Origin of the sequence: Caballeronia sordidicola, from assembly GCF_000729995.1 — a bacterium.
GTDB classification, from domain to species: domain Bacteria; phylum Pseudomonadota; class Gammaproteobacteria; order Burkholderiales; family Burkholderiaceae; genus Caballeronia; species Caballeronia sordidicola_A.
In genome coordinates this window covers 1-109,366 of record NZ_JNFG01000022.1, presented here as the reverse complement: position 1 = coordinate 109,366, position 109,366 = coordinate 1, and the positions used below count along the sequence as shown (strand labels likewise).

The 109,366-nt window shown below is 59.7% G+C and carries 98 protein-coding genes and 2 pseudogenes; 47 read left to right on the top strand and 53 right to left on the bottom strand.

What is annotated here, in order from left to right; genetic code table 11:
- Window positions 1–344: 344 nt before the first annotated feature.
- On the bottom strand, window positions 345–1,622 hold the full coding sequence (locus FH08_RS0122445; RefSeq protein WP_031360509.1) for an SGNH/GDSL hydrolase family protein: 1,278 nt from the start codon (window positions 1,620–1,622) through the stop codon (window positions 345–347).
- 561 nt (window positions 1,623–2,183) lie between these two features.
- Between FH08_RS0122445 and FH08_RS0122440 the strand changes: the two genes are divergently transcribed.
- A complete protein-coding gene (locus FH08_RS0122440; RefSeq protein ID WP_031360508.1) occupies window positions 2,184–3,386 on the top strand; it encodes a methyltransferase in 1,203 nt (400 codons plus the stop codon).
- Window positions 3,387–3,418: 32 nt separating this feature from the next.
- On the opposite strand, the gene FH08_RS0122435 is transcribed toward FH08_RS0122440, so the two are convergent.
- Complete coding sequence (locus FH08_RS0122435) at window positions 3,419–4,690, bottom strand: TIGR03862 family flavoprotein (RefSeq protein WP_031360507.1); 1,272 nt, start codon at window positions 4,688–4,690, stop codon at window positions 3,419–3,421.
- Between the two features lie 149 nt (window positions 4,691–4,839).
- Between FH08_RS0122435 and FH08_RS50535 the strand changes: the two genes are divergently transcribed.
- From FH08_RS50535 to FH08_RS0122390, 9 genes are all read left to right on the top strand, one after another.
- Complete coding sequence (locus FH08_RS50535) at window positions 4,840–6,249, top strand: dipeptidase (protein WP_075583361.1); 1,410 nt, start codon at window positions 4,840–4,842, stop codon at window positions 6,247–6,249.
- Between the two features lie 117 nt (window positions 6,250–6,366).
- Entirely contained in the window at window positions 6,367–7,365 is a 999-nt protein-coding gene (gene paaA, locus FH08_RS0122425) for a 1,2-phenylacetyl-CoA epoxidase subunit PaaA (RefSeq protein ID WP_031360505.1), read from the top strand.
- Between the two features lie 17 nt (window positions 7,366–7,382).
- The gene (gene paaB, locus FH08_RS0122420; RefSeq protein WP_031360504.1) at window positions 7,383–7,667 is read left to right on the top strand and encodes a 1,2-phenylacetyl-CoA epoxidase subunit PaaB; all 285 of its coding nucleotides are present in this window, start codon (window positions 7,383–7,385) and stop codon (window positions 7,665–7,667) included.
- 14 nt (window positions 7,668–7,681) lie between these two features.
- A complete protein-coding gene (gene paaC, locus FH08_RS0122415; RefSeq protein WP_031360503.1) occupies window positions 7,682–8,482 on the top strand; it encodes a 1,2-phenylacetyl-CoA epoxidase subunit PaaC in 801 nt (266 codons plus the stop codon).
- Window positions 8,483–8,487: 5 nt separating this feature from the next.
- The gene (gene paaD, locus FH08_RS0122410; protein WP_152602890.1) at window positions 8,488–9,018 is read left to right on the top strand and encodes a 1,2-phenylacetyl-CoA epoxidase subunit PaaD; all 531 of its coding nucleotides are present in this window, start codon (window positions 8,488–8,490) and stop codon (window positions 9,016–9,018) included.
- Window positions 9,019–9,026: 8 nt separating this feature from the next.
- On the top strand, window positions 9,027–10,115 hold the full coding sequence (gene paaE, locus FH08_RS0122405; RefSeq protein WP_031360501.1) for a 1,2-phenylacetyl-CoA epoxidase subunit PaaE: 1,089 nt from the start codon (window positions 9,027–9,029) through the stop codon (window positions 10,113–10,115).
- 144 nt (window positions 10,116–10,259) lie between these two features.
- Window positions 10,260–11,075 (top strand): DUF1835 domain-containing protein, encoded by an 816-nt coding sequence (locus FH08_RS0122400; RefSeq protein ID WP_031360500.1) that lies wholly within the window; start codon window positions 10,260–10,262, stop codon window positions 11,073–11,075.
- A gap of 65 nt (window positions 11,076–11,140) precedes the next feature.
- A complete protein-coding gene (locus FH08_RS0122395; protein WP_031360499.1) occupies window positions 11,141–11,746 on the top strand; it encodes a TetR/AcrR family transcriptional regulator in 606 nt (201 codons plus the stop codon).
- A gap of 222 nt (window positions 11,747–11,968) precedes the next feature.
- Window positions 11,969–12,634, top strand: a complete 666-nt coding sequence (locus tag FH08_RS0122390) for a GNAT family N-acetyltransferase (RefSeq protein ID WP_051888446.1) — start codon at window positions 11,969–11,971, stop codon at window positions 12,632–12,634.
- 137 nt (window positions 12,635–12,771) lie between these two features.
- On the opposite strand, the gene FH08_RS0122385 is transcribed toward FH08_RS0122390, so the two are convergent.
- Entirely contained in the window at window positions 12,772–13,275 is a 504-nt protein-coding gene (locus FH08_RS0122385; RefSeq protein WP_031360497.1) for an Lrp/AsnC family transcriptional regulator, read from the bottom strand.
- A 157-nt stretch (window positions 13,276–13,432) separates the two neighbouring features.
- Here FH08_RS0122385 and hppD point away from each other — a divergent pair, with 157 nt between their 5' ends.
- Both hppD and FH08_RS0122375 read left to right on the top strand, forming a co-directional pair.
- Window positions 13,433–14,536, top strand: a complete 1,104-nt coding sequence (hppD, locus tag FH08_RS0122380) for a 4-hydroxyphenylpyruvate dioxygenase (protein ID WP_031360496.1) — start codon at window positions 13,433–13,435, stop codon at window positions 14,534–14,536.
- Between the two features lie 643 nt (window positions 14,537–15,179).
- Window positions 15,180–18,779 carry an indolepyruvate ferredoxin oxidoreductase family protein gene (locus FH08_RS0122375; protein ID WP_031360495.1) on the top strand — a complete coding sequence of 1,200 codons (3,600 nt, stop codon included), beginning with the start codon at window positions 15,180–15,182 and terminating at the stop codon, window positions 18,777–18,779.
- Between the two features lie 72 nt (window positions 18,780–18,851).
- On the opposite strand, the gene FH08_RS49585 is transcribed toward FH08_RS0122375, so the two are convergent.
- The 3 genes from FH08_RS49585 to FH08_RS0122365 form a co-directional block, all read right to left on the bottom strand.
- Entirely contained in the window at window positions 18,852–19,988 is a 1,137-nt protein-coding gene (locus tag FH08_RS49585; protein WP_051888443.1) for a YadA family autotransporter adhesin, read from the bottom strand.
- Window positions 19,906–20,814 carry an ESPR-type extended signal peptide-containing protein gene (locus FH08_RS50525; protein ID WP_075583360.1) on the bottom strand — a complete coding sequence of 303 codons (909 nt, stop codon included), beginning with the start codon at window positions 20,812–20,814 and terminating at the stop codon, window positions 19,906–19,908. The genes FH08_RS49585 and FH08_RS50525 overlap by 83 nt, the downstream gene beginning before the upstream one ends.
- Before the next feature lie 333 nt (window positions 20,815–21,147).
- The gene (locus tag FH08_RS0122365; RefSeq protein WP_031360494.1) at window positions 21,148–23,436 is read right to left on the bottom strand and encodes an NADP-dependent malic enzyme; all 2,289 of its coding nucleotides are present in this window, start codon (window positions 23,434–23,436) and stop codon (window positions 21,148–21,150) included.
- Between the two features lie 524 nt (window positions 23,437–23,960).
- Between FH08_RS0122365 and FH08_RS0122355 the strand changes: the two genes are divergently transcribed.
- Complete coding sequence (locus FH08_RS0122355; protein WP_031360493.1) at window positions 23,961–24,647, top strand: orotate phosphoribosyltransferase; 687 nt, start codon at window positions 23,961–23,963, stop codon at window positions 24,645–24,647.
- An 87-nt stretch (window positions 24,648–24,734) separates the two neighbouring features.
- On the opposite strand, the gene FH08_RS0122350 is transcribed toward FH08_RS0122355, so the two are convergent.
- Window positions 24,735–25,439 carry a response regulator transcription factor gene (locus FH08_RS0122350; RefSeq protein WP_031360492.1) on the bottom strand — a complete coding sequence of 235 codons (705 nt, stop codon included), beginning with the start codon at window positions 25,437–25,439 and terminating at the stop codon, window positions 24,735–24,737.
- A 396-nt stretch (window positions 25,440–25,835) separates the two neighbouring features.
- Between FH08_RS0122350 and FH08_RS0122345 the strand changes: the two genes are divergently transcribed.
- From FH08_RS0122345 to FH08_RS0122310, 6 genes are all read left to right on the top strand, one after another.
- On the top strand, window positions 25,836–26,363 hold the full coding sequence (locus FH08_RS0122345; protein WP_031360491.1) for a YbhB/YbcL family Raf kinase inhibitor-like protein: 528 nt from the start codon (window positions 25,836–25,838) through the stop codon (window positions 26,361–26,363).
- A gap of 161 nt (window positions 26,364–26,524) precedes the next feature.
- The gene (locus FH08_RS0122340; protein WP_031360490.1) at window positions 26,525–27,091 is read left to right on the top strand and encodes a flavodoxin family protein; all 567 of its coding nucleotides are present in this window, start codon (window positions 26,525–26,527) and stop codon (window positions 27,089–27,091) included.
- 148 nt (window positions 27,092–27,239) lie between these two features.
- On the top strand, window positions 27,240–28,193 hold the full coding sequence (argC, locus tag FH08_RS0122330) for an N-acetyl-gamma-glutamyl-phosphate reductase (protein WP_031360489.1): 954 nt from the start codon (window positions 27,240–27,242) through the stop codon (window positions 28,191–28,193).
- A gap of 497 nt (window positions 28,194–28,690) precedes the next feature.
- Window positions 28,691–30,142 carry a DUF2957 domain-containing protein gene (locus FH08_RS0122320; RefSeq protein WP_031360488.1) on the top strand — a complete coding sequence of 484 codons (1,452 nt, stop codon included), beginning with the start codon at window positions 28,691–28,693 and terminating at the stop codon, window positions 30,140–30,142.
- 107 nt (window positions 30,143–30,249) lie between these two features.
- Window positions 30,250–31,497, top strand: coding sequence for a DUF2957 domain-containing protein (locus tag FH08_RS0122315; RefSeq protein ID WP_031360487.1), 1,248 nt, complete (start codon window positions 30,250–30,252; stop codon window positions 31,495–31,497).
- Between the two features lie 102 nt (window positions 31,498–31,599).
- Window positions 31,600–32,436 (top strand): OmpW/AlkL family protein, encoded by an 837-nt coding sequence (locus tag FH08_RS0122310; RefSeq protein ID WP_031360486.1) that lies wholly within the window; start codon window positions 31,600–31,602, stop codon window positions 32,434–32,436.
- Between the two features lie 166 nt (window positions 32,437–32,602).
- On the opposite strand, the gene FH08_RS0122305 is transcribed toward FH08_RS0122310, so the two are convergent.
- The 3 genes and pseudogenes from FH08_RS0122305 to FH08_RS0122295 all read right to left on the bottom strand — a co-directional run.
- Window positions 32,603–32,968 carry a response regulator gene (locus tag FH08_RS0122305; RefSeq protein ID WP_031360485.1) on the bottom strand — a complete coding sequence of 122 codons (366 nt, stop codon included), beginning with the start codon at window positions 32,966–32,968 and terminating at the stop codon, window positions 32,603–32,605.
- A gap of 10 nt (window positions 32,969–32,978) precedes the next feature.
- On the bottom strand, window positions 32,979–33,407 hold the full coding sequence (locus FH08_RS0122300; RefSeq protein ID WP_152602893.1) for a hypothetical protein: 429 nt from the start codon (window positions 33,405–33,407) through the stop codon (window positions 32,979–32,981).
- 369 nt (window positions 33,408–33,776) lie between these two features.
- Window positions 33,777–34,661, bottom strand: a pseudogene (locus tag FH08_RS0122295) (NAD(P)-dependent oxidoreductase); the annotation flags it as partial.
- A 148-nt stretch (window positions 34,662–34,809) separates the two neighbouring features.
- Here FH08_RS0122295 and FH08_RS0122290 point away from each other — a divergent pair.
- Window positions 34,810–35,589, top strand: coding sequence for a Mut7-C RNAse domain-containing protein (locus FH08_RS0122290; RefSeq protein WP_031360482.1), 780 nt, complete (start codon window positions 34,810–34,812; stop codon window positions 35,587–35,589).
- 115 nt (window positions 35,590–35,704) lie between these two features.
- Window positions 35,705–35,989, top strand: a complete 285-nt coding sequence (locus tag FH08_RS0122285) for a hypothetical protein (protein WP_031360481.1) — start codon at window positions 35,705–35,707, stop codon at window positions 35,987–35,989.
- A 262-nt stretch (window positions 35,990–36,251) separates the two neighbouring features.
- Here FH08_RS0122285 and FH08_RS0122280 read toward each other — a convergent pair whose 3' ends face one another.
- The 4 genes from FH08_RS0122280 to FH08_RS0122265 all read right to left on the bottom strand — a co-directional run bounded on the left by FH08_RS0122280 (window position 36,252) and on the right by FH08_RS0122265 (window position 39,522).
- On the bottom strand, window positions 36,252–36,563 hold the full coding sequence (locus tag FH08_RS0122280) for a cupin domain-containing protein (RefSeq protein ID WP_031360480.1): 312 nt from the start codon (window positions 36,561–36,563) through the stop codon (window positions 36,252–36,254).
- A 191-nt stretch (window positions 36,564–36,754) separates the two neighbouring features.
- Window positions 36,755–37,066, bottom strand: a complete 312-nt coding sequence (locus FH08_RS0122275) for a high-potential iron-sulfur protein (RefSeq protein ID WP_031360479.1) — start codon at window positions 37,064–37,066, stop codon at window positions 36,755–36,757.
- A 177-nt stretch (window positions 37,067–37,243) separates the two neighbouring features.
- The gene (locus tag FH08_RS0122270; RefSeq protein ID WP_031360478.1) at window positions 37,244–38,344 is read right to left on the bottom strand and encodes an NAD(P)/FAD-dependent oxidoreductase; all 1,101 of its coding nucleotides are present in this window, start codon (window positions 38,342–38,344) and stop codon (window positions 37,244–37,246) included.
- Window positions 38,345–38,544: 200 nt separating this feature from the next.
- Window positions 38,545–39,522 carry an AAA family ATPase gene (locus tag FH08_RS0122265; RefSeq protein WP_031360477.1) on the bottom strand — a complete coding sequence of 326 codons (978 nt, stop codon included), beginning with the start codon at window positions 39,520–39,522 and terminating at the stop codon, window positions 38,545–38,547.
- 373 nt (window positions 39,523–39,895) lie between these two features.
- On the opposite strand from FH08_RS0122265, the gene FH08_RS0122255 reads away from it, so the two are divergent.
- Both FH08_RS0122255 and FH08_RS0122250 read left to right on the top strand, forming a co-directional pair.
- Complete coding sequence (locus FH08_RS0122255) at window positions 39,896–40,399, top strand: hypothetical protein (RefSeq protein ID WP_031360475.1); 504 nt, start codon at window positions 39,896–39,898, stop codon at window positions 40,397–40,399.
- 78 nt (window positions 40,400–40,477) lie between these two features.
- Complete coding sequence (locus tag FH08_RS0122250) at window positions 40,478–41,284, top strand: endonuclease/exonuclease/phosphatase family protein (protein WP_031360474.1); 807 nt, start codon at window positions 40,478–40,480, stop codon at window positions 41,282–41,284.
- An 11-nt stretch (window positions 41,285–41,295) separates the two neighbouring features.
- Here the strand turns inward: FH08_RS0122250 and FH08_RS0122245 are convergent, their stop codons facing one another.
- The 3 genes from FH08_RS0122245 to FH08_RS0122235 all read right to left on the bottom strand — a co-directional run bounded on the left by FH08_RS0122245 (window position 41,296) and on the right by FH08_RS0122235 (window position 43,665).
- Complete coding sequence (locus FH08_RS0122245) at window positions 41,296–41,709, bottom strand: response regulator (RefSeq protein ID WP_051888441.1); 414 nt, start codon at window positions 41,707–41,709, stop codon at window positions 41,296–41,298.
- A 115-nt stretch (window positions 41,710–41,824) separates the two neighbouring features.
- Entirely contained in the window at window positions 41,825–42,772 is a 948-nt protein-coding gene (locus FH08_RS0122240; protein ID WP_031360472.1) for an aldose 1-epimerase, read from the bottom strand.
- A gap of 92 nt (window positions 42,773–42,864) precedes the next feature.
- A complete protein-coding gene (locus FH08_RS0122235; RefSeq protein WP_031360471.1) occupies window positions 42,865–43,665 on the bottom strand; it encodes a phytanoyl-CoA dioxygenase family protein in 801 nt (266 codons plus the stop codon).
- Window positions 43,666–43,983: 318 nt separating this feature from the next.
- On the opposite strand from FH08_RS0122235, the gene FH08_RS0122230 reads away from it, so the two are divergent.
- The 6 genes from FH08_RS0122230 (at window position 43,984) to FH08_RS0122205 (ending at window position 50,579) form a co-directional block, all read left to right on the top strand.
- The gene (locus tag FH08_RS0122230) at window positions 43,984–45,042 is read left to right on the top strand and encodes a LacI family DNA-binding transcriptional regulator (RefSeq protein WP_031360470.1); all 1,059 of its coding nucleotides are present in this window, start codon (window positions 43,984–43,986) and stop codon (window positions 45,040–45,042) included.
- 124 nt (window positions 45,043–45,166) lie between these two features.
- Window positions 45,167–46,180 (top strand): ABC transporter substrate-binding protein, encoded by a 1,014-nt coding sequence (locus FH08_RS0122225; protein ID WP_031360469.1) that lies wholly within the window; start codon window positions 45,167–45,169, stop codon window positions 46,178–46,180.
- A gap of 154 nt (window positions 46,181–46,334) precedes the next feature.
- The gene (locus FH08_RS0122220; protein WP_031360468.1) at window positions 46,335–47,909 is read left to right on the top strand and encodes a sugar ABC transporter ATP-binding protein; all 1,575 of its coding nucleotides are present in this window, start codon (window positions 46,335–46,337) and stop codon (window positions 47,907–47,909) included.
- Window positions 47,906–48,892 carry an ABC transporter permease gene (locus FH08_RS0122215; RefSeq protein WP_031360467.1) on the top strand — a complete coding sequence of 329 codons (987 nt, stop codon included), beginning with the start codon at window positions 47,906–47,908 and terminating at the stop codon, window positions 48,890–48,892. The genes FH08_RS0122220 and FH08_RS0122215 overlap by 4 nt, the downstream gene beginning before the upstream one ends.
- Before the next feature lie 12 nt (window positions 48,893–48,904).
- A complete protein-coding gene (locus FH08_RS0122210; protein WP_031360466.1) occupies window positions 48,905–49,861 on the top strand; it encodes an ABC transporter permease in 957 nt (318 codons plus the stop codon).
- A gap of 121 nt (window positions 49,862–49,982) precedes the next feature.
- The gene (locus FH08_RS0122205) at window positions 49,983–50,579 is read left to right on the top strand and encodes an alpha-ketoglutarate-dependent dioxygenase AlkB family protein (protein ID WP_031360465.1); all 597 of its coding nucleotides are present in this window, start codon (window positions 49,983–49,985) and stop codon (window positions 50,577–50,579) included.
- 2 nt (window positions 50,580–50,581) lie between these two features.
- On the opposite strand, the gene FH08_RS0122200 is transcribed toward FH08_RS0122205, so the two are convergent.
- Window positions 50,582–50,974 carry a RidA family protein gene (locus tag FH08_RS0122200; RefSeq protein WP_031360464.1) on the bottom strand — a complete coding sequence of 131 codons (393 nt, stop codon included), beginning with the start codon at window positions 50,972–50,974 and terminating at the stop codon, window positions 50,582–50,584.
- On the opposite strand from FH08_RS0122200, the gene FH08_RS52980 reads away from it, so the two are divergent.
- On the top strand, window positions 50,952–51,245 hold the full coding sequence (locus tag FH08_RS52980; RefSeq protein WP_200878780.1) for a hypothetical protein: 294 nt from the start codon (window positions 50,952–50,954) through the stop codon (window positions 51,243–51,245). The two genes, FH08_RS0122200 and FH08_RS52980, sit on opposite strands and share 23 nt — an antisense overlap.
- Complete coding sequence (locus FH08_RS0122195) at window positions 51,170–52,402, top strand: DUF2252 domain-containing protein (RefSeq protein WP_031360463.1); 1,233 nt, start codon at window positions 51,170–51,172, stop codon at window positions 52,400–52,402. Before FH08_RS52980 ends, FH08_RS0122195 begins: the two co-directional genes overlap by 76 nt.
- Window positions 52,403–52,495: 93 nt before the next feature.
- Here FH08_RS0122195 and FH08_RS0122190 read toward each other — a convergent pair whose 3' ends face one another.
- Entirely contained in the window at window positions 52,496–52,786 is a 291-nt protein-coding gene (locus tag FH08_RS0122190) for a hypothetical protein (RefSeq protein WP_031360462.1), read from the bottom strand.
- Window positions 52,787–53,236: 450 nt separating this feature from the next.
- Between FH08_RS0122190 and FH08_RS0122185 the strand changes: the two genes are divergently transcribed.
- Together FH08_RS0122185 and FH08_RS0122180 are read left to right on the top strand one after the other, a co-directional pair.
- On the top strand, window positions 53,237–54,250 hold the full coding sequence (locus FH08_RS0122185) for a DUF2515 family protein (RefSeq protein WP_031360461.1): 1,014 nt from the start codon (window positions 53,237–53,239) through the stop codon (window positions 54,248–54,250).
- Window positions 54,247–54,876, top strand: a complete 630-nt coding sequence (locus tag FH08_RS0122180; RefSeq protein ID WP_035566904.1) for a hypothetical protein — start codon at window positions 54,247–54,249, stop codon at window positions 54,874–54,876. The genes FH08_RS0122185 and FH08_RS0122180 overlap by 4 nt, the downstream gene beginning before the upstream one ends.
- 422 nt (window positions 54,877–55,298) lie before the next feature.
- Here the strand turns inward: FH08_RS0122180 and ggt are convergent, their stop codons facing one another.
- From ggt to FH08_RS0122145, 6 genes are read right to left on the bottom strand one after another with little or no spacing between them, the layout of a single operon-like run.
- Window positions 55,299–56,936: a gamma-glutamyltransferase gene (gene ggt, locus FH08_RS0122170; RefSeq protein ID WP_031360459.1), complete on the bottom strand. Its 1,638-nt coding sequence runs from the start codon at window positions 56,934–56,936 to the stop codon at window positions 55,299–55,301.
- A gap of 44 nt (window positions 56,937–56,980) precedes the next feature.
- A complete protein-coding gene (locus FH08_RS0122165; protein WP_031360458.1) occupies window positions 56,981–57,853 on the bottom strand; it encodes an ABC transporter permease in 873 nt (290 codons plus the stop codon).
- Window positions 57,853–58,797 carry an ABC transporter permease gene (locus FH08_RS0122160; protein ID WP_031360457.1) on the bottom strand — a complete coding sequence of 315 codons (945 nt, stop codon included), beginning with the start codon at window positions 58,795–58,797 and terminating at the stop codon, window positions 57,853–57,855. The genes FH08_RS0122165 and FH08_RS0122160 overlap by 1 nt, the downstream gene beginning before the upstream one ends.
- A gap of 7 nt (window positions 58,798–58,804) precedes the next feature.
- The gene (locus FH08_RS0122155) at window positions 58,805–60,313 is read right to left on the bottom strand and encodes an ABC transporter substrate-binding protein (RefSeq protein ID WP_031360456.1); all 1,509 of its coding nucleotides are present in this window, start codon (window positions 60,311–60,313) and stop codon (window positions 58,805–58,807) included.
- Between the two features lie 15 nt (window positions 60,314–60,328).
- Window positions 60,329–61,432 carry an ABC transporter ATP-binding protein gene (locus FH08_RS0122150; protein WP_031360455.1) on the bottom strand — a complete coding sequence of 368 codons (1,104 nt, stop codon included), beginning with the start codon at window positions 61,430–61,432 and terminating at the stop codon, window positions 60,329–60,331.
- On the bottom strand, window positions 61,429–62,478 hold the full coding sequence (locus FH08_RS0122145) for an ABC transporter ATP-binding protein (protein WP_051888445.1): 1,050 nt from the start codon (window positions 62,476–62,478) through the stop codon (window positions 61,429–61,431). The genes FH08_RS0122150 and FH08_RS0122145 overlap by 4 nt, the downstream gene beginning before the upstream one ends.
- A 213-nt stretch (window positions 62,479–62,691) precedes the next feature.
- On the opposite strand from FH08_RS0122145, the gene FH08_RS0122140 reads away from it, so the two are divergent.
- Together FH08_RS0122140 and FH08_RS0122135 are read left to right on the top strand one after the other, a co-directional pair.
- Entirely contained in the window at window positions 62,692–63,555 is an 864-nt protein-coding gene (locus tag FH08_RS0122140) for a LysR substrate-binding domain-containing protein (RefSeq protein WP_031360453.1), read from the top strand.
- A gap of 180 nt (window positions 63,556–63,735) precedes the next feature.
- Window positions 63,736–64,011, top strand: coding sequence for a hypothetical protein (locus FH08_RS0122135; RefSeq protein WP_031360452.1), 276 nt, complete (start codon window positions 63,736–63,738; stop codon window positions 64,009–64,011).
- 387 nt (window positions 64,012–64,398) lie between these two features.
- On the opposite strand, the gene FH08_RS0122125 is transcribed toward FH08_RS0122135, so the two are convergent.
- From FH08_RS0122125 to FH08_RS0122100, 6 genes are all read right to left on the bottom strand, one after another.
- Window positions 64,399–64,764 carry an L-rhamnose mutarotase gene (locus tag FH08_RS0122125; RefSeq protein WP_235210454.1) on the bottom strand — a complete coding sequence of 122 codons (366 nt, stop codon included), beginning with the start codon at window positions 64,762–64,764 and terminating at the stop codon, window positions 64,399–64,401.
- 3 nt (window positions 64,765–64,767) lie between these two features.
- Window positions 64,768–65,886, bottom strand: coding sequence for a mandelate racemase/muconate lactonizing enzyme family protein (locus FH08_RS0122120; protein ID WP_031360450.1), 1,119 nt, complete (start codon window positions 65,884–65,886; stop codon window positions 64,768–64,770).
- Between the two features lie 35 nt (window positions 65,887–65,921).
- Window positions 65,922–66,782: a carbohydrate ABC transporter permease gene (locus FH08_RS0122115; RefSeq protein WP_031360449.1), complete on the bottom strand. Its 861-nt coding sequence runs from the start codon at window positions 66,780–66,782 to the stop codon at window positions 65,922–65,924.
- Between the two features lie 4 nt (window positions 66,783–66,786).
- Window positions 66,787–67,641 carry a sugar ABC transporter permease gene (locus tag FH08_RS0122110; protein ID WP_326928975.1) on the bottom strand — a complete coding sequence of 285 codons (855 nt, stop codon included), beginning with the start codon at window positions 67,639–67,641 and terminating at the stop codon, window positions 66,787–66,789.
- A 99-nt stretch (window positions 67,642–67,740) separates the two neighbouring features.
- Complete coding sequence (locus FH08_RS0122105) at window positions 67,741–69,075, bottom strand: ABC transporter substrate-binding protein (RefSeq protein ID WP_081889544.1); 1,335 nt, start codon at window positions 69,073–69,075, stop codon at window positions 67,741–67,743.
- 68 nt (window positions 69,076–69,143) lie between these two features.
- Entirely contained in the window at window positions 69,144–70,208 is a 1,065-nt protein-coding gene (locus FH08_RS0122100; protein ID WP_031360446.1) for an ABC transporter ATP-binding protein, read from the bottom strand.
- A gap of 250 nt (window positions 70,209–70,458) precedes the next feature.
- Between FH08_RS0122100 and FH08_RS0122095 the strand changes: the two genes are divergently transcribed.
- Together FH08_RS0122095 and FH08_RS0122090 are read left to right on the top strand one after the other, a co-directional pair.
- A complete protein-coding gene (locus FH08_RS0122095) occupies window positions 70,459–71,250 on the top strand; it encodes an IclR family transcriptional regulator (protein WP_031360445.1) in 792 nt (263 codons plus the stop codon).
- A gap of 60 nt (window positions 71,251–71,310) precedes the next feature.
- Window positions 71,311–71,694: a cupin domain-containing protein gene (locus FH08_RS0122090; RefSeq protein ID WP_152602889.1), complete on the top strand. Its 384-nt coding sequence runs from the start codon at window positions 71,311–71,313 to the stop codon at window positions 71,692–71,694.
- A gap of 476 nt (window positions 71,695–72,170) precedes the next feature.
- Here FH08_RS0122090 and FH08_RS0122085 read toward each other — a convergent pair whose 3' ends face one another.
- The 3 genes from FH08_RS0122085 to FH08_RS0122075 form a co-directional block, all read right to left on the bottom strand.
- Entirely contained in the window at window positions 72,171–73,145 is a 975-nt protein-coding gene (locus tag FH08_RS0122085; protein ID WP_051888438.1) for a VTT domain-containing protein, read from the bottom strand.
- A gap of 136 nt (window positions 73,146–73,281) precedes the next feature.
- Complete coding sequence (locus FH08_RS0122080) at window positions 73,282–75,291, bottom strand: bifunctional DedA family/phosphatase PAP2 family protein (protein WP_031360442.1); 2,010 nt, start codon at window positions 75,289–75,291, stop codon at window positions 73,282–73,284.
- Between the two features lie 366 nt (window positions 75,292–75,657).
- Window positions 75,658–76,281, bottom strand: a complete 624-nt coding sequence (locus FH08_RS0122075; protein WP_031360441.1) for a J domain-containing protein — start codon at window positions 76,279–76,281, stop codon at window positions 75,658–75,660.
- Between the two features lie 182 nt (window positions 76,282–76,463).
- Between FH08_RS0122075 and FH08_RS0122070 the strand changes: the two genes are divergently transcribed.
- Window positions 76,464–76,937, top strand: coding sequence for a DUF2934 domain-containing protein (locus FH08_RS0122070; protein ID WP_031360440.1), 474 nt, complete (start codon window positions 76,464–76,466; stop codon window positions 76,935–76,937).
- Window positions 76,938–77,646: 709 nt separating this feature from the next.
- The gene (locus FH08_RS54020) at window positions 77,647–78,453 is read left to right on the top strand and encodes an H-NS histone family protein (protein WP_268810832.1); all 807 of its coding nucleotides are present in this window, start codon (window positions 77,647–77,649) and stop codon (window positions 78,451–78,453) included.
- 341 nt (window positions 78,454–78,794) lie between these two features.
- Here the strand turns inward: FH08_RS54020 and FH08_RS52975 are convergent, their stop codons facing one another.
- The 14 genes from FH08_RS52975 to FH08_RS0121990 all read right to left on the bottom strand — a co-directional run bounded on the left by FH08_RS52975 (window position 78,795) and on the right by FH08_RS0121990 (window position 94,547).
- Window positions 78,795–79,145, bottom strand: a complete 351-nt coding sequence (locus FH08_RS52975) for a hypothetical protein (protein ID WP_031360438.1) — start codon at window positions 79,143–79,145, stop codon at window positions 78,795–78,797.
- Window positions 79,146–79,462: 317 nt separating this feature from the next.
- On the bottom strand, window positions 79,463–79,747 hold the full coding sequence (locus tag FH08_RS48545) for a hypothetical protein (RefSeq protein ID WP_035566899.1): 285 nt from the start codon (window positions 79,745–79,747) through the stop codon (window positions 79,463–79,465).
- A gap of 107 nt (window positions 79,748–79,854) precedes the next feature.
- A complete protein-coding gene (locus FH08_RS0122045; RefSeq protein ID WP_031360436.1) occupies window positions 79,855–80,916 on the bottom strand; it encodes a DMT family transporter in 1,062 nt (353 codons plus the stop codon).
- A 241-nt stretch (window positions 80,917–81,157) separates the two neighbouring features.
- The gene (locus FH08_RS0122040) at window positions 81,158–81,520 is read right to left on the bottom strand and encodes a copper-binding protein (protein WP_031360435.1); all 363 of its coding nucleotides are present in this window, start codon (window positions 81,518–81,520) and stop codon (window positions 81,158–81,160) included.
- A complete protein-coding gene (locus FH08_RS0122035) occupies window positions 81,517–84,747 on the bottom strand; it encodes an efflux RND transporter permease subunit (protein ID WP_031360434.1) in 3,231 nt (1,076 codons plus the stop codon). The genes FH08_RS0122040 and FH08_RS0122035 overlap by 4 nt, the downstream gene beginning before the upstream one ends.
- Window positions 84,744–86,228 carry an efflux RND transporter periplasmic adaptor subunit gene (locus tag FH08_RS0122030; RefSeq protein ID WP_031360433.1) on the bottom strand — a complete coding sequence of 495 codons (1,485 nt, stop codon included), beginning with the start codon at window positions 86,226–86,228 and terminating at the stop codon, window positions 84,744–84,746. Before FH08_RS0122030 ends, FH08_RS0122035 begins: the two co-directional genes overlap by 4 nt.
- Window positions 86,229–86,241: 13 nt before the next feature.
- Complete coding sequence (locus FH08_RS0122025; RefSeq protein ID WP_031360432.1) at window positions 86,242–87,537, bottom strand: TolC family protein; 1,296 nt, start codon at window positions 87,535–87,537, stop codon at window positions 86,242–86,244.
- A 93-nt stretch (window positions 87,538–87,630) separates the two neighbouring features.
- Entirely contained in the window at window positions 87,631–87,903 is a 273-nt protein-coding gene (locus tag FH08_RS0122020) for a hypothetical protein (RefSeq protein WP_235210453.1), read from the bottom strand.
- Window positions 87,904–88,093: 190 nt separating this feature from the next.
- Entirely contained in the window at window positions 88,094–88,990 is an 897-nt protein-coding gene (locus tag FH08_RS0122015) for a hypothetical protein (protein WP_235210451.1), read from the bottom strand.
- Between the two features lie 434 nt (window positions 88,991–89,424).
- Window positions 89,425–91,014, bottom strand: coding sequence for a vWA domain-containing protein (locus FH08_RS0122010; RefSeq protein ID WP_031360429.1), 1,590 nt, complete (start codon window positions 91,012–91,014; stop codon window positions 89,425–89,427).
- A complete protein-coding gene (locus FH08_RS0122005) occupies window positions 91,004–92,041 on the bottom strand; it encodes a vWA domain-containing protein (RefSeq protein ID WP_031360428.1) in 1,038 nt (345 codons plus the stop codon). The genes FH08_RS0122010 and FH08_RS0122005 overlap by 11 nt, the downstream gene beginning before the upstream one ends.
- Window positions 92,028–92,543 carry a DUF4381 domain-containing protein gene (locus tag FH08_RS0122000; protein ID WP_031360427.1) on the bottom strand — a complete coding sequence of 172 codons (516 nt, stop codon included), beginning with the start codon at window positions 92,541–92,543 and terminating at the stop codon, window positions 92,028–92,030. The genes FH08_RS0122005 and FH08_RS0122000 overlap by 14 nt, the downstream gene beginning before the upstream one ends.
- Complete coding sequence (locus tag FH08_RS0121995) at window positions 92,540–93,502, bottom strand: DUF58 domain-containing protein (protein ID WP_031360426.1); 963 nt, start codon at window positions 93,500–93,502, stop codon at window positions 92,540–92,542. Before FH08_RS0121995 ends, FH08_RS0122000 begins: the two co-directional genes overlap by 4 nt.
- A 79-nt stretch (window positions 93,503–93,581) precedes the next feature.
- Window positions 93,582–94,547, bottom strand: a complete 966-nt coding sequence (locus FH08_RS0121990; protein WP_200878777.1) for an AAA family ATPase — start codon at window positions 94,545–94,547, stop codon at window positions 93,582–93,584.
- A gap of 458 nt (window positions 94,548–95,005) precedes the next feature.
- Here FH08_RS0121990 and FH08_RS0121985 point away from each other — a divergent pair, with 458 nt between their 5' ends.
- The 4 genes from FH08_RS0121985 (at window position 95,006) to FH08_RS0121970 (ending at window position 101,834) form a co-directional block, all read left to right on the top strand.
- A complete protein-coding gene (locus tag FH08_RS0121985; RefSeq protein ID WP_235210450.1) occupies window positions 95,006–96,256 on the top strand; it encodes a formylglycine-generating enzyme family protein in 1,251 nt (416 codons plus the stop codon).
- 58 nt (window positions 96,257–96,314) lie between these two features.
- Entirely contained in the window at window positions 96,315–97,370 is a 1,056-nt protein-coding gene (locus FH08_RS0121980) for an HAD family hydrolase (protein ID WP_031360423.1), read from the top strand.
- A gap of 123 nt (window positions 97,371–97,493) precedes the next feature.
- Entirely contained in the window at window positions 97,494–99,185 is a 1,692-nt protein-coding gene (locus FH08_RS0121975; protein WP_031360422.1) for an arylsulfatase, read from the top strand.
- Window positions 99,186–99,251: 66 nt separating this feature from the next.
- On the top strand, window positions 99,252–101,834 hold the full coding sequence (locus FH08_RS0121970) for a fused MFS/spermidine synthase (RefSeq protein WP_051888436.1): 2,583 nt from the start codon (window positions 99,252–99,254) through the stop codon (window positions 101,832–101,834).
- Between the two features lie 235 nt (window positions 101,835–102,069).
- On the opposite strand, the gene FH08_RS0121965 is transcribed toward FH08_RS0121970, so the two are convergent.
- A complete protein-coding gene (locus tag FH08_RS0121965) occupies window positions 102,070–102,468 on the bottom strand; it encodes a hypothetical protein (RefSeq protein WP_031360420.1) in 399 nt (132 codons plus the stop codon).
- Window positions 102,469–102,972: 504 nt separating this feature from the next.
- Between FH08_RS0121965 and FH08_RS52615 the strand changes: the two genes are divergently transcribed.
- Window positions 102,973–103,458: a hypothetical protein gene (locus FH08_RS52615; protein ID WP_160172492.1), complete on the top strand. Its 486-nt coding sequence runs from the start codon at window positions 102,973–102,975 to the stop codon at window positions 103,456–103,458.
- Window positions 103,459–103,460: 2 nt separating this feature from the next.
- On the opposite strand, the gene FH08_RS0121955 is transcribed toward FH08_RS52615, so the two are convergent.
- The 4 genes from FH08_RS0121955 to FH08_RS0121940 all read right to left on the bottom strand — a co-directional run bounded on the left by FH08_RS0121955 (window position 103,461) and on the right by FH08_RS0121940 (window position 106,689).
- Entirely contained in the window at window positions 103,461–104,279 is an 819-nt protein-coding gene (locus FH08_RS0121955) for a DUF2092 domain-containing protein (RefSeq protein ID WP_152602888.1), read from the bottom strand.
- 9 nt (window positions 104,280–104,288) lie between these two features.
- A complete protein-coding gene (locus tag FH08_RS0121950; protein ID WP_035566895.1) occupies window positions 104,289–105,263 on the bottom strand; it encodes a SphA family protein in 975 nt (324 codons plus the stop codon).
- 34 nt (window positions 105,264–105,297) lie between these two features.
- Complete coding sequence (locus FH08_RS0121945) at window positions 105,298–105,750, bottom strand: glycine zipper domain-containing protein (RefSeq protein WP_031360416.1); 453 nt, start codon at window positions 105,748–105,750, stop codon at window positions 105,298–105,300.
- A 138-nt stretch (window positions 105,751–105,888) separates the two neighbouring features.
- On the bottom strand, window positions 105,889–106,689 hold the full coding sequence (locus FH08_RS0121940; RefSeq protein ID WP_235210448.1) for a hypothetical protein: 801 nt from the start codon (window positions 106,687–106,689) through the stop codon (window positions 105,889–105,891).
- 726 nt (window positions 106,690–107,415) lie between these two features.
- On the opposite strand from FH08_RS0121940, the gene FH08_RS0121935 reads away from it, so the two are divergent.
- From FH08_RS0121935 to FH08_RS0121925, 3 genes and pseudogenes are all read left to right on the top strand, one after another.
- The gene (locus tag FH08_RS0121935; RefSeq protein WP_031360414.1) at window positions 107,416–107,820 is read left to right on the top strand and encodes a helix-turn-helix domain-containing protein; all 405 of its coding nucleotides are present in this window, start codon (window positions 107,416–107,418) and stop codon (window positions 107,818–107,820) included.
- Window positions 107,821–107,895: 75 nt separating this feature from the next.
- Window positions 107,896–108,537, top strand: coding sequence for a copper-binding protein (locus FH08_RS0121930; RefSeq protein WP_031360413.1), 642 nt, complete (start codon window positions 107,896–107,898; stop codon window positions 108,535–108,537).
- A gap of 86 nt (window positions 108,538–108,623) precedes the next feature.
- Window positions 108,624–109,241: pseudogene (locus FH08_RS0121925) on the top strand (DUF2252 family protein); the annotation flags it as partial.
- Window positions 109,242–109,366 lie beyond the last annotated feature (125 nt).

Below are 109,366 nucleotides of genomic sequence, written 5' to 3'. Positions count from 1 at the left end.
GGGTTACCCCGGAAAACACCACCACGCTTAAAGCCAAGCACCAAGCGCCCACACTTATCGGCTGTTAGTTTTTAAAGAACATTCGCTATTCACCGCAGCATCCCTACCCTCAGAACCCTGCCGCTTTCGCGTCGCTGCTCGTGCAGCACAGAAACGAGATTATGAAGAATCTTTTTCTCCTTGTCAACAAGTTTGTGAGCGTTTGCTTTCAAACTTACCGACTTTGGAGGCCGCTTGTTTCTTTAGCGGCCCTCGTTGCGAAACGAGGAGACGAATAATAGGCGATGGAACGGACTAAGGCAAGGGCATCCGGAAATTATTTTCGGGAATACCCTAGCGGCCCCTTAACGCCCCTTCCCCAGCCCCATTTCGTCGATGGGAACGGCTTCCGACATGACCGCATAACCCGCGTCGCTAGGATGGATATGGTCGCCGCTGTCATAACGTCGCTGGAGACGGTCTGGATGGGCTGGGTCCCGGAGCGCCTGGTCAAAGTCGATCACGCCATCGAATGCGCGACTTGAACGGATCGAGTCGTTTACTGCTGTCCTGATCGCTTCACGCTCCGGCGGCAGCGAGGCCGGCGTCAAGGTCGCGCCGTAGATGCGGACCCCGCGCTGGTGGGCCTGCGCAATCAGCCGCTGATATCCGCGCAACAGCAAATCGGCGGTTACCGGCGTATGGGGATCATCGCAATCCAGGCCCGCGTGCGGGGGCATCGCGGGGAAATTGATGTCGTTGATGCCAACCAGCAGGATCACCGTGCGCACCCCAGGCTGGCGCAATGCGTCGCGGTCGAACCGGGTCAAGAGGGCTTCGCCGTAGCACGGCGACCCACTCAGCAAGCGATTACCGCTGATTCCCGCGTTCACGACGGCAGTGCCGTCGATACCCTTTTGCGTCAGCCGACGCGCCAAAGCATCGGGCCAGCGCCGGTTCGCGTTCGGCGTGGAGCGCATACCATCGGTGATCGAGTCTCCGATTGCGACCAGCGCGCGCGCCGGTGTGGTATCGACGGAAACGCTCGTCAGCCACACGAACTGCGTAAAGCGGGTGCGAAACGCGGTGGCGTCGGTGTCCGAAGAATGGTTGCCTGGCGTCGATACGTAATTCGTCTGGTTCGCCACCCTATGCCACGCGACCATTTTTTGGCCTGCTTCCATGTAGGTGCTGACGGCGAGCGGCTGGTGGGCGGCGACGTCGAAGGCGATCGGGTCGCTATCCAGTTGGCCACCCGGCGCGATGGTCACGCCCGGCTTGCCGCCAAACGTCACGGCTCGGCTCGTCCCTGCGCGAGTCGCCGCCGCGTTGCCGGATATAGCGCGCGCCACTTGCGCGCCCTCGATCACCAGCGGCGCAGTGCCGTACACATTGCTGAAGCGCAGCCGGACGTGCCGGCCGTCGATGGCGGGATACACGATCTGCCGCACCGTCCGGCCGCCGATCTCAGGCGCGCGATACAGCGCCGGCAAATCCGCCCGTTGCGGGATTGCTTGTAACGCCGTGCCCCAGGCGCTGACCCAGCGTTCGGCGGGCGCATCGTCGGCGAGAGCGCTGGCGGATGGCAGCAGGGAAACAAACAGCGTCGTAGCGGCAACGGCGGAAAGGACGCGAAGGTTCATCGATGGACGGGTGTTCTTGAGGGAAAAAACGATTGTGCCTGAAGAGGCAAACCAGGCGCTTACAGTTGACTGGATGGATCCGCGGCTCCTTATGGGCCACTCGACCTGGGCTCGTGGCATGGCTTCCGGCGCGGCGCCAAGACGTTGCCCGTGCACACGGAGAGGTGCAATGAGCTGTAATGCCACCAAACATGCCCGCGTGGACCCGCAACTGGCTGGCTTTCGGGCGCGGCGTAGAGTGAGCCCGCCCACCGGCAAATGTGCGATGCACCGAGATGCTACCGAACACACTGGCGCTCGCCCGCAACTGGCTGGCTCGGGCACTGCGTAGAGCGAGGCCGCCTACCGGCAAATGTGCGATGGATCGTCAATGCTACCGAACACGCCCGTGTCCCCCCGCCGACTGGCCGGCTTTTCGGGGCAATGAAAATCCCTTCGCCCGACACTGAAGCGGATCCACCGCACGCCTTTTGTCGTCGAAAATCGGACCATTTTGTGAAAAGCCCTCAGAATGTCGGCATTCCGCCTCGCGGTTCTCACTTTGTCCGGTACTTATTCAGCATGCATTCCAAAACTTCTCCCAGCACCAGCGCCGCACCTTCCCACATTGAATGGGAGGAAAAAGGCGAGAATCATTCGGCGCTCTGGCACTCGGAAAGCGGAATCGCGCCGCCCAAACGTGTGGTGATCGGCGATGACCAGATGACCGCCGACTCCGCCTATCGGCTGGCTTGCGAGGGCACGGCCATCCTCTGGCGCGGCGATTTCCAGAACGCTCGCCAGTTGCTGCAGGCGGTGGCACGACGCATCGAAACACGGCCGAAAAAGTCTGCCAAAGCCAAAGCGAAGGAACGCAGCGCGGCCCCCGATGCACCGCCGGCCGCGCCGCCCGCTCCGGCCGAGGCGTTCAATTTACATCGGCTCGCCCAGTCACAGCGGGCGCGCACGCTCGGCATGCTGCTCTTGCCGCTGGACGCCGAATACGCCATTCCGCTGCGTCGTGCGCCCGATGTCAAAGAAGCGTGTGAGGAGGCTTATGGGGCGCCGGCCGGAGAGTCGGTCGTGTCGCTGCGTGAGGTGCTAGGGCTCGTCGGCGCGCACGAGTGGCGCAAAAAGGGCGTGGATGTCGAGGCGCTCGGCGCTCGGATTCATCCCTACTACGGCGTGTTTTCGCCGGTGCGCGGTGAGTACATCAAGCTGGTGGCGGACCAGCCGTTGCCATCGAAGGAACTGGCTTTCGATATCGGCACCGGGACGGGCGTGCTTGCCGCCTTGCTGGCCCAGCGCGGTGTGAAGCGCGTGATCGCGACGGAAATCGATGCCCGGGCCCTGGCCTGCGCGCGTGAAAACATCGAATTATTGGGGTTTGAGCAGCAAGTGAAGGTGCTCGAGGCCGATTTGTTTCCGGAAGGCCGCGCGCCGTTGATCGTCTGCAATCCGCCATGGCTGCCGGCCCGGCCGAGTTCGGCGATTGAACACGCGATCTACGATCCGGAAAGCCGCATGCTGCGCGGATTTCTCGATGGCCTCGCCGCGCATCTGACACCCGGCGGCGAAGGCTGGCTGCTTCTTTCCGATATAGCGGAACATCTCGGCCTGCGAACACGAGCGCAATTTCAGGAGTGGGTCGACCGCGCCGGGTTGAAGACGGACGGCCGGATGGATATTCGTCCGCACCACCCCCGCGCCGCCGATAAAACCGATCCGCTCTATCACGCGCGTTCTGCCGAAATCACGTCGTTGTGGCGTCTTGTGCCGGCTTGAGTTCAGTTCCGGCGCTGGCATCCAGGCGGGTTTTATCCCGGCTGTAGATAAGCCAGCGCCGCCTCACCCGCGACCAAACCGCTCGCGAAACACGCGGTGAGCAGATAACCGCCCGTCGGAGCTTCCCAATCCAGCATTTCTCCTGCGCAGAAAACGCCGGGCAGCGCGTCGAGCATCAAGTGCGCATCAAGCGATTCGAACGTCACGCCGCCCGCGCTGCTGATCGCTTCGGCGATCGGCCTTGGGCGCAACACAGTCAGCGGCAATGCCTTGATATGTTCAGCAAGGCGCGCGGTATCGGCGAAATCTTCGCGGCTCGATAACTCTCGCAGCAAACCCGCCTTCGCGCCCGTCAGATGCAGACGACTCTGCAAATGGCTCGACATGGAACGCGCGCCGCGTGGATGCGTCACTTCGTCATGAACACGCTGCGGCGTCAATGCCGGCAAGAGATCGAGGAAAAACGTGCCGTCACCGGCAGCTAGCCGATCGCGGATACGCGCCGACATCGCGTAGATCAGGCTGCCTTCAATACCTGTTGACGTCAGCAGACATTCGCCCGTGCGCCATTCGATATCACCACCCTCCAGCGGCAAGCCGATTGCAATCGCTTTCAGCGGTTCGCCCGCGAAACGGCTGCTGAAGTGCTCGCTCCAGTTGATATCGAAGCCACAATTCGACGGCTTGAACGGCGATACACCCACGTCGCGTGCTTCCAGATGAGGGATCCACGCGGCGTCCGAGCCGAGTCGCGGCCAGCTCGCGCCGCCCAGCGCGAGGACGACAGCATCGGCTTCGACCGAGCGCTCGCCGTCCGGCGTGGCGAACCGCAAAACCTGCAGAGCCCGCCGAGCGCCATCGCCCCAGCCAATCCACTTATGCCGCATATGAAACCGTACTCCCGACCCGCGTAGCTGATGCAACCAAGCACGCAGCATGGGCGCGGCCTTCATGTCGGTGGGAAACACGCGGCCCGAGCTGCCGACAAAGGTTTCGACGCCCAATCCGTGAACCCATGCGCGTAAAGCGGTGGCATCGAAACGGCGCAGCAGCGGTTCAATCTGTGGCCGGCGCTCCGCGTAACGCGAGAGGAATAATTCGGCGGGCTCGGAGTGCGTGAGATTCATCCCGCCCTTGCCGGCCATCAGGAACTTGCGGCCAACCGACGGCATGGCGTCATAGAGATCCACTTCCACACCGCCCGCCGCCAGCGCCTGAGCAGCCATCAAGCCTGCAGGACCGCCGCCGATAACGGCAACGCGCGCGCAACGAGTTTCAGAGGAGGACGGCAAAGGTGACGGCATGCGAAAGACACGATTGAAAGCGAAGCCGCATTGTCGCATTCGGCATCGGGGAACTGCGAACTGCCCCGGGCTTGCACTGGGGACACTAACTGAGTGCGCTCTACCTCCCACTGCATAATCCGGCGACGAAGTTCGTAAAGGAGATGTCGATGCAAATCGATTGGTCGAGCATCCGTTCCGGTCAGGCCGACGCGCTGCATGACGCGATAGTCGAGCTATCCGGCTGGATCATTCCGCTCGAATTGGAACCTTGTGTCGATTATTTTTTGCTGGCGGCCGACGCCCCGTGTTGTTCAGGCTGCGTGCCAACGGATCCGCGATCGAGCATCGAGGTCATTGGCGCTTCGTTGATTCAGGTGCAGGACGGCCCGGTGACCATTCGCGGACGACTGCGCCGTCTGGTCAATGATCCGGCGGGCTGGCGTTATCAACTCGTCGATGCCTGCGTGACGAGCCAGAAAAGGCCATTCGGCCGGCGAGCGTTCCTGGCATCGACGGCTGCGTTGGGTTTGGTCGCCTGCGCCCGTGGCCGCTTCGCCGGCTATACCGATAATCAGGATGCGCAGGCTACGGTTCAAAGCTGGCGCTCGAGCGACACGCTGACGATGGACATGCACAGCCACGCCGGCCGGGTGACCATTTCCCGCGACCCGGCGATTGGCGCCAACCGCCCTTTCGCCGCGCTTGCCGCGCCCATGCGTAGCGGCGGGATGAACGTGGTCACGCTGGCGATCGTCACCGATACCGTGGTCACGCAGGTATCGGCGAATCGCAAGCGTTTCGAAGCGTACCGGGCGCCCGCGCCCGGCGAGCTGTACGCGCTTGGGCAAACCGAATTTGCGCGGGTGCACGCGTTGATCGAGCGCGAACAATTAAATGTTGTCACCAGCGGAGCGTCACTAAAAGAGAACGTCGGGCCGGGCGTGATCATCGCTGCGGAAGGCGGGGACTTTCTGGAGGGGCAACTGGATCGCGTTGATGAGGCGTACACGCAGCACCAGTTGCGTCATCTGCAATTGGTGCACTACCGGGTGAATGAACTCGGCGATATCCAGACCGCACCACCCCAACATGGGGGTTTGACCGATTTCGGCGCGCAAGTGGTTCGGCGATGCAACGACCTCGGGATCGTTGTCGATGTCGCGCACGGCACGTTCGATCTGGTTAAACGGGCGGCATCGGTGTCATCGAAACCACTCGTTTTGTCTCATACGGCGCTGTCCGCCCATCCCGGCGGCCGAAGCCGGCTGATCAGCCCCGACCATGCTCGGGCCGTCGCCGATACGGGCGGTGTTATCGGCATCTGGCCAAGTTCGGGAACATTCCGGGATTTGCAGGGGATGGCCGAAGGCGTCAAGCGGATGGCCGATCTGGTCGGCGTCGACCATGTGGGCATGGGCACGGACATGCTGGGCTTTATTTCTCCGCCGGTTTTCACCCACTACGGTCAGTTGCCGGACTTCGCGAACCAGCTTTTAGCCGCAGGATTCTCGGACGAAGAGACCCGGAAGATTCTTGGGGAGAATTACAGGCGGGTGTTTGAGGCGAGCGTGGGGTAGACGGCGAAGGATGGACGGGGAAACGGGATTTAGTGCCATCTCAAAAAATAACTATTAACCGACCGGACGGTCGGCTTATAATTGCGCCACAGTGACTTCCTAGAGCGAGCGATCGTCATGTACACGCAATCCCTCGATATCCCCGGCAACGTGCAGCCAATTGATCCGGCGTCCACATCGCCGGAACTCAGCCGTTTCGACGCTGTGATGGCCGCCGACGGCAAGATCGAACCCCAGGACTGGATGCCCGAGGCGTATCGCAAGACGCTGGTTCGCCAGATCTCGCAGCACGCGCATTCGGAAATCGTCGGCATGTTGCCCGAAGGCAACTGGATTTCGCGCGCGCCGAGCCTGAAGCGCAAGGCGATCCTGCTCGCGAAGGTGCAGGACGAAGGCGGCCACGGCCTCTATCTATATAGCGCGGCGGAAACCATGGGCGTGTCGCGCGATCAGCTCGTCGATGCCCTGCATGCCGGAAAAGCCAAGTATTCAAGCATCTTCAATTACCCGACGCCCACTTGGGCAGACGTCGGCGTGATCGGCTGGCTGGTGGACGGCGCGGCGATCATGAATCAGATTCCGCTCTGCCGCTGCACGTATGGCCCCTACGCGCGCGCCATGATCCGCATCTGCAAGGAAGAGTCGTTCCATCAGCGGCAAGGTTTCGACGCACTGCTCTCCATGATGAAAGGCACCGACGCCCAGAAGGAAATGGTCCAGCAGGCAGTGGACCGCTGGTGGTGGCCGGTGTTGATGATGTTCGGCCCGAGCGACAAGGATTCCATCCATAGCGGCCAGTCGTTCAAATGGGGCATCAAGCGGATATCGAATGATGATCTGCGGCAGAAATTCGTCGATGCCACCGTCGAGCAAGCCAAGATCCTCGGCGTCACACTGCCCGATCCCGATCTGAAATGGAACGAAGAACGGCAGGCGCACGACTACGGCGAAATCGACTGGGAAGAATTCTGGCGTGTCGTGAACGGCGACGGCCCGTGCAACAAGGAACGCCTCGCCACGCGAGTCAAAGCCCACGACGACGGCCTCTGGGTTCGTGAAGCCGCCCTCGCCTACGCCGCCAAACAAGCCGCGCGCGCGCAAAAGCAAGCTGCATAAAGGTAAAGGAGCGACAAATGAATAACGAATGGCCGATCTGGGAAGTGTTCGTGCGCAGCAAGCAGGGCCTTGACCACAAGCATTGCGGCAGCCTGCACGCACCGGATGCACCGGGCGCGCTGCGCATGGCGCGCGATGTCTACACGCGGCGTCAGGAAGGCGTGAGCATTTGGGTTGTGCCGTCGGCGGCAATCACCGCCTCCGATCCCGCCGATAAAGCCGAGTTCTTCGACCCGGCAGGCGACAAGATCTATCGTCACCCGACGTTCTTCGTGCTGCCCGACGAAATCAACCACATGTGAGCGAAGGTCTAGCCATGACGACGTCCCAACATCTGTCATACGTGTTGCGCCTCGCCGATAACGCCCTGATCCTCGGTCAGCGCAATGGCGAGTGGTGCGGACACGGCCCGGTGCTCGAGGAAGATATCGCGCTGGCCAATATCAGCCTCGATCTGATCGGCCAGGCACGGTTGCTCTACTCGCACGCGGCCACGCTCGATGCCGAGCTTTACGGCACGAAGAAAACCGAAGACGACTACGCGTATTTCCGCAACGAACGCGATTTCCGCAATTACACGCTGACTGAGTTGCCGCATGCCGGCCCGTTATCGGGCACGGCACGTTCGGATCGCGACTACGCGGTGACGGTGGTTCGCAACTTCCTTTATTCGACGCTGATGGCGCATCTGTGGACCGCGCTCACGCAATCCACCGACGCGCAACTTGCTGCAATCGCGTCGAAGTCGATCAAGGAAACGCGTTATCACCTGAATCACGCGAGCGACTGGCTGCTGCGTTTCGGCGATGGCACCGAGGAATCGCATCGTCGTGCGCAAGCGGCGGTGGACTATCTGATGCCCTACACGCGGGAGTTTTTCAGCACCGATGACGTGGAAACGAGCATCGCCGATGCGGGTATCGGTCCGCTTAACGCTGATCTGGAAGCCGCGTGGCGTGAAGACGTGGACGCGACGCTTGCGCAAGCTACGCTGCAAAAGCCCGCCGATGCCAAACACGTGACGACCGGCAAGTTCGGCGAGCATTCCGAGCACATGGGTTTCCTGCTCGCGGAATTGCAAAGCCTTGCGCGGCAGCATCCAGGCGCAACGTGGTGAACTCGATGATGACCGCCGCCGAAGCTTCGCTCGATCGAGTATGGGAAGTGCTGGACGCTGTGCCCGATCCGGAAATCCCGGTGGTGTCCATCCGCGAGCTGGGTATTCTCCGCGATGTCCGCCGCGCCGCCGACGACGCATTGGAAATCGTCATCACGCCCACGTATTCGGGCTGCCCGGCGATGTATCAAATTGCGGAAGACATTGGCACGGCTTTGAACGAAGCGGGTTTTACCAAGCATCGTATTGAGACCGTGCTGGCGCCGGCGTGGACCACCGACTGGATGACCGACGTGGCCCGCGACAAGCTCAGGCAATACGGCATCGCCCCGCCCATGGGCAATTGCGGCTCAAACGAACACGTGCCGCAAGAGCGGCCAATCCGCTTCGTGCCGCGTGTCGTCGATAAACCCGCCTGCCCGCGCTGCGGTTCATCCCATACCGAACGCCTCGCCCAATTCGGCTCGACGGCGTGCAAGGCGCTGTATCGCTGCATGGATTGCCGCGAGCCGTTCGACTACTTCAAACCGTACTGAAAACGACCATGGCGACTCCGCAATTCCACTCGCTGCGCATCCGCGACGTCCGTCCCGAAACCGCCGACGCTGTCACGGTGTCCTTCGATGTCCCCGAAACCCTGCGCGATGCGTTCCGCTTCACGCAAGGCCAGTTCGTCACGTTGAAGACGCATATCGATGGTGAGGAAACGCGGCGCTCGTATTCCATTTGCGTCGGCGTGACCGATTACGACCGCGACGGCGAATTGCGTATCGGCATCAAGCGCGTGCGGGGTGGCCGCTTCTCGAACTTCGCGTTCGATACGTTGAAGCCCGGCCATGAAATTGAAGTGATGACGCCCGATGGCCGCTTTTTCACGCACCTGAACGCCGATCACGTGAAGCACTACGCGGCGTTCTCGGGCGGTTCGGGCATCACGCCGGTGCTCGCGATCATCAAGACGACGCTGGAAACGGAGCCGACCAGCCGTTTCACGCTGATCTACGGCAATCGCAGCGTGGACGCGATTATGTTTGCCGAAGAACTGGAAGACCTGAAGAATCGTTTCATGAGCCGGTTCTCGCTGTACCACGTGTTATCGGACGATTTGCAGGATGTCGAGTTGTTCAATGGCGTGCTGAACCAGGAGAAGTGCGCGGCGTTCCTGGAGACGCTCGTTCCCGCCGATGCAATCGACGAAGCCTTTATTTGCGGCCCCGGCCCGATGATGGACGCCGCCGAAGCCGCGCTGAAAATCGCAGGCGTGCCGCCGAAGCAGGTCCACGTGGAACGCTTCGGCACGCCGTTGCCGCAAGCAGGCGTGCCGGCAATCGAGATCACGGACGACACCCCGGCGGCGGATCTGGAACTCATCATCGATGGAAAGAAGCGCAAGCTACGCCTGCCGTATCTGGGCGTGAGCGTGCTCGATGTCGGCTTGAAAGCCGGACTCGCGCTGCCCTATGCGTGCAAAGGCGGCGTGTGCTGCACGTGCCGCGCGAAGGTGCTGGAAGGCGAAGTGCGCATGGAAAAGAACTACACGCTCGAGCAACATGAGATTGACGCGGGTTTCGTGCTGACCTGCCAGTGCCATCCGATTTCGGATCGCGTGGTTGTGAGCTATGACGAACGTTGAACGCCCGGTTGGCGGATTGCGCTGATTCGATTCGCTTACACTAGGGGCCGCCCGTTGCAAATGCGGTGTGCCGCGCCTTGTCGCCGCACTCGCCGCCTTTACACGCATAGGGCAGCCTACTTACGTTTGCGGTCACCGTCACTGATGAGCACCATCCACGTTACCAACGGCGACCACGCCGCCGAGATTCTGCGCGAAGCCTTGCAAACAGCGGCCCGCGAGGAACGCGTCATCCCGTTGAAGGACGACCTTGCGGTCGGCCAGTTGCGGGGCATCGACGACAATCCGGAAACCCGGGCGTTGTTCTGGCAACAGGTGCTGAACGAACAGAAATTCGATTTCATATCGAAGCTCAAGGAACAGGACGCGCTTCTGCGCGAACTCGCGCAAGACAGCGGACAGGTCGTGATCTGGCACGGCCAGAGCGCCAGTGACCAGCTAACGTTGCGACGAGTGGCCTACACGTTGCGCAACACACCGCAGCGCCTGAACGAAGCCAAGCTTTCCCATGAAGACCTGCCCATCGTCACCGCTGGCGACGGCGTGCAGCAGCGCCGCGGCCGTGAAGACGGCGTGACGGCGGTCGGCATGTTCACGGCGGCTGAACTGGGCGACAAGCTGCCGACGGCCGCGCCCATTTCGGTGTTGCGCATCAGCCGTCTCGCGCTGGAATGGCAGGAAGTGAAGCAGATCAATAGCGAGACCCGTCGATGGCGTGACAACACGTTCACTGCCGGCACCTATTCCGATGTCGATGAAACCATCCTCCAGATCGCCAGCGATGGCTGGCAGGAAGCGCGCAAGCTCGCCGGTCAGGTGATGGGCTCGAGCTTCGGTTTTCTGGTCAGCGATTCGATTGCTTTCTGGCGCTGTCGCGAACTGGTGGCGGCGGGCAAACTGCAGATTCGCGGTGATCTCGGCAAGGTAGCCGACGCCCAGCTGCGCCGCGCCGCGCGCTAGTCGTCTATTCGCCCCGCATTCGTCAGACTAGAATCCCCGATCGACCCGCACTTCTTCGAGACTCAATGGCCCGTACCAGAGCGCCTGACCACGACACCCAACGCGAGCAGATCCTCGAACTCGCTGCCGCGAAATTCGCGCAGACCAGCTACCCGAGTACATCGATGGCCGACCTCGCTGCGGCCAGCGGCACCTCCAAAGCGCGGCTTTACCACTACTACGCGAGCAAGGAAGCGATTCTCTTCGACCTGCTCGACCGCTACACGAAGCGCCTGATGCTGATCATCGCGGAAGTGGAAGGAGCAAGTCAGCGGCGCGGCTTGACCGAGCGCGAGGCGTTCGCCGAGCTGATTCGCGCGTTCCTTACCGAATATGAAACGTCGCATAGCCGGCACGTTGCGTTGCTCAACGACGTCAAATATCTCGAAGACACGCAGCGTGAAATCGTGCTCGAACGCCAGCGCGGCATTGTCGCGGCATTCGCCCGGCAACTCGCGCGCGCTTACCCGAAGCGGGCGACGAAGGAAAACCAGACCGCGCTCACGATGATGGTGTTCGGCATGATCAACTGGACATTCACCTGGCTGAAGCCGGATGGGAAGCTGGGTTATCGCGAATTCGCGGAGCAAGTTGTGAGCGTGATCGAGCACGGGATGAACGGCGACAGTTGAAATGCTGCAATGCGACATTTCGTTATCGCACGACTGTACGATTCACGCAATACGGTATAAGTCTTTGTTTTATAGCCATTTTTATTCGTAATACTTGAAGCTTAGACGTACTCCTCCACAGTAAATTACGGGTTTTCCCTAGTACTCGCTCGGTGGTTCGGCTAAAATTCGTTTTGCGACGCACCATGTCGTATGACGAATCAAGGAGCCACCATCGTGAACATGCCTTTCAACCGCCACACCGCATCGATCTTCGCAGCTGCCGATCGTTTTCAAACGGCTGCCGGTCGTCCGCCCGTTCTCGTCCGTGAATTGTCTTCGACCGATCGCGAACGCTTGCTCACCCACTTTCTCGCCCTCGACGAAGACGACCGCCTCCTGCGCTTTGGCCAGATCGTGCCGGATCGTGTGATCGAGAACTACGTCGCGAATATCGATTTTTCGCGCGATACGGTTTTTGGCGTCTTCGACGAGCAGTTGAACCTCGTGGGCGTCGGCCATCTGGCCTATCTGCCTGCCGAAGGCGACAAGCGCACGGCAGAGTTCGGCGTGTCGGTGCTGGAAAGCGCGCGTGGCAAAGGCGTGGGTAGCCGCCTGTTCGAGCGCGCCGCCATCCGCAGCCGCAATACGCACGTTTCATCGCTCTACATGCATTGCTTGTCACGAAACAAGACCATGATGCACATTGCGAAGAAGTCGGGAATGAAGATCGAGTATGCGTATGGCGAAGCCGACGCATATTTGTCGCTCACACCCGCCGACCAGGGCAGCATCCTGACGGAAATGTTGCAAGAGCAGGCAGCGGTCTTCGATTACGCGGTCAAGCGCCAAGCGCGCCGGGCATCGCAAATGTTTCAGGCGTTCATGCCTACCGCAGACGCGGCCTGAAGTAAGGACCTCCAGTACCGGGGTCCCAGGCACAAATCAGCAAGCATGCGCAAAAGCACGAAAGGCGGCGAAAGCCGCCTTTTTTGCGTCTGAAGCTTTTGGATTGAGCGTGCGGCCCGCTAATTTAATGAACCGGTTTAACGAATCGGCAGCGCCGTCGTTTCCTTGAAGCGTTCTAGCGAGAAGCTGCTTTTCACGTCCACTACGGACGGATGATGCAGCAACGTGTCCTGCATGAAGCGTGAAAAGTGTTCCATGTCCTCCACCTGGACACGCAACAGATAGTCCATGTCACCGGTCATGGCGTCGCACGCCACCACTTCCGGCCAGGCGCGCACGGCTTCGCGAAACCGGTCCGCATGCGTTGGCGGATTTTTCATTCCCGCCGATACCGGCGTCCCGCCACGTTTTTCCAGCCGCACATTGACGTACGCGAGCAGCCCGAGCCCGAGGAGGCGCGGTTCCAGCAGCGCGACGTAACCGCGGATCACGCCCTCTTCCTCCAGCCGCCGGATTCGCCGCAAGCATGGACTTGGTGAGAGGTTCACTTGATCGGCGATGTCCTGGTTCGACAGCCGCCCGTTCACCTGAAGAATCGCGAGGATTTTCCGATCGATCGCGTCGAGTTCAATTTGAGCCATTTTCTGTCTCCTTTGCTCATTATGCCGCCATGAACGTGCGCCATCGTAGACACGGACGATTTACTTCGCAACTATCTGCCTCCCTTCCGTCGATAAACTTTGTCCCAATAACCACCGACTAATCACCGATCTATTTGCGCGGTTCAGGAGACAAAGCATGCAGGCGACGACTTGGGACAATCCCGTTGGCACGGATGGTTTTGAATTCATCGAATACACGGCGCCCGATCCCGTGGCGCTCGGGAAATTGTTCGAGCAAATGGGGTTCACCGCGATTGCCCGTCATCGTCACAAGAAGGTGACGCTGTACAGGCAGGGGGAGATCAATTTCCTGGTCAACGCCGAGCCTGATTCTTTCGCACAGCGCTTTGCGCGTTTGCACGGTCCATCGATTTGCGCGATCGCCTTCCGGGTCGCCGATGCAGGCAAGGCCTACAAACGCGCGCTCGATCTCGGCGCGTGGGGCTTCGACAATAAAACCGGCCCGATGGAACTTAATATTCCCGCGATCAAGGGAATCGGCGATTCGCTGATTTACTTCGTGGACCGCTGGCGCGGCAAGAATGGCGCGGAGCAAGGCAGCATCGGCGACATCAGCATCTATGACGTCGATTTCGAGCCCATTCCCGGCGCCGAGCAAAATCCGGTCGGTCACGGACTGACGTACATCGACCATTTGACGCACAACGTGCATCGCGGACGGATGATCGAATGGGCCGAGTTCTACGAGCGCTTGTTCAATTTTCGCGAGGCGCGTTACTTCGATATTGAAGGCAAGGTGACCTCGGTCAAGTCGAAAGCGATGAGCTCGCCGTGCGGCAAGATCCGCATCCCGATCAACGAGGAAGGCTCGGATACGTCGGGGCAAATCCAGGAGTATCTCGACGCCTATCATGGCGAAGGCATCCAGCACATTGCGCTGGGCAGCGACGATATCTGCAGCACCGTCGACAATTTGCGCAGCGCCAAAATCGCGCTACTGGACACTATCGACACGTATTACGAGCTCGTCGACCGGCGCGTGCCGAATCACGGCGAATCGGTGGCGGAACTGCGCAAACGCAAGATCCTGATCGATGGCGTGCGTGACGAAATCCTGCTGCAGATATTTACGGAAAACCAGATTGGCCCGATCTTCTTCGAGATCATCCAGCGCAAGGGCAATCAGGGTTTCGGCGAAGGCAACTTCAAGGCGCTGTTCGAATCGATTGAGCTCGATCAGATACGGCGTGGCGTAGTGAAGGACACGAGCGCCAGCTAAAACGTGCGGTTTGAATAGAAATGCCGGGGATCCAAAAATCCTCGGCATTTTTTTGTTATTGCGTTTGAGAGCATTAACGACGCCGCGGCCTGAACGGACTCAACGGCTTCTCTCGCGCATCCAGCCCCTCAAGCGTCCGCGTCGTCCTTATTTTCCGCCGCCTGCTTACTAGAAATCTGTTCGACTCGAACCTGCGAAATTCGTGGTCTGCCGGAGATCGTTGCCTCCGATCCAGCCGGTCCGCCAACTCGAACTGGCGCGTTCATTGCAAAAAATGCTGCGGAAACCATCAAAAAGCTTTGGATGTATCGTTGTTTCACTGCTTCCTCCTTCAACTGCGTGCATCGGTATGTCCAGCAATCGCGCACATTCGTGCTCTTCCTGCCGGCAACGCCGGCAGGAATGTGCATCGATCGCGGGTTTGAATGCGCTCGGCGCGAGCGGTTCCCCGATGACATCAAAATCCGGCCGTTTTTACACGTCGTAACACCTGTGCAATGTTGAAATTACTTTTCAGCGGGTTATTACCAGTGCTGTAAAAAAGGCAAAACAGGCAAACTCAGAATCCCGGCCGATGCGTCCACAAGACGCGAAGGCCCTAAAAATCTTTGGCGATCCCAAACGTTGGCGGAGAGACCCCACAATGAATGCCCCCCTTGACGCGGAACAACAAGCTTCCCTAGAAGCCGCGCTAAAAACCGTCACTCTCGACGACAAATACACCCTGGAACGCGGTCGCGCGTACATGAGCGGCATACAGGCGCTGGTTCGGCTGCCGATGCTGCAACAACAACGCGATCACGCCGCCGGATTGAACACCGCCGGTTTTATTTCCGGCTATCGCGGTTCCCCGCTCGGCGCACTTGATCAGCATCTCTGGAAAGCGAAGAAACATCTCGCTTCGCACGAGATCGTGTTCCAGCCCGGCGTGAACGAAGACCTCGCGGCGACCGCCGTCTGGGGCTCGCAGCAAGTCAATCTTTATCCCAGCGCCAAATACGACGGCGTGTTCTCGATGTGGTACGGCAAAGGTCCGGGCGTCGACAGAACCGGCGATGTCTTCAAGCATGGGAACTCGGCGGGTTCATCGCCCCATGGTGGTGTGCTTGTGCTTGCCGGCGACGATCACGCCGCCAAGTCCTCGACGCTCGCGCATCAGTCCGAACACATTTTCAAGGCGTGCGGATTGCCGGTGCTGTTTCCATCGAATGTGCAGGAATATTTGGATTTCGGCCTGCACGGCTGGGCAATGAGCCGTTACTCCGGCCTCTGGGTCGCGATGAAATGCGTGACCGATGTGGTGGAATCGTCGGCTTCTGTCGATATCGATCCGCATCGAACGCAAATTGTCTTGCCGACCGATTTTGCGATGCCCGATGGTGGCCTCAACATCCGTTGGCCCGATCCGCCACTGGTTCAGGAAGCGCGGTTGCTCGACTACAAGTGGTACGCCGCGCTCGCCTATGTGCGCGCGAACAAGTTGGACCGGATCGAGATTGAATCGCCGAACGCGCGCTTCGGGATCATGACGGCGGGCAAGGCTTATCTAGATGTGCGTCAGGCTTTATCAGACCTCGGTCTCGACGATGAAACCTGCGCGCGCATCGGCATTCGTTTGTATAAGGTCGGTTGCGTGTGGCCGCTCGAAGCGCAAGGCGCGCATGCGTTCGCGCACGGGCTGCAAGAGATTTTGGTCGTCGAAGAAAAGCGCCAGATCCTGGAATACGCGATCAAGGAAGAGCTTTATAACTGGCCCGATGCGCAACGGCCGCGCGTGTTCGGCAAGTTCGACGAGAAGGACGGCGCCGGCGGCGAATGGTCCGTGCCAATGGGCAACTGGTTGCTGCCGGCGCATTACGAGTTATCGCCGGCGATTATCGCGAAGGCTATCGCCACACGACTCGACAAGTTCGACCTCCCCTCCGATGTCCGCGCGCGCATTGCGACGCGTATCGCAGTAATCGAAGCAAAGGAAAAAGCGCTGGCGCGCCCGCGCGTTGAGGCCGAGCGTAAGCCGTGGTTCTGCTCGGGCTGTCCGCACAATACATCGACGAATGTGCCCGAAGGTTCGCGCGCGCTGGCCGGTATCGGTTGCCACTACATGACCGTGTGGATGGACCGCAGCACGAGCACGTTCAGCCAGATGGGCGGTGAAGGTGTGGCATGGATCGGCCAGGCGCCGTTCTCCAACGACAAACACGTATTCGCCAATCTCGGCGATGGCACGTACTTCCACTCCGGCCTGCTCGCGATCCGCGCAGCGATCGCGTCGAAGAACAACATCACGTACAAGATCCTCTACAACGACGCCGTCGCGATGACCGGCGGGCAACCTGTAGACGGCGTCCTCACCGTGCCGCAGATCACGCATCAACTGGCGGCGGAAGGCGCGACGAAGATCGTGATCGTCACCGATGAACCCGAGAAATATCAGGCGAACGTTGGGCTGGCGCCGGGTATCGATGTATTTCATCGTGAGAAGCTCGATGAAGTTCAGCGCGCGCTACGTGAGATCACCGGCACCACGATCCTGATCTACGACCAAACTTGCGCGACGGAAAAACGTCGACGCAGGAAACGCGGCGCGTACCCCGATCCGGCGAAGCGCGTCGTCATCAACGAAGCCGTCTGCGAAGGCTGCGGCGATTGCTCCGTGAAATCGAATTGCCTGTCGGTCGAACCGCTCGACACCGAATACGGCACGAAGCGCCAGATCAACCAGTCGACCTGCAACAAGGACTACTCGTGCGTGAACGGTTTCTGCCCGAGCTTCGTCACGGTTGAAGGCGGGCAGTTGAAGAAACCGAAGGTATCGAGTATTTCCGGCGATGCAATGCCTCCCGTGCCGACGCCCGAGCTGCCGTTAATCGACCGTCCGTATGGCGTATTAGTCACCGGCGTGGGCGGCACGGGTGTTGTGACGATTGGCGCGTTGCTCGGCATGGCATCGCATCTCGAGCAAAAAGGCGTGACCGTGCTGGACGTCACCGGCCTCGCGCAGAAAGGTGGCGCGGTGATGAGCCATGTGCAGATCGCCACGCATCCCGGCGATATCCACGCCACGCGCATCGCAATGGGCGAAGCGGATCTGGTCATCGGCTGCGATCCGATTGTCACGGCCAGCGACGAATGCGGTTCGCGCATGCAACCTGGCCACACGCGCGTGGTGGTGAACAGCGCCGAAACGCCGACTGCCGAGTTCATCAAGAACCCGAACTGGCGCTTCCCGGGCGCGAGCGCGGAAGCCGATATCCGCACGGCCGCGGGCGAGCATGTTGCGCTCGTCGATGCCAATCGCTTCGCCGTTGCTTTACTCGGCGACGCCATTTACACCAATCCGTTCGTGCTGGGTTTTGCGTGGCAACGCGGCTGGGTGCCGTTGCGGCATGAATCGCTGGTTCGCGCGATCGAATTGAATGCGGTGCAAGTCGAGAAGAACCTAGCGGCGTTCGAATGGGGACGTCACGCGGCGCACGATCTTGAAGGCCTCACGCGCTTTGTCAAGGCGCAGGGTCGGGGAGGGTTATCGACTGGATCGGAAGGTGGCAGCAAGATTATCGCGCTGCATACGCCGAAGGCGTTGGACGCGCTGATTGAAAAGCGCATCGATTATCTCGCCGAATACCAAAACGACGCGTACGCGGCGCGTTACGCTCGCCTCGTGACCGACGTGCGTAAGGCGGAAGCGGCGCTCGGTTTGGGCGATGGCACGTACGCATTGACTGAAGCCGTTGCGAAGAATCTGCACAAGCTGATGGCGTACAAAGACGAGTATGAAGTCGCGCGCCTTTACGCCGATCCGGCATTCGTGGAGCGGTTGAAAGGGAGCTTCGAAGGAGACTGGAAAGTGAAGTTCCACCTCGCGCCGCCAATGCTCTCAAAGAAAGACGCGCATGGTCATCTGATCAAAAAGCAATACGGCCCGTGGGTGTTATCCGCCATGAAGGTTTTGGCAAAGATGAAGTTCCTGCGCGGTACATCGTTCGATATCTTCGGCAAGACTGAAGAACGGAAGATGGAACGCACGCTGATCACGGATTACGAGGCGCTGGTGAAGGAGTTGATCGGTGGATTGACAGCGGAGAAGTTACCGCTCGCGATAGAGCTGGCCAACCTGCCCGATTCGATGCGCGGTTACGGTCACGTGAAGGACAACAACGTGAATGCGGCGCGTGTGAAATGGAATGCGCTGTTGACTCGGTGGCGTGGTCATGAAGGCAGCGAGACGCGACAAGTAGCTTAAAACCTCGAGCATAAAAAAAGGGCGATCTGAAAATCCGGATCGCCCTTTTTTACATTAGTTTCAAACCATCAATCAGAACTCGTAGTCCGCGTGCGCCCGTACGCCCGAGTCTCCGCTCGGTGCGACCGATACTGCGCCGTTCACGATCCATCGTCCGCTGTCCGAACGATATGTCACGCCGGCACCCAACGCGGTATAGCCCTTGAAGTTGGCCACGCCTGCGCCGACGACCGTCTTGCCGGGCGCGCTCGGCGTCGCGGTGGGCATCGCCATTGCTGCGGCAATACCGCCGTATGCCGAACGTTGCAGTGATCGGAGGCTGGTGCCCATATCGTTGCGCAACGCGTTCACCTGGTTCACGTTTGCCGCGTCCGTCCCGTTGACGCCAGGAGCCACGTTCGTTACCCGACGCTCGTTGCCGGCCGAACCCACCGAGACCGTGTTGGCTTCATTGGCGACCGAGTTTGCGCCCAGCGCTACCGAGTTGTCGCCGGAGGCTTGACTGTTGCCACCGAACGCCACCGCGTTGCTGCCCGAAGCCTGCGAATTTCCGCCAACGGCCGCGGCGTTGGTGCCGGTCGCCGACGCATTCCCGCCGAACGCCACCGCGCTTTCGCCCGAGGCCATCGAATTCGAACCGTTAGCCGTCGAATTGTCGCCCGAGGCCGTGGCACTACCGCCCGTTGCCGTTGAGCCGCTGCCTGAAGCGGTGGCGTTCGCGCCGGCGGCGGTCGAGTTATCGCCGGAAGCCGTGGCGTTTCCGCCCGCAGCGATTGAATCCTTGCCCGACGCTGTAGCGTTCGAACCCGCGGCAGTCGAGTTATCACCGGAGGCTTCGGCATTCGCGCCGATAGCAGCCGCATCCTGACCCGACGCCATCGATCCTGTCATGCCGGACGCCTGGAAGTTGGCAATCGCGGTTTCCGTGCTGGTGACGCGGTCGTTGGTCGCGCTGAGTTGCGCGCCGTTGACGGCATCCGTACTGGACGCCGAGACGTCTCCGGCCGCGACATTGGTCAACTGCACCGCGTCCGTGGCAGCGTTTGCGCCGCCAAGCGTGATCTTGCTGTGATCGGCCGAATCGTAGGCTACGGCGTTTGCTGCCGTGTTCGCCACGGTCGCGAGGTCACCCTTCATTCCCGCGATGTCCGCCGAGTTCTGCGTCACCCGGCCGTCCAGATTGCCGATCGCGGAACCGACGTCGTTCACTTGCTTGCCGCCGACCGTGTATGACCGGCGTACCCGTGTTGCCCAGCGTCACGCTGTCGTGCGTCGTTGTATCGTATTTGACAGCATCGGCGACCGTCGCGTTGGTCGCCGCGAGTTGTGATCCGTTCACCGCTTCCGTGCTTGATATGCTCACGTCACCAGCCTTCACGTTCGTGATCTTTCGCTGGCTGGTGGCGCTGCCGACCGAAACCGTGTTCGCTTGGTCCGCCACCGAACCGGCGCCAAGTGCGACAGAGTTAGCCGCCGAAACTGACGACTTCGAACCCAGTGCTACAGCATTCGCGGCGTTGGTAACCGTGCCTGAGATGTTGACGGAATCACTGGAGCCAGTTGTTCCCGCGGTGCCATACGGATTAAACGCAAACGAGTTGGCCGAGTTGGTGACAGAGCCGCCATTTGGGGCGAAAAAGACGGTATTGCTTGATGCCGCGTCCATCGTCACTGCGTTTGTTCCACCGTTGCCCATGACGATCGACGAGGCGGCTCCATTTGTGATGATCGAACCGATTGAAAAAGCGTTGCCGCCATTCGTCTTGACGTTGTGCCCAATCGCTGTGGAGTCAGCGCCCGCCGCGCCGTTAGCGTAGGATCCGTCTCCCAACGCGTTGTCGTTAAGGCCCACCGTCGTGGCTCCGTTGCCAGTGGCAGTCGACGCCATCGCGCTGCCAGCTGCGAGGACCAGCGCTGCCGCAACTGCGCTCCGCGCTACCTTCCCCCCGCCCTTCCCGCGCCCGCGGCACAATTCCGACGCCGCAACCCAGGCACCCAGAGCTTCGCTCCAAACCGATTTAAAGACCTTGTTCATGCTGATTACCTGCAAAGAATTGTGCGAAAAGTGTCTGGCGCGAAACGAATCCGGGAAACGACTCGCTTGAACGCGCAGGAAAGTGAAACGATTCGCGACTCTACTCAGCACAACTTGGCATTCGAATCAGATTTGTCCGAATAGCGAAGGCGTCGCTAAACGCGCCACACCTTTGTTCATCCCAATAAAAATCAATAAGCTTTTTTAGCGCATCCGGGTTACATGCGACGGGCGTGCATAAAAAAACGGCGACTGGGTCAACCCAGCCGCCGCTTCATGGCCATCTCAATTTCTCAGCATCAACTCGTCAGGATATCGTAATACATCCGCAAATCACACCTCGTTGCTCGCTGCCTTCACCCGCGCATTCGCCGACGCCACCGCCGTCATGTTGATAATCCGCCGCACCGTCGCGGCCGGCGTCAAAATATGCACCGGCTTATCCGCACCAAGCAAAAACGGCCCGACCGTCACACCCTCGCCGCTCACCATCTTCAGCAAGTTGTACGTGATATTCGCTGCTTCCACGTTCGGCATGATCAGCAGATTCGCTTCACCCGTCAGCTTCGAGCCCGGGAACGCAGCCTTGCGCACCACCTCCGACAACGCTGCATCGCCGTGCATTTCACCATCGACTTCCAGATCCGGCGCACGCTCGGCGATCAGCTTGCGAGCCTCGGCCATGCGCTTCGATGAAGCCGTCGGCACGCTGCCAAAGTTCGAATTCGACAGCAACGCGACCTTCGGCGCAATCCCGAACTTCTCGATTTCGCGCGCCGCCAGGATGGTCATATCGGCGAGTTGCGTGGGCGTTGGGACCTCGTTGACGTACGTATCGCTGATGAAGAGGTTGCGTCCCGGCAGCATCAGCAAATTCATCGCAGCGAAGTTCTCGACACCCTCAGCCTTCCCCAACACCTGCTCGATAAATTTAAGATGGTCGTGATACGTATCGATCATCCCGCAGATCATGCCGTCGGCATCGCCCAGACGAACCAGCAGCGCGCCGATCAGCGTATTGAACTTGCGCAGCGCGGCCTTCGCGTTGTCTGGCGTCACGCCCTCGCGTGCAGCGATGTGGTGATACTCCTGCCAGCACTTCTGGTAACGCGGATCGTCTTCCGGATTCACTATCTCGAAATCGATGCCGGGCTTGAGCTTCGAGCCCATCTTCTGCAGACGCATTTCCACCACCGCCGGCCGCCCGATGATGATCGGCTTCGCGATCTTCTCCAGCAGCACGAATTGCGCGGCGCGCAGCACGCGCTCGTCTTCGCCCTCGGCGAACACAATGCGCGCAGGAGCCGACTTAGCCGCCGCGAACACCGGCCGCATCACCATGCCCGTGCGATAAACCGTCGTAGCCAGTTCCTCGCGATACGCGTCCATATCATGAATCGGCCGCGTCGCCACGCCCGAATCCATCGCGGCCTGAGCAACAGCCGGCGCGATCTTGATGATCAGCCGCGGATCGAACGGCTTCGGAATCAGGTACTCCGGACCAAACTCGAGCGAATGGCCTTCGTAGGCTTTCGCGACTTCATCGCCTTGATCGGTCTCTTCGGCCAATTCCGCGATCGCGCGTACGCACGCGAGCTTCATCTCTTCGGTGATCGTGGTCGCGCCCACATCGAGCGCGCCGCGGAAGATGAACGGGAAACACAGCACGTTGTTGACCTGGTTCGGATAGTCCGAACGGCCAGTGGCGATGATCGCGTCCGGGCGCACCTTCTTCGCTTCCTCCGGACGGATTTCCGGCTCGGGATTGGCAAGCGCGAGAATCAGCGGCTGCGTGCCCATGACCTTGACCATCTCCGGCTTAAGCACGCCGGCGCTCGAGCAGCCGAGGAACACGTCGGCTTTGTCGATGGCATCGGCGAGCGTGCGGTCGGTCGTGTTCGCGGCGTACCGTTCCTTCGACGGATCCAGGTTGCCGCGTCCTTCGTAGATCACGCCTTTGGAATCGCAGACCAGGATGTTGGCTTTGTTCAAGCCCAGATGGACGAGTAAATCGAGACACGCAATCGCTGCGGCGCCCGCGCCCGAACAGACCAGCTTCACTTCGTCCAGCTTCTTGCCGACCACTTTCAGACCGTTGAGAATCGCCGCCGATGCAATGATCGCTGTGCCGTGCTGGTCATCGTGGAAGACGGGGATCTTCATGCGCTCGCGCAGCTTCTTCTCGATGTAGAAGCACTCCGGCGCCTTGATGTCTTCCAGGTTGATGCCGCCAAGCGTGGGCTCGAGCATCGCGATGGCGTCGACGAGTTTGTCCGGATCGGTCTCCGCGAGCTCGATGTCAAACACGTCGATGCCCGCAAACTTCTTGAAGAGACAGCCCTTGCCTTCCATCACCGGCTTGGCAGCGAGCGGTCCGATATTGCCGAGACCCAGCACGGCTGTGCCGTTCGTCACCACGCCGACCAGATTGCCACGCGAGGTGTACTTCTGCGCATCGAGCGGGTCGTCAAAGATTGCCATGCAGGCAGCGGCCACGCCCGGCGAGTACGCCAGCGACAAATCCAGCTGGTTGTACAAGGGCTTGGTCGGCGTGACCGAGATCTTGCCGGGCTTCGGATACTGGTGATATGCGAGGGCGCTGAGCTTCAGTTGTTCGTCCATGATTGGCCTGAGACGTTTAGGAAAAGCGTTTGAAAATCAATGAAATGGAAAGCTTGGGAACTGCGTGCGGGACGATCAAGTCTCGTGACGAATCAAATGATTCCTGGCCGCCCGGCTAGTCTTGAAGGCGCTGCGCAACGGCTGCGCGCATGGAGACAAGCGCGTGGGCGCTGAAGTGAAACAAATGCCCATAGCATTTTTCGGGGATAAATAGTGTACACCGCGCGTTAAAGATGACGCGCAGCACCATTTCCGACAGAAACGACGCGTGAGCGTGCGAAAGCGCTTGCATCGATTGCTCGGCACGCCTTGGATTCACATGACAAATCCGGCAACGAAGCGGGGTTTCGCGTTACGTCCGTGTCTTGTCTGTCGGGTAAAATCTCGGCCTACGCGCGCATCGAACGCCGTCGGCATTTGCTCGACCGGACACTACCGTTGCGCCAGGCGCCATTGGCCGCCGTCGCTTGATCGCCGGTCACAACAGGCGCCAGGCGCCAACCCAAAACAGCAAGGATTCGCCCATGACAGGCTTCGACCGCCAGACGATCTCCGACACCACCGCCAAGATGCTGCTCGAGGTCCAGGCCGTGCATTTCAATGCGGACAAACCGTACATTTTCACGTCCGGATGGGCGAGCCCGGTTTATATCGACTGCCGCAAGCTGATCTCGTATCCGCGCGTTCGCCGCGCCCTGATGGAGATGGCCGAAACCACCATCCTGCGCGATATCGGCTATGAGCAAATCGATGCGGTGGCCGGCGGTGAAACAGCGGGCATCCCGTTTGCCGCCTGGCTGTCCGATCGGCTGATGGTGCCCATGCAATATGTGCGCAAGAAGCCGAAGGGTTTCGGCCGGAACGCGCAAATTGAAGGGTTGCTGACCGAAGGCCAGCGCGTCCTTCTGGTGGAAGACCTGACCACCGACAGCCGCAGCAAGATCAATTTCATCAACGCGCTGCGCACGGCCGGCGCGAAGGTGAATCACTGCTTCGTGCTGTTTCACTACAACATCTTCAAGGAAAGCGTCTCGGTATTGAAAGATATCGACGTGGAGCTGCACGCGCTCGCCACGTGGTGGGATGTGTTGCGCGTGGCGAAGGAAGCGGGCTATTTCGAGACAAAGACGCTGGATGAAGTCGAGAAATTCCTGCACGCGCCGGCACAGTGGTCCGCAGCGCACGGCGGCGTAACGGCATCGCCACAATAACCGTCTGAATGTGAATTTTTGTGTAATAAAAAAAGCCGTTCGTTTCTATAAACGAGCGGCTTTTTCATGCAACAACAATACCGAATATTACGTATTCACGGGAATGGCGTCATCGAGATTTCCATCGCCCACATAAGCCGATAGATTCAATAATCCATTACTCTGGGCATATTGAAACAATTCAGAATCCCGTTCAATGCCTAGCTTCCGCATGGCGGTATTCTTTTGCGTGCTGATTGTTTTAATACTGCGTTTCAACTGCGCGGCAATTTCAGTAATCGTCATGCCGGACACGAATAAACGCACCACTTCCAGTTCCCGCTTCGACAACACCACGTCACGCTGCTGGCCACTCGCCGACAAGCCCATGCTGTCGAGCGCCAGACGCACCGACGGTCCGATGTATTCCTGTCCCCGCATCACGTGGACGATGGCCAGTCCAATGTGGCTCAGATCGTCGGACTTATTGATCACGGCCGTCACACCCACCTCACGCAAGCGTTTCAGGAGGGCGGGATTTTCCAGCATGGTCAGCACGACGATGCGCACCGTCGGAAACTGACGCCCGATATAACCCAGCAATGGCATGCCGTCGCCAAATTGCCCCCCCGGCATGGCAAGGTCGGACACGACCACGTCGCAGGGCGATTTTTGCAGAAGCTGAATCAATTCCGTCGATTGACGCGCTTGCCCAATCACTTCGATCTCGGGAAACTTCAATAGCGCCTGCGCGGCGCCAAACAGAATGACAGGATGGTCATCGGCGATAATGACTTTTATCCGTTGACCCATTATTTTCCCCTCGCTCGTAAATGAACAAATCCCTCGCGCATTATAGGCAATGTGCTCCTACTCATTACATTGGCCCTTCAGCCGGGAGAGCGAAACTGCGGCTAAACCCGAAGTCACGGTGTTGACCCTTGCGGAGTCTTGTTTTGAACATTTGAAAAATTTTGTCCTTTCCCGCGATGTTAAACTTGATTCAAGCTCTAAGCCAATTTCTGAGACAAAATACATCGTTACAGTGGGTGAAACGCCAGATTTGGCCCCGCCCGTGACCGGAGAATTTGCACCATGCGCTTGGGGATCGGGCTTGTGGTTTGTGCTGTGTGCCGCGCTGTTGATTGGCGTGTCGTCGGGTTCCGCATTTTCCGCCGCGCGGTGCTGCTACCGGTTTTCTGCGCCGCGATGGTATCAAATGCGCCGCGTGCGGTCGCTGAAGTTATCGCCACTGCCCCTTTCACGTTGACAAGTACCGATCTTCGTCCGAACCAGCCGATGCCGCTCGCGCTCGTCTTCGAACAGAACGACTGCAAAGGCGGCAACCGCTCGCCGCAGTTATCGTGGCGCGGCGCACCTGCTGCTACGCAAAGTTTCGCGGTCACCGTCTTCGACCCCGACGCGCCCGGTCGCGGCTGGTGGCACTGGGCCGTAGCGGGCATTCCCGCGAGCGTCTCGCAGTTGCCGTCGAACGCAAGCGCCTCGGGCGTCCTGCGCAAAATGGGCGCAGTGGAAGCGCGCAATGACTTCGATATCGACGGTTACGCGGGTCCTTGTCCGCCGCCGGGCAAACCGCATCACTACGTCGTCACGGTCTACGCGCTCAGCAGCAGCGACTTGCGCCTGCGCCAGAGTAGCCCGGCGCTCATGTTCGAGCACGAAATCCGAACTACGACCATCGACAGCGCGCAACTTGTCGTCACATACGGGCGGTGAGCGGCCTTTATAGGGCGCCGGCGAGTCGAATTTGGCTTTGCTAGACTCGCCGGTGAACTACGCCGCCGTCGTTTTTTGCAACCGGCCAAAATATCGCGAAGACGCCTGGTTCGGGTTGTTCTTGCGCAACCCGCGGCTTTGTGTCGCAAACGGGGAATGAAATGCCAAAAATCGTTATCGTTTATCACAGCGGCTACGGCCATACGAAAAAAGCCGCCGAGGCCGTACTGGCCGGGACGATCGACGCCGGCGCGGACGCGAAACTGCTCGCCGTCGGCGATCTGGACGACGCCGGCTGGGCCGAGCTCGACGCTGCCGACGGCATCATCTTCGGCGCACCCACCTACATGGGCGGCCCGTCAGCGGACTTCAAGAAATTCGCCGATGCCAGCTCCAAACCGTGGTTCGCGCAATCGTGGAAGGACAAGGTCGCGGCCGGGTTCACCAATTCGGCGACCATGAACGGCGACAAGCACTCGACCATCGCTTACCTCATCACGCTCGCGATGCAGCACAGCATGCTCTGGGCTGGCACGGGCATGATGCCGTCGAATACGAAAGCGGCCACGCGCAACGACCTGAACTTCGTCGGTGGTTTTTCGGGCTTGCTGACGCAATCGCCGGCAGATGCGTCACCTGATGAAGCTCCGCCGCCCGGCGATCTGGAGACGGCGAAGGTGTTCGGTGCAAGGATCGCGGCCGTGACGGCGCGCTGGACCGGGAAGTAGTGTTTTCGGCGGCATTGCAACGTTTTTCAGGCCGATCGGCCGATGTGCCCGGCAATGCCATCGCGTTGTCGCGGAAGCGCATTAAAATGGCGTTTTGACCGCGCCCGGGCACATGACCTCCGGGCGCGACCGACCCAGCGAGATCGAGATGACCACGAAAGTATTTGTCGACGGACAGGAAGGCACCACCGGCCTGAAGATTTTCGAATATCTGTCCGAGCGGCGTGACGTCGAGGTGTTGCGTATTGAGGAAGCCCGGCGCAAGGACGTGGAGGAGCGCCGGCGGCTGATCAATGCGTCGGACGTGACGTTCCTGTGCCTGCCGGACGTCGCTTCGCGCGAATCGGTTTCGCTGGTGGACGCGGACAATCACCGCACGGTCGTGATCGACGCCAGCACGGCGTTCCGCACGCACGACGACTGGGCATACGGCCTTCCCGAACTCATGCCGGCGCAGCGCGAGCGTTTGCGCACGGCGAAGCGCATCGCGGTGCCGGGCTGCCACGCGTCGGCGTTCCTGCTGGCAATGAAGCCGTTGGTGGCGGGTGGTCTTGTCTCCGCGGATTTCGCCGCGCACGCGTATTCCATCACTGGCTACAGCGGCGGCGGCAAGAAGATGATCGCGGACTATGAAGCGGCCGGAAATCCGCGGCTGGACAGCCCGCGGCCTTACGCACTGAGTCTTGCGCACAAGCACCTGCCCGAAATGGCGGTGCGCTCGGGACTGAAGCACGCGCCGATGTTCACGCCTATTGTCGGCAACTTCCTGAAGGGCCTCGCCGTCACCACGTACTTCTCGCCCAATCAACTGTCACGCGCCGCCAAGCCGCAAGACGTTCAGGCGTTGTTTGCCGAGTACTACACGAACGAACCGTTCGTGCGCGTGTTGCCGTTCAATGCGGAAAGCAATCTCGACGATGGCTTCTTCGACGTCCAGGCTTGCAACGACACCAACCGGGTCGATCTGTTCGTGTTCGGCAATGACGAGCGGTTCGTCACCGTTGCCCGGCTGGATAACCTGGGCAAAGGTGCGTCGGGCGCAGCGATCCAGTGTATGAACCTTGCGATCGGCGTCGACGAGGAATCTGGGCTTGCGCGCTAAGCCAACTATCGACGCCAGAAAAAGTTGAGCGCGCCAGGCGCTCAACTTACTAAAAACCGGTTTCCGCCATTGGGTGAAACCGGTTTTTTTACGCCTGCATTATTTTCCGCCGCAGTTTCACATCGTTATTTCTATTCACACGATCACCGCCCCGCGCCCAGTTTTCAAATCTCCACCTCGCAAACTCCACGCGGGTCAAATAGAACTTCTCCCACGCTTTCATAGGGATTCTCCCAATTTATTTACGAACGTTCGTTCGTCGATGATTACGCGTTTTCGCACTTAAACGTTCTTCTTTTTGCCTCGCATTGAAATAGATTTTCTCCAATTAACCTTACGGAAAAACTTTTGTTTCAATGCGCCGTTCGAGCCTTATCAGTCAAGGCGCAAACGGAAGCCCTCCGTTTGAATCGTCGATTTAGACGTTTCAGTCGGTTGACACACGAAAAGTCGACAGCGAAATTACACGCGCAAAACTAGATCAGGGAGACAGCGGTATGCCGTATGCCATTTCGAAAGGACTCGCGCTCGCACTTGCGACCGCGCCGTTGTTTGTTGCTTGCGGCGGCGGCAACGCCGACAACCCGGGTCCGATCAACACGCCGCAATGTTCCGGCGCGAGTTGTGGCACGCAGGGCGCACCGGCTGTCGGTGCGGGTGCGGCACCGCTGTGTCCGGCGAATGCGGACATTGTGTCGAGTACGTATCTGGGCGGTGCGGGCAGCGGTGAGATCGTGAGCCTGAACATCGACGCCGTGAACATGAAATACACGCTGAAGTGGCTCGAATCGCCCATTCCGCTCGTCACCGGTACCGTCAATCCGACCCGCAAGGGCACGACGATTGCCGGCGCCGTGGTCCACCCGCCGGCAGGCACGCTTCCCACGGCGGAGCAAACGCGATGCGCGTTCGTGCTGACGCCGGGCGGCGGCCAGGCATCGGATGGTTCGGTCTACACAACGGCCGCCGCGTTCAACCAGGCGAACCCGCCGACCATCTTTATCGGCCAGGGAGTGGCGGGCGGCGGCATTCCGGGAGCGACCGTGCAATACAACGGCGCGACGCTAACCGCTGACGGGGTCCATGCGATCCCCGGTTTCCCGCAATTGTTCCCGGTGCCGAACCGTCACTTCGACTTCTATCCGTTCATCGGTTTTTCGACGGTGAGCACGAACGTCGCGGATCTGAAGGGCACGTATAACGCGCTGCTTTACCACCTGGTCCCATCGAATAACTACTCGACCACGACCACCCAGGCGCAAGAATCCTTCGATGCCGCCGGCAACTGCAGCGTGCCGGTACCGGCATCGAATACGTCTTGCCAGACAACCGGCGGCGCGTGGACAGCGAACGCCGGCGGCGCGTACTTCACCAGCGCAGTCGCCCCGCAAGTGCAGGGCAACCGTTCGACGCCTGTGCTGCCGCTCGTCGGCGCGCTCACGTTCCCGGCCGTGGCGAACGCGAACATGGTGATCGGCAAGATCAACGGCGCGATCGTGCCGATCGTCGTGCGTACCGGCCAGGTCTTCGTGCCTTCGCCGCTTACACCGCTGAACACATCCGCCGCACAAGTCGACGATGAATCCGGCATCGCCATGCTCGCTCCGAACACGGCACTCACGTCGGGCGCGTTCGATGGTGGTTATGTCGGCGCGGATTCGAACTTCAAGTACACGGCGACGTTGCTGCAAGGTCCGGTGGGCTCGTTCATCAATCCATCGACGCAGGCTTCCGAGACCGGTTTCGGCATGAGCTACGCGCAACAATTGCCCGGCTTGATCGGGGTGCAGGACCAGAACGGTGGCCAGGGTGCGCTGATCTCGGCGGGTGGCCTGTACGGGATCTTCATTGCCGGCAGCACGGTGAACGGCGGCCTGACATCCACGTCCGCTAACGCCGATACCCCCGCGAGTCCGTACTTCGGTATCGGCTCACTGCTCAGCAAATAAGCACTGCCGAGTACACAAAACGCACAGAAGCACTCAAGACCAGGGCAGCCGGCACGCGCCGGCTGCCAACGAAACACGAACGAACAAATGTGGACGGAGACAGCAGTATGAAATGGAGAACTTTTGCGTTGGGTGCGATGGGTGCGTCAATCGCTGGCGTCACGCCGTTCCTCGGCGGCTGCGGTGGCGGCAGCGATGCGCCTCAGGCGCCGGTCGTCCGGCTGTGCCCGGCGTCGCTTGACTACACGACCACGTTCACCGGTGGCGGCGGCAGCGGTGAACTCATCCAGCTGCAGCTCGACACGACCAAACTCACCTGGCAGGTGACCTACGTGGAATCTCCGATCCCTGCCGTCACCGGCACGGTCTCGCCCACCCGCGCCGGCACGTCGCAGAACGGCACGCTGACGATGGAAACCGGCTTGCCGACACAAAAGCTCAATCAGTGCGCGTACCAGTTGAACGGTGCGACGCTCGATCCGACGCGTCCCGCGCGCATCTTCGTCGGCGAAGGCGTGGCGGGCGGCACGATTCCGGGCAAGGAGCTGCAGTTCGGCGGGATTCTTGGCCAGGGCGTGGTGCCTGACCGGACCTTCCCGTACTACCCGTTCATCGGTTTCTCGACGCTGGAAACGAATCTCGCCAATGTAGCCGGGACGTATAACCAACTGGGCTATCACGAGATTCCGTCGCAAAACTACGCGCGTCTCTCTGTCGACTCGAAGATCACGATCAACGCCGATGGCACCTGGCAAGAGTGTGACAACACCGGCGTGAACGCCGGCAAGTGCCAGCAAGCTGGATCGAACTTCGCGCAATCGCCGGATGGCAGCGGCGCGTTCGTCACGAACAACTTCCTCGGGCAAGGCAACCCGACGCTGGCCGCCGGTCCGCTGGGCAAGGGCTACATGATCGTGGGCAAGCTGCGTGGCCAGAACGTGCCGATCCTCGTGCGTACCGGCACGGCGAACGCCACGATCACCTCGGGCATTCCGCCCTTCGCCGACGACGAATCCGGTATTTCGATGATGTCGCCGCAAACCAGCGTGGTATCGGGATCGGTGAATGGGGAATACGTCGGCGTGGATAACGCCTTCGACTACCGCACCACCGCGCTCAGCGGCACGCAAGCCACCTTGATCGATCCGTTCCAGCCGTCGCAGGTTGCGTTGTCCCGCGCGCTGAATCTCGACTACACCGAGACGATTCCGGGTCTGGTGACATCGACGGTCGTGGGTGCATCGACCGGCACGACGCCAACCGGCAAGTTCATCTTCTCCGGCGGCGTGTTCGGCTATCTCGACCAGAGCGACCCGACGACACCGTATTACACCATCGGCTCATTTGTGCAGTGACCGTCTAGCAGCCTATCAAAGACGGCTGCATGCGAACAACGCGCGGTTTTCCACGAAGACTCGCTGCGTTCGCATGACGGCCTGTAACCGAAGAGAGACGAAATGAAGAAGCTTTTGGCTGCGGGAAAACCGTTGGCGGTGGCGGTAGCTGCGTGTGCGTCGCTGTCAGCCCATGCGCAAAGTGCCGGCGATAACGTCGTGGGACTCGGCTGGTTTCACGTCATGCCGCAGGATTCGAGCGATGAGTTGACCACGCACGTGGCGCCTACGCCGATCAATACGCCGCTGCGCTTGCCGTCGCAATTCACGTCGGCGGGGACGAGTTTATCGACGAAGAGCGCCGATACGTTCGGCCTCGTCTTCACACACTTTTTCACCGATCACATTGCGACCACGTTCGTGGGTGGCGTGCCGCCCGAGTTCGAACTGGATGGTCACGGCACCATTCAACCGCCAGGGCCCGCAGGCGCGCTTGGCAACCAGAATCTCGATCAGACCAACCCGATCGTAAAGAGCGTGCGACAGTGGAGCCCGGCGCTGATTTTCCAGTATTACTTCAACTCGCCGACTTCTGCGTTCCGGCCGTTTGCGGGCCTTGGTGTGTCGTATAACTTCTTCACGAACATCAAGCTCACCAACGGTTTCGAGCAATCGACGCAGAACAATCTTGGGGCGGTGCTGGCGGCGGGTGCGGGCAAGCCTGGACCGACGTCGGTGGAGGCGAAAGCTTCATCGTCGTGGCAGCCGGTGTTCAATCTTGGCGCGACATATAACTTCGACAAGCACTGGGGTTTGATTGCCTCGCTAACCTACATTCCGCTGAAGACGACGTCGTCGTTGATCATCAAGGCGGCTGACGGGACCGAACTGGCAACGACGAAATCAAGGCTGAGCGCCAATCCGCTGATCACGTTCCTGGCGGTTTCGTACCGGTTCTAAGGACGTCGCGCGGCCAAAATCTGGATAAAAAAAAGCCCGCCTAAGATGGGCGGGCTGAATCCATATCAGTGGAGACATGGAGGAGACAACCCCACTGTACCAAAACCATTGGTGCAGCGCAACATCTCTTAGTCGATCCACGTCATTTTGTTGCGATGGCGCAACATCAAGGCTGAGTCATCGACAGAATAAAGCCCAGTTGATCGATAGAAACAGGTTTCACCAGATGAATATCGAAGCCCGCTTCCTGCGTCATAGCATGGTGCTGCGGCTGTCCCCAGCCCGTCAGCGCAACTAGCAGCATCGCCGGGCCCTCGGGCAAGGCCCGCAAAGCACGCGCGGCAGAAAGACCATCCATCGGCGACATGCCCAGATCCAGGATCACCACTTCCGGTGCGAATTGCCGCGCGACGTCGAGTGCCTGAGCGCCGCACGACGCCTGCGCCACTTGATGGCCCAGCCCTGTCAGCAAGTTCGCCAGGCAACTCAGGGCGTCGTCGTCGTCATCGGCTATGAGAACACGCTTGGTCACGACTGCCCCCTCATTTGCCCGACACCGCGAGCGTCAACTTTCCAGCACCAGCAGTCGTTGCAGTGATCTGCGTGCGCTGCCCCTGCGCCCCAATATAAAAATGCTGCCGACCCGGCGAGTTTTGATCATGTGTGGCGTCCGGCAAGCACGCGGCAATGTCCGCCGCCACGCCCTGCAAAGCGTCAGCCGCCGATCCGGCGTCCGCCCCCTTCGTCCAAGTACAGCTATAAGTGCCGGTTTTCACCGCGCACTGCGCGTCGCGGCCATAAGGCTGCGCGACAGCTTTGCCATCGTTGGGTCGCAAGGAAGTGAAGCCATCAGGTGCTGCCGCCACAATGCGCTTGAGTGCATCGCAGGGATTGGGGGTGTCGTCGGCGAGAGCGACCGCGGGCATACTCAGGCAAGCCCATGCAAGGCCCGCCGATGCCGACACGAACATGAGACCCCGAAGAGTTCTTTTCATAGTGGGCGCTGTCCTGTCTCCGCTTCGTCTTTTTATAAGCTGGCCCGGAAACCGACCCGAAAACCAGCTTTCACATCGTTTCCGCACCAGCTTCCAAGCCGGTTTCGTCGCCGACGAGACCTTTTGAAAAGCCTGCACCGGCGGCGTGTGTTCGTATGTGCGCCACCGAATGCTATCCAGAATGCTGTCATATTCGAAACAATCCCGAACCTGAGGCTAACGGCGCGACAAGTATAGGGAACGTTCCCCTACATTGCCGCTATTTTTCGTCGATACAACGCCGTCGCATCCGGGCTTCAGTTCGGGCTTTACTTTTATTACCGAGCAAAAATCAAACCGTATCGATCACACCTTTTTCCCCGCGCGCCGTGCTGCAACCTTTCCGAGCACAGCCAGGTCCTTGTCGCCATCGCCCTGGGCAAGAACATCGATAAGGTTGTCGCGCACCAGGCTTGCCACGGGCAACGCCACGTTCACCGCTTCACCGGCAGCGATCGCAAGCCGCACGTCTTTCAACCCCAGCCGGGCCTTGAATAACGCCGGCTCATAGCGGTTGTCGGCGATCATCCGGCCATAGCCCTGATACACCGGACCCGGAAACAGCGTGTTCGTGATCACGTCGAGGAATGCGTGCGGATCGATGCCATGCCCCGTCATCAGCGACGCCGCCTCAGCAGTCGTTTCGATCGCCGATGCCAGCATGAAGTTCGCAGCCAGCTTGAAAACATTCGCGTGCTGCGGTGCAGTACCGACGCGCCAGGTCTTCTGGCCGATGACATCGAAGATCGGTTGCACGCGGGCAATGGCGTCATCCGCGCCCGCCGCCACGATATTCAGCTTGCCCGCCGCCGCCACGTCGGGCCGCCCGAGCACGGGCGCCGCGACGTACGCCACGCCGTGCCGCTCGTGCAGGCTCGTTAACTCCTCGCAGAACGCGGCTGAGATCGTGGCCATGTTCACGTGTACCAAACCCTTCGGTGCACGTTCGAGCAAGCCGCTGTCGAGCAGTACTGCGCGTAGCGCGGAGTCATCGGCGAGCATGGAGAACACCGCGTCGCCCGCGAACGCTTCATCCGCCGATGCAACCACGCGCGCGCCTTGTTCGGCGAGTGCTTTTGCGGCATCGGGCGAACGGTTCCAGACGCGTACCGTGTGGCCTGCCTTCAATGCATTGAGCGCCATCGCGCCGCCCATACTGCCGAGTCCAATAAATCCGATGTCCATACTTTTCTCCTGTCGACCAGAGTTCCCGCTTTAGCGGATTACTCTGGTCCCATGCAACTTTCGTTGCGGTTGACGAATGCAAGTGACCCCGCGACGAGCCCCGCTTTCATACGCTCCAAAGCAGGCGCATCGAAGCGATGCGATACTCAAATCCATGACGACTGCCACGTTCCGTTTTCATCGGGAGTTGAATGAGTTCCTGGCGCGGCCGCAGCGCGAACAGGCGTTTGCGTGCGTGTGTCCGGTGGCGTCGACGACCAAGCATATGATCGAAGCACTCGGCGTGCCGCACACGGAAGTGGCGCTGATTCTACGCAACGGCTTGCCCGACGGCTTCGATACCCTCATGGAAGACGCAGATTTTATCGATGTCTACCCGCCCGGCGTGATGCCCCGCGCGCTTGAAATCGCGCATCCCTTGCGTGCCCCATTGCGGCTGGAGACGCTGCGTTTTATCGCCGATGCGCATCTTGGCGGCCTGGCTCAACTGCTTCGGCTAGCCGGTTTCGATACTCGCTACGACAACCATTTTCCCGACGATGAAATCGAGCAGCTTGCGCTCGCTGAACATCGCGTGGTGCTCACGCGCGATCGTGAATTACTGAAGCGCCGCTCGCTGGTTCACGGCTGCTACGTGCGCACGCTCCAACCCGATGCGCAATGGCGCGAAGTCGCCACGCGGCTCGGGCTCACGCAGCACGTCCGCCCGTTTCGCCTGTGTTTGATGTGCAACGCGCCGCTGCGTCGCGCGAGCGCGGACGAGGTGAGCGATCGCGTGCCGGAAGGTGTGCTTGAGCGGCACGCGCGGTTTGTGACGTGCGATGTATGCAGGCGGGTCTTTTGGGAAGGGTCGCACTGGAAAAGGATGCGGGCGCGCATCGAAGAATTGATGGACGGCGCGCCGGGTAGTCCGCCGGTTCCCGCGTCCGGTTAAAGGGCTCATTAATGGCTGAAACATGGCTCAAACACGGCTCGAAGCATGGCTCAAGCCCGGAGGTGCGTACAATACGCGCCTCGGCCTTGTGCCTCTATAGCTTTTGGAGCTTCGCGTGAAAAAATTCGATCTGGAAAAAAACAAGGCGCTCAAGCTTGCCAACGGCCTGAAGCAAAACAGCGCGTCGAGCTTCGGCCCACAAACCGCGCAGCCGAAACTCGACAAGCGCGAACAGCGCCGGCTCGATCAGGAAAAAGGACTCGTGCCGTTCGCCTGCAAGCTGGACAGCGATCTCGTCAAGCAATTGCAGGAACATGCCGCGAAGCACGAAGGCGGAATGTCGGAAGCGTTGGCGGAGTTGTTGGTCAAGGCTGGACTCGAACGCAAGGCAGCGGTTTAAGTCAGTGCGATGCGTCTGGCCGCATGAACACGGTTGGGCTCAAGGCGGCGGCATAACGGCGGATTGACTTGACGCCAAAGCGCAGCGCAGCGCAGATATATCGTCTGCTGAATAGAAAGCCGTTCCGGCGCATCGTGGAACGGTTTTTTTTCAACCACCGTCAGTCGAAGCCGCGCTCGGCAACCTGAAAACCAGTGCGAGTCCTGCGTGCCAAGCACGCTCCCTAGCCGGGAAGTCCCCGCATTCCGCGCACGAACTTATTTCAAACGCTCCCTTCTTTCTCGATCACCAGGATTCGCGCAATACCTACCGGCTCGGCGACATGTTCATCGCCGGGTTGCGCGTGAAAGATATCGCCGGCATCGAGTAGTACTTCTTCCTCTACGCCCTCCCGCCGCACGCGCATTCGCACCTGGCCTTGCATGACCGCGAAGACTTCCTCGCCGTCGTTCACGTGCCATTTATAGGGCGCATCGGTCCAGTGCAGGCGGCATGACACGCCGTTCATCGTGGTGATATCGAGTGCGCCCCACGCGCGCTCGGCCGTAAATTCGCGGCTTTTAACAACTTTCATTGGTCATCCGGCAAGAGATAAAGCTATCTGGCAAGGCCCGCGCTTCGTCGAGATCGATGTGGCGAGAGGAAAGAAAGTGTAAAGAGCGCTGAGATCGTTTTCAAGCGGCGACACAAAAACGCGCCTGGCCAGTGAGTGGCGCGGCGCGTTTCGATAATCACCAGCTACGTTGCCTGTCCGTTCCGGGCGGCTCAGGCTTTCTTGTTATAAGCGTTGCACCAGCCTTTTGCTGCGACCTGCTTGCCTGCGAACATCGGGCAGGCAGCGAAAGCGTCGGCGGGTTTGCCTTGAAAGAATGAACAATTGCCGCAATCCTGGCCGGCGGCGTAACGCGGGAATTTGGCTTTATCGACGGTGGCGGCGTCGAGCTTGTAACCGAGGCTTTGCGCCATCGGATCTGATTCGACCAGCTTGACCGGGTCGGCGAACGCGGTACGCGATACCGCCAGCGCCGATGCCACGCCAATGCTCGAAATCAGAAACGTGCGTCGTGAGGACTTCATGAGGATGTGCTCCGTTGTATTGGGGGTGTGCGCCGTTCTTATCGACGACGATCTCCAAAGCATATCAACCCGAAGCACGACAATCTAAGTCAAATCTTATAGATAACCGATGGCGAAATGTCACAGCGAGTTTGCCCCCGAGTCAGCTCAAGTCACCTCACTTCAGGTCGCCCCGCCTCAGCCCGCCATTTTCGCGACCTTCTCGGCAATCGCCAGCGACGCCGTCAACCCGGGCGACTCAATCCCGAACAGGTTCACCAACCCCGCAATGCCGTGCGCCGCCCGCCCCTGAATCATGAAGTCCGCCGCCGGCTGCCCCGGACCGGAAAGTTTCGGCCGAATCCCGGCATAAGCGGGTTGCAGCGCATCGTCGGGAAGATTCGGCCAATACGCGCGAATGGCCGCGTAAAAGCTGGCGGCGCGCTGCGGATCGACGGTGTAATCGATCTTCTGGATCCATTCCACGTCCGGACCGAACTTGGCCTGGCCCCCCATATCGATAGTGAGATGCACGCCGAGTCCGGCTTCATTCGGCATCGGATAAATCAGGCGGTCGAATGGCGTCCGGCCGCTCACGGTGAAGTAATTGCCCTTCGCGAAATACAGCGGCGGCACATGGCGCGGGTCGAGCCCGCGAATGTTGCGCGCGATCTGGTTCGCCCACAGCCCCGCGCTATTGATCACGCAACCGGCCTGGAAGGCCATTGGCGCCTCGCCCCCTGTTTCCACGATAAAGCCGCCATCGCGCGCATCGATATCTGTCACCGGCGTATGAAACGCCACCGTCGCGCCGTCGCGTTCCGCGTCGCCTTGCAACGCGAGCATGAACTGATGGCTATCGATAATCCCGGTCTGCGGCGATAACACCGCCTCCACGCACTGAAGCTGCGGCTCCATCTCCATGGCTTCGGCGCCGCTTACGCGCACCAGGCCCGTAACGCCGTTTTCGACGGCCTTGTGCTGGATCGCCGTCAATTGCGGCAACTGGTTGCGCGCCGTGGCAACGAGCAATTTGCCGCAGCGGCTGTATGGGACCCCGTGGGCGTCGCAATATTCGTAGAGCATCGCCCGGCCACGTACGCACAGATCGGCCTTCAGCGAGCCGCGCGGGTAATACAACCCCGCGTGGATAACCTCGCTATTGCGCGAACTCGTGCCGGTGCCGACCGCTTCGCCCGCCTCGAGCACGATCACCTCACGGCCACGCGCGGCCATCGCTCGCGCGACGGCGAGTCCAACCACGCCGGCGCCAATCACCACACATTCGATTCTGTCCATCTCAGTATTCTAGGCCAGCCAGCGCAACCGCTTCGCGCGCTTTATTGCGCTTTTTGTGCAATTCGCAATACCGACGCCCATTAGGCATCAATTTCCGAAATAATCCGGGCCAAATCAGGAAATATGGCCTTTTTGCCCGGAAAAAGTCAGTTTCAGGCCATATTTCGAGGGGTTTTTGCAGATTTCGCCAAAACGCTCAGTCAGAACCCGATCGATTTCTTTCGGCCACCATTGCCTAATTCGATGTCTCGAGCCTGCACTTCATGCCGGTTATCGATGCGAGCATTGCCAAAAGCGTTGAGCATGGCGCGCCGCATGGCTCGCGGTGAAGCCTGCGTCAACGCGTCGAGCGGTGCGTCGCCGAGTGTTTCCGGAAAGCGCGCGCCCCACGCGTGCGCGCTGCGGATCTCGTGATAAATCGACTGGGCGATACGGCGCGCGCCATCGCGATCCGGCGGCGCAATCTCATACACGTTCATCCGGTTCAGCAACGGCTCGGGAATCGTGTTTGCCTGATTTGCCGTCGCGATCCAGACCACATTGCCGGCGTTGATCGGTATTTCGGCGAATTCGTCGATGAAACTCTGCGCCGTATCGTGTTCCAGCAACGCGTATAACGCGCCGAGCGGGTCGTATTGCGCGTCGCCAGTGGCTTTGTCGATTTCATCGACCGTCATGACCGGATTGGCGTAGCTGCCGTTCACGAGCGCATCGAATACTTTGCCCGGCTTCGCGTTGCGCCATTGCGACGACGCCCCCGACAGAATCCAGCCCGCCGTCAGCGAACTCATGGCGAGGTAGTGGCTGGAGGTGCCGAGCAAACGCGCAAGCTGTTTCGCGAAATGCGTTTTGCCAATACCCGGATCGCCGAGCAGCAGCATGGGCATTAATTCGAGGCGGTCCTCGGTTTCAAGGCACAGCGCGATCTGCTTGCGGATGTCGTTGAGTGGCTCCTGGAAGTTGGGCAGATCTGCCACCAGATCGTCAATGGAAGGCATCCGGTTCGGCTTGACGCAAAAGCGCAGGTTGCCCGCTTTCAGCATCTTTTCGTAGGTGGCGCGCAGCGCTTCGCTGCCCCCTTCGCCCAGGTCGTTCAACGCGGTTTCGACCTCGTCCAGGTCGTAGACCTTGCTGAACGACGCCACGGCGAGTTCTTGTTTGACTACGGCGGTGGTCATCGTTTTCCCCGATTTTGTTGATCGATAAATTCAGTTTATCGGCCATAAAACTGCACGCAAGCGAGCAGTCCGGGGCGTCTGCTGCTAATCGTTAAAAATGCGATGGCTTCGGCAGGCGAGCCCAAGCGCTTGTATGATCGTCAGGCTGTGCTGCGGAAAAAACCGCGGCGAGCGGGTGCGGAAAGTGCGTCGCCAGATTGCGCGCAGCACCAGCGATTGCTGCGGTTTTTGCGTTCGCACGCGTAGCTTTTGGAAACATTTCGGATCTGAACGGCCACAGCGGATCCATGTCATAAGTCAGTCTCAGAAGCAAGCTACCCGGATCGAACGGGCCATGGCCCGGACGCAACAAAGGATCAGGAGAAAAGCACATATGTTGAAACACCACACGGCAGCGTTGCTGTTCTGCGCCGCGATCGCCGCACCTTTCAGCGCCCTTGCGCAAAGCACGCCGCCGCAACCGGTCAAATGGGAGTTGCAGGTTTTGCAGGACGGGCAGCAGATCGACAGCTTCACCGGCACGACAAGCGTCGGCCAGGGCCACACGGACACCCATCATCACGTGGTAAAAAACAACGTTGGATGCGCGGACAAACCCGCCGGCGACATCGACCTGCAACGTACCCTCACCATTTCCCCCATCCACGCGAACAGCGACGACATCACGTTGCAGATCGACGCGCAAGAAACCTTACAGGACAGCACCGCGCCCGTTACGGCGCAGGGTTGCAAGCTGCCGCCCCAACCGCGTCAGGTCAGCGCCACGCATCCCGGACTGGTATTGAAACCGGGCGAATGGTCGACGTGGCAGATCGTCGATAAAAATCCGTCGCTCACCTACAAGGTTCGTGCGACGCTGGCAACGGCTGCGCAGTAGCGCGCCGCGCGTCGATCACATCCGACGCCGCCGCGTCGATCAACTGACGGTCAACTACGCGGTCAACTCATTCATCGCATGCGAAACCCAGAACATTTCACCTCCGGCATTCCCTCCGTTCGCGACACGCCTGATTTCGTGGCCGTGAGCTGGAACCTGCACAAGGGGCGCTCACCGCTTGGCCTACAGGCGTGGAGCGCGATGCAGCGCTGGGTCCAGTCGACCAAAGCCGATGCCTATTTCCTTCAGGAAGCCATGGCGCGCCGGATGCCGCAGCCGGTGCTGGCAGCGAGCTTTGGCAATCCGCTCGATGCTCCGATTGATGACATCTGGCATTGCCAGGCAACGGAAATCGCAACATCGCTCGATTTGCAGATCGCGCTTGGGCAGAACGTGTTCAAACCATCGTGGCGGCATGGCAACGCGATTCTTTCGCCGCATCCGCTGGATCTGGGTGGGCGTTGGGATATCTCGGCGCATCGGTTCGAGCGGCGTGGCTTGCTGGTCGCGCGCGCCACGTTTGCCGGGCGTTCAGTCACGCTGCTGTGCGCGCATCTCGCGCTGACGCGGGCCGCACGGTTGCGGCAGATGAACTGGATCGCGTTATGGATTTCAAAGGAAGCGCCTGAAGGGCCGCTCGTTTTGGCGGGCGACTTCAACGACTGGCGTAATGATTCTGTCGGCGTCTTCGGCGAACTCGGGATGAGCGAAGTGGCGACCATGCTCGGCGAGTCCGGGCGGACTTATCCGGCGTTTTCACCGGCGCTCGCGCTCGACAAAATGTTTGTGCGCGGAATGAAGCCGGTCGAATGGATCACGCCGACGCAGGACACCGCATGGCTGTCCGATCATTTGCCGTATATGGCTAAGCTGCGGGTGGAATGAGGCGTCGTTTTTTACTTCACGCCGCCGGCAAATGACGCGGCGATCACGGTTTCTATCGCGGTAAATGAGACGGGCTTGACCAAATGATGGTCGAAGCCGGCATCGCGTGCTTTCTGCTTGTCGCTGTCCGCGCCGTAGCCCGTCAACGCAATCAGCAACGCGGATTTAGTCACCGCGCGCGTGCGCATCTCCCGCGCAACCTCAAATCCGTCCATGCCCGGCAAGCCGATATCCAGGATCACGACGTCCGGCGCGAAGTCATCGACCATGGCAAGCGCGCTCGGGCCATCGTGCATGACGCGAACTTCGTGCCCCAGCGTTTCGAGCAACATTGACATGGCTTCAGCTGCATCGACGCTGTCATCGACGAGCAAGACACGGCGCGGTTGGGTCGATTCGCCTGGCGGGCTGTCGATCATCGTCATGGTACTTTCCTGGATTTTTAAGAACGCTGAAGGTGCTCGCGTGCTCAGTGAATAAGGCACACGGATAATTTCAGGATGATACCGGGAAAGTGGATTCGACCCGTTTGGCGTTGGATCAGGCCGGCCCGTGCGGCATCCAGCCGAAGCGTGCTTGTGTCATTTCCCCCGGCATCAAAACCCCACCGCCGATGTCCTCACGCGGTGCGTCGAGGTTCAGGAAATCCACCGTGTTCGTGACAGGTTCCACGCACAGCTGGTCAGGATGCGCCGAGGGCGCGAACAGGACCATGTGATCGAAAGGCGCATCGGCGCGAAGCGTTACGCTGCGGTGTTCATCCGGCCAGTCGATGGTCGCCGACCTCGACCAGCCGGCGAAGTTGTTGTCCAGATCGTAGGCATCGGCGGGCAAACCTTCCGGCGACGACAACGCATCAACGCACGGATGCGCGCCAAGCCTCGTCGGCAGGAGATCCTTGGTCGAGTGCCACATTGCTCGGACGTTGGTGTGGATGCGCGTCGCCGGCGTGCGAGGGTAATAAGGATGATGACCGATGCCGAACGGCATAGGCTGATCGGCGAGATTGCGTATCGACATCGTGACGAACAAGCCTGAATCATCGAGTTCGAAACGCTGCGTCGCTTCGTATCGATACGGCCAGTGATGCGCCGCCTCGCCACCAGGTTCGTGGTTCAGATGCAATTCCACCACGTTCGACGACACCAAACCCACGCGCCATGGCCGCCGCCACGCGTGCCCATGCAGCGCGTGATCGAACGAGTTGCCATCGGCGGATAGATCGACTTCACGGCCGTCGAACGCAAACCGCGCATCGCGTAGCCGGTTACAGTAAGGCAGCAGCGGAAAGCTTGCCATGCCGAGCGGGTTGCACGCAGCGAGCGTGTCAGCCGACGCGGGGCGCAGCCAATGCAACGCGTCACCACCACCGTTGCCGCCATCCGGCAGATCGTAGAACGCCGCGATCGCCCCGCCGACGTGCGGCGCCAGCAATACTCGCCGGTCCTCAAAGCGCAGTTCGATCAGCGCAGCATCATTCAACGCGATGCGGAACGCGTCGTCAGCGGCCAGGGCGGACTGAGTGGGTAGAGTGGATTGAGCGGCGGCGCTTTCACCCGCGCTTGTCGGTAGATCGGTGTTCAATATGCAAACCGCTGATAACTTTCGTCGAAGGTCCGCGGCGTCTTGTCGACTTGCGGGCTATAACGCAACAGCCGTTTCGCGCGGGCGGGCAGCGCGGCGAACACATCGCGCGGCACTTGCACCTGCACTTCCGGCCGGAAATACCACGAACGGCTATACCCGATCACGACCATTGGGCGCGGGGTATCGGTGAAATTCGGTGTGCCTCGATGCAACCCGCGCACATCGCGGATCATCACATCGCCTAGCTGCATGGGAACGCGTTCCGAGGGAAAACGGCCATCCGCCAATCCGGCAAGCGCTTCCTCACGCGATATCCGATGCGTCCCGCGCGTCGTTTCGAGCGACCCGTTCTCGTCATTCACATCGACAAGCGGAAAATTCACCGCCAACTGGAATGACGGCGTTTCCGGCACACCGTCAAACAAAGGCGGTGTGTCGCGATGCCAGTCCTGAAAGTCGGAACCGCGCACGGGTGTATCGGTGGCGAGCTGGCACATCACAGGATCGGGACCGGCAATTCGCTCGACGATTCCCAGCACGTCGGCATCGCAGAAAATGGCCGGATCAGCGAACTCGCCCTCGAACGGCAACGTGACGTAATAGCGCCCCGGCCCGCGATTGCCGCTGGCGCCCTGCTCGCGCGCAGCCGCTTCATGCGGCTCGAAAAGCGGCGCGAAAGCCTCGCGCCACGCTTCAAGCGTCGCGCGCGGGAAGTGCCCGGGCAGCAGGACAAAACCGTCACGTTCGAAATCCTCCGCAAGCGCATCGCGAGCGCGCTCGTCGTAGCGTGCCATCTTCGTCTCCTTGTATTGCGTCGCGCGAACCCGGGGCGCGGTCGGCACGCGCGGCTTTCATTGATCCGACAGCTTCGCGCGCGCCCCGAGAATCGCATGATCACCATGAACTAGTCAATATTATTAGTAATAGACCTTAGACCCGTTTTATCACTGATGGACGTAATACAGGCAATGGTTTGTGAGCGTTGTCGGTAAAAAATATTAGTGGTACCGTCGAGAGCATCCCGCAGAACGTTCCAGCGCAACGCAACCACAACGCCGCCGCCTTTTTCGCGGCCTCAGACAATGAAAAAATCCACGCAACGCCGTCCGACGATGACCGACATCGCGAAACTGACCGGCGTTTCGCAATCCACCGTGTCGCTGGTGCTGAACAACGCGACCAGCGCGAAATTCTCCGACGCTACCCGCAACAAAGTGCTGAAAGCGGCGCAGGATCTCGGCTACCGGATGACGGCCCGCGAACCGCTGGACCCGACGATCGGGGCGAACGAGAAGAACCTGATTGTGTATCTCGCCGATGAAATTTCTACTAGTCCGCATCCCGTGGTGAACATAGACGGCGCACGCGATACGGCGTTTGCGAACGGGCGGATGCTGGCTGTTTACTCGACGCACGGCAACGCGGAGATCGAACAGCAGGTACTCGACGCCACGCTAACAAACCCCAACGTGCTCGGCGTGATTTACGCGACGGTTTATACGCGCAAGGTGACCTTGCCTGCGGCGCTCTCGAAAGTCCCGACAGTCCTTCTGAACTGCTATACGAGCGATTCCGAGCTTTCGTCCGTGGTACCCGCGGAAGTTACCGGAGGCCATACCGCGACGGATTATCTGCTGAACGCGGGGCATCGAAGAATTGGCTATGTGAACGGCGAACCTTGGCAGGACGCGTCGCGCGACCGCCTGAAAGGCTATCGGATGGCGCTCTCAACAGCAGACCTGCCGTTCGCCGCTGAACTGGTGCGTGAAGGCGACTGGAGTTCGGGTTCTGGCTTCGAGCAAACGCTTTCACTGATGCGCCAACCCAACCCGCCAACGGCCATTTTCTGCGCGAACGACCTGATGGCGCTAGGTGCAATCGAAGCGCTGAAGCAGCTAGGACTACGCGTACCCGAAGACGTATCCGTTCTCGGCTACGACGATCAGGAAATCGCCCGGCACACGCATCCGGCTCTGTCCACCGTCGTGCTGCCCAACTATGAACTGGGCCGATGGGCCGTCGAGACACTCCTCCAGGAAGAACACAACCGCGCCGCCGGCGCTCCGGTGCGCCGGCGCACGGTAAAGCTCGACGGACCGCTGGTCGAACGTGCATCGGTAAGGGTAATTACCGTGGCGGAACAGCCCGTAATTAATAATATTAGCGATTGACCAATAATAAAGTACGGTGGAATAATCATCGCACCTCGACTTATTGAGACAGAGCTGAGAGAACGAAAAACCCTGCAGGACCGAAGTACTTAAAAAAGCAGGACCATCCATCCCGGAGGAAGACATGCTGTCGCTTGAAAACTTCAACAAACGCAAATTCCCGCTGCGCGTACTGGCCACGTCGGTGCTCGCCCTGTCCATGGCGGCGGGCTTCAGCGTCGCCCACGCCGACGACTCTCCGCTGCCCAAGCTCGCGAACAAGAAACCCTTGCGCGTCGGCTTCGCCCAGACCGAAAGCAACAACCCGTGGCGACTCGCCGAAACCAAGAGCTTCAAGGACGTCGCGGCGAAGTGCGGCTGGCAGATGGTGATGACCGACGCGAACAGCTCGGCATCGAAACAAGTCGCCGATATCCAGAGCATGATCGCGCAGCACGTCGACCTGATCGTGTTCCCGCCGCGTGAAGAAAAGCCGCTTGCGCCGATTGTGTTGCAGGCGAAGAAAGCGGGCATCCCGGTGATCCTGGTGGATCGGGACGTGGATCAATCGGTGGCGAAAGCGGGTCAGGACTACATCACGTTCATCGGCTCGGACTTCATCAACCAAGGGCAGCGCGCGGCCGACTGGCTGGTCAAGGCGACTGGCGGCAAGGGCAAGATCATCGAACTGGAAGGATCGACGGGCGCGTCCGCTGCGAACGATCGCAAGAAAGGGTTTGACGATGTGATCGCGAAGAATCCGGGCATGCAGATCATCGCGTCGCAAAGCGGCGACTTCGCGCGCGACAAGGGACGTCAGGTCATGGAAACGCTGCTCCAGGCGCATCCCGATGTAACCGCCGTCTACGCGCACAACGACGAAATGGCACTCGGCGCGATTGCCGCGATCAAGGCAGCAGGCAAGCAGCCGGGCAAGGACATCACCATTGTGACGATTGACGGGACGAAGGGCGGCATGGACGCCATCGCTGCTGGCGAACTCGGCGCGAGCGTGCAGTCGAGCCCGTTCTTCGGCCCGCTCGCATGCGATGTGGCGCAGAAGTTCGCGAAGGGCGAAACGGTCCCGCCGTGGGTGAAAGTCTCCGACCGCTTCTACGATAAGAGCAACGTTAAAGAGAGCATGCAGTACGGCTATTGAGCGGTCGCGTTCAGTGAACGCTGCATGAACGTACGACGCTTGAGCTATTGAGCAACGAAGGTGTTCGAAGCGGCGCGCCCCGTTTTTCGCGGGCCGTCGCTTCTTTTGTATCCGGCGGACTGAAACGAAACCAGCCGCCAGGGAGACGCACTAGATGAACACGCCGAATTCCGGATCACCCCTGCTCGAAATGCAGGATATCGACATCAGCTTTGGCGGTGTAGCCGCGTTGCGGCACGCGCGGCTGTCGGTGTCGGCGGGAGAGGTGCACGCGCTGATCGGGCAGAACGGCGCGGGTAAATCGACGCTCATCAAGATCCTGACGGGCGCGTACCGGCGCGCGGCCGGCACGATCCGCTTCGATGGCCGCGAAGCCGATTTCCGCAGCCCGAAAGAAGCGCGCGAAGCCGGTATCAGCACGATCTATCAGGAGATCAATCTCGTCCCGTTTCGCTCGATTGCCGAGAACATTTTTCTCGGCCGCGAGCCGCGCCGGTTCGGGTTGATCGACTGGAAGACGATTCATCGGCGCGCGCAGGAATTGCTCGATTCGTTCGGCTTGCAGATCGATGTCAGCAAACCCGTGCGCGAGTTTTCAACCGCGATTCAGCAGATGGTGGCGTTGGCGCGAGCGGTATCGTCGGACGCGAAGATGGTCATCATGGACGAGTCCACGTCCTCGCTCGATGAACGCGAAGTCGAGTTGCTGTTTAGCGTGGTGCGGCGTTTGAGGGACGACGGCCGCGCGGTGATTTTCGTGTCGCATCGGCTGGATGAGTTGTACGCGCTGTGCGATCGCGTCACGGTCATGCGCGACGGGCAGACCGTTGCGGAAAGCCCGATGGCCGCGCTCGACAAGCTGCAGCTTGTCACCACCATGCTTGGGCGCACGCTTGCGGCCGTGGTGCATGAGGACAGCGCGGTCAAGGAAGCGAACCTAGCCAAGCGCGGCGCGACGGCGATCAGCGCGACGAACCTCGGCGCGGGCGCGAAGGTATCGGACGTGTCGCTCGATGTCCACGCGGGCGAGGCCGTGGGTCTCGCAGGGTTGCTCGGCTCGGGTCGCACGGAAACCATGCGGCTGATGTTCGGCGCGGATTCGACCGAGCGGGGGTCGCTTTCCATCGATGGCAAGCAGGTCACACTCAAGTCGCCACAAGACGCCATTGCGCGCGGGATTGCGTATCTCACCGAGGACCGCAAGGCCGAAGGCATCGTGCCTGAGCTGTCCGTGCGCGACAACCTCACGCTCGTGTGCTTGCGGACGCTGACTAAACGCGGCGTAGTCGATGTCGCGAAGCAACGCGAGATCGTGGACCGGTTTATCGAATCGCTGGGGATCAAGCTGCGTTCACCCGATCAGCCGATTCGGGAGCTATCGGGCGGCAATCAGCAGAAGGTTTTGCTCGCGCGCTGGTTGGCGACGAATCCTAGTTTGCTGCTGCTCGACGAACCCACAAGGGGGATCGACGTCGGCGCTAAAGCGGATGTTGCCAAGATCATCCGCGAACTGCGCGACTCGGGGCTGGCGGTGTTGTTGTCGGCGTCCGAGCTGGAAGAACTCACTGCCGTGGCCGATCGCGCAGTCGTGATCCGCGATGGCAAGACCGTCGCCGAACTCGACGGTGCCCGCATGAGCGAAGCGTCGATCATGGATGCGATCGCGTATGGATCGGGAGAAGAATCCGCGCTGGCGGAAGCGGTCGATGCCAAAGAAGGTAAGTCATGAATCAGAAAACTCAACCGGCAACGGCCGCGCCGATCGTGCAAGCCGCGCAGAAGAAAAAACATCGGATAACGATTCAGCGCGAGATCGCCGTGCTGCTCGCGATGATCGTTTTCAACCTGCTTTTCACGCAGCACTTCTGGTCGCTGCAGACCTTCAACGTCAACCTGACGCAGGTAGTGACGATCGTGATCGTCGGCATCGGGATGACGCTGGTCGTGGCGACGGGAGGTATCGATTTATCGGTGGGCGCTTCAATGGCGATTGCCGGCTCGCTCGCGCCGATGATCTTCATGAACGTAGCCGGGCCGTTCGGCATTGCATTGGCCTTTGTCTTGCCCGTACTGGCCGCCTCCCTCTGCGGCGTGTTCAACGGCTTCCTCGTCACAAGGCTCTCTGTGCAACCGATTGTCGCGACGTTGGTGCTGTTCATCGCGGGGCGTGGCATTGCGCAGGTGTTCACCGACGGCAGCCTGCAAGCGTTCGATAACCCCGCGTTCCAGTGGATCGCGCTGGGCCGCGTAGCGGGCGTGCCCGCGCAAGTGTTCCTGATGCTTGCGCTCGTAGTGTTGTTCGCGTGGATCGTGCGCAAGACGTTGTTCGGGCAGTATCTGCTTGTCACCGGCGGCAACGAACAAGCTGCGTACTTGAGCGGCATTCCGACGGCACGCGTGAAGATGATTGCGTACACGTTGTGCGCGGCGCTGGCCGGGTTGGCGGGGTTGATATCGATATCCGTGAATTCCTCGTCGGACGCCAACGTGATCGGCCTGGGCTCAGAGCTCGATGCCATTGCCGCAGTCGCGGTGGGCGGCACGGCGTTGACGGGCGGCAGAGCCTACATAGTGGGCACGCTGATTGGCGCGCTGATCATCCAGTTGCTTCGATACACACTGCTCGCCCACGGCATTCCCGATGCAGCCGCGCTCGTGGTCAAAGCCGGCATCATCATTGGCGCGGTGTATGTACAGCGCCGCCATCGATAGGAAGATATCAACATGAAAAAGAACCTTCCCATCCTGTTGGCGCTAGCAGCGTTACTCGTACTCGGCGTGCTTCGATACGACCACTTCGCATCGGCCTACAACATCAACTCCTTCTGGCGATACAACTCGATGTTCGCGTTGATATCGGTGGGCATGGCGTTTGTGATCATCACGGGTGGGATAGACCTGTCCGTGGGAACGGTGGCGGCGCTGGCGAGCGTGGTGGCCGCGCTGGCGAGCCCGCACGGCGGTCTGGTCGCAGTGCTCGCGGGCGCAGGCGCGGGACTCGCAATAGGCGTGTTGAATGGCCTCGTCATCACGCATATGCGGATCCTGCCGTTTATCGTGACGTTGGCAACCAGCTTGGGGGCGCATGGCCTGGCGTTGTTGCTGGGCCATAACGACGCCGTATCGATTGCACCCACCTCCAGTTTCGGCAACTTTGGACAAGGCGATTTATTCGGTCTGCCTATTCCGGGAATCGTGGCGGCTGTGGCAGCTGTTTTGGGCTGGCTAGCATTGAGAAGCACACGCTTCGGACGACATGCGCTCGCAATAGGCGGTAGTGAAGAAGCCTCACGTTTGATGGGCTTGAATGTAGACCGGACGCTGGTCGCGGTCTACGCGTTGAGCGGTTTGCTGGCCGGCATTGCGGGTGCGATCCTGGCGGCTCAATTCGGCGCTGGGCAGCCGAACGAAGGCGTTGGCTGGGAGTTATTTGCGATATCGGCGGTGGTGTTGGGCGGGACGTTATTGACCGGCGGACAAGGATCAATCGCGATGACGATTGCCGGCGTCGCGCTGCTGGGTTTGGTGTTCAACCTGCTGAACTTCGAGAATGGACTGGGCTTTATCAGCCTGTCGGCGTATTGGCAATCGGTGATACGCGGCGTGTTCTTGTTGCTGGTGATCGTGCTGCAAGCGCGCGTACTGAAGAAGCGGGTGACGGTGACGAAGCTGGCTCATTGAGATGGCAAGCCGCCGCGCAACGTGGCGGCTCATAAAAAATGAGTGCGCAAGTTACCGGAAAGAGAATCTGCTAAGTTACTAACACCGACCCAGCAGACAGCCCGAAGGCGAAACCACCGCCATGTTCGACCTCTTCGACGACATCCCCAAGCCTGACATCGTATGGTTGCCGGACTGGCTGGACCAGCCGACGGCGTCGGATACGCTGGCAGCTTTACTCGATGAAATCACCTGGCAGCAGGACTCGATGAACACACCCGCCGGCAAGATCCCCTTCCCGCGCTTGACCGCGTGGCAAGGAGACCCCGGCGCGGAGTACGTGTACTCCGGCATTCGCAACATTCCGAAACCGTGGACGCCGACGGTGCTGGCGTTGAAGGCTCAAGCCGAAGCGGCATCCCAAACTCCTTTCAACAGCGTGCTGATCAACCGCTATCGCACGGGCATGGACAGCATGGGCTGGCATGCCGACAAGGAGCCTGAACTCGGGCCACAACCGGTGATCGCGTCGGTGAGTCTGGGCACGACGCGGACCTTCGATTTCCGGCATACGAAGACGCGACAAACGCATACGCTTCAACTCACGCATGGCAGCTTGCTCATCATGCAAGGACGCACTCAACTCGACTGGGCGCATAGAGTGCCGAAGGAACCCGAAGCCCGCGGCGAACGGATCAACCTGACCTTCCGATACGTGGACTCATCGGCGCGTAAATAAACTCATCGCCTGGCGATGAAATCGATCTCGACAAGCGCATCGCGCGCCAACCCTGTCACGCCGATACACGTCCTCGCCGGCAACGGCTTAGGCAGAAAGTAGCTCTTATAAACGTCGTTCATCGCGGCGTAATCGCGTTTGAATTCGGTCAGGAAAATCCGCGCGCTGACCACGTTATCCAGCGACAACCCAATCCCTTCCAGCACAAGAATCAGGTTATCCATCACGCGACGCGTCTGCGCTTGCACACCTTCAGGCAAGGGCTGGGAGTCATCGGCGGGATCGGTTGGCATTTGTCCTGTGAGGAACACCCAACCATCCGCTTCAGCCGCGTGAGAAAAAGGACCGACCGGCGTGGGCGCGGTATCGACCATGGAAAAGGTGGGCAGCGTCATTGTGTCTCCTTGGAAAGTGCAGGCCGTTACCGTACCGGATCAAAAATCCGGTCGCCTGACCAGATGCTCACAACGCTCGACCGCTTTGCAGCACGATCAAAGCAGCGCCAAGCATGCGTCGGCAAAAAACCCTTCATTTTCATTACATTACAGCGGCATGCGTCTTGCTCAAATTGAGCACCACAGGACGATCCCATGCCAAAGAAAAAGAAATTCAAATTACCCAACCCCAATGATCGTCAAGCGCTTCTACTTGAGCGCCGCAACATGAAAATGGCCGAATCCGCGCACGCCTACGTGCGCGGCAGCACGACCAAGTTCTATGAATGGCTCGACGGCATCGAAGGGCACTCGCTGCCGGAAGGCCCAGCCATCTGGATCTGCGGCGATTGCCATACCGGCAACCTGGGACCCATTGCCAACGCCGACGGCCGCGTGGAGATCCAGATCCGCGATCTCGACCAGACCGTGATCGGCAACCCGGCGCACGACATCATCCGGCTGGGGTTATCGCTGGCAACGGCCGCACGCGGTTCCGACCTGCCGGGCGTCACGACAGCACGCATGATGGAAGCCGTAGCGCAAGGCTACGAACATGCCTTCGATCGTTCCAGCCATCGCTCCGTCAAGGACACGAAGCCCGAAGAGGTACGGGTGATGATGAAGGAAGCGGTGCGCCGCACGTGGCAGCAACTGGCGATCGAACGCATCGAAGACATTGAACCGTGCATTCCCCTCGGCAAGCGTTTCTGGCCACTCGACAAGACCGAGCGCGCCGAAATCAAAGCGCTGTTCAAGCAGCGCGAGATTGCCGATATTGCTACCACTTTGCGCAAGAATGCCGACGAAGAAAGCGTCACCGTAATCGATGCCGCCTATTGGGTGAAAGGTTGCAGCTCGCTCGGTCGGTTGCGATATGCGGTGTTGCTGGACATCGACGGCGGTGCGATAGAAGGCGACGATCTTTGCCTGATCGATATCAAGGAAGGCGTGAAGGCAGCCGCGCCGCGTTACACGGATGCGGACGTGACGAAGCGCATGCCACGCGATAACGCCGAACGGATCGTGGAAGGCGCGCGGCATCTGACGCCGTGGCTCGGAGAGCGGATGCGCTCGGCGCGTTTGAACGACCGGTCGGTGGTGATTCGCGAGTTGTTGCCGCAGGACATGAAGTTGACGGTCGAGCAATTGACGCAGGATGAAGCGGTGAAGGCGGCAAGCTTTCTGGCGATGGTCGTCGGCAAAGCGCACGCCCGGCAGATGGACGCAACACAGCGGCGCGCGTGGTTATCGGAGTTACGCCGCGCTAAGTCGAAGTCGCTCGATGCGCCGTCTTGGCTGTGGAAAAGTATCGTGGAATTGGTGAGCAGTCACGAAGCGGGTTATCTCGAACATTGCAGGCGGTATGCGTTGGGTTCGGCTTCATAATTGAGCTTGCGTTCACCGACTAACGAGAAGGGCCGTTTCCAACGTCAATTGGAAACGGCCCTTCTTTGTGCGCTATATCTGGCGTTTCCAGGCTCAATCGCGGTAACCGCGGCGGTCGCCGTACCCATGATGGTCACGCCATTGTTCATGATGCCATTCGCGGCGACGCCATTCGCGTTCGCGCCATCCTTCGTCGCGATAACCGCCGTAACCGCCGTATCCATACCCCACGACAACCGGCGGGGGCGGTGCGACATACACCGGCGCTGGCGCGTAATAACCCGGTACGCCGATCCCCACGGCGACATCCACATGAGCGGACGCTGCCGCCGATACCAACAGCGCGCTCAAGCCCAGTACCGCACCCAGGATCTTCTTGTTCATTGCATCTCTCCGTGCACATGGTGTGCAAACGTGTTGTTTACGTAACCGAGTGTAGGGAGAGCGGTTTGATACAGGTGCTACCGGAATGCGATAAACGTAACCGAGCGTATCTCTTTCCTAGAACCCCGCAGCCAGTCCATCACGGCGACTATCGCTTGCCGCCACATAGCCACGCTCAGGATCGTTGCGGTCCAGCTTAGAGACAGAACAGCGGCGGGACCAATCAACCATAGAAGTTCGCCCCCGCGATGCCCGCAACGGGCCGATCCTTCTCTCGGAAGAGAGCAACGCCTATCCCAATAACATGAACGTCCAGCAATCTGCTAGGTTTGCCCCTCACTGAGAGCGGCCGCTCAATGTTCTTCGCGGCTGAGCGTATATGTGGGCACGCGTCGCAAACGATGATCACGATGCGCGATAAAACGAAATCAATCACGACAAGCAGGTTGCATGAAAAAGTGCGATGACCACAGGTGTCCAATTTGTTACCCGAACTGGAAAGAAGAAGAGGCGGCCGCGAAGAAACGGGCAGAAGACGACAAGCAAGACTGCTTCAATTGCTGGCGCGTCTACCAGAAGAAGGCTGAGGCTATCGTATCCGTCGACGATCCGATCGTGCGAAACCGGCGCATCAATGCTGCTTATGCGCAATTGTGGCTGGACGATCATCGGTTCCAATGGGCCGGGCTTGCTGCATTTGCATCCAAACAGGTTGGCTGCGGCCTGCTCAACGCCGCAGAGATGATCGATAAGTCCAACCGACAGCGGGATGCCTACCAGCAATGGGACAAAACCAGTTCGCCGCTTGAACGCCTGTCGCCTTATGCCTCGCCGCGTATGCCGGTGCCCGATCAGGCGTCCGGCGAAGGCGCACGAAAGGTCTATGAGATGCTGGCGAAGGGTAACGTCGCGTTGTTTCTCGATATATGGCCGCTGCACATGTTTTATAAGGAATTTGGGTTGCAGAGGTTTGAGCGCTGTCTACCGGAGCGAGCGCTATTGAGTGGGGCGGTCGTGTGGCCAATAGCTGATCGGGTTCCGTTCGGTACAGTAAAGGATGAGATCCGACGCGGGTTCAGTGCAATTGATTCCGGCAATCTTACTGAGGGAGTCGCGCAACTGGCTCGCCACGAACAACTCAATATCCTGCAACCTGCTATGTACAACGATCCAGGTTTTACCACGTTAATGCGAGCAAATCAGTTCGCGTGGGCGCTAAACATCCCAACCGGATCGGCGCGGGAAATCCAGTTGACGCTCGCCAATCAATGCACGGTCACGGGTGCCAACGCGAAATACGAGATATTCAGCAAGGAGCCCCTAGCGAATCTTGCCGATCCTGATCAACGAATGGCGTTTGTCCTGCGCGCAGCAAACCGGTTTAACGAATTGTTGCACCATCCAATCGAACGCCATTCCGTCGAGAACTCTCTGTTCTTGCTTGCTGGAGGTGGTGGACGATGACCGAAGCTCGAACTAAGAAATGGCGCTGGCAAGTTGCCGGTCTGCTCCTTGGATTTGCTCTTGTGTGGGAAATCTATGTGAAAGCGAAGCCGGCCGACGAAGTGGTGTTGACGATTGGCGAATCTTATTCGCAGATACGTCAGCAATCCCGATCGACGCTGCCGTTACTTACCGGTGACAACAGGATTAACCTCTATGTCCGGCGCCCAGCCGTCCTTCTGTTCAGTGACCCGCAATACGGGTTTGTGACACCGGCTGCAAAACTCTTAAGCCTATACGCCGATCAAGACGGCAACGTCACGCAGCTAACGCTATCACCCCAAGTTGAGACACTGCCGCTTGACGAAGCTATAGCGACGGCAGTCGCTTTGCAAGACCAACTCCGGCGCGCACACTGGCGACCGGTTCTGACTGCTGACCACCCGCCTATAACGGATACGTCAACCATGCGCGCAGAGATACGCGCCGGGGCCGATCCACAGACTTTCTGGCAGGCTGGCGACAAATATCAGGTCTCTCTCGATGTTCGTCGCTTCAAACACGCGAATCCGGCTAATGACGAGCGATACCTAATCACGTTACAGCTAAGTGGGCCACCTTTAATGACGGAGCAAAACGGTGGTTGACGCAGCGCCGCCTGCTCGCTCGAGCAAACTTGACTGGTTGCAGACGTGATTCGCCCGTACTTCCGAGCGGCCGTCGCTGTTTAGCCTCGCTAATGCGAGCAAGCCAGTTCGCGTGGGCGCTCCACCCTGACAGCTGAAAATCCACCCATCAGGGATACACCCGCCATCCAAACTCAAATCCGTGACAGATCCGATGACCTATTGCAGAGCCGACAACAAGTTTGAAGTCGTTCTCGACATTCGCCGGTGCGTTCAACGGGAACCGTCCGAACGACGAGCGGTACATGATCACGCTGGACCTTGGACCGCCTGTGTTCGGCTGACTGCCAAATGAAAAGTTATTCTCTTGCCGCGCACTTGGCTTGGTTTCTGGTTGCGTGGCCAAGTGCAGACACGACGAGCCGATACTGCCGAGACAAAACTTAAAACCCCGCGGCCAGCCCATCACGGCGACTATCGCTTGCCGCCACATACCCACGCTCGGGATCGTTGCGGTCCAGTTTCCAGATGTACTGGCCTGAGCCGAAGTCCATATACGGATCGTCGACGGACTTGATCGTGTGGCCCATCGCCTGAAGCGCCTTTACCGTTTCACGATCAAGCGTAGATTCGACATCGATGGTGAAGTCACGATTCACCTTCCAGCGCGGCGCATCGCAAGCGGCTTGCGGTTGTTGTCCGTAATCAAGCATCCGCACGATGGATTGCAGATGGCCTTGCGGCTGCATGTCGCCGCCCATCACGCCAAAGCTCATCACTGCTTCCTGCGTGCCGTTCACATTCTGCGTCAGGAACGCCGGGATAATCGTGTGGAACGGACGCTTGCCGCCTTCCACCACGTTCGCTGATTTCGGGTCCATCGAGAAACCAAAACCGCGGTTCTGCATCGCGATACCCGAATCGGGCACGACCACGCCTGAGCCAAAACCCATGTAGTTCGACTGGATGAAACTCACCATCATGCCGCGCTCGTCAGCCACCGACATATAGATGGTCCCGCCCGCCGGCGGCATGCCGAAGTCGAAGTGCTTCGCTTTGTTCGGATCGATGAGCTTGGCGCGCTCGGTGAGATACGCGTCGTCGAGCATCTGCTCGGGCGTGACGTCCATGGAACGCGGATCGGCGACGTACTGATAGACATCGGCGAAAGCGAGCTTCATGGCTTCGATCTGCAAATGCTGTGACTCGATTTTGTCGACGCTCAGCGACTTCACATCGAATTTATCGAGAATGCCGAGCGCGATCAACGCAGCAATGCCCTGCCCGTTCGGCGGAATCTCATGGACTGTATGCCCGCGATAATCCTTCGAGATCGGCTCGACCCAGTCGGCCTTGTAGTTACGCAGATCGGCAGCGGTCATCGCGCCGCCGCCCTGCTTTGCAAACGCCGCGATCTTCTCGGCGATCTCGCCTTCGTAGTACGCGCGCGGTCCGTGTTCGGCAAGCGCGCGCAATGTCTTCGCGTGACCGGGATAACGCATCAACTCGCTGATCTCGGGCGCGCGGCCGCGCGGCATGAAGGTATCGGCGAAACCGGGCTGGTCTTTTAACTCGGGGATAGCCGCCACCCATTTGTATGCAACGATGCTCGCCACTGCATGACCGCGCTCGGCAATTTCAATGGCTGGCTCCATCAGGTCGCCGAATGGCAGCGAACCGAACTTTGCGTGCAACGCTTCCCATCCCGCGATCACGCCGGGCACGGTGACCGCGTCCCAGCCCCGCTTCGGCTGGTTCGCCAGGCCGTTTTGCTCACCGTATTTGTTCTTGAAGTAATCGACGTTCCACGCGGCCGGTGACACGCCCGATGCGTTCAAGCCATGCAGCTTGGCGCCGTCCCAGACGAGCGCGAACGCATCACCGCCAAGTCCGCACGACACGGGCTCGACCAGCGTGATGGCTGCCGCGGCCGCGATAGCCGCATCGACGGCGTTACCGCCCTTCCATAACATCCGCAAGCCGGCTTGCGCGGCGAGGGGATGCGACGTCGAAACAATATTGCGCGCGAACACGGGCAAGCGCGGTGTGGGATAGGGGTTCTGCCAGTTGAAGCGGGTCATGGAAAACTCGTCTCTTTGATTGATGAAAGTTGTTGGGGCACACGTCAAAGCTCGCGCGGATCGAGCGCGTCGCGCAGTCCATCGCCGAGCAGGTTGAAGCCGAGCACGGCCAGGAAGATCGCGATGCCCGGGAAGATCGACATCCATGGCGCCTGGCTGACGAAGTCCTTCGCGGTGTTCAGCATCGATCCCCACGATGGCGCCGGCGGCAATTGCCCGAGGCCGAGGAACGACAGGCTGGCTTCGGCGATTATCGCCATGGCGACCGTGAGGCTCGCCTGCACGATGATGGGCGGCAGCACATTGGGGAAAATATAGCGGACGATGATACGGAAATGGCCGAGCCCGATCGCGCGCGCACCTTCCACATAATCCTCGGCTTTGACGCTGATCGCCTGACCACGAGTCAGGCGCACGAAGCGCGGCATGGCCGAGACACCGATAGCGATCATCGCGTTGGTGAGGCTCGGTCCGAGGAACGCAGCAAGTGCAATCGCGAGGATCAGGAACGGGATGGAGAGCAAGGCATCGGTGAAGCGCGAGATCACGCCATCGACCAGCTTGCCGAAGTAGCCTGCCAATAGCCCCAGCGGCACGCCAATGACCACCGCAATCCCCACCGACACCACACCCGCCAGCAACGAAGCGCGGGCGCCCCAGAGCAAGCGCGTGAAGACGTCGCGACCGAGTTCATCGGTTCCGAACCAGTGACTAGCCGATGGCGCATGCCGCACTGTCATGAAGCTCGCCTGAATCGGATCGTAGGGCGAAAGCCACGGTGCGAAGATAGCCACAAGAATCACCAGCAGCACTATTACCGCGCCAGCCACGGCCGCACGATTGCGCATAAAGCGACCTAACGCGCGATTGCGTTTGCGCGGCAGAGCGGCTGTTTCCACTTCCACAATAGTCGCCATCAGCTTTTCCTCAGCCGCGGATTCAGCAGGACGTATAAGACATCGGCGAACAGATTCACCACGATAAATCCTACCGCCGTGACCAGCACGACGCCTTGAACGACGGCGTAGTCGCGATTGAAAACCGCGTCGACGACCAGCTTGCCGAAGCCCGGAATGGTGAACACTTGCTCCGTTAACACAGCGCCGGCAAGCAGCTCGCCGAACAGCAGCGCGAGCACAGTAACGATCGGAATCAGTGCATTGTGAAAGCCGTGCTTGACCACCACCGTGCCGCGTAACAACCCTTTAGCGCGCGCCGTCCGAATGTAGTCGCTGCGCAGAACGCTTAGCATCGCGCTACGCGTATGCCGCATCAACTGCGCACCGAGCGCCGCGCCCAACACAAACGCGGGCATCAGCATGGTCTTGATGCTCAACCAGAAGTCCTCGGTCGGCGACACGTATCCGGACGAAGGCAACAACTGCCATTTCACCGATACAAGAAAAATCAGGATGATCCCGAGCCAGAAGTTCGGTATTGACATGCCGGTCAGCGCGAGAACATTAGCGCCGTAATCAAGCGCTTTCCCCTTGTTCGCCGCCGATAAAACCCCGAGCGGCATGCCGATGCCGATCGCAAAGATCATCGCCATCACGGCCAGTTGCAACGTCACCGGCAACTTCTGCGCGATGAGTTTGGTCACCGGCACATCGGTTCTCAGCGACGCGCCCAGATCGCCATGAAGAATGTCCTTTACCCACAGCGCGTATTGCACGGGCACGGGTTCATCGAGGTGATACTTCAGCCGCAATGTAGCGATGACCTGCGGGTTCTGGTCTTCGCCGGCCATCGCCAAGACCGGATCGCCGGGTAGCATTTTTTGCAGACCGAAGATCATCATCGACACGAGGATGAGTGTCGGGATCGCTACAAGCGCGCGGTTGGCGATGATTCGCAGCATGAACGGATTACCCCTTGATGCTCACGCCACGCAGGCGGATCAACCCGTCCGGGTAGGGCGTGAAGCCCTGCACTTTCTTCGACAACGCGTAAGGCCACGGCTGTGCGTAGAGATACACAATAGGGTCTTCATCGGCGAGGATCTTTTGCGCGGCGTCGTAGATCGGCTTGCGCTCGGCGACCGTCGCTTTCACGCGGGCATCGTCGAGCAGCTTGTCCACATCGGGATTGCAATAACGTCCGTAGTTCAGGTTGCCCTTGCAGGTCACGAACTGATGCAGGTTGCCATCCGGGTCCGTGCGTCCCGACCAGCCGAGATACAGCAATTCGAAGTCGCCTTTAGTCGATGCATTCAGCGCAGCGGCGTAATCGGTCGGACGCAGCTTCAGGTTGATGCCGGCTTCGGAAAGCATGGCTTGCAGCATCTGCGCCATCTGGTTCGATACCGTGTTGTTACCAAAGGTCAGTTCCACATTAAGCTGCTCGAAACCCGCCGCCTTCAGCAACGCTTTAGCCTTCGGGATATCGCGTTTGGTCGTCTTGATCGATGCATCGAAGTACGGGCTGTTAGAAGGTATCGCCTGGCCGATGGGCGAGAAAATCCCGCCGCCGATCACCTGGTTAATCGCATCGCGGTCAATGGCCAGTTCGAACGCCTGACGCACGCGTTTATCCTTGAAGGCCTTCGGCGCACGCGAACCGTTCGATACGTTGAACGTGAGGTCGTAGAAGCCCAGGCCGCTCATCGAAATGAAGTTGAGGTTCTTGTCGCTTTTTACCGATGCAACGTCGGAAGGCGCGAGACGTTCCAGCATGTCGAGCGAACCCGAGCGCAGGTTCGCAAGACGAACGGTGCTGTCAGGAATTGGCTGGAAGATGACTTTCTGGATCGGGTATTTATCGGCGTCCCAGTAGCCCGCAAATTTCTCCAACACCACGCGGTCGTTCTGCACACGCTCGACGAACTTGTATGGACCCGAGCACACCGGATGCGTGGAGACGCTGGAATCATCGGCCAGGGTTTTCGGTGCGAGCATCATGCCGGCGCGATCGGTCAGCGTGGCGAGCAGCGCGGCATCGGGCGCTTTCAACACGATCGCGACGGTAAATTCATCGACTACGTCCACGTGATCGATGGAAGCCAGTTCGCTCTTGCGATTGCTCGCGGGCATGGAACGCGCGCGGTCGAGATTAGCTTTCACGGCGGCGGCGTTGAACGGCTCGTCGTCGTGGAATTTCACGCCGTGGCGCAGCTTGAACGTGAGCGTCTTGTTGTCGGCGCTCATGCTCCATGAGGTCGCTAGCATGGGCACAATCTTCAGATCCGGGCCAATATCCACGAGCGAATTGCAGAGCGAACTGAACACGATCCGATCGACCACCTGACTGCTGCGCGCCGGGTCGAGCGTGCCAATGTCGTCCTGCAAACCAATCCGGATGGTCGAGTTCGACTGAGCCATCACGGCGCTGGTGCTTGCACTAGCGGCGAGCGCCGCGGCCAACAAAATCTTTCGCATCTGGACTTCCCCGTTTTACTGTTTGTTCGATTGTTCTTTGATAGCGCCGTCGACCAGTGCCTGACGTTGCCGATACACCGCCAGCCGCTCGGTAAGCTTCGGGCTGACGATGGAAACGAGCGGCGCACCGCCGCCCGCGTTCTGTATCTCGCGCCAGAAATGACACGCGACCCGGTGACCGCCCTCAAGCGTTTCGCTGACCGGTTGTTCGTCGGCGCAGCGCGCTTTTGCATGCGGGCATCGTGGATGAAAACGGCATCCTGAAGGCGGTGCGGTCGGGCTCGGCAGATCGCCTGTCAACGAAGATTTGCTGCGACGCTGACGCGGACTGCTTGCCGGAATCGCTTGCAGCAACGCCTGCGTATAGGGATGAAGCGGCTGGTCGAACAACACGTTCACATCCGCCATTTCCACGATCTCACCGAGGTACATCACCGCTACGCGATCGCTCATATGGCGGATCACCGCGAGGTCATGCGCGATCATGATCAGCGTCAGGCCAAGCTCCTGCTTCAGCGACTCGAGCAGGTTGATCACCTGGGCTTGCACGGAGACATCGAGCGCGGAGACGGGTTCATCGCCGACTATCAGCTTGGGCTCGCCCGCCAACGCCCGCGCGATGCCAATACGTTGCCGTTGCCCGCCCGAAAACTCATGCGGATAACGTTCGGCGTAACCGGGTTGCAGCCCGACCGTGCGCAGCAAATCGGCTACACGATGCTGGAGTGCAGTCCCTTTCGCGAGACCATGCAGCGCGATCGGCTCGCCAATGATCTGCCCCACCGTCATGCCCGGATTCAGCGACGCAAACGGGTCCTGAAAGATGATCTGCATCTCGCGGCGCAGGCGACGCATGGGCTCGGTGCCAAGATGCGTGATGTCCTTGCCTTCGTAAATCACGCGGCCTTCGGTGCTATCGATAAGACGCAGCAGCAGGCGTCCCAGCGTCGACTTGCCGCAACCCGATTCCCCGACAATCGCAAACGTCTCGCCCTTCTGCACGGAGAACGAGACACCGTTCACCGCGTAGACGGTGGGCGTGCGCGTGAAGAGGTTGCGGTTCCCGCCGAAGTGCTTGGTCAGGTCCTGCGCTTCAATAATGGGAGCGTTCGGGTTCATGCCAACGCTCCGCCAAGAGCATGTTCAACCGGCGCAACCCAGCACGCCACGCGATGTGTTCCATATAGTTGCTTGTCGGGTGGCACTGAGTCTATGCACCGCTGCTCCACAAACGGGCAACGCGGCGCGAACCTGCAACCTTTAGGCATCTGTTCCGGCGACGGCACGGAACCGCGAATGGTGGCGAGCGCGCCTTCGCGTTTCCCCACCGATGGAATCGCGCCCATCAAACTGATGGTGTACGGGTGCTGCGGGTCATCGAAGATTTCATCCACCGAGCCATATTCCACGATCCGCCCCGCATACATCACCGCGACGTAATCAGCCACTTCGGCTACCACGCCGAGGTCGTGCGTGATCAACACCATCGCCGTACCGGTCTCGGCTTGCAGGCTGCGCACGAGCAATAAAACCTGCGCCTGAATGGTGACATCGAGGGCGGTCGTGGGTTCATCGGCGATCACCAACTGCGGGCGATTGGCCAGCGCCATCGCGATCATCACGCGCTGGCGCATGCCGCCGGACAACTCGTGGGGATACGCGTCGAGCCGCGTTTCCGGCGCAGGAATGCGCACGAGGCGCAGCATGTCCAACGCGTCCTTGCGCGCCGCCGCGCTACTCAAACCGCGATGCCGCTGCACGCATTCCGCTATCTGATGCCCGACGGTGAACGCGGGGTTGAGGGAGGTCATCGGCTCCTGGAAGATCATCGACATCCGGTTGCCGCGGATATCGGCGAGTTCGCGTTCGCTCAGTTTGAAGAGATCGCGGCCGTCAAACATCGCCTTCCCCGCAACGATATTAGCGGGCGGGCTGGGCAGCAAACCCATCATCGCCAGCGACGTCACGCTTTTCCCGCACCCCGATTCCCCGACGATACAAAGCGTTTCGCCCGCGTTCACGGAGAACGACACGTCCTCGACGAGGTTCGGCACATGCGCGGCGCGTGAAAATTTCAGCGAGAAACCGCTGACTTCGAGTACAGGACGCCTGGCAGGCGGATTGAGCTGATCGTGGCGATCAGGCTGGCGATTGGGCTGGTTCAGGGGCAGCTTGCTTAACGTCGACAAATTCAATACTCCGCTGCGGGGGAATACAGACGGCTAACCGGAGCCTATGGGCCGGTGTGAGCGACAAGGCAGCCGGACGTCGCCTGTCGCACGTCGCCCCAAAACTTTCATGAAGTAATTATGTCGGCCCAATTGCATCAGGAAATATTAAACTTTCTTTTTGACACTTAACTTTTTCTTGAATTAGCCATGCCGACTATTCGAATGCTGAAGACGTTCCGGGCGGTCGCGCGGACGGGCTCGTTCGCCGCCGCGGCAGATAGGGTCGCGCTCACCCAGGCCGCGGTCAGCTTGCAGATGCGCGGACTGGAGCAAGCGCTGGGGCGGCAATTGTTCGATCGCAGCGCAAGGCAGATTTCGCTGAGCCGGCAGGGGCACGAGATTCGGCCGAAGGTGGAGCAGATACTGGATCTGCTTGATGAACTGGAGGCTACGCCGGCTGGCTCCATGCAGGGGCCCGTGGCGATTGGCGCGGTGGTATCGGTGATTCAAGCGCTGTCGTTGGGGGTTGCGCGACTGAAAACAGCGCATCCCGGACTGGATGTGAGGTTGCTGTCTGCTCGTTCGGACGAGTTGACGGTCATGGTGGAGCAGGGAGAGGTGGATATTGCGGCGGTGGTAGCCCGCCCCGACCAGGCCTTGCCAGACACCCTCAAATGGACGCCGCTCTACACCGAGCCGCTGATGCTGATCGTGAGCCGCGAGATCACCGATACCGACCCGCGCCGGATCCTGGCATCGCATGGATTTTTACGTTTCGACCGGCGCGTGCGAACCGGCGTGGTTGTCGATCAGGCGCTGACGACGCTCGGACTGGAGGTAACCGAGTATCTGGAGCTAAATTCCATCGAGACGATTGTGGCGCTGGTGAGGAAAAACGTAGGCGTGACCGTGTTGCCGCAATTGCATAGGGCCGGATGGCAGACGGACCCGTCGCTACGGCTAATTTCGATTGCGCAGCCGGCAATCCTGCGGACTGTCGGAATGGTTGAGCGGGCTTCGTACGGGCGCACGGGGATCACGGCGGCGATTATCGAGACGCTTCACGACTAGCTCGCATCCCCGGGAAGGCGCGCGCATCTTCATCTCATTATTGGCAGAATCCGAAAAGTCAATTGCATCCTATCGACACAATAAATCGATAGTAAGGGTATACACTGCATTTCATCGACGCAGTGAGCAGAAAAAGCAAGCCGCTACGCCCCTTACAACTCATGCAAATCGGAGCACATCATGAACAAGAATCTTATCGCCGCATTGTTGGTCACCGCTTCGGCAGCTTTGGCTGCCCCCGCTTTCGCCAGCAGCGGCTACGGCCCGGCACCGTCGTATAACCCGAGCGTCGGTGCACCGGCATCGCAACGCGGCCAAAGCGTTCAAACGGTTGCCGCTGAACAAGCCCAAGCCAACGCGAACGCAACGTCCTACGGTGGCGTGCAAGACACGCAATCACAATCGGGCAGCCGCGTTAGCCTGAGCAACGAACGCTCGCTGTACTCGCATAACTAATTCCACGGCCAACTGACGGGAGCGATCGGTCAACATCCGCTCTTGTCGTCAGGCCGACGAAGCTCGAAATGGCGATACCGGATGAGCGTAAGCTCATCCGGTATCGGCATTTTTAAATTGCGAGAAAGGCGTTCGACAGGATGATCAGGATTCGCTCACCGCGGCTTAATGTTCTCTTAAGTCTCGCGCTTTACGATCCGTCTCATTGATCCCCCTGTAGTACCCCCTCTTCAAGGCCGCTTTTGCGGCCTTCTTTTTTAGGTACGACCAATGAAGACCCTTTGGCGTTTGTGCGCGGTGGCCGTCTGCCTGGTCGGTGGCGTCGGCATTGCGGTGTGGCTCTTTTCCGTGATCGTGCGTCTTGTCTGATCGAGCGGGTTTGAGCGCTTAGCGTTCGTGGCCCTTCATCTGCGCCTGCATATTGAACGCAAGTTTCATCGGTTGCCACTCAGCGCTCGTTGCACCCGGCAGCGGACATTGAAAGCTAGCCATCAACGCATTCCACTCGGTCACGCGCGGATGAACATCAGCGCCTGCCACGAGTTTGTCAAAGCTAAAGTCAGGCTCAGTCTCAATCAACATCACCAAGCGTGTATCGCGCCGCCAAATCGTCATATCGATGATGCCTGACGCTCGCAGCGCATCCAGCACTTCAGGCCAGACCGCCTCGTGATACCGGTCATATTGCGCGATGACGTCAGGGTCATCGCGCAGATCGAGTGACAAGCAATGGCGCATGACGTTCGTGCTCATGGCTTAAGCCGCCGCGCGGGCGTCGACGCAAACATGCGTGCGCTGCGTCGCCTGGATCGCATCCCAATCCCAGTCGATACCAATCCCCGGTTCCATCGGCGCAACCGCATAACCCTGCTCGATCTGAACCTGCTTGCCGGTCAGCGCGTCGAGCTGGGGAATGTATTCGAGCCACGTCGCGTTCGGCACGGCCGCGCACAAACTCACGTGCAATTCCATCAGGAAGTGCGGACAGATGGATACGTTCATGGTTTCAGCCAGATGCGCCACTTTCAACCACGGCGTGATTCCGCCTACACGCGCGACATCGGCTTGAACGATCGAGCAGGCATCCGCCTTCAGATACTCGGCGAATTGCGCTGGGTGATACATCGATTCCCCCACTGCGATCGGCACCGAACTCGCCGCGCAAAGCCGCTGATGCGCCGCGATATTTTCAGCGGGCATCGGCTCTTCCAGCCAAGCAAGTCGCAACGGTTCAAACGCATGCGCGCGGCGGATGGCTTCGGATAATGTGAAGCCCTGGTTGGCATCGACCATGATCTCGAAGTCATCGCCCATGGCGTCGCGTACAGCGGTAAGCCGTCGCGTATCTTCAGCCAGATGCGGCCGGCCGACCTTGATCTTCGCGCCGTGAAAACCGGCATCGCGCGCCTGCAAGGTTTGATCGACGAGCTCTGCCTCCGACAAATGCAACCACCCGCCTTCAGTGGAATACGTGCGCGTGCGCGGCTTCGATCCGCCCGCCGCGACCCACAACGGCAGGTTCGCCACGCGCGTGTTGCGGTCCCAAAGAGCGGTATCGATTGCAGCGAGCGCCAGGCTCGTGATCGCTCCCACCGCCGTTGCGTGCGTATGAAAAAAGAGGTCACGCCAGATGGCTTCATACTCGGCGGGATCGCGTCCAATCAGCAACGGCGCCAAGTGATCGTGCAGCAACGCGACGATCGAAGAACCGCCCGTGCCGATGGTGTACGTATAACCCGTGCCTACGCTGCCGTCGCTGCAACGGAGGGTCACCAGCACGGTCTCCTGCACCACGAACGACTGGATCGCATCCGTGCGTTTGACCTTGGGTTGAAGGTCGACCTGGCGGATGTCGACGGTATCGATAGTTGTCATTTTTTAGTTCCCTCTAAAGCTTGTTCAGCCGGTGTTCAGCCTTTCACGCCGCCGAGCGTCAAGCCCGCGATCAGATGTTTCTGCACGATGAACGTCAGCACGATCGCCGGAATGATGATGATCACGGCCATCGCGCACATGCCTGCCCAGTCGACCGAAAACTGCGCGGTGAAGTCCATCAGCCCGACGGGCAGCGTCTTTGTATCGGGGCTTCGGCACAGTTGCGTGGCGAGTGCGAATTCATTCCAGCTCGTGAGAAACGCAAAGATCCCCGCCGATGCTATCCCGCTTTTTGCGAGCGGCAACTCGATGCGCCAGAACGCCTGCCAGCGGTTACATCCATCGATCTGCGCGGCCTGCGACAACTCGATCGGTACCTCGCGAAAGAAACCATCGATGAGCCATACGGTGAACGGTACGTTCATCGCGAGATAAACGAGGATCACGCCAATGCGCGTATCGAGCAGACCCGTCCATGCCCACAGCATGAAAATAGGCAACGACAACGCAATACCCGGAATCGCACGCGTGAGCATCAGCGCGACGAACATGACCTGCTTATGCCTGAACTCGAAACGCGCGAACGCATAGCCGCCAAGCACGCCGACTGCCAGCGCGGCGACCGTGCTCACACAAGAGATGATCAACGAATTCACGAAGTACTGGCTGATGGGCAGCGACGCCATTTGCCCGTAGCCGAACATGCTCTTGAAGTTATCGAGCGTGTAGCTTGAACCGACCAGCGGCGATTGATTCGACAAAATCGCCACGTTCGAACGGAACGCGTTGAGCACGACCCAAAGCCCCGGCAAGCAGATGATCGCCATCACGATGAACACACCGAACCAAACCGCCGACTTGCGCACGAATGCGCCCTTGAATGCCGTATCGCTCATGATGTCAGGCAGGTCCCATGTGTTTGCGCGCGCCGCTTAACTTGCGAAAAAAGTACAGCGTGAAGAGGATGGACACCAGCACCGATACATACGCAATCGCGTTCGCATAACCCATGCGCGAATCGTCGTAGGCAATGCGTCCGACCATCGTCCAGAGCAATTCCGTGCGTCCACCCGGACCGCCGTTCGTCATGATGCGTACGATGTCGTAGGCTCGGCCCACATCGAGTGAACGGATCGTCATGGAGATATAGATGAACGGCATCAGGTACGGCAGCGTCACGTAACGAAATGTCTGCCATGAGCTGCAGCCATCCACCTTCGATGCTTCTATCGGATCCTTCGGCAACGCCATCAACCCGGCCATCAGGATCACGGCGAAGATGGGCGTCGAATTCCACACCTCGGCCGCGATCAGCGACGCCAGCGCGGAGTTGGCATTGACGAGAAACGGGAACGCCGACTTCGCGCCGAACAACGTCTGCATCAGGTTGTTCACAATGCCCGTGCTGTCGTTGAGCATGAACTTGAACTGGAAGCCGACGAGCACGGGCGAGAACATCATCGGGAACATCATCACCGTGCGTAATGCGCGCTGGCCTTTCGTTACCTGATTGAGCAGCAGCGCCACGCCAAGACCCAGCAACAGTTCGAGATTCAGCGCAATGGTAAGGAACAAAATCGTGCGGCCGAACGCGGCCCAGAAGTCGCCATTTGCAAACGCGCGTTCGTAGTTACGCCAGCCAATCCAGTGCGAAAGCGTATCGGGGTCGGTCAGGCGATACGCCGTGAAGCTCGTATAAAACGAGAACAACAGCGGCAGGATCACCACGATCCCGACCGCCAGGAAGGCAGGCATCAGCAGCTTGATCGGCAGCGGTATCCGTCTGCGCGGTGTGGCGAGAACAGGCTCGCCGCCGATCGAGTAAGGCGTGTTGGATTGCATGTTGATCGCTGGTTACTGGTTATCCGCCGCGTCCTGCATGATGTCCGCGACCTTCTTCGCCGCGTTATCGAGGGCCTGCTGCGAGGTCTCGTCGCCGATGATCGCCTTCTGCAATTCCGGCCACAGTGCATTGGAAATTTCATTCCATTGCGCGACGCGCGGCGGAGTGAACGAGTCTTCCTTAGCGGCCTGACTGAAGGTCGCGACAGCGTCCGCCATGAAGTGATCGTCCTTCGTCTTGAACTCCTGCACGATGGCCTGCTGCGCGTCGATACGCGAAGGAATTGAACCGAGGCGCGCTTCGACCATTTGCGAATCCTTGCTCGTCAGGAACTGGATGAAACTCGCCGCCACTTCCGGCCGTGCACATACCTTCGTGATCGAGAAGCTATGCGAACCCGACCAACCCGGCCGCTTGTTGGCAGCGCCCAGCGGCGCACGAACCACACCCACATTGCCGGCAAGTTTCGACGTTTTCGGGTCGTTATAGAACGACGCAAAACCCGGCCAGTCGAGATCGAGCGCAACCTTGCCCGACGCGAAGTTGTTGCCAAGATCGTCCCAGACGTAGCTCGGCACGCCCTTCGGCACCACGCCCGCCTTGTATAGATTGACGAACCAGTCGAGCGTCTTCACACCCACCGGCGAATTGAACTTGGGTTGCATCTTTGCATCGAGTAACTGGCCGCCGTTCGCCACCAGCAGCGAGTAGAACGTGCCCGTGAGTGCTTCGTCCTTGCCCGGGAATTGCGTCCCGTAGAAATTCGGCGCCTTCGTAAAGAACGTCGCCTGTTGCGTGAACTCGGCGAAGGTCTTCGGAGGGGTGAGGTCCTCGTTGAACTTCTTCTTGTACGCATCACGATTCGCCGGATCGGCGTAAGCGGTCTTGTTGTAATAGAGCGCTTCTATGTCTGTTGATCGCGGGATCTGGACAAGCTGGCCCTTGACCTCGGACTGCTTTAGCAAAGCAGGCGCGAACGCTGCGAGATAGCTTGCGGGGAACAAACCCTTGAGGTCGCGGAAGATGGGGTATTGCGCAGAAAAATTCGTATGATTCGACGACACGCAATAGTCGATATGCTGCGAAGCAATGTCCTGCTTCAACTCACGATCCAGCTCAAAGTGACTCTTGCGCGAGACGATCTCGACCTTCGCGCCGGTCTGTTTTTCCCATAGCGGAATGCGCGTGTAGAGCGCTTCGTATTGCACGCCGCCGATCAGCTTGACGCGCAATGTATAGCCTGCGTATTCGTTGTCGGCGCGTGCCGCGGTCGTGGCGACCAGACCCGCTAAAGCCAGTACCGACACCGCGATCTTGAGGCCGGTTTTCATCGAATCCCTAACCATGATTCATCTCCTTTGTTATGTGCCGTGACGTCGGGCGATACGGCTTGCGTGTGGTTTTTTCCAGCTTTCTAGCGCAGCCGGCGGCTGGTGTTGGTGTCGAAAACGCGGGTGTTGTACAGCTCGGCATCGAGCCGGATGCCCTGCTCCGGGCGCAGTGACAAACGTCCATTTACGATGACGCAACAACGCTGTCCTGCAACCGTGCCAAACAATTCGGTGGATGCGCCGGTCGGTTCGACTACATCGACGTTGAATGGAATACCGCCGGTCTGCGCCACCACAAGATGCTCGGGCCGCACACCGACCGTTACCTCTTGGCCGTCTTTAGCGTTAACCACCGGCACTTGTATCGAAAAATCGCCAATACGTACCCGCGCGCCATCGTTTTGCAACTCGTAGCGGCCGCTAAAAAGATTCATGGAAGGCGAGCCGATAAAACTCGCGACGAACAGGTTGTCGGGGTCATCGTAAAGTTCGAGCGGCGCGCCAATCTGCTCGATCACGCCGCCATTCAGCACGACAATGCGGTCCGCCATCGTCATTGCTTCAATCTGATCGTGCGTCACATAGACCGTGGTTGCGCGCAAGCGCTGATGCAGCGCCTTGATTTCCGCGCGCATTTGAACGCGTAGCTTCGCGTCGAGGTTGGACAACGGTTCGTCGAAGAGGAACACCTTCGGGTCACGCACGATCGCGCGGCCCATGGCCACACGTTGACGCTGACCGCCGGACAAGTGGCGCGGATAGCGGCCGAGCAAATCCTGAAGGCCAAGAATGGTCGCCGCCTGATTTGCACGCGCCGCGATTTCATCGGGCTTCAGATCGCGCAATTTCAGCGCGAATGTGAGGTTCTCCAACACGCTCATGTGCGGATACAGCGCGTAGTTCTGGAACACCATCGCGATGTCCCTGTCCTTCGGCGGCAAGTCGTTGACCACGCGACCGTCGATCAGGATCCGTCCATGCGTCACGCCCTCCAGTCCTGCCAGCGCACGCAGTAATGTCGACTTGCCGCAGCCGCTCGGTCCCACGAGCACGAGGAACTCGCCATCAGCCACTGTCAGGTCGATCTGCTTCAACACCTGTACGGCGCCGAACGACTTCTGCACCTGTTTGAATGCCACTTCAGCCATCAGCGTTGTCTCCATGTCGGCATCTTGCGGACCACTTTTCCATCGATGCAAATCATTTTAAAGATAAAACGCTATTTCATACATGAATTTTCATTGGTGTTTTCCCGATGCCCATTTGAGTTCGTTTTCCTTCAACGATGGCAACAAACACAAGGGTTCCGCGCGTCTACAATCACGCCATGCCGTTGCCGGATCTCATTGCGTCGAGACCGGTTGAAGGCGGACATCTGGCTTTGGGCAAGGAGAGATTTTGGACAACACGCGATACTCAGCGCCGGCGCTCGAAAAGGGGCTGGACATCATCGAACTGCTGGCGAGTCATCCGGAGGGCTTGTCACTGGCTGACTTGGGAAAGACACTCGGGCGCACGACTGCGGAGATTTTTCGCATGGTCGTTACGCTGGAGACGCGCGGGTATCTGCTCGCCATAGGTGACCGGTATGTGTTGTCGTTGTTGCTGTTCCAGCTTGCGCATCGGCATCAGCCGGTCCGCTCGCTGGTGACCACCGCGCTGCCGCTGATGACGCAACTAGCCAACGACGTCCGTCAGTCGTTCCACCTGTGTGTGTATCAGGACGGCCGCGTGCTGATTGTCGCGGGCGTGGAAAGCCCCGAGCGCTGGGGCTTTTCGTTGAAGGTGGGTACGCTGATCGGCATGACCGATACGGCTTCGGGACAAGTACTGATGGCGTTCCAGGAAGAACTGGAACGCAAGCGGATGCTCAAGCTGCATGTCCCCGTTGACGGCGAACTTCCCGTCGATGCAAAGCAGCTTGCCGCGGATCTGGCGCGGATCAAGGAACGCGGACATGCACGCATGCCGAGTCGCCAGGTCAAGGGCGTCAAGAACCTCGCTTATCCCGTGTTCGGACGAAATGGACACGCCATTGCGTCGCTGACGACGCCGTTCATAGAACGCATCGATCAGGCACCGGTGCCTGCCATGAACGAAGTGGGGGAAAGAATGAAAACGGCAGCGCAAACGCTAACTGAGTTAATGGGGTTAAATGTGTACTGGGAGCCGGGTGTGGGTGCGGGTTGAAGCACCTCCCTCCGCTTTGCCAAGTCGCTGCTTCGAGATTAACTGAATGGAGAAATGAATATGAATTTGGCCTTTTCCACCGGCGCCATCGATCTGAAGACCGCGTTCGACGCCGTCACAGAATACTGGTCGCCCAAGGTCGTAGCGCAGGTCAATGACCAATATGTGAAAGTCGCGAAGGTTCGAGGTGAACTCGTGTGGCACAGCCATGCGGGTGAAGACGAACTGTTCTATGTCGTACGCGGGAGCCTGCGGATTGAGTATGAAGGAGGCCAGGCGATCCATTTGCCTGAAGGATCGATGCATGTGGTGCCTCGCGGCGTCCTGCACAACCCGGTGGCGGAAGAAGAATGCTGGATCGTATTGATCGAGCCGGTGACGACCAAACATACCGGCGATGTAGAAAGCCCGCTGACGAAATCGCTTGCACAGCAACTGGCCTGATTAAGCGGATATAAAACCAAGCGCCTCGGCTGCGGGCTCTTCTTAAACCAGAAGTAAGCTACAACCAAGCAGCGAGTCCGACGACCGGGCGTCTCGCCACGCCCAGCCGCCGGCACGCCACCTCTCCCCTCGTTAACTATTTAATTCGCTACGTTTGAACTACCGCTTCTTTTCACTTACCGGTTGAACGCCCCCGTTATTCCATCCCCCGTCGCGTTTTCACCGGTTTTTTTGCTGAACTTCATTGTCAGCTTGTCCCCGTCAGATCCCTTGAAATCCCATAGCAGCCGCGCAAACGTTTGTTTGCGGCACCACCTTTTGTTTTATTGCTTCGGGTAGCTTAGGACTTCTTTGTTCGAATCGTTGGGCTCATTTAGCCACGAGATTTCGCGGCGCGCATCCCTACTAAAGCAGGCATACAAATGTGCGTATGTGCACTTGAGGACGTGCACCGACCGATCCAGGCGAGTAGCGCTCTAAATCCGCGCCATCGATGCTGTGAAGAGATTTAACTCCGGCGGCAACGGTTCGACCGCATAACCACGGCGCACCCACTCGTCCAGCCCCCCGTACAAAAGGCGGGCATTTACGACGTTTTTCTTAAGCAACCGCTTGCGAACCTTCCGGACGGCCGCATCACTCGCATACATGCCGTACACAACAATGTTGCTTGCCGAAAGGTTCGCATCCATGCTCTCCAGCGATTCAACGTCTAGCAGAAACGCCCCTGGGATTCGATACGACTCGTCACGCCGGACCGACGCCGGACGCGCATCGACAATCAAGGGCGGCGTGCTGGAACGCATCATCCGGTCGAGCCGCTCGGGCGTCACGACCCTGCGGCTCAGCCACTTCCTGAGACGCCAGCGCAGCAGGTATCGATACGTCAGGTAAAGAACGGCGGCGGCAAACAGCACGTCGAGAATCGATCCCCCGTGGGGCCGGAGCACGCTCAGCAGCATCCCGAGTTGCCGCTCGAACAACGCTCCGCCGAGCAGCCAGAAAGAGGCCCAGGCCACCGTACCCACCGTGTCCCACACAACGAACATGGCCGGCGCAATGGCCGTGGTGCCCATCAGCGGCGGCGTAATGAGCGCCAGGCCCGGAACAAACTTCGCCACCGCCACGATCCCCACGCCAAACCGTTCGAACAAGGCGCGCGTGGTGCGCATGCTTGCATCGAGCGATAACGACATACGCCCAAGGGAATCGGTCAGGCGCCGGCCATAGATGCGACCCGCGGAAAACCACACACCGTCGCCTAGTAACGCAGCGACTACCGCCGCACACAGCACGTGAGAAAAAACCAGGTTCCCCCCGGCAATCGCGGAGCCGGCGAAGACGAGCACGGGGATAGCGGGCAGCGGCACACCCAGCCGCGTGGCCAGCACATTGGCGAAGACCGCCGCGCTTCCCCAGTTCTCAATGGCCGAGGGTGGAATCTGTATCAAGTACTCGCCTCCAGAAGCATTCGGTATTGCGTGGCCCCGCGTGGCGTTTGCTAGTGCCTTTAAAGCTCATCGCTTCATGAGTGCAGGATCGACATCATTTCACCGCTCGTTGACTGCCTGGTGACCACTTGATGACTCATTGCTCACCGGACGCCACCAGCGTCACCGGAATACCCCCGCAGCCCGCACTTCTCGCCACCTCCAAACCCCGCCACGGCGATGCCTCGCCGTGGGCTGCGATCATCGAATCGAGTCGCCTGTCCGGACGCAACACATTGAATGGCCATGTCGGCCGCAACAAGCGTTCGTGGACAAGCGAGCCGAGCCAGATCGGTGTGGGCGGCTGCCCACCGCGCTGAGCCACCGCGTACTGCGTGGGCCAGAACCGCAAGACATCGCGCTCTTCCGGGGTCACGTGAGCACGCGTAAATACCAGCACCGATGGTTCGCCATTGTTCAACCTCGGCAACACGGGAAGCGCCGTAGCCGCCACGTCCGGAGAAACGAGAGACAGGATGCTATGCGCCGATAAACGCGTACCTTCTGTCCACCCCCGACGCTCCAGTTGAGCTCTGATCTCTCCTGCCGTTGCTGTCCATTGAATGGTGATGGGTTCAAGCCGGTCTCCGTCCATGCTTGACCGGTAGCAAGAAAAGGTCCGCCATACGGTGTCCGTCCATTGCATCGGCGACACGACAGTAAGCGCCGGGGTGGGTTCGACCGCCATCGCGTCAAGGCTCGTCCTGAACTGCAACACGACACTCACGCAAACAACCGCCAGGACGGTGATCGGCATCATGACGCGGATACGCGGTTTCGCGGGGTATCGCCAGACGGCGGTCAGCGCAACAAGAAACACCCAGGTGGCGGCAAGTGCGGCGCCGCCGATCGCATCGGAGAAAGTGAAGTGGCCGAAATAAAGTCCCGAGAAAGCGATCGACACCAGGATGGCGATGGTTGCCATCGCGACGAATACCCTCGCCACCGGCCCCACCCGGCGCGCCAGCAAGAACGAGAGGAAGCCGTAGATCACCACGCTGGCTGCGACGTGATTGCTCGGGAACGCGCGCAAGCTGGACGCTACCGCGCCCGGCAGCGGACGCTGGATCGTGATCTGGATTGCCAGGATCAATAGCTGGGAAAACACGACGGCGGTCAGCCAATACGAGACCGTGCGCCAGCGGCGTTCAAACACCATCCATACGACGACCAGCACCGTTAGCGCGGCGAGCGTCGACACGCTGCCCAGCGTGCCGAGCACGGCCAGGAGTGCGTCGCCCCACGAGGATCGGAACGATTGCAGGAAGCGATAAACCGATACATCGACTTGAACCAGCGGGTCGCCGTGCGAGACGCCGTGGAGCGTGGAAAAGAACACGGTGGCCGAAGCCAGCAGCAGCACGGAGATCACGGCGATCAGCGCTGCCGCCTGATGCTTGGGGTCCAGGATGCCGAGCACTACCCGGCCGATCCGGCCGTGGTGGTGACGTGCCCAGAGCAGCAGGCTGCGACGCGAGGAGTCGGTCCACGCCCGGGCGTGCGACACCAGGAGGCTCGTCAGCCTGAACGTCAGCCAGGTTCCGGCAACCAGGATGGCGAGCACCGCGACGAGCCGGAAAGACACGGCGCCTGCCAGTTCGATTGATGCCCCGAAGACAACGCCTGGAAGAATATGCACGGGCGCCCAGACGAGCGCCGAGATGATGTTAATGACCAGGAATCGCACGGGCCGCATCCCCATCATGCCGGCCACGACAGGTACGACCGCGCGTAGCGGAGCAATGAAGCGCGCGAAGATCACGCTTTTTGCACCGTGCGCCTCGAAGTAGCGCTGCCCCGCTTTCAACATGCCGGGGTGCGTGCGAAAAGGCCACAACTTCGCGATGGTGTCCTTGTGGCTGCAGCCGAACCAGTAGCTTGCGGCATCGCCTGCCACGGCCCCCACGAGGGCGCAGGCAAACACCCAGCCGAGGTTGAGCGAACCGGTTCCGACCAGCGCACCGGCCACGAACATGGCGGTGCTGCCCGGAACAAACGTGCCGATAAACGCAATGGATTCAAAAAATGCTGCAAGCAATACGACCGTGAGAGCCCATGCAGGATGCCCCGACAGCAAATGCAGCAACTTGAAGTAGGCATGCTCCATCGAGCGTCTCCGGACCGTTCTTTCCTTTCTACAGATTTTAAATCTGTTCTGGCGAGGCGAGGGTGCGCTGAAACTCGCTGTATGGCAGGCATGGTGCTGGATTGAACGGCCAGTATGTTCCTGCAACGCTGTTATTAGGGCGCTCCCGCTCGTCTGGCTCCTTCGACACAGGCGGGCGACATAGGGACGATCGCGCCCCGAGACCTGGCTGCCCAGCGTCCGGCCGCGTGAAAACGCACAACCGAGCCATGAGCTGACCGGATGTATATCAACACGGCATCGCTAAAGCTTGCGGTGAATTTTGGGGGCCTTGGGGGCTCTGATTCAGACTCTGTAGCAAGACTGCGACCCGCCGCGCGCAAGCGATCACGAGCGCAGCACATTCCAGAACGGCATCCAGATATCGGAAAACGAACGCACGCGATCCGCGGATGCCGGGTTCTCTTCTTGCTGCTTGGCGTGCGTATCGTGGGCGTCGTGCGTGTCGAGAGCGGCCTCTTCTGGTTTTGGAGATTCAGGCTCGGCCTCGGTCTCGGCTTGTCTGGACGCATGCAGCGCAAGGGCGCTATCGGCGATACGGCACGCAAGGTCGTCGCCGCAATCGTGGGCTAGCAGCACGCCGCGGACGACATCGCGGTTATAGCCCTGCATCGCGAAGCGCATAGCGAGCGCGACTCGGGCAGCGTATTCCGCTTCTTGCGCGGCGCGCATCGCTGCCTCGCGTTCAGCCTGCTCCCGTTCCTCACGCCGCCGCTCTGCTTCCTGCCGATTCATTTCTTCAGCAAAAACGGAGTCGTAGACCTGCCTTTGCGCAGGATCGGACAAAATTGCGTAAGCATTTCGAACGTCGAGAAATGCGGCGCGTGCAGCATGCTCCTGACCGACATTGCGATCCGGATGCCACCGCATGACCGCCTTCCGGTAAGCCCGCTTTATCTCTTCGGCCGTCGCATTTTCGGGGACGGACAATGTGTCATACAAGGTTGTCATAGCAAACCCTCAAACTATCCGCGAGACATGCTAGCACGGGAAAAAAGACATTTTTATAGCGTGGCAAGATCTAAGCACGCGCTGCGCCCTTGACCAACGGGCTCAACTCGGCCGCCGCCCGTTCACAAGCGGAGCGACGCTCCTGTAACATGAACGCTTGAATACCCGAAATGGTTAATGGAATGCACAACAAATCTTTGGAAGAAAAGCTTCGGATTGAGGCATACCATCTATGGGAAGCGGATGGCCGTCCCGAAGGACGGTCTGCGGAGTATTGGGAGAAAGCGCGCGTCTTGCTAGAACAAAAGCTTGCCACTGTCATCCCGCCCCATGAAGCAAACGATGCGGACGAGTTCGCCAAGCAACCGCCAAAGAAAACGGTCAAGGCGAAGTCTAAAGCAACGCCTGCAGATGAAGGCAGCGTCAAGGCACCGAAGGCCAAGTCCTCCAAGGCTGACGCGAAGACCGACGCAAAGGTTGCGCGCAAGACGGCGACTAAGACCGAAGCCAAACCCAAGACGACAGACACCGGCATAGCGCCGAAAAAAACCAAGACCGCGGCCAAGCCTAAAGCAATCGCTGAGGCTGCGGAGAAACCGACTAAGAAACCAGCGGTCAAAGCCGCAGCAAAGGTTTCGAAGAACGCCAAGAAGTAGCCCAGAGAAGCCGAGTTTTTTCGCTTGGGGAAACGGGTCTCGGGTGAAATCCCGAGCTGGTTTTCTATCGCCGGATAGTGCATCGGCGAGTCATGTTTCTGTTCGTGTTTTTATGGAGCACGTATGCGAAGATTTCTCGCGGTCGTGTTGTTGACCGCCGCAGCGAGCGCCGCCGTACCCACGGCGGCTGAAGCCCGGCCCCGGCAGGAATGCCGGCGCGTCTGGGTCCATGGTCATTACGTGCGGCGCTGCCGTCCGTTGCCACCGCCGAGACACCACCATCATCGGCCGCCGCCGCGGCATCGGCCGCCGCCTCATCGGTATTAGAGATCGCCAGCGAGCGTCCCCAAGACGCTCGTGCAAGACGCATCGTTAACGGCTTGCCGGTCGTAAAGATCCATGTCGTTGCTCGATACCTCTCCGATCAAGGCTCCTCGATATCTCTCAGCACGTTCGGCTCGTCCCTCGCGCAATCATGGGAGCCGGGCGTTCTCCCCTCCCTATCCGCTAAGTCGTAGTCCGAGCGTTTCACAAACTTGTATCGATATCCTGTGCATTTACTTCCGTGCCTGACCGATGCCGGAATCGTGCGGCTGAATAACGCAGTGGAGAGCCGCAAAGCCCCGGGCTTCTTCCAACTTTAACTCGCCGCAAGCGGATGAATCTAACCCCTGGCGTTCATCGTGCAAGGCTCAAAAGGTTGGTCTTTTTGTCAGAGATTGAAACAAACTGTATTAAGAGATGCGTACCTTTATTACCCAGCTCTATTACCCGCTTCCGAAATCACAAAGCACATGGCATAGTGCGGGCAATCACTCTTAAGGAAACCATAATGCCGACTCTGGAACAGATTCAAGCCAAGCTGAAAAAGCTGCAGGCGCAAGCAGAAGCAATGATCGCTAAGCGCGCGCAATCGGTACTCGACGACATCCGCAAGCTGATGGAAACGCATGGACTGAGCACCGCTGATATTGACGCGCATTCATCCACGAAGAAGCCGCGCGGCCGGCCTGCAGGCAAAACATCCAAGCCTGGCGTCAAAGCAAAGGCAAAAGCAAAAGCAGCGGCAAAGCCAAAGCTGCCCGCCAAGTATCGCAATCCCAAGACCGGTGACACGTGGAGTGGCTGGGCTCGACCGCCGCTTTGGATCAAAGACGTCAAGGACCGGACGAAATTCCTGATCGATGGTCACAGCGAGAGCCATGCCGTTGCAACAAGCGCGACAAGACCTGCAAGCAAGAAGGCAGCGAAGAAGGTGACGGCGAAAAAAGCGACCGTCAAAACGCTAAGCGCGAAGGCGCCGGCAAAGAAAGCTACTGCCAAGAAAGCGTCGGCCAAGAGCGCGACCGCGGCGAATGTCCCTGCGGAGAAAGCAGCCGCCAAGAAAGCACCCGTGAAACGCGCCTACGTTAAGAAGACTTCCGCTGCGAAGAAATCCGCAACCGTCGCTGGCACGACGACGCCTGCGGCTAATCAGGATTCCGCATCGGCCGTAGCGCTTACGTCTGCGATTTAACGACAAGCCATAGCGCCCCTCATTGGTGACTGAGGGGCTCGCTAAGCTTGGGCGTAAAGTGAATTTGAATTGATCTGCGGCCACTTTCTCGCAGGCGCGACAACTTGGAACAAGTCGAACAAGAGCTGGGAAATTTGACCGGACTCACGCGATCAGCAGAAAAGCTTTACCGGAGTCCGCAGTACATAACTCTCCGTGTATCGTTCGCTCGGCTCATCGCACTTTGGCACCTGCACTTGGCGTCATCACGCAACTTCGCCGGACGTTCGGTTACTGACAAACGATCCGGCGAATCCGATGCTTAAGGCGCTATCTGATCAGGCTAGCTAAGACGTGAGGCCCTAGCCGCGGCCACCACCGTGTCCGCCGCCGCTATGCCCACCACCACCGCCCTGCCACTGTCCGCCACCACCACCGTGCCCCCAGCCGCCGCCATGGCCGCCACCGTGGAAGCCGCCGTACCCGTGGTTCCAGCCATGGTTGTAGTAGTGGCCGCCGTACCAACCACCGCCGCCACCGACGTAGATGCCACCGCCGTAGACAGCCGGATAGCCCGAGTAGTAAGGCCCCGAATAATTGGTTGCGTAGGGATCGCCGTATCCGTATCCGTCGTACCCATAACCGTAACCCGGCGCGACGACACAGCCGCCCAGACACGCAACAAGTGCGAATAATGCAATTGGTTTAAGCATGCGATTGTCTCCAAGCTTCTTAAGTAGGAGCCGAATAACCTTGCTTAGTTCCAAGCGCAATTGTGTCTCTGAATTACAGCGTGAAGCGCGTGGCGCCAGGACGTATGGTCGGCTACATCTGCGCGCAGGAAATGCTGACATCCCTTGAAAATTTTCGCAGCGTCCTGCATCGGGTCAACGCCATCGATGCAAACAGAGGCAACACCGCCCGGTCCTGAATCGCGATACCGATGCAGTAAGGCGAGCAGCGACGACCTCACGCCGAGGACAACCGGGGACTAATCCCGGCGTCCGGCGCTCGCTGGCATGACATTGCCCTACTGCACGTTCTTTGCAGCCACCTTGGAGCCGTTGGACGACATCGCGCCCATGTCGGCACTGTTCCCCATCCCCGGGTTTTGCATATTGCCCGGGATAGGACTTGTTGGCCCGGAAACCGGATCACCCCAGTGCGTCATGCCAGCCGTCGCAGCGCTATGCGCATTGCCGCCGCCTGAGCCACCGTTCCCGTTGCCGCCGCCCTGTGCAGATGCCGCCGCCGAACCGCACAGGAACGCCACCGACACGCCCACCAACATCGCTTTCCGCATTGCCTTGTTCATGGTGTTTCTCCAATAGCCGCGAGTGCTGGATTGCGCCGCGTCAAGGCTATATACGGCGCTGGCGCGACGCTGGATGCAACGCATGCCTAATCGACGAAATGCGCCGCTCAATGAATGTGTCGATGATGAATATCCGGGAAATGTCCATGGGTGTGCGTCATCGGCATATGGTGATGCGGATGGGTGTGCGGCTCCTCCCCATCCCATTTGAAGTCGTGCGTATGTTGATGATGTTCGTCGTGGCGATGCCGGTGATTGTGGTCCATCAACACGTGCGTATGCGCATGCTCGTGACGCTCGCGAATATGCAGCCACACGCCGAGCACCATCAACGCGGCGGCCACCCAAAACAGCGGGCCGGGTATATCCGGCCACAGTATCAGCGAGAGTGTCACGCCGAATAACGGCGCGACTGAAAAGTACGCACCGGTGCGCGCAGTGCCGAGGTTGCGCAACGCAACAACAAATAAAACCAGACTGACGCCGTATCCGGCCAGACCGGTGAGCATGGCCGCCCCCGTCTTCACCAACCCGGGAAGATGCGCGCCGAGCACAAGGGCAATGCACAGATTCACCGATCCGGCGATCAACCCCTTCAGGCAGGCAATGACCATGGCGTCATTCGTCGATACCTTGCGCGTGAGGTTGTTATCGATCGCCCAGCACGCACACGCGGCGGCGACCAGCAGCGCGCCGGCGGATACACCGGCCGCGCCCGGCTGCCATGAGAGCGCCACGCCGCCGGCGACTATTGCCACCATGCCGAGAAAAATCTGCGCATCCACATTCTCACGAAACACGACCCACGCGATCACTGCCGTGAATACACCTTCGAGATTCAGCAATAGCGAACTCGTCGCGGCTGGCGTGGTGCTCAGGCCGAACATCAGCAGCACCGGGCCCGCAATACCGCCGGCGGCAATTGCGCCGAGCAACCAGGGCACTTCGGCGAATTGAATCCGGCTTTCGTTGGCGCGCTCATTTTTGGACTGCCTGACGCGCTGGAAGCCGATCGCTAAGGCGAGGCCAACGCCGCTGCCTAAATAGAACAAGCCTGCGACCATGAACGGCGACATCGTGCCAAGAAGGGTCTTGGCAAGCGGGGTCGTCGCACCAAAGAGCGCCGCCGCGAGAAGCGCCGTGAACGCAGCGTTGTAGCGTACAGACATGGATGTTCCTGACTCTGGGTTTAACTACGATTCTAAAGAAGATTTTGGAACTCTGTCCTCGCGCGGTGAGGCCGCGCCACCGGGATTTTGTGCACGTGCAAAACCGTCAGATCTTTGTGTCATTTTGCCAGTTGTGATCGACAGGCCGCGCTTAACCAGCGCAGCCTGCCGACAACATCACAAGCCGCAACCGCGCGCTTGCGGCCGGCGAGAACCGATTGCGCGCGGCAACGTACTCAGCTTATTGTTTTTGCATTGTCACGATAGTCATCGTGCCGCCCACGTTCTCAACGCGCACTTTCACTTTGTCTCCTTCGTGAGCCTGCTTGAGCATCGCGGCATCCCGGGCTTTGAACGCCATGGTCATCGGCGGCATACCGACGTTTTCCAGCGCACCGTGTTTGAGCGTCACCATGCCGGACGCTGGATCGATCTTCCTGATTTCTGCGTCGGTCAAAACCGATTTCGACGATGCCGCCGCCGGACTCATTGCGCCGGGACTCATCTTCATTCCGGCCATATCGTCGGCGGCTGCGGATTGCTGAACAGCGAATACAGAGAGCGCGGCACCCATTGCAAGCGCGATACAAGTCAGTTTAGTCATTTCATTTCTCCAGTGTGAATAGAACGAACATGCGAAGGAACATGCGAAGGCACGTGCGTGCCGGGAGGACCATCGAATTCGCTACGCGCTTGCACTGCGCGCCGCACTTGGCGACGCTTGAGCAACAACCACGCAGCGGGGATAACGAACATGGACAAGAGCGGCGCGGTGACCATGCCGCCGACCATCGGAGCCGCAATGCGCTGCATCACCTCCGACCCCGCGCCGTGGCCGAGCATGATCGGGATGAGACCCGCCAGGACCACGGCTACGGTCATTGCTTTCGGCCGCACGCGCAGTACGGCGCCTTCGCGGATGGCGTCGAAGAGCAGCGCCTCGGTTAGTACAGCCCCGGCGTCAAGCCGATGCTCAAGCGCGCGTTTCAGATACAACAACATCACCACGCCGAACTCCGCCGCCACACCAGCCAATGCGATGAATCCAACCGCGGTTGCCACCGACACCGCGTGACCCAGCGCCCATATCAGCCAGAACCCGCCGACCAGAGCGAACGGAACCGTCGACATCAGCAGCAACGCATCAGCGGCCGAATTAAAGGTCAGGAACAGCAGCACGAAGATGATCACGAGCGTGACGGGGATCACGGTACGCAGCGTCGCCGATGCACGTTCCAGATACTCGAACTGACCTGACCACGCGATCGAATAACCCGCTGGAAGAACCACTTTCTCCGTGACGACCCGCTGCATTGCTGTCACCGCCGACTGCAGGTCCGTGTCGCGGATATCGGCGTACACATAGCCCGCAAGCCGCGCGTTCTCGCTGCGAATCATCGGAGGTCCATCGGCGATCTTCAGCGCAGCGACATCGCCGAGCATGATCTGCGCGCCCCGCTCCGTGACAACCGGCAGGCGCCGCAGATTCTCGAGCGAGTCGCGAACGTCGCGCGGATACCGGACATTGATGGGAAAGCGCTGACGCCCATCAATGACTTCGCCCACGTTCTCCCCGCCCACCGCCGATGAAACAACTGACTGGATATCCGCAATAGCGAGTCCGTACCTCGCAGCTTTCAGGCGATCGATATCGACATCGATATAACGCCCACCATTCAAGCGCTCCGCGAGCGCGGAAGAGACACCCGGGACTGTCTTGACCACGGCTTCCACTTGCGTTGCTATGGAGTCGATCACGCCAAGGTCGCCGCCCGAAATCTTCACGCCCACCGGGGTCTTGATGCCGGTCGACAGCATGTCAAGACGGTTGCGTATCGGTGGCACCCACACGTTCGACAAGCCCGGCACCTTCACCCTCCGGTCCAGTTCATCGACCAGCTTCTCCGGCGTCATGCCGGGCCGCCACTGACTGCGCGGCTTGAACTGGATGGTGGTCTCGAACATCTCCAGCGGTGCGGGGTCGGTCGCCGTATCAGCTCTCCCGGATTTGCCGAATACAGTCGCGACTTCAGGCACCGTCTTGATCAGCCGGTCGGTCTGCTGCAATAGCTCCGACGCTTTCTCCGCCGAGATACCGGGCAGCGCGGTCGGCATGTAGAGAAGATCGCCTTCATCAAGCGGCGGCAAAAATTCGCCGCCTAGTCGCGACAATGGAATCAACGTAAGCACAAGCGCAATGACCGCAATGCCAATTGCAGCCCACGGCCGGCGCAGCGTTGCTTCAAGCAATGGCCGATACAAACGGATCAGCACGCGGTTGATCGGATTGGCGTTCTCGTTCGGAATGCGGCCCCTGATGAAATAGCCCATCAGCACCGGCACCAGCGTGACGGACAACAGCGCAGCCGCTGCGATCGTGTAGCTCTTGGTGAACGCCAGCGGTGAGAACAACTTCCCCTCCTGGCCCTCAAGCGAGAACACGGGGATGAACGACATCGTGATGATAAGCAGCGAGAAGAACAGCGCCGGCCCGACCTCTGCCGCCGATGTCGCGATGAGTTCCCACCGCTGGGATGCGGTGATCGGTTGATCCGGATGCACGTGGTCAAAAGCTTCCAGATGCTTGTGTGCGTTTTCGATCATCACAATAGCGGCGTCGATCATTGCGCCGATCGCAATCGCAATGCCGCCGAGCGACATCAGGTTCGCGTTGACACCCTGATAGCGCATCACAATAAATGCTGCGAGCACACCCAGCGGCAACGACAGGATGGCGACAAAAGCGCTTCGCAGATGGAACAAAAACAGCGCACAGACCAGGCCGACGATGACAAACTCCTCAATCAGTTTGTCTCGCAGATTGCTCACAGCGCGTTCGATCAGCTTCGATCTGTCGTAGGTCGTGACGATCTCGACACCGGGCGGCAGCGACTTCTTCAGCGTATCGAGTTTCGCTTTCACGGCCTCGATGGTCGTGAGCGCATTCTTGCCGGAGCGCATCACGATCACGCCGCCGGCGACCTCGCCCTCACCGTTCAGCTCGGCAATGCCGCGCCGCATTTCGGGTCCGATCTGGATGCGTGCAACGTCGCCGAGCAACACGGGTGTCCCTGCGTCGTTGGTGCGCAAGACGACGTTACGGAAGTCATCGAGTGAATGCAGATACCCCGACGACCGCACCATGTAGTCGGACTCCGCCAGCTCGACCACAGACCCGCCCGACTCCTGGTTCGCCTTCTTCAGTGCATCCGTCACGGTCGTTTGCGTAATGCCATAGGCGCGAAGCTTGTCCGGATCGAGCACGACCTGATACTGCCGCACCATTCCTCCGATAGACGCTACCTCCGACACATCGGGAACGGCCTTCAGTTCGAACTTGAGGAACCAGTCGTTCAGCGCACGAAGCTGACCAAGATCGTGCTTGCCGGTGCGATCGACGAGCGCATATTCATAGACCCAGCCAACGCCGGTTGCATCGGGTCCGAGGGAAACGCTTGCGCCCTGAGGCAGCCTGCTCTGCACCTGATTCAGGTATTCGAGCACGCGTGAACGTGCCCAATATTGATCGGTCTTGTCGTCGAAGAGGACGTAGACAAATGCATCGCCGAACGAGGAGTAGGCGCGAATCGTTTTCGCGCCCGGCACGCCGAGAAGCGTTGTCGTCAACGGATACGTCACCTGATCTTCAACCACCTGCGGCGCTTTGCCTGGATACGATGCCTTGATGATGACCTGCGTATCCGATAGATCGGGAAGCGCATCGAGCGGTGTTTGAGTCAGCGAATAAACACCCCAGCCCGTGATCAGGACGGTCGCAAGCAGGACCAGGAAACGGTTCTGGATAGACCAGCGAATGAGTCGCGCGATCATTTACCACCTCCCATTGGTTCGACCTTCGTCAGTTCGTATCCATCGTCGGATTGCTTGAACGCGAAGTGCACTGTTTCGCCGGTTTTTACGTCGGGGAATGCGGTTGCGGAAGGCTTGTTGAATGCCATGGTCATCGCGCCCCAGCCTAAGGCCGGCACAGGCTGATGTGAGAAGGTGATGTCGTGGCTGGTCACCGCTTCGACCTTGCCCGTCGTCTGGTAGGTCTGAGCCGCAGCAGCCGTATTGCTCGCCGAGCCAGCAGCCTCAAGCCTTGGAAGGACAGACTTGAGACTCGCTTCAGAATCGATCAGGAACTGACCCGACGCGACCACCTGTTCCCCTTCGCTTAAACCGCTCAGCACTTCGGTATCGCTTCCCGAGTCGTTGCCGGTCGTCACGCTAACGGGCTGAAGGCGGCCATCTGCTTGCTTCACAATCACGATCGAGCGCTTGCCGGTCGTGATCACCGCCTCGGACGGTACGACCAGCCTCGACGCCGTCGTCGCCCCGCCTATACGCGCGCGCATGAGCATGCCGGGAGTGAGCGCTAGATCCTTGTTATCGATGGCAAGGCGCGCTTGCAAGGTACGGCTGCCGGTACTGATCCCCGGCAGGACTTCGCGAATGTGTCCGGTGAAATGCTGCGTGGTATCTCCTGCAAACACGGCATCGACGCTCATGCCTGCCTTGACTTGCAACGCCAGCGCTTCGGGCACATCGATCACGAGCCATAACGTGCTCAAGCCCGCGACCTTGGCGAGCGTCTGGCCGGGCGCGACCATCGCGCCATCGCGGACATTCAGTTCAGTGACCACGCCGGCCGCCGGCGCTGGCAACGTGACGTGCGTCTGCACACGGCCAGTGCGATCAAGGTTGGCCACGACCGCATCCGGTATCGACAAAGCGCGCATGCGTTCGCGCGATGCCGCGAGCATGGCGTCGTCCATGCCGCTTCGCTTGAGCGCCAGGTATTCCTCTTGAGGCGCCAGCCAGTCCGGTACAAACAGCGACGCAATCGGAGCGCCTTTGGACACACGTTGCATCGGCGCATTCGCATACAAGCGGTCGATGTAACCCGTCACGCGCGACTGAACCACATCGGCCAGCGACTCATCGAACTGCGTTGTACCGACGGCCTCGAAGCCGGACGCTACATCGACTCGACGTGCAGTGGCGTATCTAATGCCGAGGTTCTGCTGAAGACCCGGGTCGATCTTCACGCCGCTCGACGCGCCCTCATCCGCGAATACGGGTTCCAGTTGCATGTTCATGAAGGGCGACTTGCCGGGTTTATCGAAGTGCTGGTTCGGCATCATGGGATCGTGCCAATAGAGCACTTTGCGGCCGGGCTCTTTTTCACTGGCTGACGAGGTTGCCGTTGTGGTCAACGTTGTATTGGCATGCCATGTTCCGGCCACATACCCCGAGGCAAGCAACGCCACTGCCGCAATGACAGCGAGCGTCATAAGTTTCTTGTTCATCGTGTTCTCACTGTCAGTAGGTCATGGAAGGCGGCACGACCTGGTACTCGAGTTGAGCCCAGGTGAGCGATACGTCGCGCTGGAGATCGAGCACTTGCAGGCGTGCGTCGAGCACGGCGCGCCGGGCAGCGAAGGTATCGGCTAGCGACCCGATGCCGGCTCTATAAGCCGCTGTCGATAGCTGCAAGCGCTGGTCTGCTGCAGGCAACAGCGATGCGTTCAGGTTGGCGATACGCTCGCGCCCACTGGCGAGCGTGGACGAGAGGTTGCGGATATCGGCATCGACTTGACGCTGCGCGTCTTCGTACATCAAGCGCGCCTTCGTGCCCAACTCGGCCTTCTCGGCGGTATCGCGATCTTGCCGATCCCTCCTGTTCAGCGGGATGGGAATGCTGACGCCGACCGACACCATGTTCGAGTACTGGCCACCCCGTTGCTGGTACGCGACCTCCCAGGTCCAGTTCGGGCTGCGATTGCTATGGGCGACGGCAGTGTCGGCGTCAGCGACCCCTATCTCCGACGACGCATTGATCAGCGCAGGCTCGACACGCTGAAGCTCTTCAGGCGGCAGCGATGCAACCACCGACTCCGGCGCAGGCGGCTCGCCGGAGACATCGGGGACGGGTGCGGCCGTCCATCGAGACAAGCCAATGAGCGCCGTCTGAAGCGATTGCTGCGCCTTGAGCAACTGGTCCCGGGTCTGCGCGAGCATGAGCTGCGCCTGGGTCACATCGGTAGCACTGGCTTTGGCGCCGCGATAAGACGCTTGCGTCGCCGATAGCTCGTGCGCCATGTGATCCGCCAGCTCCTGCTGCAGCGAGAGCGCTTTTTTCGCGTATGCCGCGTTGAGCCACGCGGTTGCCGTCTGCTCGCGCACGTTGACTAGCTGAGCGAGATAACCCGAACGTTCGCGGTCGACTTCCTGATTAGCCAGCTCAGTGCGCAGACGGCGCTTTTCCGGCGACACCCATTCCTGTTCGATGCCGATGCGCCGCATCGTCATGAAATCCTGGCCGATGGTGAATCGCTGCGACCCGTTGATGGGCAGGTTATCCACGCCAGCTTTGAGCGTTGGGTCGGGTAACTGGCCGGCTCGAACAGCGGCCTGCGAGCTTGCGCGAACGGACGATTGCGCCGCCTGCATGGAGGCTGAACGATCAGTCGCCGATAACAGCGCAGCGTCCAGCGTCAAGGCGCTTTCCTGCGCCTTAACCGCTGCGCCGCCGCTAAGAAGGAATAAAAATAAGGCTAGCGCGGGCGCACGCGCGCATCCACGCCGGAATACCGGCGCGGTAATAGATGAATGCATTTCTCAACCCCAAACGGTCGAATCCCATAGGGAATCACGTCCTGGATGCAGGACGACCTCGCCGCTAAAGCGGCGAACTGGTGACGAAGGGAGTTAGAGCGCGCGAGGAGGTTTCCACAGGCCGTCAGGCTCGCGGACAAACAGCGACTGGGTATAGTGAAAGAACATCGGCCGATAAGCGCCGGCACTGCGGACAATGGCCGGAGCCGACACGGGAATGCTCATGCAGCCGATCTGACACTGCACGGTCATCTTGCATGGCGTGTCTTTCGACTTGCTGTCCTGACCGGCTAGCGTTGCCATCGATTCGCAGTCGGGCATGGCCGCGGACATCATGCTGCCCGAGTCGTGGGTCATGGACTGCATCGGACATTGTCCGGCCGAACCGCTAGCTGCCAGCCCCGTTAAGGGCAGCATCGCGCAAAGCCACAAGACGAACAAGGTACGCAGGATTTTCACGACGGCAAGTATAGCTCAGCGCTCGATTGCAGATAAAGCCCTAAGTTAAGGGGTTATTCTTAGCTTAGCGAACCACAGCCACGTTAAGCGCAAAACTTTAATACTGGTTAAGCGGCGGAAGCGGTGACTGCGTATTGCGCTTTTTACGCGCACGCGTGGCCGCCCTGCGCAGCGCTCGTTCCACTTTGTTCCAGTCGAGGTTAGCGTCGGGGCTATCCGAGTAATGTGTCGCGACTGTGTCTGCTAACTCCCTAAGCTCAGGGTCGGCGGAAGAATCGAGGCCGTCTATTCGTGCCGGATGCTTGAAATCGGGGCTCTTGTCCATCCAGCGATACAGCGCCGGAATAACACGCGGCAAAGGCCCGTTGCGCGCAGCGGCATGGAAAACCCGCCACGCCGGCGCTTCTCCTTCGGCGTAGCGGTTCCGTGCAGAGACCCAAACGCGCTTAGCCTGCTTGCAGCGAGACGCCAGCCTGGGATAGGCCCAGATCATTGCTAACAGGAAAGCCAAACTCAGGACAGCAATCAGCGCTCGTGACCGGTCGATAACAATGATCCGATGTGCACCGCCTTTAGACAATGCATCGAGAGGAATATCAAAGAGCGGCTTTTCCTTGGCAGTCGCCGCCGAAAAACTCACGGCCGACACCACGATTTTTTCTCGTCTTTGTGTCGCCGTGTTCCACCATTCAATGGTCACCGGCGGAAGTTTGAATCTCCCGCTGCGGTTGATCACGTAAGTCACGGTGTCCGTGCGTTCGCCCGCGACCAATCCCGCCCGATCCTGCATGATGTTCTTTGTCCCGGACGGTTTTGGGTAGCGCTTAAGCCCGTCAACATCGCCGAAGTTAACGGGGGGAATCAACATCGACTCGGTTCCCGCTGCCGTTTGAGTAATGGTGCGAGTCAGCGCGCCGCCCACTTTAAGATCATTGGGCGACGGCTCGATCGTCTGCTTTGCGCTGAGCTTTTGCGTCGGAAAGAAAACGCTCATGCCTTCCGCTCCGGCGGGAACCGTAGCAACGAGTCTTAGCGCCGGTGTCGTTAAGGTAGCCGAGGAATTCGTTCCGCCCGGGTACATCGTAATTGCAAACGAAGGGATCTCGAACGCTCCGGCTGTCTGAGGGACGACCCGATACGCCCTGCTCACGCCGTACCAACTCACGCCGTTAATGACTTCATGCAGATTCTCGGCTTGCTCGTCCGGCAGATTGACGATTGCATTCGGCACCGTATATAGCGGCCAGTTCGGCGCCTCGGTGAACCACGTTGTCGTCAGGCAATCCACAATGAGTTTGACTTCGGTTCCCGCCACGACCGTCCCAGACGGCTCGATATGCGCGCGCACCAATAGCTGCGGTGCACCTTGCGCCAAGGCTGAGCCTGACATCAGCCACATGAAGATCAAAAGAACGAACGCGAATATTTTCATGGCGCACCCGCACTATTTTCGTCCGACTCCTGCTCGAATCGTCGATGTAAGAATGCAGCCGGCGATGTGCTCAGGTTGCGCATCCATACGTCCTCGGAAGGCTCCATAATGATCGTGCTCTGTTCCACCTTACCCTTCTTTTTTTCTATTTTCACCTCGTCCGACTCTTCATCCTCTTCGTCCTTTTGAGGTTCCTGCTTAGGCTGCGCGATGAGTTTCTTCATCAGATCCCGGTTGATCGCTGCTGCGCGCAATCCGGGTTGAAGCGCTAGTGCATTGTCGAATGCCTTGATAGCCGACGGGTAGTCTTCAAGATGCGCCAGCGTGTTGCCCATGTAGAAATAAGCCTGAGCAGTCTTTAGCCGCGAGAACGCTTCCAGCGCACCTGCGTAGTTGCCCGCGAGATACAACGAGCGGCCTTTCCAAAGCGGGTCATCGAAACGTTGCGCCGCTGCGTTGAAGTCACCGCGTTCGAACTCCCAGCGACCTTGCTGATCGTGTGTGGCAAACAGATCCACCCAGTTCCATGAAGCCGCTTGCGCCTCGCGAGGCGTCGCGCTTGCGACCAGCGAGATCAACACGACAGGCAGCCATTTCACGGTCCAGCCCTTGCGGAAACCCCAGAGCGCGAGCATCAGCAACAGCATCACCAGCCAGTAGCCCGTCTCCTTCCAGCGAGGCGCGCGTTTCGATTCATCCACCTCAGCCAGCCAATTTTGCGCACGACGTTGAACCCACGCGACGTCATCGTCGTCTGCGCGCACGCTGGCAAGCGGAATGCCAGCGTCATGCGCTACTTTGCGTATGCCATCGGCGTCGAACGTACCCATCAGCGGATGGCCCTCTGCATCCATCGCGATGGTTCCGTTCGGGCCGAGAATGGCGCCACCGTTCTCCGTGCCAACAGCAAGCCACAGCAGTTGATGATGAGATTGTTTTGCCTTCTGTACGAATGCATCCGTCTGGTTCTGGTCGAACCCGTCGCTGATAAAAACGATGGTCCCGGCCACCGGGTCTTTCTCCAACAGCTGCTCGGCAATGTCGAGGCCTGCGTTCGCATTCTTGCCGTCATGCGGCATCAGCGATGGCGCCAGTGCCGGCAAGTACAACTGAAGCATGGCCGCGTCCTCGGTTGGCGGCACGACGAGATGCCCCGTTGAAGCAAACACCACGAGCCCGGTTCGCGCCCCCTTGCGCGCGGCCGCCAGATCCAGCACCTTTTGTTTGGCACGCTCGAGACGCGTAGGCGCGACATCGGTGGCGTCCATCGAATGGGCGAGTTCAAGGACAATCACAAGCGGCGCCTTGTCCTGATTGAACGGCGGGCGTTCCTGCTGCCAGGTTGGTCCGGCAACAGCAATCGCTCCGATGCCGATAAGAAGTGCCAGCGTATGGACCGGTTGAATGCGCCGTCGTGCGGTATCGCCGACTATCAGATGTTCGAGCAGCAAAGGGTCGATGATGTTGCGCCAGCGAGCCCGCACACTATTGCGCCGAAACCAGAATACGGGCAACAGCACAGCCGGGACGAGCAACCATAACCAGTGAGGCCGCAGAAAATGAAATGCGGTCAGGTCAATTTCCATGGCCCACTCCCTGGATCTCCATGGACTTTGACTCTTGTTTTCGCGGTGCACGAAGCACGGCGATTAGCAACGCAAGGCAGTGATACAGCGTCAGGATCGACAGCGCAATGGCAAGCGGTATCCAGAAAAAATCACGTTGCGGACGATAGATTTCGCGCTTCACTTTCTCGGGCGTCATCTTGTCGAGCGTCGTGTAAACATCTGCGAGTTCCTGCGGGTTGCCCAACGCATGGAACGAGCGCCCGCCCGTTATATCGGAGATGTGCTGCAACGCGTCCAGGTCGACCTTGTCTTCACCCGTTGCACTCGGGTCGCCGATACCGACCGTGTGAATCACCAGCTTGTTGTTCTTCGCGATGTCTGCGGCACGATCGGGTGGGATGGCGCTGGCCGTGTCATTGCCATCGGTCAACAGTATCAACACCTTCTCCTGAGCCGGCGAATTCTCCATCAGCTTCACGGTCAGGCCGATGGCATCGCCTATCGCCGTACGCGGACCGGCCATGCCGATCTGCATCTGGTTCAGCAGCAAAAGCACGCTGTCGTGATCCAGCGTCAGAGGCGCTTGCGGATATGCCGCCTCGCCAAACACCACCACCCCAATTCGGTCCCCTTTGCGCTTCGCCACGAAGTGCCTGACCACCTGTTTGACCGCAGTCAGCCGATCCATGCGCTCGCCGGTTTTCGGATTCACGAAGTCACGCGTGCTCATCGATTGAGACAGGTCGATCGCCAGCATGAGGTCGCGAGCCGGTTCGTCGCGAGTGACAGGTGGCTCGACGAACACAGGTTTTGCAGAGGCGGTCACGAGCAAGATCCACAGCACCGGCATCATCAAACGCTGCAGTACGTTGCGGCGCAAACGGACGCCGCCGGGCGCCGGCTGCTCGCCCGCCGCTTGCGCCATTTCGTGGAAAAACGGCATGCGGATCGCCGAGGTCGTTGCGCGCCATGCAGGCACCAGCCACCACACGAAGGCGGGCAAGGGCAGCAGCAAAAACATCCACGGGAAGTCAAATTTCCACATGATGGCGCTGGATCCAGTCGCGCGTGACGCTCACCAGGGTCTCGACTTCGAGCGGTGTTATCGAGGCGATTTGTTCAGCGGGCGCGTAGCTCACGAGCGTCAGGAGCGCGCCGCTGCGTTCATCGAATCGTCCTCGTGTGCGCTTGAGAAACGCAAGCCATTCATCGCCGGACAGCGCCGCGACGCGTTCGCGCGGAGCGGCAGCAAGCGAGGTGCGTTTGATGAGCGACGGGATAGCGGCAAGCGCCGCCTTTCGACATTGCGCATCGTTCAAGGCCACCTCGATTTCCACCAACTCCGCCAGTGCCACTCGCCGGTAACGCTCCCTTTTATATCGACGCCAACCGATCCAGCCGGCCCAGACCACCGCCACGAACAGCAAGACCGCAACCGCCGCCCAGCCGATGGTTTGCGGCGCCCACGACACCGGCTCGGGCAGCGGCAACTCCTGCAGCGGCTTGAGCGCCGACGGTGTATCGGCGGGTGTAAGCGAGGTGATCATAGGCCGCTGCCGGTGGTCGGCCTGACGCGCTCACCGAACAGACGTCGAACCTGATCCACTGTGGGTTCATCCGTCGATAACGCCATCAACGGCACACCGCTCGATCGCAACAGGTCGGCCACTTCTGCGGTGCGGCCTTTGAACATGCTCGAAAGTGGCACCCGCACCTTCTCCTGCTCAATGCGCAGTTCCACCTGAAGACGGCCTTCGCTGACCACCAGCGCACGATGCTCGGGCATGCGCTGCCAGAGCGGATCGAAGACCATTGCCGCAATGACGTCGTTGTGCTTCGATAGCTGGCGCAACAGCTTGCGAGTGCGTTCGCTCGCGCCCGCAAAATCGCTGACGATACAGATAAGGTAGTCGTGTCCTGCGAGCTGAAGCACGCCTTGAAGCGCGGTGTCGATCTGGCCGTAGTTCGTTCTGGATTCGCTCTCGGCATGTAACGCTCTGTTCATCCCCGCCAGCGCACCGAACAACACCTTGATCCGGCTGCGGCTGCGCAATGGCTTTACTCGGACGACGTGGTCGTCATCGAAGATCACGCCGCCCACGCGATCGCCCGCGGCGAATCCCATCCATACCGCGAGCGCCGCTGCCTCCGCCGCCACCACCGACTTGAACGCACGGCTCGACCCGAAAAACATGCTCATGCGTTGATCGACAACCACAAGAAGCGGCCGGTCGCGCTCTTCCGTGTAAGCACGAATCTGCGGCTTGCCGAGGCGCAAGGAAACCTTCCAGTCGATGTGACGGATATCGTCGCCGGGAAGGTAGCCACGAATCTCTTCGAAGTTAAGGCCACGGCCGCGCAAGCGCGACGCATGGTTGCCCGACAAGATGCTGGATACCGGCGCAGGCGCGACGAAGCTCAACCCGCGCGCACGAAATTCGAGCTTCGCGAGATGCGCCGCGTCGACATACACGCGGCCAATAGCAGCTTCGGATGCCACGACCATTGATCGTCCTCTTGGCGTTGAGCGCGTGCATGAGCGCCATTCGCGCGCTAAGCCGCTAAGCCGCTAAGTCGCTAAGTCGCTAAGCCGGCACGGCAACTTTCTCTATCAGGCGGTCGATCACCTGGTCCGCGCTGATGTTGTCCGCGTTGGCATCGTATGAAAGTATCAGCCGATGCCGAAGCACGGGATGGATAACCGCTCGCACGTCGTCGGGCGTCACGAAACTGCGGTCCTGTAGCCACGCCTGCACGCGGCTTGCACGGTCAAGCCCGATCGCGCCACGCGGACTCGCACCAATCTCGATCCACTTGCCGAGGTCCGCGTCGAGTTCGCCGCCGTGCCGCGTTGCATTGACCAGCGAGACGATGTATTCGTCGATAGCAGGCGCCACCACGATCTGCCGCACAGCCTGACGCACCGCAAAAATGACATCCTGGGAAAGGGCATCGGTTACTTGGGGCGCATCGTTGCTTTCACGTCTTAGCAGTCGCAACATTTCGCGCTCGCTTTCCGGCGACGGGTAGGTGATCAGGACCTTGAAAAGAAACCGGTCCATTTGCGCTTCGGGCAATGGATACGTCCCTTCCTGTTCGATCGGATTTTGCGTGGCCATCACCAGGAACAAATCCGGCATCTTGTGCTTTTTTCCGGCGACGGAAATCTGGCGCTCTTCCATTGCTTCGAGCAAAGCTGACTGAACCTTGGCGGGTGCGCGATTGATCTCGTCCGCGAGAATCAGGTTGCCGAAAATGGGGCCCGGCTGAAATGTCAGCGTTCGTTCCGTTCCCGATTGGAGCAGCGTCTCTGCACCCGTGATGTCGGAAGGCAGCAGGTCAGGCGTGAACTGGATTCGGCTCATGGTTGCCGCCAGCCGCGTCGCAATGGCTTTGACGGTGCGTGTCTTGGCCAGCCCCGGCAGGCTTTCGAGCAGCACATGACCGTCCGCCAGAAGCGCGATCAGCACCTGCCGGACGACGGCCTCCTGCCCGACTATTGCTTCATCCACGCTGGCTTCGAAGCGCAGGATAGTTTCGCGCATGGCTATCGATCCGTTAATCGTTTCATTATTGGATACCCGGGCACTAACGCTATTTCACTGAGACCTTCGCGCAGACGTTAAAGCACGCCACGCCGTTCGTCAAAGATTCAGTACCTCTTAAAAAATCATGAGCAAGTCGTATAAAAGTTGTTGCCTGCTTTAAACAAATATGAGATTGGTGGCAACTAACGAAGACTAATTTACACACTGTAAGACGCAATGGACGGTCCATGTGCGCGTGAAAAAACGCGCCGCGGGGTAGCTGTTTGCATCGCGTTCATTCGAATATGCCGGGTTATCGGCGAGGCTTGGGACACTATCCACTGGCTCACTGGAATAGCAACAGATTGAATTGCCTGCTTATCGCGGTAATGTTTAGTCATACTTATTTTGTCTCGCGCAGCGGGAAATGAATATGCCGGGAATCCATGCACGGCGCCCTGATCGGCGTGAGGTAACAGGCCATGAGCGTACAAAAGCGTATGTCCCGCAAAGCGGATGAAGTCCCAGCGAGCGCCAGCGCGTCCACCGGATCTAAAACTGGTGCGAAGCCTTATCGCAAGTTGCTGCTTTGGGGCGCGCTGCTGGTGATCCTGCCGGCTGCTGTCGGTGCGGCGGTGAGCTGGGCGGTCACTTCACGTGCCACGCCGCATCAGCAGATCGTCTACGGCGACGGCACGCGGGGTCCGCTCGCCATGGCCTGGATACCGGCCGGACAGTTTGAAATGGGAAGCGACTCAAAGCAGGCGCAGGCGAATGAGCGTCCGGCGCACAAGGTCCGTGTGCACGGCTTCTGGATGGATCGTCACCACGTCACCAACGCGGAATTCGCCAAGTTCGTGGCAGCCACCGGGTACGTCACGACAGCGGAGAAGAAGCCGGACTGGGAGTCGCTGAAAGTCCAGCTTCCGCCCGGCACGCCACAACCGCCCGACAGCGCGATGGTGGCAGGCGCCATGGTTTTCGTGGGCACGACGCAACCGGTCCCGCTGGAAGACTATTCCCGCTGGTGGCGTTATGTACCCGGAGCGGACTGGCGTCATCCCACCGGTCCGGACAGCGACATAGCCGGCAAGGACGACCACCCTGTTGTGCAGGTCTCGTATGAAGATGCGCAGGCGTACGCAAAGTGGGCCGGCAAGCGGCTGCCGACCGAAGCGGAATGGGAATTTGCGGCACGAGGCGGCCTCGATCAAGCCACCTACGCATGGGGTAACCAGTTCGCGCCGAATGGCAAGCAGATGGCCAACGTCTGGCAAGGCCAGCAGCCCCAGTCGTTTCCAGTGGTGAACCCGAAAGCCGGCGGGGCGCTCGGCACCAGCCCGGTCGGAACGTTCCCGGCCAACGGTTACGGGCTATCGGATATGACGGGCAACGCGTGGCAGTGGGTCGCCGACTGGTATCGAGCGGATCAGTTCAGACGCGAGGCTTCCACCGGAGGCGTCATCGACAACCCCGCGGGCCCGGCGGACTCTTGGGACCCGGCGGATGCAAGCGCGGGCGTACCCGTGGAGGCGCCCAAGCGGGTGACACGCGGCGGCTCATTTCTCTGCAACGAGACCTATTGCCTGAGCTACCGGCCAAGCGCGCGGCGCGGTACCGATCCCTATAACAGCATGTCGCATCTCGGCTTCAGGCTCGTGATGGACGAGAGCACATGGGCAGACACACGGCAGCGGCAGCAACTTGCACGCGCCGACGTGCCGGTCAAATAAGCCTGCATTCCGCTCACCCGTTTTGATCATTGAATGGCGTTACATACAAGGAGTCCTGATGCAGTTTCACCGCCGACGAGAGTGGTTACGTCGCGTCTCCGCTCTCCTGGGCAGCGCGTTGGTCGCCCTGTCGTTCGCCGGTTGTGCCGGCGCGGGAAGCACGAGTGCCGCGCAGCCGATGACGTCAGGCACGGCGAACGCCTTGCCCTCCTGGCGTGATGGAGCAGCGAAGCAGACGATCACAAAGTTCGTCGGCGATGTCACCCGCGAGGGATCGCCGAGCTTCGTCGCACCCGCCGAGCGTATTGCCGTGTTCGACAACGACGGCACGTTGTGGAGCGAGCAGCCCCTGTATTTCCAGTTCCTCTTCATGCTCGATCAAGTCAAGGCTGCAGCGCCAAACCATCCTGAATGGAAGAGCAACCCCGCGTTCAAGGCGCTGGTTGCTCACGACTATCCGGAGCTCGCCAGCCACGAAAAAGAATTGCTGCGACTGCTGGCTGTCGCGAACAGCGGCATGACCGTCGACGAATACGACAAGACCATCCGTGACTGGCTGGCGACCGCACAACACCCCAAATTCAAACGGCCGTACACCGAGCTTGTCTATCAGCCGCAACTGGAACTGCTCGCTTATCTGCGCGCGAACGGGTTCAAGACGTTCATCGTTTCAGGAGGCACGATCGAATTCATGCGTCCGTGGGCCGAGAAGATCTACGGTATTCCGCCCGAGCAGGTGATCGGTTCTAGCCAGGTCGTCCGGTACGAACTGCGCAATGGTCAGCCGACGCTCACGCGCTTGCCGAAGATCGATTTCGTCGATGACGGTGCGGGCAAGCCTGTGGGCATCTATCGAAACATCGGCCGCAAGCCGATTCTCGCGTTCGGCAATTCAGACGGTGATTTGCAGATGCTGCAGTACACAGCCTCAGGCAATGGCCCGCATCTCGCGCTGCTGGTCCATCACGACGACGCGGTGCGTGAGTTCGCATACGACCGTCAATCGAAGATAGGCAAGCTGGACAAAGCCTGGGACGAAGCCGTAACGCAAGGATGGACCGTAGTGAGCATGAAGGATGACTGGCAGACGATCTATCCCGGATCGAAGCCCTGAGCGGCAAATAAGCGGCGCTAGAGAAATATCGATTCGCAATCTACCTGCAAGTCGAGCAAGCCAATCCGCGCTGCCCGGACAGAGTGGCACGGAGACTGGAATCAACGTCATTGGAGCAACACGATGAGACCTTTGTTCAAGAAAGGGCGCTATGCAGCGGGGGCCTCGCTTATAGCCCTCGCTGTGATTTGCGCTTTGGTCATCCCGCCGACCAATGCCCCGGCTCAAACGCAGGGTGCGGTCAAACCGGCTACGCCCGCAGCAACGAGTGCGGCCAAACCCGCTAATCAAAGTAGCACCAAGCCGAACATCCTTGTGATTTTCGGCGACGATATCGGCCAGTCGAATGTCAGTGCTTACACGCACGGTCTGATGGGTTACAAGACGCCGAACATCGACCGGATTGCGGCAGAAGGGATGATGTTCACGGACTACTACGCGGAGAATAGCTGTACTGCCGGACGTTCGTCGTTCATCACCGGCCAGGTGCCGCTGCGCACGGGGCTATCCAAGGTCGGTGCGCCCGGTGCGCCGGTCGGTCTGCAAAAAGGTGACATGACCATTGCGCAGGCGCTCAAGCCCCTTGGTTATGCAACCGGTCAGTTCGGCAAGAATCACCTTGGCGACAAGAACGAATACCTGCCGACCAATCACGGTTTCGACGAGTTCTACGGCAACCTCTATCACCTGAATGCTGAGGAAGAGCCCGATCGTCCGTATTGGCCGCAAGACAAGAATGACCCGTATGTGAAGAACTTTTCGCCACGCGGCGTGATTCACAGCACGGCTGACGGCAAGGTGGAAGATACCGGCCCGCTTAACGAGAAGCGGATGGAAACCATCGACGATGAAACTGGCGCGAAGGCAGCCGACTTCATCACCAAGCAAGCCAAGGCCGGCACCCCATTCTTCGTCTGGATGAACTTCACGCGCATGCATGTGTTCACGCACGTGAGGCCCGAGTTCAAAGGCAAGAGCGGCATGCCCGGAAATGAATACGCGGACGGGATGTGGGAGCACGATCAGGACGTCGGCAAGTTGCTCAAGCTGCTCGATGACCTGAAGATCGAGAAGAACACCATCGTGATCTATACGACCGACAATGGGCCGAACATGTTCTCCTGGCCCGACGCAGCCATGACGCCGTTCCGCAGCGAGAAGGACTCCAACTGGGAGGGTGCGTTCCGAGTCCCGGCCATGGTGCGCTGGCCAGGCGTGATCAAGCCGGGCGAGGTGTCGAATGAGCTGTTCTCCGGGCTTGACTGGTTCCCGACGCTGCTCGCTGCAGCGGGTGACAGCGGCGTGAAGGACCGGCTGCTCAAGGGGTGGTCACCGAAAGCGGGCGGCGCGAGCTTCAAGGATCACCTCGACGGCTACAACCAGCTCCCGTATCTGACGGGCAAGGCGCCCAAGAGTGCACGCACGGAGTTTTATTACTTCGATGACGACGGGCAGCTGGTTGCGATGCGATGGGACCAGGACGGCATGGCCTGGAAGGCGGTCTTCTGCGAGCAACGCGCACCGGGCAACCTGAATATCTGGCAGAACCCGTTCACGTGCCTGCGCTTACCGAAGATTTTCAACCTGCGCATGGACCCTTACGAGCGAGCGGACGTCACGTCGGATCAATACAACGACTGGTTGGTGAAGAACGCTTACCTGACTGGCATCGCGACATTGAAGGCATCGACGTTCCTTCAGACCTTCGTCGCTTATCCGCCAAGTCAGAGACCAGCGAGTTTTAGTGTCGATGCAGTCCGCCGGCAAGTGGACAAAAAGATCGACGAGTCGTTCAAGAAGCGCGGTCTGGAGTAAGCCGTCACCATGCCGCGTCCTTCGGTTCGACAACCGGAGGACGCGGCTTCTTTTGTGAATAAGCCAATGACCCAGACGCTCGCTACCCGTGCCAAAGCGATGCATCGCGACAAACGCGAACGCACGCAACGTGAGATCGCGACACGTGCGCGCACTCAACCGGTCGCACCCGATGTCCCGGGTTTTCACACCGCTTGGGCCGCACTCCTTCTGTTTGCATCCGGCGCGGCATCGCTGATCTATCAGGTCTTGTGGATCAAGCAACTTACACTCGTTGTCGGTGCCGAGGTACTGGCAGTGACCACCGGCGTCAGCGCCTTTTTTGCGGGTCTCGCGTTGGGCGGATGGGTGTTCGGCCGGCTCGCCGATCGCCAGCAATATCCGCTGCGTGTCTATGCAAGCCTGGAAATCGGCGTGTCGATATTGGCCGTTGGCGCAACGTTCGGCCTCGCTCACTCAGCCCAGCCGTTCGCGGCGCTGCAAGATAATGTTGGCCCGCTGGCCTGGCTCCTGCCCTTTGCGCTTGTCGGCATTCCCGCCGTCCTGATGGGCGGTACGCTGCCGGTCCTGATGCGCGCAGTGGCGCCTAAAGCCATGCATATCGGCCGTGCTGGCGGTCGGTTGTATGCGGCCAACACCGCCGGCGCGATCGCTGGCACGTTGGTCGTCCCATTTGTCCTGATACCCGCGCTCGGCGTGTTGGGCAGTGCCCTCGCCGCCGCTGCGCTGAATGTCGCTGCTGCGTTGGTCGCGCTGGTTCTCGGGCGCCGCGTGCATGCGCCTGTTCTGGTTGCAGCCTCTCCTCCTTCAGCAACTGCGGGTCGCGCCCGCCTTGCCCTCGTGCTGTATGCGCTGGCCGGCGGCATCGCGCTGGGCTACGAGGTCGTGTGGTCACAAGCCATCGTCCAGTTCATCAGTACCCGCAGCTTCGCCTTCTCGATCGTGCTGGCCACCTACTTGTGCGGTCTCGTGCTTGGGAGCGCCCTGGTGTCGCGTCATGTCGACCGTGCACGTGATCCGTGGGGAGCGTTCGCGCTGCTGATAGCGGCGGCCGGTCTTGTTGCCCTGCTGGAGATTGCCTTACTCGGCGACTGGTTGTTACAAGGGCAGGCACAGATAGCCAGCGCGGTCTTCGCTGCAACGGGAAACATGTTCGCCGCCATGTGCGTGCGCTTCGCGCTTGCAGGTCTGTGCATCGTCTTCGTTCCGACTCTGTTGCTGGGTGCCGCGTTCCCTTTCGCAATGCGCCTTGGCGTGAACAGCAGCCGCGTAGGACGCGACGTCGGCGTCGTCATCGCGATGAACACAGCGGGCGGCATAGCGGGCACGATGCTCGCCGGCTTCGTCCTGGTGCCAAAGCTAGGCATGGTTCATGCGCTTGCGGCACTGGCCCTCGCGGCGAGCGTAGTGGGACTGATCGCGGTCTTTCGCGGTTTTGGCACCCGAATATTCGCGCGCGGGAGCGTGCTTGCCTTAGCCGCATGTGCGCTATGCGCCGCAGTGTTCACGCCATCCGACCGGCTCGCCACGATGCTCACCAAAGCCCGCGGCGGCGACCTGACCTTTTATGCGGAAAGCGAAGGGGGAACCGTTGCAGTCGTTGCGCAAAGGTCCGGCGAGAATCGCTTTGAACGCCTGTACATTCAAGGCGTTTCCAATTCCGGCGATGCCATGACATCGCTGCGCTACATGCGCTTGCAAGCCATGCTGCCGCTGATCATTCATCGCGACACGCCGCGCTCGGCACTGGTGATCGGCTTGGGGACCGGTATCACGGGCGGGGCGTTGTTGCCTTATCCCGGTCTCGAACACCGCGTTGTTGCCGAATTGCTTCCGGCTGTCGTGCGTGCGGTACCGCAATTCAAGGGCAACTATGGCGTGAGCACAGACCCGCGCATGGAGATCCGGTTGCACGACGGGCGACGCGAACTACTGCGCAATCCGCAGCGGTACGACCTGATCACGCTGGAGCCGCCGCCGCCTTCGGCCGCGGGTGTCGTCAACTTATACTCGTCGGATTTTTATCGGCTGGCAGCGTCGCGTCTGCAAGCGGGCGGCCTCGTCGCACAATGGCTGCCCCTGCCCACGCAAAACGAGGAAGACACGCGTGCGTTGATCAAGAGCTTCGCGCAAGTGTTTCCCTACGCGACGATGTGGACCACCGAACTACACGAAATGATGCTGGTGGGTTCAATGGAACCGATCGAGCTCGACGTGCCGCGCATTAGCAAACGCTTCGCGCAACCGGGCGTTGCTGCGGCGCTCCGCGAGGTGGGAATTGCCTCTCCCGCCGCGCTGCTCGCCACATGGATAACGGATCGCGCCGGCCTCGAGTACTACGCCGCCGATGCGCAACCGGTGACCGACAACCGACCAGGAATTGAATACGCTGCATGGGTACGCAGTGCCGACTTTCCCAAGGTGTTAGCTCAGTTGCTGGCCTTGCGCAGCGAGCCGCCGCTACATGGAGCAGATAACGCGTTCCTCGAAGCCATGCAAACTGAACGCGGCACGTTGCAAGCTTTCTACGATGCGGGGCTGGCCGCTTATCGCGGCGATCGCGATGCGTGGCAGGCGAATATCCGCCGAGTCATGCGCGACGATGGAAGCAATCCGTACTACCGTTGGTTTGTCGGTGCACGTGGTTAGCGTGACTGCAAGGGCTCCCGTAATGGCGCGGACCCTGAACATCTCCGCATGCAGGTGTCAGCCGGGGCGGCGCACTTGCGCTCGCCCGGCCGCGAGAACTACTGTGCTAGCCCGCTCACATTCGCTCTCGGCAGGATTCCAGTTACGCGCGCCAATACTTCAATACGACATGCCGGGTGAGATGACCGCGGGAGAGGTAATCGGCTTCCTCACGAATGCATCGAATGGATGCCGGTCATGCACACTCCCGGTCACGCTCCTGATGACGCGCGCGCAATGCATGCAAATGGACGTTCGCACGCTCGGCGGCAACCAGTTCGCGCTTGCCTTTCAAGGTCGCGCTTTTGAACCGGGGGTCGCCCATCGCGGCGACGTACTTGTCCCACCGATACTTCTGATAGCGCCGGAAAAAATCCGGCCCGGGCAGGCCGTTGTCGCATGCAAGCAGCACACCATAGTCGATATCAGACCCATCGTTGAGTTCCCGCAGAGCGGCATCGAGTACCTCATATCGCCGGGTCAGCGGAACCGTGCGCTCAAACAGGACATGGAAACGTTTGTACGGTAATACCGTACTTTGCAGCGCGGCCCGTTCAAGTGCTCGGATGACAAGGGGCAACGGATTCGGGTCCATACGAGTCTCCGGTTGAACAACATTTATCGTCACGCACTATCGGCCTAAACAAAAACTTCGTTCCGGTCAGGCCCGTGCGATTGAGGTAAGAAATCGACGCGCGTCTCTTGGTCCGCGATCACGCCATCTTGTTTCGACCCGCTTTTGCTGCGGAGAAATTCAACGAGCTATCAGGGGCGATCAGGTTGAATCGCGTGTTTGTGGCGACATGCCCCCGGCTATTGCCAATATCGCCAACTCGAAAAGCACCCGTCGCGCAAGCGTCCTGCGATTGAGCTTGATCGAACTGACCAGCGTGCGAACCGTGAAAACATTCGTAGTGCGCATGATCAGGAATGACCGTTCCCTCCGCCCAAAATGTCTGCGCTGAAATTGGCTAGCCCGGCCGGCGTCGATTACCGAACGTGCCGGCTGGGCTATCGATGCGCCTCATCTGGGCGCCGTGACAACGATGTACTGCACCTGAGTTCCAACGTATTGCGGCTGATACCAGTTCGGCCCGCAATGCTGGTAAGCAATGCCATTCACGACGATGCTCGAGCAACTCGGCGGCAACGATGCAACCGTCGCGCCAACCACTACCGCCGTCGTAACGCCAACTGCGACGCCGACTGCTACCGGGTTCGCATACCAGCCGTCATCGTGGTAGTGATCATCGTGGTGGTGATCATCATCATCGTGGTGACCGTCGTCATGGTGACCGTCGTCGTGGTGACCGTCGTCATGGTGACCGTCGTCGTGGTGGTCGTCCCCACCGCCACCGTTGTGACCGCCTCCGCTGTTGTTACCACCGCCGTTGTGATCGCCGCCGCCGTTGCTGCCACCACCGCCGTTGCTGCCACCGCCACCACCACCGCCATGAAAACCGCCTCCTGGTGGCGCGTGAATACTCGTGCGCGCGCCGCCGCGGAAACCGAACGCGTGGACACTCAACGACGTCGCAAGAAAGACACCGGCAATACCAGCAGCCGCAAGTTGTTTTGTGCGTGACATCATTCGCTCTCCTCGTACGGCGTACGCGTAGCAGGCTTCAGCTCGATAGCTTTCGCATTCGCCGCAGGCCGGAAAGTAAAGGTCGACGCGGAAAAATCCGGATTGAGTGTCCAGTGATAGGTCACGACGTGTCGTGGACGAGCGTCCTGGGTTGTATCGATAATCTCCATGCGACACGGCAACTGACGTGTTCCGCTCTGGATCCAGAGCTCCCAGTCGGCGCCCTTCTGCTGATACGCGTAGTGATTGCACCAGCGCGTGTCCACTCGCTCCAGTCCGATGAAAAGCGCGGACGTCAATGTGACGTCATCTACCTTGCCGTTGCCCCAGTAAAACAAATCCGCAAGGGGGGTATCGATGTTGTATGTCGTCGATAACTCCCGGACCAGCAGATCGATCGTGTCGGGCGCGGGGTTCTTTGAGTAGTAACCTTCCGCCGTATTGAAGATGGTGAATGTCCTGCCGTCGTAGATCAGCCCCTTCGAACCACGGTTTCCGGCGATGTCCGCGCGCATGCGATTCGGCCGCTCCACCTTCAGATCTGTTTCGTGAAGAAACGAGACGGTTTGTCCGCTGTCGAGAACGGCATCGGTAGCAGAGGTCGTGCTCACTTCGAAGCGGCTCAGTGAGCGCAGATAGCGTCCCATGGACGACAACGCATCGATAGCCTGCTTCTGGCGCTCGGGTTGCACGGCTGCCGCTGGTGTGCCCCCCGCAGCGCTCGCGGGCACGGGGCTTGTTTGCGCGAATGCATTGACCGCGGTGATGCCCAACGCGATAAGCACACCGCGTATTGGTCGGTGATAGTGTCGTTGCACGTCGCCCCCTTATTGAAAAGTGGCGCTGATTGAAAGTTCGACCGCATTCCCCTTCGGGCGGTCACGCGCTGCAAATTCATTGACCCATCGCAACGATGCCGACACAGGTGTGCTGCTCAGCTTCCCTGACCAGGTTGCCATCGGGCCGATCCCGAGAGAGTGGCCGGCGGTACCGCCGGTCACCTCGGCAAGGCCGCCGGTGTCTTGGCCGAGCTGCTGAATCCAGCCACCGACCACACCAACACCCCATCCTCCGGTAAAGCGTTTGAGTGCAAGCAGGTCGAGCACGCTGAGCGGCGCGTTGTGATAGTGCGTCTCGTTGTTGGCCGTATAGAACTCGACGCCGTAGTTCGCTGACAGCTCGATGTTGTGCTCGGGCAGGAGTTTCGTGTACGCAACGGTCGGTATAAACGTCCACGTGTTCAGACCCGGGTTTGCCAGGCGGTTCACGTTATAAGCCCCGGTGGGCGCGTACATCTGGACGCTCAAGGCAATATGGTCAGTCTTCGTCAGGTGATAGCCGGCCACCACAGGCGTGAAGAAGATGTCGGTGAACTGGGTGCCGCTGTCGTTGGGCAGCCGGCCGTTGAACGACGAGATCGACGTGTATTGAAACGGCACGCCAAACGACGACGCGAAATTCCATCCACCAGCGGTGATGCCCCACGTCTTCACGGCGTTCAGGATGGTGTACTCGATGTGATAGTTGAGGCCGGCAGACACCGTCCCCGCGATTGGAATCGACTTGGTTTTCCCGAGCGATCCTTCGTAATAGATCGTCGAAACAGAAAAGATCCAGTCGGACGTGGGCGGCACAATGCCCATGTAAGGCGCGATCTGCATGCCTGTTAGCGGGCGGCCGAGACCGCTTTCAGTCGCGCGGCCGGCAGTTGGGATGCCAAGCACAACAGTGGCGAACGCGAACGCGGTCAGCTCCCGTTGCCAGCTTTTGCGCGCACCAGCCCGCTTGTTGTACGTGTCCATCCTTGCTCCTTCGCTAAATGGTTTTCGCAATCAACTACTGGACGGTGTAACCACGCCCTTGCATGCATGCGCCGTAGGCACGCCAATACGTGTTCATCTCGGCTTGCTGGTTCGCTTGTGCGTTCTGTGCCTGGGCGGCGTGCTGCCGACGGCTACGTACGCCGCCCGCTACTGCCCCGGCTGTTGCGCCGACCGCCGCACCGTGTCCCGGGTCGTTGTGGTTCACGTCGCCAATGAGCGCACCAGCCGCAGCGCCACGAGCCGCCCCGCCCACTCGAGCGCCCGTAGGTCCCTGCGGCGGTGGCGGAGTGCCCGCGACGACCGCCGGATCGATGCCCGTGTTTTGCTTGGCCCAGGCGTAGCAGGCGCCATCGTCCTGCGATTGCTTGCTCGGGCTTTGTCCATGCGCCGGATACACCGCGGGCTTGGCCGCAAACGCAGCGCCGCCTGTCATGGCGAGTGCCGCCGTCAAGAAAATTGCTTTCATACCAACCTCAATATCAATTAGCAAAACTTACCTTCGCACTAAGCCCACTCGATTCGATGTCAACCTGCTCCGGCTTTCTCTGGTTTCACAAGTTGCCACGTTCCATTCAACACCGACGTTTCATGGAAACGCCGTCCGTCATCTGCCGAAAGTCATGTTCAAACCTGCAAAAATAGTGAATTGCGGAACACCCCGCCCGGAATGAGCCACCGAATACTGCGGCTCTATATACGCGTTGTAGATGGTTGATCCGCTCTTCCACGCCTTGCCGCCGCCCAGCCCGACAGGGATGTAATAGCTTCCTTGCTGCAGGTCGAAGGTCCAGGTGCCGGTCGAGCGCACATACCATCCCCCGGGCAAGTTGAAGATGCCGAAAGGCTGGGCAGTCAGCGTCTGCACGGCCGGGCGGTTATCCTGCCCGGCAAACGAGTGTTGCCACTGGACCAGCGCGCCCAACAGCCGCTCCTTCGTCGCACTGACCGCGACTGCTGCAAGACCGGCTTGCCACTTCCCTGTCCCCAGGCTCGGGTCGGTAGCGCTCGGCATGGTGATCAGCGGTCCGACGCCAATCTGCATGCCCTCCTGAGAGAGCAGGAAGATATCGAAAAGGTTGATATCGCCCAATCCCGTGTTGTATCCGCCACTGGGATCGGGACGGGTACTGACTGGCACGGTTGCGCGGAAGATCTGCGGCACGCCTATTAGAGCGTTCGGCCCGATTGGAATGGTTGGGCGCAGCAATAGATCATTAGTGTGCGAACTCGCGCCAAATACGCTGGGCGTGTAGTAATTTTGAATATTGAATGAAGCGGCCAGATTCAGCGGATTATTGCTTTTATTGGCCTCATCCGCGGCGCTTTGCGCGAACGCCAGATTCGTCCAGGCCGTAATAAACAAGCCTGAGAGCGATATTCGAACGAACAGCCGCCGATGCTTCATTAATTTTCTCAATGTTAATTTCACAAGGCGCAGAGATCCCTTTGGCGTTAATTGAATAACGCTTTCCGGGCACACGGGCGCGACCCTTCCCGGCTCACGGGCAAAGGGTTTTCGATGATTCTATAAATCGGTTTTCCGCGATATGGGCGGAAGGACGATATGAGTTAAATGGACTGCGTGGAACGAGAAAAAGCCATACGTTAGTCCTCTCAGAGACATAACAGGGCACGTTTGTCCCGTGCGGTTCTGCCTTGCGCGGTGCGTAAGCAGGATTACATTTGTTACGGATGCTAGCAAACGTTTTAGCGTTTGCCAATATTATTTTGTAACTGGCGAATGGCAACTCAATCAAGCGGTATGTTTCAAAATAATGTTAGCAAACGTTAGTAACTATTGTCTTGATCGAGAGGGCCCTTAGACAAAATTTGACTAAATTGCAAGCAGGAAATTTTACATTCAATGGACCCCAAATCCCGAGAAAACGGATATTGGTTAAGAAATCAGCTTCGGAGGCTCTATTTCACTCGCTTCGGGAACAGTGCAATTAACTGACTTAATAATTATTCACTTTGGGATGATTCCGGACACCCACATATTTCCAGAAATTGAAACGGAGTGCCTAAGTGTTGCAAAGCAGAAATTCGGCCGCCCCTGGCAAGCCGGACCTGAAAAACGAACGGCGACCGACTGCCGTGCATTCCTGATGACACAAGGACGAGTGCACAGATGCTCTCTCAGCCCGAGAACCTTCCCAGCGTCGTACGCCGAATGACGGCGGGACAGATGCTGCTCGACGGTGCGTCGGTGGATGACGTTGCCGAGCAGCTTCATTTGTCGATGGCGACGGTGAGACGCTACAAGGCGCTGATCGACGCCGGCGGCCTGGAGGCATTGAAACAGTTAGGCGTGGGCGGACGTTCTTCCGTACTGGATCAGCGAGCCCTTGAGTGGATAGCCGCGGCGCTTCAGGGCTCGGCCAGGGATCATGGCTTTGACAGCGAGGCGTGGACCAACGCGCGGCTGCGGGCGCTGATTGAGTCGAGATACGGCGTCCGTTACTCCCGCGTGTACATCTGGCAGATAGCAACCAATCTTGGACTGGGCCACTTGCTTTCCAAGTCGCGTAGGTAACCCTAGGATTCATCACTCCGGCGGCTCGCCATCATCCGCATCCATCACCATCGCAACAAACCAGAGGATTCCCTAATGACTCGCAAGACTCGCCAACACCCGTCGCGGATTTTCAGCATCAACACACTCAAGGCGGCAATGGTTGTTGCCGCCCTGTTTACCGCGCCGGCGTTTTCACAAGATGCAGCCTCGGGCGCCGCGCCGGGCGGAGTGGGGGGCGCCGCGCCGGGCGGAGTGGGGGGCGCCGCCACCGCGGAAGTCCAGGCACGTGTGGTCGGCATCGACACTGCATCGAATAGCGTCGCGTTGCAGGGGAAAAGCGGAAGAATCGTCGATATTGCCGTGAATCCGGAAGTCGGTGACGTCGGCAAGTTGCAGATCGGCGATATCGTCCATATCAAGTACGAGAACGCCGTGCTGATCCGCGCCACCAAAGTGGCCTCGAACGGTATTCGCGAGCGGGTCGACGAGACCGCGACCATCCCCGCATCTGGCGGAGCGACGGCGACCGCACGTCGGGTGCGAGTGCTGGCGACGGTTCAGAAGGTCGATCATGCGAAGCGGACCATCACGATTCGTGGCCCGAATAAAACCGAAACGCTGCAGGCAGGACCCGACGTTTCGCTAAAGGGAATAAAGGCCGGCGACAGCGTACACGCCGAATTTATTGAAGCGACTGCCGTACTGGTGACACGCAACGGCGCTCCAATAAAGTAAGCAGCCGAAAGGAACAGAAGTCGTGATGCGGACCGGCCGCTCGCGCCAGACGTTGCGTATCCGGTGCGACACATAAAGGAGCGTAGATGGCGACTGAAAACAAGACGGCGTCGCGTATGGCCGCGGGCAAAGCGTACCGCGAGCGCATGGCCCGTTCCGCGCACGCCCGGATTGGAACGATCGACCGCGACCCGATCGAGTTGCTCGAGCAAAACAGCAAGGGCCGGGTAGCACGGCTGATTCCGCTCAGATACGGGCGAATGATGGCGTCGCCTTTTACGTTCTTCAGGGGAAGCGCGATCCTGCAGGCTAACGACCTTGGCAAGATATCGAACACGGGCCTGGTGATGCCCATCTGCGGCGACGCGCATCTGATGAACTTTGGCGGATTCGCGACGCCGGAACGCCAGCTCGTGTTCGACCTTAACGATTTCGATGAAGTCGCGCTCGGCCCGTGGGAATGGGATATCAAGCGGCTGGCCGCAAGCTTCATGGTGGCCGCGCGGCACATGCGCTTAAGCCGCCTGACAGGCGAGAGTCTGGTCCAATCCCTGGTGACGCAGTACCAGGCGCGCATGCAGGAGTACGCACAATACAGCGCCCTGGAGCTTTGGTACGAGCGCATTACTTTCGACCGGATGCTCGAGACTGCCGTCACTCCGGAGCGCAGGCGCGCGTTGCGCAAGGGCATGGAAAAAGCCGCTAGGAGTCTGCGCGGCAGATAGAAATTGGGGTGGTGAGCGACTGACATCGAATGCATATGTGTGAGCGCCGCCGATTTTCACCCGGGGACGGCGAGCGATGCGGCCGATTTGATCACGTTTCGATC

Bases quoted from the DNA above. Each gene is read 5' to 3' on its own strand.
- FH08_RS0122445 (WP_031360509.1), bottom strand. From the start codon at position 1,622: ATGAACCTTCGCGTCCTTTCCGCCGTTGCCGCTACGACGCTGTTTGTT.
- FH08_RS0122440 (WP_031360508.1), top strand. From the start codon at position 2,184: ATGCATTCCAAAACTTCTCCCAGCACCAGCGCCGCACCTTCCCACATT.
- FH08_RS0122435 (WP_031360507.1), bottom strand. From the start codon at position 4,690: ATGCCGTCACCTTTGCCGTCCTCCTCTGAAACTCGTTGCGCGCGCGTT.
- FH08_RS50535 (WP_075583361.1), top strand. From the start codon at position 4,840: ATGCAAATCGATTGGTCGAGCATCCGTTCCGGTCAGGCCGACGCGCTG.
- paaA (WP_031360505.1), top strand. From the start codon at position 6,367: ATGTACACGCAATCCCTCGATATCCCCGGCAACGTGCAGCCAATTGAT.
- paaB (WP_031360504.1), top strand. From the start codon at position 7,383: ATGAATAACGAATGGCCGATCTGGGAAGTGTTCGTGCGCAGCAAGCAG.
- paaC (WP_031360503.1), top strand. From the start codon at position 7,682: ATGACGACGTCCCAACATCTGTCATACGTGTTGCGCCTCGCCGATAAC.
- paaD (WP_152602890.1), top strand. From the start codon at position 8,488: ATGATGACCGCCGCCGAAGCTTCGCTCGATCGAGTATGGGAAGTGCTG.
- paaE (WP_031360501.1), top strand. From the start codon at position 9,027: ATGGCGACTCCGCAATTCCACTCGCTGCGCATCCGCGACGTCCGTCCC.
- FH08_RS0122400 (WP_031360500.1), top strand. From the start codon at position 10,260: ATGAGCACCATCCACGTTACCAACGGCGACCACGCCGCCGAGATTCTG.
- FH08_RS0122395 (WP_031360499.1), top strand. From the start codon at position 11,141: ATGGCCCGTACCAGAGCGCCTGACCACGACACCCAACGCGAGCAGATC.
- FH08_RS0122390 (WP_051888446.1), top strand. From the start codon at position 11,969: ATGCCTTTCAACCGCCACACCGCATCGATCTTCGCAGCTGCCGATCGT.
- FH08_RS0122385 (WP_031360497.1), bottom strand. From the start codon at position 13,275: ATGGCTCAAATTGAACTCGACGCGATCGATCGGAAAATCCTCGCGATT.
- hppD (WP_031360496.1), top strand. From the start codon at position 13,433: ATGCAGGCGACGACTTGGGACAATCCCGTTGGCACGGATGGTTTTGAA.
- FH08_RS0122375 (WP_031360495.1), top strand. From the start codon at position 15,180: ATGAATGCCCCCCTTGACGCGGAACAACAAGCTTCCCTAGAAGCCGCG.
- FH08_RS50525 (WP_075583360.1), bottom strand. From the start codon at position 20,814: ATGAACAAGGTCTTTAAATCGGTTTGGAGCGAAGCTCTGGGTGCCTGG.
- FH08_RS0122365 (WP_031360494.1), bottom strand. From the start codon at position 23,436: ATGGACGAACAACTGAAGCTCAGCGCCCTCGCATATCACCAGTATCCG.
- FH08_RS0122355 (WP_031360493.1), top strand. From the start codon at position 23,961: ATGACAGGCTTCGACCGCCAGACGATCTCCGACACCACCGCCAAGATG.
- FH08_RS0122350 (WP_031360492.1), bottom strand. From the start codon at position 25,439: ATGGGTCAACGGATAAAAGTCATTATCGCCGATGACCATCCTGTCATT.
- FH08_RS0122345 (WP_031360491.1), top strand. From the start codon at position 25,836: ATGGTATCAAATGCGCCGCGTGCGGTCGCTGAAGTTATCGCCACTGCC.
- FH08_RS0122340 (WP_031360490.1), top strand. From the start codon at position 26,525: ATGCCAAAAATCGTTATCGTTTATCACAGCGGCTACGGCCATACGAAA.
- argC (WP_031360489.1), top strand. From the start codon at position 27,240: ATGACCACGAAAGTATTTGTCGACGGACAGGAAGGCACCACCGGCCTG.
- FH08_RS0122320 (WP_031360488.1), top strand. From the start codon at position 28,691: ATGCCGTATGCCATTTCGAAAGGACTCGCGCTCGCACTTGCGACCGCG.
- FH08_RS0122315 (WP_031360487.1), top strand. From the start codon at position 30,250: ATGAAATGGAGAACTTTTGCGTTGGGTGCGATGGGTGCGTCAATCGCT.
- FH08_RS0122310 (WP_031360486.1), top strand. From the start codon at position 31,600: ATGAAGAAGCTTTTGGCTGCGGGAAAACCGTTGGCGGTGGCGGTAGCT.
- FH08_RS0122300 (WP_152602893.1), bottom strand. From the start codon at position 33,407: ATGTTCGTGTCGGCATCGGCGGGCCTTGCATGGGCTTGCCTGAGTATG.
- FH08_RS0122290 (WP_031360482.1), top strand. From the start codon at position 34,810: ATGACGACTGCCACGTTCCGTTTTCATCGGGAGTTGAATGAGTTCCTG.
- FH08_RS0122280 (WP_031360480.1), bottom strand. From the start codon at position 36,563: ATGAAAGTTGTTAAAAGCCGCGAATTTACGGCCGAGCGCGCGTGGGGC.
- FH08_RS0122275 (WP_031360479.1), bottom strand. From the start codon at position 37,066: ATGAAGTCCTCACGACGCACGTTTCTGATTTCGAGCATTGGCGTGGCA.
- FH08_RS0122270 (WP_031360478.1), bottom strand. From the start codon at position 38,344: ATGGACAGAATCGAATGTGTGGTGATTGGCGCCGGCGTGGTTGGACTC.
- FH08_RS0122265 (WP_031360477.1), bottom strand. From the start codon at position 39,522: ATGACCACCGCCGTAGTCAAACAAGAACTCGCCGTGGCGTCGTTCAGC.
- FH08_RS0122255 (WP_031360475.1), top strand. From the start codon at position 39,896: ATGTTGAAACACCACACGGCAGCGTTGCTGTTCTGCGCCGCGATCGCC.
- FH08_RS0122250 (WP_031360474.1), top strand. From the start codon at position 40,478: ATGCGAAACCCAGAACATTTCACCTCCGGCATTCCCTCCGTTCGCGAC.
- FH08_RS0122245 (WP_051888441.1), bottom strand. From the start codon at position 41,709: ATGACGATGATCGACAGCCCGCCAGGCGAATCGACCCAACCGCGCCGT.
- FH08_RS0122235 (WP_031360471.1), bottom strand. From the start codon at position 43,665: ATGGCACGCTACGACGAGCGCGCTCGCGATGCGCTTGCGGAGGATTTC.
- FH08_RS0122230 (WP_031360470.1), top strand. From the start codon at position 43,984: ATGACCGACATCGCGAAACTGACCGGCGTTTCGCAATCCACCGTGTCG.
- FH08_RS0122225 (WP_031360469.1), top strand. From the start codon at position 45,167: ATGCTGTCGCTTGAAAACTTCAACAAACGCAAATTCCCGCTGCGCGTA.
- FH08_RS0122220 (WP_031360468.1), top strand. From the start codon at position 46,335: ATGAACACGCCGAATTCCGGATCACCCCTGCTCGAAATGCAGGATATC.
- FH08_RS0122215 (WP_031360467.1), top strand. From the start codon at position 47,906: ATGAATCAGAAAACTCAACCGGCAACGGCCGCGCCGATCGTGCAAGCC.
- FH08_RS0122210 (WP_031360466.1), top strand. From the start codon at position 48,905: ATGAAAAAGAACCTTCCCATCCTGTTGGCGCTAGCAGCGTTACTCGTA.
- FH08_RS0122205 (WP_031360465.1), top strand. From the start codon at position 49,983: ATGTTCGACCTCTTCGACGACATCCCCAAGCCTGACATCGTATGGTTG.
- FH08_RS52980 (WP_200878780.1), top strand. From the start codon at position 50,952: ATGGAAAAGGTGGGCAGCGTCATTGTGTCTCCTTGGAAAGTGCAGGCC.
- FH08_RS0122200 (WP_031360464.1), bottom strand. From the start codon at position 50,974: ATGACGCTGCCCACCTTTTCCATGGTCGATACCGCGCCCACGCCGGTC.
- FH08_RS0122195 (WP_031360463.1), top strand. From the start codon at position 51,170: ATGCCAAAGAAAAAGAAATTCAAATTACCCAACCCCAATGATCGTCAA.
- FH08_RS0122190 (WP_031360462.1), bottom strand. From the start codon at position 52,786: ATGAACAAGAAGATCCTGGGTGCGGTACTGGGCTTGAGCGCGCTGTTG.
- FH08_RS0122185 (WP_031360461.1), top strand. From the start codon at position 53,237: ATGAAAAAGTGCGATGACCACAGGTGTCCAATTTGTTACCCGAACTGG.
- FH08_RS0122180 (WP_035566904.1), top strand. From the start codon at position 54,247: ATGACCGAAGCTCGAACTAAGAAATGGCGCTGGCAAGTTGCCGGTCTG.
- ggt (WP_031360459.1), bottom strand. From the start codon at position 56,936: ATGACCCGCTTCAACTGGCAGAACCCCTATCCCACACCGCGCTTGCCC.
- FH08_RS0122165 (WP_031360458.1), bottom strand. From the start codon at position 57,853: ATGGCGACTATTGTGGAAGTGGAAACAGCCGCTCTGCCGCGCAAACGC.
- FH08_RS0122160 (WP_031360457.1), bottom strand. From the start codon at position 58,797: ATGCTGCGAATCATCGCCAACCGCGCGCTTGTAGCGATCCCGACACTC.
- FH08_RS0122155 (WP_031360456.1), bottom strand. From the start codon at position 60,313: ATGCGAAAGATTTTGTTGGCCGCGGCGCTCGCCGCTAGTGCAAGCACC.
- FH08_RS0122150 (WP_031360455.1), bottom strand. From the start codon at position 61,432: ATGAACCCGAACGCTCCCATTATTGAAGCGCAGGACCTGACCAAGCAC.
- FH08_RS0122140 (WP_031360453.1), top strand. From the start codon at position 62,692: ATGCCGACTATTCGAATGCTGAAGACGTTCCGGGCGGTCGCGCGGACG.
- FH08_RS0122135 (WP_031360452.1), top strand. From the start codon at position 63,736: ATGAACAAGAATCTTATCGCCGCATTGTTGGTCACCGCTTCGGCAGCT.
- FH08_RS0122125 (WP_235210454.1), bottom strand. From the start codon at position 64,764: ATGAGCACGAACGTCATGCGCCATTGCTTGTCACTCGATCTGCGCGAT.
- FH08_RS0122120 (WP_031360450.1), bottom strand. From the start codon at position 65,886: ATGACAACTATCGATACCGTCGACATCCGCCAGGTCGACCTTCAACCC.
- FH08_RS0122115 (WP_031360449.1), bottom strand. From the start codon at position 66,782: ATGAGCGATACGGCATTCAAGGGCGCATTCGTGCGCAAGTCGGCGGTT.
- FH08_RS0122110 (WP_326928975.1), bottom strand. From the start codon at position 67,641: ATGCCTGCCTTCCTGGCGGTCGGGATCGTGGTGATCCTGCCGCTGTTG.
- FH08_RS0122105 (WP_081889544.1), bottom strand. From the start codon at position 69,075: ATGGTTAGGGATTCGATGAAAACCGGCCTCAAGATCGCGGTGTCGGTA.
- FH08_RS0122100 (WP_031360446.1), bottom strand. From the start codon at position 70,208: ATGGCTGAAGTGGCATTCAAACAGGTGCAGAAGTCGTTCGGCGCCGTA.
- FH08_RS0122090 (WP_152602889.1), top strand. From the start codon at position 71,311: ATGAATTTGGCCTTTTCCACCGGCGCCATCGATCTGAAGACCGCGTTC.
- FH08_RS0122080 (WP_031360442.1), bottom strand. From the start codon at position 75,291: ATGGAGCATGCCTACTTCAAGTTGCTGCATTTGCTGTCGGGGCATCCT.
- FH08_RS0122075 (WP_031360441.1), bottom strand. From the start codon at position 76,281: ATGACAACCTTGTATGACACATTGTCCGTCCCCGAAAATGCGACGGCC.
- FH08_RS0122070 (WP_031360440.1), top strand. From the start codon at position 76,464: ATGCACAACAAATCTTTGGAAGAAAAGCTTCGGATTGAGGCATACCAT.
- FH08_RS52975 (WP_031360438.1), bottom strand. From the start codon at position 79,145: ATGCTTAAACCAATTGCATTATTCGCACTTGTTGCGTGTCTGGGCGGC.
- FH08_RS48545 (WP_035566899.1), bottom strand. From the start codon at position 79,747: ATGAACAAGGCAATGCGGAAAGCGATGTTGGTGGGCGTGTCGGTGGCG.
- FH08_RS0122045 (WP_031360436.1), bottom strand. From the start codon at position 80,916: ATGTCTGTACGCTACAACGCTGCGTTCACGGCGCTTCTCGCGGCGGCG.
- FH08_RS0122040 (WP_031360435.1), bottom strand. From the start codon at position 81,520: ATGACTAAACTGACTTGTATCGCGCTTGCAATGGGTGCCGCGCTCTCT.
- FH08_RS0122035 (WP_031360434.1), bottom strand. From the start codon at position 84,747: ATGATCGCGCGACTCATTCGCTGGTCTATCCAGAACCGTTTCCTGGTC.
- FH08_RS0122030 (WP_031360433.1), bottom strand. From the start codon at position 86,228: ATGAACAAGAAACTTATGACGCTCGCTGTCATTGCGGCAGTGGCGTTG.
- FH08_RS0122025 (WP_031360432.1), bottom strand. From the start codon at position 87,537: ATGCATTCATCTATTACCGCGCCGGTATTCCGGCGTGGATGCGCGCGT.
- FH08_RS0122020 (WP_235210453.1), bottom strand. From the start codon at position 87,903: ATGCAGTCCATGACCCACGACTCGGGCAGCATGATGTCCGCGGCCATG.
- FH08_RS0122015 (WP_235210451.1), bottom strand. From the start codon at position 88,990: ATGAGCGTTTTCTTTCCGACGCAAAAGCTCAGCGCAAAGCAGACGATC.
- FH08_RS0122010 (WP_031360429.1), bottom strand. From the start codon at position 91,014: ATGGAAATTGACCTGACCGCATTTCATTTTCTGCGGCCTCACTGGTTA.
- FH08_RS0122005 (WP_031360428.1), bottom strand. From the start codon at position 92,041: ATGTGGAAATTTGACTTCCCGTGGATGTTTTTGCTGCTGCCCTTGCCC.
- FH08_RS0122000 (WP_031360427.1), bottom strand. From the start codon at position 92,543: ATGATCACCTCGCTTACACCCGCCGATACACCGTCGGCGCTCAAGCCG.
- FH08_RS0121995 (WP_031360426.1), bottom strand. From the start codon at position 93,502: ATGGTCGTGGCATCCGAAGCTGCTATTGGCCGCGTGTATGTCGACGCG.
- FH08_RS0121985 (WP_235210450.1), top strand. From the start codon at position 95,006: ATGAGCGTACAAAAGCGTATGTCCCGCAAAGCGGATGAAGTCCCAGCG.
- FH08_RS0121980 (WP_031360423.1), top strand. From the start codon at position 96,315: ATGCAGTTTCACCGCCGACGAGAGTGGTTACGTCGCGTCTCCGCTCTC.
- FH08_RS0121975 (WP_031360422.1), top strand. From the start codon at position 97,494: ATGAGACCTTTGTTCAAGAAAGGGCGCTATGCAGCGGGGGCCTCGCTT.
- FH08_RS0121970 (WP_051888436.1), top strand. From the start codon at position 99,252: ATGACCCAGACGCTCGCTACCCGTGCCAAAGCGATGCATCGCGACAAA.
- FH08_RS0121965 (WP_031360420.1), bottom strand. From the start codon at position 102,468: ATGGACCCGAATCCGTTGCCCCTTGTCATCCGAGCACTTGAACGGGCC.
- FH08_RS52615 (WP_160172492.1), top strand. From the start codon at position 102,973: ATGCTGGTAAGCAATGCCATTCACGACGATGCTCGAGCAACTCGGCGG.
- FH08_RS0121950 (WP_035566895.1), bottom strand. From the start codon at position 105,263: ATGGACACGTACAACAAGCGGGCTGGTGCGCGCAAAAGCTGGCAACGG.
- FH08_RS0121945 (WP_031360416.1), bottom strand. From the start codon at position 105,750: ATGAAAGCAATTTTCTTGACGGCGGCACTCGCCATGACAGGCGGCGCT.
- FH08_RS0121940 (WP_235210448.1), bottom strand. From the start codon at position 106,689: ATGAAGCATCGGCGGCTGTTCGTTCGAATATCGCTCTCAGGCTTGTTT.
- FH08_RS0121935 (WP_031360414.1), top strand. From the start codon at position 107,416: ATGCTCTCTCAGCCCGAGAACCTTCCCAGCGTCGTACGCCGAATGACG.
- FH08_RS0121930 (WP_031360413.1), top strand. From the start codon at position 107,896: ATGACTCGCAAGACTCGCCAACACCCGTCGCGGATTTTCAGCATCAAC.